The organism is Clostridium sp. BL-8, assembly GCF_002006495.1.
In the GTDB taxonomy this organism is placed as follows: Bacteria; Bacillota; Clostridia; order Clostridiales; family Clostridiaceae; genus Clostridium.
On record NZ_LZZL01000012.1, the window covers coordinates 57672 to 173014 of the forward strand.

The 115343-nt window shown below is 30.0% G+C and carries 104 protein-coding genes and 1 pseudogene (1 of these 105 only partly in view); 9 read left to right on the forward strand and 96 right to left on the reverse strand.

Going from position 1 to position 115343, the window contains the following annotated elements; genetic code table 11:
- The 4 genes from CLOBL_RS05455 to CLOBL_RS05470 form a co-directional block, all read right to left on the reverse strand.
- Positions 1-2073, reverse strand: the 5' portion of a protein-coding gene (locus tag CLOBL_RS05455; protein ID WP_077858086.1) for an alpha-glucuronidase family glycosyl hydrolase. The gene continues 6 nt to the left of window position 1, outside the view; only the first 2073 of its 2079 coding nucleotides appear in the window; its start codon is at positions 2071-2073; the stop codon falls past the left edge of the window.
- 213 nt (positions 2074-2286) lie between these two features.
- Positions 2287-3129, reverse strand: a complete 843-nt coding sequence (locus CLOBL_RS05460) for a carbohydrate ABC transporter permease (RefSeq protein ID WP_077858087.1) — start codon at positions 3127-3129, stop codon at positions 2287-2289.
- Positions 3129-4064, reverse strand: coding sequence for a sugar ABC transporter permease (locus CLOBL_RS05465; protein ID WP_077858088.1), 936 nt, complete (start codon positions 4062-4064; stop codon positions 3129-3131). The genes CLOBL_RS05460 and CLOBL_RS05465 overlap by 1 nt, the downstream gene beginning before the upstream one ends.
- A gap of 176 nt (positions 4065-4240) precedes the next feature.
- Positions 4241-5569 carry an extracellular solute-binding protein gene (locus CLOBL_RS05470; protein WP_077858089.1) on the reverse strand — a complete coding sequence of 443 codons (1329 nt, stop codon included), beginning with the start codon at positions 5567-5569 and terminating at the stop codon, positions 4241-4243.
- 414 nt (positions 5570-5983) lie between these two features.
- On the opposite strand from CLOBL_RS05470, the gene CLOBL_RS05475 reads away from it, so the two are divergent.
- Both CLOBL_RS05475 and CLOBL_RS05480 read left to right on the forward strand, forming a co-directional pair.
- Positions 5984-6772 (forward strand): response regulator, encoded by a 789-nt coding sequence (locus CLOBL_RS05475; protein WP_077858090.1) that lies wholly within the window; start codon positions 5984-5986, stop codon positions 6770-6772.
- On the forward strand, positions 6772-8532 hold the full coding sequence (locus CLOBL_RS05480; RefSeq protein WP_179117686.1) for a sensor histidine kinase: 1761 nt from the start codon (positions 6772-6774) through the stop codon (positions 8530-8532). The genes CLOBL_RS05475 and CLOBL_RS05480 overlap by 1 nt, the downstream gene beginning before the upstream one ends.
- A 135-nt stretch (positions 8533-8667) precedes the next feature.
- On the opposite strand, the gene gpmA is transcribed toward CLOBL_RS05480, so the two are convergent.
- The 13 genes from gpmA to CLOBL_RS05545 form a co-directional block, all read right to left on the reverse strand.
- The gene (gene gpmA / locus CLOBL_RS05485; protein WP_077858092.1) at positions 8668-9411 is read right to left on the reverse strand and encodes a 2,3-diphosphoglycerate-dependent phosphoglycerate mutase; all 744 of its coding nucleotides are present in this window, start codon (positions 9409-9411) and stop codon (positions 8668-8670) included.
- Between the two features lie 234 nt (positions 9412-9645).
- Positions 9646-10701 (reverse strand): NAD(P)-dependent alcohol dehydrogenase, encoded by a 1056-nt coding sequence (locus CLOBL_RS05490; RefSeq protein ID WP_077858093.1) that lies wholly within the window; start codon positions 10699-10701, stop codon positions 9646-9648.
- Positions 10702-10872: 171 nt separating this feature from the next.
- A complete protein-coding gene (locus CLOBL_RS05495) occupies positions 10873-12417 on the reverse strand; it encodes a hypothetical protein (protein WP_077858094.1) in 1545 nt (514 codons plus the stop codon).
- Between the two features lie 30 nt (positions 12418-12447).
- Positions 12448-13083, reverse strand: coding sequence for a Fe-only nitrogenase accessory AnfO family protein (locus tag CLOBL_RS05500; protein WP_077858095.1), 636 nt, complete (start codon positions 13081-13083; stop codon positions 12448-12450).
- A gap of 216 nt (positions 13084-13299) precedes the next feature.
- Positions 13300-13863 carry a GNAT family N-acetyltransferase gene (locus tag CLOBL_RS05505; RefSeq protein ID WP_077858096.1) on the reverse strand — a complete coding sequence of 188 codons (564 nt, stop codon included), beginning with the start codon at positions 13861-13863 and terminating at the stop codon, positions 13300-13302.
- Positions 13864-14013: 150 nt separating this feature from the next.
- Positions 14014-15123, reverse strand: coding sequence for a PrsW family glutamic-type intramembrane protease (locus CLOBL_RS05510; protein WP_179117687.1), 1110 nt, complete (start codon positions 15121-15123; stop codon positions 14014-14016).
- A gap of 62 nt (positions 15124-15185) precedes the next feature.
- Positions 15186-19643, reverse strand: a complete 4458-nt coding sequence (locus CLOBL_RS05515) for a 5'-nucleotidase C-terminal domain-containing protein (protein WP_077858097.1) — start codon at positions 19641-19643, stop codon at positions 15186-15188.
- Positions 19644-19883: 240 nt separating this feature from the next.
- Positions 19884-21857 (reverse strand): ABC transporter ATP-binding protein/permease, encoded by a 1974-nt coding sequence (locus CLOBL_RS05520; RefSeq protein WP_077858098.1) that lies wholly within the window; start codon positions 21855-21857, stop codon positions 19884-19886.
- Positions 21858-21875: 18 nt separating this feature from the next.
- Entirely contained in the window at positions 21876-23309 is a 1434-nt protein-coding gene (locus CLOBL_RS05525; protein WP_077858099.1) for a lipopolysaccharide biosynthesis protein, read from the reverse strand.
- A gap of 25 nt (positions 23310-23334) precedes the next feature.
- Entirely contained in the window at positions 23335-24516 is a 1182-nt protein-coding gene (locus CLOBL_RS05530) for a glycosyltransferase family 4 protein (protein WP_077858100.1), read from the reverse strand.
- A gap of 57 nt (positions 24517-24573) precedes the next feature.
- Complete coding sequence (locus CLOBL_RS05535) at positions 24574-25545, reverse strand: glycosyltransferase (RefSeq protein WP_077858101.1); 972 nt, start codon at positions 25543-25545, stop codon at positions 24574-24576.
- A 58-nt stretch (positions 25546-25603) separates the two neighbouring features.
- The gene (locus tag CLOBL_RS05540; protein WP_077858234.1) at positions 25604-26737 is read right to left on the reverse strand and encodes a glycosyltransferase; all 1134 of its coding nucleotides are present in this window, start codon (positions 26735-26737) and stop codon (positions 25604-25606) included.
- 23 nt (positions 26738-26760) lie between these two features.
- Complete coding sequence (locus tag CLOBL_RS05545; protein ID WP_077858102.1) at positions 26761-27981, reverse strand: hypothetical protein; 1221 nt, start codon at positions 27979-27981, stop codon at positions 26761-26763.
- A gap of 690 nt (positions 27982-28671) precedes the next feature.
- Here CLOBL_RS05545 and rodA point away from each other — a divergent pair.
- A complete protein-coding gene (gene rodA / locus CLOBL_RS05550; protein ID WP_077858103.1) occupies positions 28672-29790 on the forward strand; it encodes a rod shape-determining protein RodA in 1119 nt (372 codons plus the stop codon).
- 132 nt (positions 29791-29922) lie between these two features.
- On the opposite strand, the gene CLOBL_RS05555 is transcribed toward rodA, so the two are convergent.
- The 8 genes from CLOBL_RS05555 to CLOBL_RS05590 form a co-directional block, all read right to left on the reverse strand.
- A complete protein-coding gene (locus CLOBL_RS05555) occupies positions 29923-30999 on the reverse strand; it encodes a glycosyltransferase (RefSeq protein ID WP_077858104.1) in 1077 nt (358 codons plus the stop codon).
- Between the two features lie 83 nt (positions 31000-31082).
- Positions 31083-31571 (reverse strand): PssE/Cps14G family polysaccharide biosynthesis glycosyltransferase, encoded by a 489-nt coding sequence (gene pssE, locus CLOBL_RS05560; protein ID WP_077858105.1) that lies wholly within the window; start codon positions 31569-31571, stop codon positions 31083-31085.
- On the reverse strand, positions 31568-32017 hold the full coding sequence (locus CLOBL_RS05565) for a UDP-N-acetylglucosamine--LPS N-acetylglucosamine transferase (protein WP_009170338.1): 450 nt from the start codon (positions 32015-32017) through the stop codon (positions 31568-31570). Before CLOBL_RS05565 ends, pssE begins: the two co-directional genes overlap by 4 nt.
- Positions 32018-32106: 89 nt before the next feature.
- Entirely contained in the window at positions 32107-33456 is a 1350-nt protein-coding gene (locus CLOBL_RS05570) for a UDP-glucose/GDP-mannose dehydrogenase family protein (RefSeq protein ID WP_077858235.1), read from the reverse strand.
- Positions 33457-33472: 16 nt separating this feature from the next.
- Positions 33473-34135: a sugar transferase gene (locus CLOBL_RS05575; RefSeq protein WP_077858106.1), complete on the reverse strand. Its 663-nt coding sequence runs from the start codon at positions 34133-34135 to the stop codon at positions 33473-33475.
- Between the two features lie 299 nt (positions 34136-34434).
- Positions 34435-35217, reverse strand: a complete 783-nt coding sequence (locus CLOBL_RS05580) for a CpsB/CapC family capsule biosynthesis tyrosine phosphatase (protein ID WP_077858107.1) — start codon at positions 35215-35217, stop codon at positions 34435-34437.
- 50 nt (positions 35218-35267) lie between these two features.
- Entirely contained in the window at positions 35268-36008 is a 741-nt protein-coding gene (locus CLOBL_RS05585; RefSeq protein ID WP_077858108.1) for a CpsD/CapB family tyrosine-protein kinase, read from the reverse strand.
- Between the two features lie 14 nt (positions 36009-36022).
- Positions 36023-36709 carry a Wzz/FepE/Etk N-terminal domain-containing protein gene (locus CLOBL_RS05590; protein ID WP_077858109.1) on the reverse strand — a complete coding sequence of 229 codons (687 nt, stop codon included), beginning with the start codon at positions 36707-36709 and terminating at the stop codon, positions 36023-36025.
- A gap of 435 nt (positions 36710-37144) precedes the next feature.
- On the opposite strand from CLOBL_RS05590, the gene CLOBL_RS05595 reads away from it, so the two are divergent.
- Entirely contained in the window at positions 37145-37411 is a 267-nt protein-coding gene (locus CLOBL_RS05595; protein WP_077858110.1) for a hypothetical protein, read from the forward strand.
- Between the two features lie 498 nt (positions 37412-37909).
- On the opposite strand, the gene CLOBL_RS05600 is transcribed toward CLOBL_RS05595, so the two are convergent.
- Positions 37910-38713: an AAA family ATPase gene (locus tag CLOBL_RS05600; RefSeq protein ID WP_077858111.1), complete on the reverse strand. Its 804-nt coding sequence runs from the start codon at positions 38711-38713 to the stop codon at positions 37910-37912.
- A gap of 292 nt (positions 38714-39005) precedes the next feature.
- Here CLOBL_RS05600 and CLOBL_RS05605 point away from each other — a divergent pair, with 292 nt between their 5' ends.
- Positions 39006-39653: a lactate utilization protein gene (locus CLOBL_RS05605; RefSeq protein ID WP_077858112.1), complete on the forward strand. Its 648-nt coding sequence runs from the start codon at positions 39006-39008 to the stop codon at positions 39651-39653.
- Positions 39654-39878: 225 nt separating this feature from the next.
- Here the strand turns inward: CLOBL_RS05605 and CLOBL_RS05610 are convergent, their stop codons facing one another.
- The 12 genes from CLOBL_RS05610 to CLOBL_RS05665 form a co-directional block, all read right to left on the reverse strand.
- Positions 39879-40757, reverse strand: a complete 879-nt coding sequence (locus tag CLOBL_RS05610; RefSeq protein ID WP_077858113.1) for an ROK family protein — start codon at positions 40755-40757, stop codon at positions 39879-39881.
- Between the two features lie 154 nt (positions 40758-40911).
- On the reverse strand, positions 40912-41781 hold the full coding sequence (locus CLOBL_RS05615) for a ketose-bisphosphate aldolase (protein ID WP_077858114.1): 870 nt from the start codon (positions 41779-41781) through the stop codon (positions 40912-40914).
- A 65-nt stretch (positions 41782-41846) separates the two neighbouring features.
- On the reverse strand, positions 41847-42698 hold the full coding sequence (locus tag CLOBL_RS05620) for a class II fructose-bisphosphate aldolase (protein ID WP_077858115.1): 852 nt from the start codon (positions 42696-42698) through the stop codon (positions 41847-41849).
- Between the two features lie 30 nt (positions 42699-42728).
- On the reverse strand, positions 42729-43805 hold the full coding sequence (locus tag CLOBL_RS05625; protein ID WP_077858116.1) for a PTS fructose transporter subunit IIC: 1077 nt from the start codon (positions 43803-43805) through the stop codon (positions 42729-42731).
- Between the two features lie 29 nt (positions 43806-43834).
- Positions 43835-44146, reverse strand: a complete 312-nt coding sequence (locus CLOBL_RS05630; RefSeq protein WP_077858117.1) for a fructose PTS transporter subunit IIB — start codon at positions 44144-44146, stop codon at positions 43835-43837.
- 78 nt (positions 44147-44224) lie between these two features.
- The gene (locus CLOBL_RS05635) at positions 44225-46618 is read right to left on the reverse strand and encodes a BglG family transcription antiterminator (RefSeq protein WP_077858118.1); all 2394 of its coding nucleotides are present in this window, start codon (positions 46616-46618) and stop codon (positions 44225-44227) included.
- Between the two features lie 312 nt (positions 46619-46930).
- Positions 46931-47389, reverse strand: a complete 459-nt coding sequence (locus tag CLOBL_RS05640) for a hypothetical protein (protein WP_077858119.1) — start codon at positions 47387-47389, stop codon at positions 46931-46933.
- Positions 47390-47817: 428 nt separating this feature from the next.
- Positions 47818-49548: an RICIN domain-containing protein gene (locus tag CLOBL_RS05645; protein ID WP_077858120.1), complete on the reverse strand. Its 1731-nt coding sequence runs from the start codon at positions 49546-49548 to the stop codon at positions 47818-47820.
- A gap of 171 nt (positions 49549-49719) precedes the next feature.
- On the reverse strand, positions 49720-51933 hold the full coding sequence (locus CLOBL_RS05650; RefSeq protein WP_077858121.1) for an alpha-galactosidase: 2214 nt from the start codon (positions 51931-51933) through the stop codon (positions 49720-49722).
- Between the two features lie 43 nt (positions 51934-51976).
- On the reverse strand, positions 51977-52816 hold the full coding sequence (locus CLOBL_RS05655; RefSeq protein ID WP_077858122.1) for a carbohydrate ABC transporter permease: 840 nt from the start codon (positions 52814-52816) through the stop codon (positions 51977-51979).
- 16 nt (positions 52817-52832) lie between these two features.
- Positions 52833-53753 (reverse strand): sugar ABC transporter permease, encoded by a 921-nt coding sequence (locus CLOBL_RS05660; RefSeq protein WP_077858123.1) that lies wholly within the window; start codon positions 53751-53753, stop codon positions 52833-52835.
- Between the two features lie 77 nt (positions 53754-53830).
- Positions 53831-55120: a sugar ABC transporter substrate-binding protein gene (locus CLOBL_RS05665; RefSeq protein WP_077858124.1), complete on the reverse strand. Its 1290-nt coding sequence runs from the start codon at positions 55118-55120 to the stop codon at positions 53831-53833.
- A 470-nt stretch (positions 55121-55590) separates the two neighbouring features.
- Here CLOBL_RS05665 and CLOBL_RS05670 point away from each other — a divergent pair, with 470 nt between their 5' ends.
- Positions 55591-56439, forward strand: a complete 849-nt coding sequence (locus CLOBL_RS05670) for an AraC family transcriptional regulator (protein WP_077858125.1) — start codon at positions 55591-55593, stop codon at positions 56437-56439.
- A 74-nt stretch (positions 56440-56513) separates the two neighbouring features.
- Here the strand turns inward: CLOBL_RS05670 and CLOBL_RS05675 are convergent, their stop codons facing one another.
- From CLOBL_RS05675 to CLOBL_RS05690, 4 genes are all read right to left on the reverse strand, one after another.
- A complete protein-coding gene (locus tag CLOBL_RS05675; RefSeq protein ID WP_077858126.1) occupies positions 56514-59168 on the reverse strand; it encodes a phosphoenolpyruvate synthase in 2655 nt (884 codons plus the stop codon).
- Between the two features lie 15 nt (positions 59169-59183).
- Positions 59184-59795 carry a TetR/AcrR family transcriptional regulator gene (locus CLOBL_RS05680; protein ID WP_077858127.1) on the reverse strand — a complete coding sequence of 204 codons (612 nt, stop codon included), beginning with the start codon at positions 59793-59795 and terminating at the stop codon, positions 59184-59186.
- A gap of 385 nt (positions 59796-60180) precedes the next feature.
- Entirely contained in the window at positions 60181-61386 is a 1206-nt protein-coding gene (locus tag CLOBL_RS05685) for an aldo/keto reductase (protein WP_077858128.1), read from the reverse strand.
- Positions 61387-61576: 190 nt separating this feature from the next.
- Complete coding sequence (locus CLOBL_RS05690) at positions 61577-62212, reverse strand: tRNA-uridine aminocarboxypropyltransferase (RefSeq protein WP_077858129.1); 636 nt, start codon at positions 62210-62212, stop codon at positions 61577-61579.
- A gap of 228 nt (positions 62213-62440) precedes the next feature.
- Here CLOBL_RS05690 and CLOBL_RS05695 point away from each other — a divergent pair, with 228 nt between their 5' ends.
- Positions 62441-63424, forward strand: a complete 984-nt coding sequence (locus CLOBL_RS05695; RefSeq protein ID WP_077858130.1) for a hypothetical protein — start codon at positions 62441-62443, stop codon at positions 63422-63424.
- Between the two features lie 103 nt (positions 63425-63527).
- Here the strand turns inward: CLOBL_RS05695 and CLOBL_RS05700 are convergent, their stop codons facing one another.
- From CLOBL_RS05700 to CLOBL_RS05770, 16 genes are all read right to left on the reverse strand, one after another.
- Complete coding sequence (locus tag CLOBL_RS05700; protein ID WP_077858131.1) at positions 63528-64286, reverse strand: MBL fold metallo-hydrolase; 759 nt, start codon at positions 64284-64286, stop codon at positions 63528-63530.
- Positions 64287-64482: 196 nt separating this feature from the next.
- The gene (locus tag CLOBL_RS05705) at positions 64483-64899 is read right to left on the reverse strand and encodes an Lrp/AsnC family transcriptional regulator (RefSeq protein ID WP_077858132.1); all 417 of its coding nucleotides are present in this window, start codon (positions 64897-64899) and stop codon (positions 64483-64485) included.
- A 35-nt stretch (positions 64900-64934) separates the two neighbouring features.
- Positions 64935-65546: a DNA-3-methyladenine glycosylase gene (locus tag CLOBL_RS05710; RefSeq protein WP_143323840.1), complete on the reverse strand. Its 612-nt coding sequence runs from the start codon at positions 65544-65546 to the stop codon at positions 64935-64937.
- A gap of 69 nt (positions 65547-65615) precedes the next feature.
- Positions 65616-66665 (reverse strand): galactose ABC transporter substrate-binding protein, encoded by a 1050-nt coding sequence (locus tag CLOBL_RS05715; protein WP_077858134.1) that lies wholly within the window; start codon positions 66663-66665, stop codon positions 65616-65618.
- A 130-nt stretch (positions 66666-66795) separates the two neighbouring features.
- Positions 66796-67338 (reverse strand): AAA family ATPase, encoded by a 543-nt coding sequence (locus tag CLOBL_RS05720; RefSeq protein ID WP_077858135.1) that lies wholly within the window; start codon positions 67336-67338, stop codon positions 66796-66798.
- 300 nt (positions 67339-67638) lie between these two features.
- On the reverse strand, positions 67639-67806 hold the full coding sequence (locus tag CLOBL_RS27895; RefSeq protein ID WP_179117688.1) for a hypothetical protein: 168 nt from the start codon (positions 67804-67806) through the stop codon (positions 67639-67641).
- Between the two features lie 111 nt (positions 67807-67917).
- Positions 67918-68466: a GNAT family N-acetyltransferase gene (locus CLOBL_RS05725; protein WP_077858136.1), complete on the reverse strand. Its 549-nt coding sequence runs from the start codon at positions 68464-68466 to the stop codon at positions 67918-67920.
- 190 nt (positions 68467-68656) lie between these two features.
- Positions 68657-69637, reverse strand: a complete 981-nt coding sequence (locus tag CLOBL_RS05730) for a hypothetical protein (RefSeq protein ID WP_077858137.1) — start codon at positions 69635-69637, stop codon at positions 68657-68659.
- Between the two features lie 343 nt (positions 69638-69980).
- Positions 69981-70577 (reverse strand): DUF1919 domain-containing protein, encoded by a 597-nt coding sequence (locus tag CLOBL_RS05735; RefSeq protein WP_077858138.1) that lies wholly within the window; start codon positions 70575-70577, stop codon positions 69981-69983.
- 426 nt (positions 70578-71003) lie between these two features.
- A complete protein-coding gene (locus CLOBL_RS05740) occupies positions 71004-72287 on the reverse strand; it encodes a beta-xylosidase (RefSeq protein ID WP_077858139.1) in 1284 nt (427 codons plus the stop codon).
- Between the two features lie 243 nt (positions 72288-72530).
- Positions 72531-74561 (reverse strand): glycoside hydrolase family 31 protein, encoded by a 2031-nt coding sequence (locus tag CLOBL_RS05745; RefSeq protein WP_077858140.1) that lies wholly within the window; start codon positions 74559-74561, stop codon positions 72531-72533.
- Between the two features lie 40 nt (positions 74562-74601).
- A complete protein-coding gene (locus CLOBL_RS05750) occupies positions 74602-75447 on the reverse strand; it encodes a carbohydrate ABC transporter permease (protein WP_077858141.1) in 846 nt (281 codons plus the stop codon).
- The gene (locus CLOBL_RS05755; protein ID WP_077858142.1) at positions 75447-76355 is read right to left on the reverse strand and encodes a sugar ABC transporter permease; all 909 of its coding nucleotides are present in this window, start codon (positions 76353-76355) and stop codon (positions 75447-75449) included. The genes CLOBL_RS05750 and CLOBL_RS05755 overlap by 1 nt, the downstream gene beginning before the upstream one ends.
- Before the next feature lie 74 nt (positions 76356-76429).
- Positions 76430-77683: an ABC transporter substrate-binding protein gene (locus CLOBL_RS05760; protein ID WP_077858143.1), complete on the reverse strand. Its 1254-nt coding sequence runs from the start codon at positions 77681-77683 to the stop codon at positions 76430-76432.
- Positions 77684-77819: 136 nt separating this feature from the next.
- Positions 77820-79352, reverse strand: coding sequence for a response regulator (locus CLOBL_RS05765; protein WP_077858144.1), 1533 nt, complete (start codon positions 79350-79352; stop codon positions 77820-77822).
- A 74-nt stretch (positions 79353-79426) separates the two neighbouring features.
- Positions 79427-81310, reverse strand: coding sequence for a histidine kinase (locus tag CLOBL_RS05770; protein ID WP_077858145.1), 1884 nt, complete (start codon positions 81308-81310; stop codon positions 79427-79429).
- A gap of 403 nt (positions 81311-81713) precedes the next feature.
- Here CLOBL_RS05770 and CLOBL_RS05775 point away from each other — a divergent pair, with 403 nt between their 5' ends.
- Positions 81714-82754: a galactose ABC transporter substrate-binding protein gene (locus CLOBL_RS05775; protein ID WP_077858146.1), complete on the forward strand. Its 1041-nt coding sequence runs from the start codon at positions 81714-81716 to the stop codon at positions 82752-82754.
- Between the two features lie 39 nt (positions 82755-82793).
- Here the strand turns inward: CLOBL_RS05775 and CLOBL_RS05780 are convergent, their stop codons facing one another.
- From CLOBL_RS05780 to dapF, 11 genes are all read right to left on the reverse strand, one after another.
- Complete coding sequence (locus tag CLOBL_RS05780; protein WP_077858147.1) at positions 82794-85931, reverse strand: efflux RND transporter permease subunit; 3138 nt, start codon at positions 85929-85931, stop codon at positions 82794-82796.
- A complete protein-coding gene (locus tag CLOBL_RS05785) occupies positions 85931-87028 on the reverse strand; it encodes an efflux RND transporter periplasmic adaptor subunit (RefSeq protein WP_077858148.1) in 1098 nt (365 codons plus the stop codon). Before CLOBL_RS05785 ends, CLOBL_RS05780 begins: the two co-directional genes overlap by 1 nt.
- Positions 87029-87068: 40 nt before the next feature.
- Positions 87069-87677, reverse strand: a complete 609-nt coding sequence (locus CLOBL_RS05790) for a TetR family transcriptional regulator (RefSeq protein ID WP_077858149.1) — start codon at positions 87675-87677, stop codon at positions 87069-87071.
- Positions 87678-88137: 460 nt separating this feature from the next.
- Positions 88138-88491 carry a hypothetical protein gene (locus CLOBL_RS05795; protein WP_077858150.1) on the reverse strand — a complete coding sequence of 118 codons (354 nt, stop codon included), beginning with the start codon at positions 88489-88491 and terminating at the stop codon, positions 88138-88140.
- Between the two features lie 262 nt (positions 88492-88753).
- Positions 88754-88924, reverse strand: a complete 171-nt coding sequence (locus CLOBL_RS05800; protein WP_009170305.1) for an aspartyl-phosphate phosphatase Spo0E family protein — start codon at positions 88922-88924, stop codon at positions 88754-88756.
- 257 nt (positions 88925-89181) lie between these two features.
- Positions 89182-89424 (reverse strand): hypothetical protein, encoded by a 243-nt coding sequence (locus CLOBL_RS05805; RefSeq protein ID WP_009170304.1) that lies wholly within the window; start codon positions 89422-89424, stop codon positions 89182-89184.
- 95 nt (positions 89425-89519) lie between these two features.
- Positions 89520-89753 carry a hypothetical protein gene (locus CLOBL_RS05810; protein WP_009170303.1) on the reverse strand — a complete coding sequence of 78 codons (234 nt, stop codon included), beginning with the start codon at positions 89751-89753 and terminating at the stop codon, positions 89520-89522.
- 102 nt (positions 89754-89855) lie between these two features.
- Positions 89856-90737 (reverse strand): GNAT family N-acetyltransferase, encoded by an 882-nt coding sequence (locus CLOBL_RS05815; RefSeq protein WP_077858151.1) that lies wholly within the window; start codon positions 90735-90737, stop codon positions 89856-89858.
- A 275-nt stretch (positions 90738-91012) separates the two neighbouring features.
- Entirely contained in the window at positions 91013-91162 is a 150-nt protein-coding gene (locus CLOBL_RS27900) for a hypothetical protein (protein WP_009170302.1), read from the reverse strand.
- Positions 91163-91322: 160 nt separating this feature from the next.
- Complete coding sequence (locus CLOBL_RS05820) at positions 91323-92330, reverse strand: hypothetical protein (protein ID WP_077858152.1); 1008 nt, start codon at positions 92328-92330, stop codon at positions 91323-91325.
- A gap of 27 nt (positions 92331-92357) precedes the next feature.
- The gene (dapF, locus tag CLOBL_RS05825) at positions 92358-93185 is read right to left on the reverse strand and encodes a diaminopimelate epimerase (RefSeq protein WP_077858153.1); all 828 of its coding nucleotides are present in this window, start codon (positions 93183-93185) and stop codon (positions 92358-92360) included.
- 450 nt (positions 93186-93635) lie between these two features.
- On the opposite strand from dapF, the gene CLOBL_RS05830 reads away from it, so the two are divergent.
- Positions 93636-95369 carry an NFACT RNA binding domain-containing protein gene (locus tag CLOBL_RS05830; protein WP_077858154.1) on the forward strand — a complete coding sequence of 578 codons (1734 nt, stop codon included), beginning with the start codon at positions 93636-93638 and terminating at the stop codon, positions 95367-95369.
- A gap of 297 nt (positions 95370-95666) precedes the next feature.
- On the opposite strand, the gene CLOBL_RS05835 is transcribed toward CLOBL_RS05830, so the two are convergent.
- From CLOBL_RS05835 to CLOBL_RS05965, 27 genes and pseudogenes are all read right to left on the reverse strand, one after another.
- Positions 95667-96449: a methyltransferase domain-containing protein gene (locus CLOBL_RS05835; RefSeq protein WP_077858155.1), complete on the reverse strand. Its 783-nt coding sequence runs from the start codon at positions 96447-96449 to the stop codon at positions 95667-95669.
- A 67-nt stretch (positions 96450-96516) separates the two neighbouring features.
- Positions 96517-97146 carry an HD domain-containing protein gene (locus tag CLOBL_RS05840; RefSeq protein WP_077858156.1) on the reverse strand — a complete coding sequence of 210 codons (630 nt, stop codon included), beginning with the start codon at positions 97144-97146 and terminating at the stop codon, positions 96517-96519.
- A gap of 445 nt (positions 97147-97591) precedes the next feature.
- Positions 97592-98407, reverse strand: coding sequence for a sugar nucleotide-binding protein (locus tag CLOBL_RS05845; RefSeq protein WP_077858157.1), 816 nt, complete (start codon positions 98405-98407; stop codon positions 97592-97594).
- Between the two features lie 656 nt (positions 98408-99063).
- Positions 99064-100002 carry an NADP-dependent oxidoreductase gene (locus tag CLOBL_RS05850; RefSeq protein WP_077858158.1) on the reverse strand — a complete coding sequence of 313 codons (939 nt, stop codon included), beginning with the start codon at positions 100000-100002 and terminating at the stop codon, positions 99064-99066.
- A 279-nt stretch (positions 100003-100281) separates the two neighbouring features.
- Positions 100282-100452: a hypothetical protein gene (locus CLOBL_RS27905; protein ID WP_009170292.1), complete on the reverse strand. Its 171-nt coding sequence runs from the start codon at positions 100450-100452 to the stop codon at positions 100282-100284.
- A gap of 512 nt (positions 100453-100964) precedes the next feature.
- Positions 100965-101246, reverse strand: a complete 282-nt coding sequence (locus tag CLOBL_RS05855) for a hypothetical protein (protein ID WP_077858159.1) — start codon at positions 101244-101246, stop codon at positions 100965-100967.
- A 367-nt stretch (positions 101247-101613) separates the two neighbouring features.
- A complete protein-coding gene (locus tag CLOBL_RS05860) occupies positions 101614-102291 on the reverse strand; it encodes an MgtC/SapB family protein (protein WP_077858160.1) in 678 nt (225 codons plus the stop codon).
- Positions 102292-102548: 257 nt separating this feature from the next.
- On the reverse strand, positions 102549-103379 hold the full coding sequence (locus tag CLOBL_RS05865) for a 4Fe-4S binding protein (protein WP_077858161.1): 831 nt from the start codon (positions 103377-103379) through the stop codon (positions 102549-102551).
- 354 nt (positions 103380-103733) lie between these two features.
- Positions 103734-104303, reverse strand: a complete 570-nt coding sequence (locus CLOBL_RS05870) for a DJ-1/PfpI family protein (protein ID WP_077858162.1) — start codon at positions 104301-104303, stop codon at positions 103734-103736.
- 107 nt (positions 104304-104410) lie between these two features.
- Entirely contained in the window at positions 104411-104857 is a 447-nt protein-coding gene (locus CLOBL_RS05875) for a GNAT family N-acetyltransferase (protein WP_077858163.1), read from the reverse strand.
- Between the two features lie 99 nt (positions 104858-104956).
- The gene (locus CLOBL_RS05880) at positions 104957-105388 is read right to left on the reverse strand and encodes a hypothetical protein (protein ID WP_077858164.1); all 432 of its coding nucleotides are present in this window, start codon (positions 105386-105388) and stop codon (positions 104957-104959) included.
- A gap of 54 nt (positions 105389-105442) precedes the next feature.
- A complete protein-coding gene (locus CLOBL_RS05885) occupies positions 105443-106096 on the reverse strand; it encodes a zinc dependent phospholipase C family protein (protein WP_077858165.1) in 654 nt (217 codons plus the stop codon).
- Between the two features lie 45 nt (positions 106097-106141).
- Positions 106142-106948 carry a class I SAM-dependent methyltransferase gene (locus CLOBL_RS05890; protein ID WP_077858166.1) on the reverse strand — a complete coding sequence of 269 codons (807 nt, stop codon included), beginning with the start codon at positions 106946-106948 and terminating at the stop codon, positions 106142-106144.
- Between the two features lie 62 nt (positions 106949-107010).
- Positions 107011-107217, reverse strand: a complete 207-nt coding sequence (locus CLOBL_RS05895) for a hypothetical protein (protein WP_009170282.1) — start codon at positions 107215-107217, stop codon at positions 107011-107013.
- 118 nt (positions 107218-107335) lie between these two features.
- Positions 107336-107725, reverse strand: a complete 390-nt coding sequence (locus tag CLOBL_RS05900; RefSeq protein WP_009170281.1) for a VOC family protein — start codon at positions 107723-107725, stop codon at positions 107336-107338.
- An 80-nt stretch (positions 107726-107805) separates the two neighbouring features.
- Positions 107806-108375 (reverse strand): alpha-ribazole phosphatase, encoded by a 570-nt coding sequence (cobC, locus tag CLOBL_RS05905; protein WP_077858167.1) that lies wholly within the window; start codon positions 108373-108375, stop codon positions 107806-107808.
- Between the two features lie 131 nt (positions 108376-108506).
- Complete coding sequence (locus CLOBL_RS05910) at positions 108507-108989, reverse strand: GNAT family N-acetyltransferase (RefSeq protein ID WP_077858168.1); 483 nt, start codon at positions 108987-108989, stop codon at positions 108507-108509.
- 102 nt (positions 108990-109091) lie between these two features.
- Positions 109092-109613, reverse strand: a complete 522-nt coding sequence (locus tag CLOBL_RS05915; protein ID WP_077858169.1) for a GNAT family protein — start codon at positions 109611-109613, stop codon at positions 109092-109094.
- Between the two features lie 84 nt (positions 109614-109697).
- Positions 109698-110135, reverse strand: coding sequence for a GNAT family N-acetyltransferase (locus tag CLOBL_RS05920; RefSeq protein ID WP_077858170.1), 438 nt, complete (start codon positions 110133-110135; stop codon positions 109698-109700).
- Between the two features lie 128 nt (positions 110136-110263).
- Complete coding sequence (locus tag CLOBL_RS05925) at positions 110264-110782, reverse strand: 2'-5' RNA ligase family protein (protein ID WP_077858171.1); 519 nt, start codon at positions 110780-110782, stop codon at positions 110264-110266.
- A gap of 73 nt (positions 110783-110855) precedes the next feature.
- Positions 110856-111365, reverse strand: a complete 510-nt coding sequence (locus CLOBL_RS05930; RefSeq protein WP_077858172.1) for a GNAT family N-acetyltransferase — start codon at positions 111363-111365, stop codon at positions 110856-110858.
- A gap of 94 nt (positions 111366-111459) precedes the next feature.
- Positions 111460-111852 carry a hypothetical protein gene (locus CLOBL_RS05935; RefSeq protein WP_077858173.1) on the reverse strand — a complete coding sequence of 131 codons (393 nt, stop codon included), beginning with the start codon at positions 111850-111852 and terminating at the stop codon, positions 111460-111462.
- Between the two features lie 22 nt (positions 111853-111874).
- A pseudogene (locus CLOBL_RS28470) lies at positions 111875-112069 on the reverse strand (GNAT family N-acetyltransferase); the annotation flags it as partial.
- A gap of 193 nt (positions 112070-112262) precedes the next feature.
- Positions 112263-112736, reverse strand: coding sequence for an isochorismatase family protein (locus tag CLOBL_RS05945; protein WP_077858174.1), 474 nt, complete (start codon positions 112734-112736; stop codon positions 112263-112265).
- 71 nt (positions 112737-112807) lie between these two features.
- Positions 112808-113500, reverse strand: coding sequence for an alpha/beta hydrolase (locus CLOBL_RS05950; protein ID WP_077858175.1), 693 nt, complete (start codon positions 113498-113500; stop codon positions 112808-112810).
- A 132-nt stretch (positions 113501-113632) separates the two neighbouring features.
- Positions 113633-114241: a hypothetical protein gene (locus CLOBL_RS05955; protein ID WP_077858176.1), complete on the reverse strand. Its 609-nt coding sequence runs from the start codon at positions 114239-114241 to the stop codon at positions 113633-113635.
- A gap of 338 nt (positions 114242-114579) precedes the next feature.
- Positions 114580-115215 carry an HAD family hydrolase gene (locus CLOBL_RS05965; RefSeq protein ID WP_077858177.1) on the reverse strand — a complete coding sequence of 212 codons (636 nt, stop codon included), beginning with the start codon at positions 115213-115215 and terminating at the stop codon, positions 114580-114582.
- Between the last annotated feature and the right edge of the window lie 128 nt (positions 115216-115343).

The following is a 115343-nucleotide window of genomic DNA, read 5'->3' on the forward strand; positions in this document are numbered from 1 at the left end:
ATAAATCCTTCTATTTTTATTATCCTTAATTCCTGTCTTTCTGTAAAAATACGTATTTACCACGTCTCTCCATTCCTTTGCATCTTTTATTTGTATATCCAGCTTTTCTAACACTGCATTAAATATCTCATCATTATTAATATTCTCTTTTAATCTTATCCAATTTTCTCTAAAGACTTTGGCTTCCTCAACTCCTTCAAAATGAGTATCATATATATGCTGAATCACAGTCTTTCCTGTACTCAACTTATAGGTGTAAGGAACATGGTGAAAGAATAATAAAAGTTCTTCTGAGCAGCTTTCCAAGGATTCATACATCTTTGCTACAGGTTCCTTATACTGCAGCGTATATGCAGTTCCAGTGGCAGCTGTTCGATCTACCCCTAAGCCTTTAAAATCAGCATAATGATAAGTTCCCCAAAGAGAATATTCATACCCATCTACACTTGGACCATAATGATGATTAGGGTTTACCATCCACCCTATACCTAATGGACTAGTATACTTTTCATATATCTCTCTAGATTTAAGCAACATAGAAATTATTATTTCTTCACATTTTTCATCACATGCAAAAGTCAGCTTAATCCATTCTTTTGTTATATCCAAAGCACTAAAATCAGGATTCCATGTGAGCCTTCCAAATCCATATAAATTAGCTTGTGCTAAAGGATGTCCGGTCCAACACAAACTATCACCTATATTGGAAACTCCAGCAATTCCACCGTATTTACTGTTAAATAAACTGCCCGATACTACTTTTTTAACTTCTGATCCCTTACCTTTTGCATAAGTATCAAAATCTAAGCATTCCTTCCATAAAGGTACAAGATAACATAGATGCTTCTGCTGACCAGTATATTCTTGTGTAATTTGAAGTTCCATGAATTCATTAGTTTCTTCCATAGCTCCAAATAATGGGGATACTGCTTCTCTTATTTGAAAATCCATAGGTCCATATTTTATTTGTAAGACGACATTATCTAAAAACTTTCCATCCAGAGGTTTAAAGTTTTCATAAGCAGCCTTTGCCCTATCCTTAGAACGATCTCTCCAATCAAGTAAACAGTTGTATACAAAACATCTCCAAATAACAATTCCATTATAGGGCTTTAGTGCCTGTGCTAACATATTGGCACCTTCTGCATGATTACGTCCATAAGTAAAAGGACCTGGTCTAAATTCCGAATCTGCTTTTACAAGAAAGCCTCCAAAATCAGGTATATAATCATATATCTCCTTCGCTTTTTCTTTCCACCATTCCATAACCTCTGTATTTACAGGATCAGCTGTTTCAAGTTCACCTAATTCAACAGGCGCTGCAAAATTTACACTTAGGTATAGCTTGATTCCATAATTTCTAAATACCTCAGCTACTTTAGCTACCTGAGGCAAATACTCTTTTGTTATAAGTTTAGTTTCATATTCATGCACATTTACATTATTAATAGATATTCCATTAATACAAATAGATGCTAATAGCCGAGCATAATCTTTAATTCTACTAAATTCACTTACTATATTATTATTCTTAAAAAATATAGATTTCCCAGCATATCCTCTTTCAATTTCTCCATTCATATTGTCCCATTGATTTATTATTCTTAATGCATTCCTTGGATTTTCAATAGACTCTATCTCAGGTAAAGACTTTCCTATATAAAGCCCTCTAATAAAATGAAATACTCCATAAAGTACTCCGTTTTTATCCTTTCCTATTATATAAAGCACCTCTTTATTTTCTACATATTGTATTGATATACAGAAACCTTCCCGTAAAAGTTCACGATTTATATTAGAATATAAATCACTGTTGTTTAAATCTTCTATTGTACCTACAAATATATAAGAATCTTTTGGAGCAGAACTACAGATTATTGGCATATTTTCAAAGAACTTAGTTATAGCTGTTTTTAACTCATTTACTGCTGTATAAATCACTGAATTGCTACTTTTCACAAATATATACTTAAATAAATCCACATATTCCTTATATAAATCAATACTCTGACTTTTCCTATAATCTAACCAACAATCATACATTTTACTTGTATCGTTTAATACTTCTTTCATATCTTATCTAACCTCTCATTTAAATTTGATATTTAACAATCAATAATTTTTATCGAAATTCAAAAAGTACTATTCCAAATTCTACATTTGAAAAATGCATAGCGCATAGTAAGCCGCTACATATTTCTAAATTTAAAGTTAAATATTCATAACAAACAAAAGCATAGTTATCATAACTCAACTATACTTTTGCTATTTTATAACGATTTCTTTCTAACTCTTCATACCTGTTGTAGCAATTCCTTCTACGAAATATTTTTGAGCGAAGAAGAATACTAATATACAAGGTATTATGCTTACCAACGCCATAGCCATTATCTGATTCCATGGAACCGCTGAAGCTGATGAATCAAGGGATATTCTAAGTGCTAAAGGCAGAGTTAATTTCTTAACACTGTTAATGTAAACCAATGAATTAAAGAAATCATTCCAAGTCCACATAAATTGGAATATTCCTGCAGAGATTAATGCGGGCTTAGAAAGCGGTAATATAATCTTTGTAAATATAGTAAAGGAATTGCACCCATCAATTATTGCTGCTTCATCAAGTTCTGTTGGCAGTCCTCTAAAAAACTGAACCAACATAAAAATAAAAAATGGATATCCTGCAAAAATTGCAGGCACAATAAAAGGATTATAACTATCGATCCAGCCTAGATCCCTAAACAGCATGTATTTAGGAATGATAACTACAGCATTTGGTAGCATAAGTGTAGATAACATAAGCGCAAATAATATCTTTTTGAATGGAAACTTAAATCTTGCAAAACCATAAGCCACCACAGCACTAGATAATACTGTAAATAATACAGTTGGTATAACAAGCTTTATAGTGTTAATAAAAAATGTACTATATCCATATTGGCCTGTCCCTTTCCAGCCTTGAGCATACGAGTCCCATATAAAATTCTTAGGAATTAACGATGCTGACCCAAATAATTCTTCATTGCTTTTAAAGGAAGCAAAGAAAAGCCATACAACTGGATAAATCATAATTATTCCTACTGCTACTAAAATTATATATCTGAAAATTTTACTTCTTGATCTATTTTTCATTAAAATTTACCCCCATCATCATAATAAACCCACTTACTTGAAGTTTTAAATATTATACCTGTGAATATCAAGATTACTATAAACAAAATCCAAGATAATGAAGATGCATATCCCATTTTAAAATATCTAAATCCTTCTATATATAGCTTCATTCCGTATAAATAAGTTGATTGCATAGGCCCTCCACCTGTAATTACAAAAGCAGATGTAAATTCCTGAAAAGCTCCTACTAACTGCATAATAATATTGAAAAATACTATTGGAGTTAGCATTGGTAAAGTGATTGTAAAAAACATTCTAATCTTTGTTGCGCCATCCATTATTCCAGCCTCATATAGTTCCTGTGGTATCTGTTTCAAGCCAGCAAGAAACAATACCATTGAAGAACCAAACTGCCATACAGCAAGAATATCCAATGTAAATAACGCCAAATGAGGACTTCCTATCCAATCCTGAGGTTGTATTGAAAATATAGCTAAAAGCTGATTTACTGTGCCTTCCTTCATAAACAAGAATCTCCATAATACAGAAACAGCTACACTTCCCCCAAGTATAGATGGAATATAATATATAGTTCTAAAAGCATTTATAAATTTTAATTTTGAATTTAAAATCATGGCAATTAATAATGCAAACGCTAATTTTGCAGGAACTGACGTAAATACATATATTACTGTTACCTTTAATGAGTTCCAGAACTCATGATCAATTGTTAAAGCATTTATATAATTAGTCAAACCAACAAACTTGGCTTTTCCACTTAAGCCCAAGTTAGTGAATGAATAATAAAAAGATGAAATCAAAGGATATAATTGAAACCCTAGAAAACCTAATAGCCATGGTGCTATGTACAGTAATCCTGTATATTTTTTTAGTACCTTACTTTTTCTATGAATAGGACTATTTTCTACTTTTATAACAGTACTTTGTTCCACGTATAAACCTCCTAACCTTATTTTAAATTATTCTACTAAGATAGCTAATTATCTATTTAAGAAAAACTCCAGCATAATATATTAATCCTTCATTATAAACAATAAAATGATTAATTAAGTTAAAATGCTTGCTGGAGCTTTTCAAACAACTTTACCGGATCTTAATTAATTAAACTTTAATTTGAACTCTTCAATTCTTTTAACTTACTGTCATAAAGTTTAATCAAGTCATCTGCTGCTTGATCTGGGGTAAATTTTTTATAAGCAACGTTTTCAATTTCAGTTATTAAGATGTTTCTTAATTCCTGATTGCTGGATGGAGCATTGTATATTAATCCTGCATTTTTTGCTGCTGGATCAACAGCTTTCACTGCTAATGGATCTATTTTTTTTGCATCTAATGCTGCTTGTCTTGAGGCTTCTACAGGAGGTATAGATCTGACATCTCCTAACGCTACAGCTGCTTCCTTATCATTGAAGAAGAAGTTCATAAATTTAGCGGCTTCCTTTGCGTTAGGTGAATTTTTATTAATGCAAAGTAAAGTTGCAGGTCTTACTAATACGCCTGAATTTTTTGCATCTTTAGGTACTGGAACCAATGTAACATCTGCACTGTCTCCTAATGGTTTACCAATTACTCCAAGTCCTGCTGCCCAAGTAAAAGCACCACCAAATTGTTTATTGGCCCATGCAGTATTTTCTTCTGGCTTATGATTAAATGTAAAGCTTTGCTCTGCTGGCTGCAAAACCCCTTCATCAAACATTTTCTTTTCAAGTTCAAATGCTTGAGTAAGTGTGTCCTTATCAAACCCCATTGTATAATCATCTTTTATCCACTGCTCACCAGTTTTTTGAATTACATATGGCATAATAACAAAATCCAACAAATTATTTTGCTCAGCATTAATTAAATAGTTATTACTATTTTGCTCATGAAGTTTCTTTCCTGCTTCAATTAATTTATCCCAATCCAAATCTTTAGTTAAATCAATACCAGCAGAATTTAGCATATCCTTATTAAAAATTAGGGTTTCTGCATTTAGTCCCATTGGCAATCCCTGTATTTTTCCGTCAATTGTACAATAACCATCTAAAAACTTCTTATCGAAACCACTCATATCAATTATGTCTTTAAACTCATTTAAGTCATAAAACATTTCTCCCTGTTTTGCATAATCATAAATCCAAGGATTGTCCACTTGAATAAGATCTGGTGCAGTACCACTGCCTAACTGAGTTGATAACTTGTCATTATATCCATCAACTCCACCATATTCAGCTTCAATCTTTACATTAGGGTTTTTTTTCATATATAGATCTATAGCTTCTAAAGTTGCCTTATGACGTACATCACCGCCCCACCAAGAAAATCTCAAAGTTACTTGTCCTCCTTGGCTACTATCTTTAGTAGCTGCTTCTTTTGTAGAATTACCACAACCTACAAACACTGTTGTAGTAATTGCAAGAGCACATAAAATGCCAATAAATTTGAACTTCTTTTTCATTAGAAACCCTCCTAATTTTATACAGTAATAAATGCACTTAAAATTTCACTTACTGCTGCAACTTTACTATTATTTTACCACGTATGTAAATCATTTCATAAGTTATCTATTATTATATATGGTATCCTTATAACAGAACTTCTTTATTTCCAAATTTAAAAGGTATCTTTTTCTTATAAAAAACATCATTTTCTTATTATTAGAATCACTTTCTCATAATCCCAAACGCAATTGTTGCTTTATATATGCAATTTTACTTTTATATGGTAAAATTTATATAGATTCTATAACAATATAATCCAAAATATGTTAATCAATGTACATTCATTTTAAAAAGCATCAGATTTAAGGCTATTACTATAATATTTAAATCTCATAGCTCTTTAAAGATATATTAATAGGGGGAAACTTATAATGTACAAATTACTTGTAGTAGATGATGAAAATGAATCAAGAAACTTATTATGTAGATATTTTCCATGGAGTGATTTAGGCTTTGAAATTGTCGATCAGCTTGAAAATGGGAAACTTGCATTACAGTACATTTTAAATAATCCTGTAAATGTAATTCTTTGTGATATAAAAATGCCATTTTTAGATGGAATTGAGCTTGCAAAAGAAATCTTCAACCGTAAACTTAAAATTAAAGTTATCTTTTTAAGTGCTTATAAAGACTTCGAATATGCCCGTAACGCTCTAGTCTATGGAGTTAGTGATTATATTGTAAAGCCTTCAAAGTACAATGAAATTTTTGAAGTATTCTCTTCTCTAAAAAAAGCATTAGACAGCGAAGCCTTATTTAATAATAATTATATTTCCGACATAGAAGCAAACGATTTCAAAAATTTATCAACTTATGATTCAAAGATAATTTCATTTATTAAAAATTATGTAAATGAACACTATAAAAATGCTAGGCTTGAAGATATTGCTGAAGCAGTTCACATGAATCCTAACTATTTAAGTCAATTCTTTAAACAAAAAACTGGGGAACGTTTTTCTAATTATTTAATAAAGGTTAAAATGAATCGTGCTGCCGAGCTTTTAAATGATATAAGATATAAAACATATGAAGTTAGTGAGATGGTCGGTTACAGTAATACAAAAAATTTCACCAGAACCTTTAGAGGCTATTATGGCAAAAGTCCTAAGGAATATAGAAATCCAAAAAATACTATTGATCCTGAACCTTCTGAAAGGTGATGATTCTTTTGAATAAAAACTTCTTTATAAAGAATTTATTAATGTTTTTAGTTCCACTACTAATACCCACATTGATACTCGGATCTCTATCAATAGTCATAACCCAAAGATATATTAAAGATCGAACAACCCAAAATAATATCGATCTTTTAAACCAAGCAAAGACTAACATTGACTTGATTTTCAATGAAATAGATACACTTAATATTCAATTTGATAGTGCAGGAAATATGCCTCTAACTCTAAAAAATGTTTTAAAAAAGAAAACTTTGTATTCATCAGATTTGGCAGCCATAGACACAACTTCCTTTTTTTTAAATTCCTTTGCTAATTCAAAACCTTATATTTATTCTATACATATTTATTATGAAAATGATAATGGTAGATTTTGTACCACCAACAATGGTATAACGAACTTAAATAATTTCTTTGATAATTCGTGGTATAATAGCTATTTAAGCCATCCCTCAAATAAAAAAATGTGGATAGAAAAAAGAAATTTAAAACAATACGATTTTGAGGAACAAGGAACAGAGCTTATAACAATTTATAAGAGGATGTCCTTAAATAATGGTGTAATAGTTTTAAATATCAAAGCTGATTATATACAGAATTTATTAAATAAATCTGTTACTGCACCAGAACAAAAAATATTTATATTAGATGATAATAATACTGAAATTGTCAGCAGCCAAGCTTCCGAGAATATAAATAATTTTGACATTAAAGAGCTTACAAATTTAAACACTAACACAATATATTCTTCATCAGAAAACAAATTCTTAAGTAAATCAGTTATTCATTCTGATAAATTTTCTTGGAACTACATCTCTGTAGTTCCAGAAGATATATTGTATTATGTTTCTATAAAATTAGGTAAATATACAATTATATTATTATTAATTTCATTTATTTCTGGGTTGATTTTAACTTTCTACCTCACTAAGAAAAACTATAAGCAAATTAGAAATATTATATCAATAATTGATTCAGCTAAGAATAATCAAACTCTTCCAGTAGTAAGTAGCAATACCAAAAATGAATTTAGCTATATTATAGAAAACTTACTTACCACTTTCATTGAACAACATTATCTAAAGGTACAGCTATCCGAAAGAAAATATAAATTAGAGAATATGGAACTTCTTGCACTGCAATCTCAAATAAATCCTCATTTTTTATATAATACTCTGCATACAATATATTGGGAAGTAATAAAAGTATCTGGAAGCCATAGTGCCCCTATTAAAATGATAGAAAATTTATCTGATATACTAGATTATTCTTTAGCAGCACCTTCAAGTAAAGTTTCTATTGGAGATGAAATTAAATACACTAAAACTTATCTTGATATTCAAATGGTAAGATATTGTGATAAATTTGATGTGATATGGGCTTACAAAGAAAACGTACAAGCTATATCTACAATTAAATTATTAATACAGCCTTTAGTTGAAAATTGTATATATCATGGTATTAACAATAAGGACGGCAAAGGTAAGATAAAAATCAAAATATCACTTAAAGATAATCTGCTGACTCTTGCTATCATTGATAATGGAATCGGAATTAATACTAAGGAGCTAAAAGAAATAAAAGATAAGTTAGCTTTCGACGGAGAGCACTCAAATCATATTGGTTTATTTAATACAAATAAACGCCTTAAGTTAACTTATGGAGAAAACTATGGTCTCTGCATAAACAGTAAATCAGGTATTGGAACTGTAATTTACATTATGACCCCTATATCTTATGATTAAGAATTAAAATACTAAAAATAGGGGCGTTTTCTGCCGTTATTTTTAGTATTTTCTTATATTAATAATCTAAATTTTAGTTAATTATACGAATTACGTATTTTATATTTATATAGATATTCTACATCTATAACTATTTTACTCTCCTTTATTTATATGCTTAGGAATTGAGTCTTTAGGAAGTTTGCCTTCAAAGGATAAATAATAATGATTAATTGGCTTTAATTCATCATCTAATTCATAAACCATTGGAGTTCCTGTTGGAATGTTTAGACTTGCAATACCATCACTTGAAATGTTATCTAGATATCTAATCAAAGCTCTTAAAGTATTTCCATGAGCAGATATTATAATTTTTTTACCGGCTTTTAACTCAGGCACTATATTTTCATTCCATTCTTCTAATACTCTATTTTCAGTATCAGTTAGATTTTCTGTTAATGGTATTTGTTCTTCCTTTAAATCTCTATATTTAATTTCATTTCCTGGATACCTTGGATCATCCTTTGTTAATTCTGGAGGTTTTTCATCTACAAATCTTCTCCATTTATGAACCTGCTCTTCTCCATATTTTTTAGCTGTTTCCTCTTTATTCAATCCTTGCAATGCTCCGTAATGCCTCTCGTTTAGCCGCCATGACTTATATACAGGTATCCACATTAAGTCCATTTCATAAAGTGCTATACACAATGTTCTTATGGCCCTCTTAAGAACAGATGTGTACGCTTCATCAAAAGTAAATCCATTTTCTTTAAGTATTTTTCCTGCCCTTCTGGCTTCAAAAAGTCCATTTTCTGATAGATCTACATCTGTCCATCCAGTAAATTTATTTTCTAAATTCCAAAGACTTTCACCATGTCTTATTAATACTAATTTAATCATAATTTCATCATCCTTATTTAATTTATAATTTATTCACGACATTTATATTTTGATATCTATACTATTATGATTCTTCAATCAAATATGTATACATTTATGATAATTCTTTTCAATCAAATCATATTAATAAGGCAAAATTACACAAATAAAAATTTCTTTTGTCATATATCTTTACTTAATAATAAAAGCAAAGAAATACTTTTTTCTTTGCTTTTAATTACCTAAAACTATTTTTTATATTACCACTACTGCTTTGATTAAATTTTTTGGTTTTTCTTTCATTAACATAAGAGCTTCTTCTATGTGCTCAAAACCATAAAATACATGTGTAACCAGCTTACTTAAATCTATACGGTTATACATTACCATATCCTTTAACATTTCTGCTCTAAGACGTCCGCCTGGGCAAAGTCCTCCTTTTATGGTTTTATGAGCCATCCCACATCCCCACTCTACACGTGGTATTGCTAAATTACTTTCTCTTCCATAATAATTAATATTAGAAATTACTCCTCCTGGTTTGACAATTGCTACTGCCTGAGACAATGTCTTAGTATCTCCGCCAGCTATTATTACACGATCTACCCCTTTGCCATTTGTTATTCTCATTATCTGCTGTACAATATGATTATTCTTATAATTTATAATATCTGTTGCTCCGTAAAATTTTGCTGCCTCAACGCAGGCTCTTCTGCTTCCTACACCTATGATTCTTCCTGCTCCTCGTAGCTTTGCTCCAGCGATAGCCATTAGACCAACTGCTCCTATACCAATTACTGCAACACTAGATCCTATTTGTATATCTGCAAGTTCTGCACCATGAAAGCCAGTAGTCATCATGTCTGTTATCATAACAGCACTTTCTATAGGTATTTCTTTAGGTAATATAGCAAGGTTCATATCTGCATCGTTTACATTAAAATACTCTGCAAACACTCCATCCTTGAAGTTTGAAAATTTCCATCCTGCAAGCATGCCATTTGAATGTTGGTGAAATCCCGCCTGGACTTCTAAAGATCTCCAATCTGGAGTTGTACAAGGAACTATTACTCTGTCTCCAGCTTTAAACTCCTTAACTTCACTCCCAACTTCAACAATTTCACCTACAGCTTCATGACCTAAAATCATATTATGTCTTTCTCCAAGCGCACCTTCATAAACAGTGTGAATATCCGATGTGCATGGTGACACTGCTAATGGACGTACTATTGCATCATATGGACCTGCTATTGGTTTTTCCTTTTCAACCCAACCAACTTCATTAATACCTAACATTGCAAAACCTTTCATAAATAGAAGCCTCCCTATTTTCTAATTAATTTTTTAGACTTTATAATTATATATGCGATTATCATAATAAATATAATTTGAAGCTTCATTTAAGTTTTACATTATTTTAACATTTAGTTTCTGATTTACAATTGAAAAGCCACTTCAAATTTGAAATAGCTTTTTAATGTGTTAAGTTCTTTTACTTATTTTATCTATTATCTCTTGTTCAACAAGTTCCATATTGGTCTTTCCTATATATCCAAAGTTACATTGATTAAATTTTATATAATTCATGGCTTTATGAAAAGTTGAATGATTCATATATTTAGTATAGAAAAATATATAATCAGAATTATTTAAGGCATTTATATCAAAGTTCTCATTAAACCCATTTAATGTTCTTATTTGTGGATATTTAATTCTGAACCTTCGTCTCCACTCCTTATCCCCCCCAATTATAATTATTTTTTTATTTTCAATATAATCTTCTAAATTTTTATTTAAATCTAAACTTTCATTATCATTACTTAAATTAAGCTCGTATTCTCTTAAAGATTCCAGCTCAGCTCTAAGATTTTTTTCTTCATTTAGTTTATTTTCGAGATTTTTAAGTCGTTCTTCCATTGCCTTTATTTCTAATTTATGTTCATTGTCTAATTTATTTATTTCATAAGCTAAATTTTTATCATATGACGCTTTTTCTTCATTTAGTTGTTCAAGTTTACTTTTTAAGCTGCTATTTTCAACTTCAACTCTATTTAATCTTTGCTCAAGCTCTTTTAACTTAAAATTTAACTCTTCTCCGTTTTTCTCTATATAGAGCTTTCTCACATTCTGATATTCATTTAAAAGGGATTGTACAAATATCCCGTTAATAATATTATGTACTAATATTTCTGGATCTTTGTTTTTAGATATTCTGACATAAGACAAAATTATCTTATCAATATTAATAAATTCAAAATCTTTAAAAAGATGATTTATACTGAGTTTATTGCTTAAAAACAAATCTTCTAAAAACTCTCCACTATTTCTTATTTCTTCATTATTGTGGCTTATAATATCTTTATAATTAAATGTTTTTCCATATTTTCTCTTTAGTAATACTTTTATTTCCTGTATTTGAGCTTTATACCTTTCTAGTTCCGCTTCAATATTTTGATTTATTATATTCCCAAATTCAAAATCCTCTATATCCTCCAAGATAGATATTATAAATCCTTGATCTACACTCTCAGGAGAAACATGTATAGAAAAATACAAATATATTGCTGCATCAAATCTTGCCTCTACATTTCTAGTGATTATATCCATTTTCATATATTTATTCTTCAATTTTTCATTATTCTTCTTTTTTACAGAATTAAATATAACGGGATAATATTTTCTAAGTAATTTAATTACTTTACTTCTTACATTGTTATCAAACTCAGCTTCTACTAAAATCCCCAATACTCTTCTCGCCTGTATTTCCTGCTCAAGGGTTCCCTGCATAATAATACTGTAGTTTATACAATGAGATTTTTTAGCCGCATTATAATACTTAAGTTCATCGCTCATATATATTTTGTCAATTTCTCTTTTCATTTCACTACTTCTAGTTAAACTAAGGCTTATATTAGCCAGAATATAGTTAGTTATAATATTTTCATCAATATCCCAATTTTCAGATATCATTTTTGAAAAGACTTCAATATTCATTTTGGTATAATTTTCTTCTTCTTTGTATTCCATAAACATCACCTCCTTATTTTTATGCAATGATTATTTTTTGTTTACTATTATCAAATAATCCCCTTCTCCTACTTCTGAAAACTGAAAATTGAAATTGAGCTTAGTTAAATAACTTTCCAGCCAGCCTGGAATATGACTACATGTTAATATTAGTTCATTGAAATTTCCTTCATTTAAAAAAGGCATTAAAGCTTGCTTTGTTGTGATACCGATATTACGGTCTTGTAGTTCCCTTACGTTTAAAATATAGCATCCATTATTTCCGATCTCCATTGGCTTAACATTTTGATTTTTATCATTGAAATTTTCTGAATCTATAATTTTAATCTCCTCAGCTTCTTCCTTCTCCTTTTCTAATATATAATCGAGAACTTCACTTGACCTGCCCTTCATTTTCCAAGTACTAACCCCCATACCTTCAAGCATTGTATATGCTAAATCAGAAAATTCTTTTGCCACAAAAATTTTACAGCTTCCAAGTACCTCTGCAATATTAAGAGTATCTAATCTTATATCCTCTTTTTCTTTTGTACTATGAAATTTAAATGGAAGCTCCCTTATAACCCTCCAATTATTGTCTTTTGAAAATATTTTAATAATTCCGGTTTCATTTAAATCAGCAATTTCGTCTAATTTATTTATATATACTGCAATCTCAATAACCATATATACCTCCCTACAACAATTTAGGAAGAAAAGCCGCAGGCTTTTCAAAAATTATATTTATATATAAAAAAGCCTAATCAATATACTTTTTAAGTACATAAATTAGACTTCGTAGCCGTTTATTAAGTTATCCGTTGTGATAAACTAATTCTTTAAAACTTATATGTTATTAATATTATAAATTCTAAAATCGCATTTTTCAATATCATTATTTTTCTAATTTAATATTAATTTAACATACTGCAAATATAATTTTTTCGGAATGATTTCTTGGTAAATGTTCTCTAAACCTTTGTAAATATCCAATTCCTCCACTTTGCTGCTACATAAGCACATAATCGAATAATTTACATTAAATAAGCAAATCGATATTTTAGTCATTTCCATTTCATTTCGTTTATAAAAATCTATTCTTCTTTTTCGAATTATCTTTTCATCTTCATCGGGAGCATCTTCAATCTTTTCTACTTCCACAATTATTCCATCATAATTTTTAAATTGATCTTTCAAAATACTTAAAAATCTGCTTCCTATTCCTTTATCTCTATGCTCAGAGCATACTGCATAATAGTCAATCAACAAATATGACTTTCCAGTAACTAAAAATGCATAGGCTAGTAGCTGTTCCTTCTCATACAATCCATAACATATATAAATTTTCTTCTTTATAAGTTTCTCTATCATATCAAGAGGCTTTAATTCTTCAGGAGGAAAATCCTTCTCTGCATATTTATAATATACTTCTTCAATGTCTTCAATACTTAATTGTTTTAAATTCATTTTCACTCATCCTATCTAGTACAATGTAGCATCTATGTTTATTATATCATAAATACTATTTATAAACTGTACATAGAGCATTTTATCATTTTACCACTAAACTAAAAAGGAACTTATTTAATTACTTGAAATTTTTTACTTGAATTTAGCTTAAGCTCTTTGTGCAAAAGTCAAACTTGAAATTTGTTTTAATCCTGCACTAATTAACATTAATATAATAATCCATGCTGTTATGGTAAGTACTATTTGAACATAAGGAAGATCTCCAATGTATATAGGCATATCCCAAATTGCATGTAATACTATTACAGTAACAAAATATTTAAGAAATTTAATATTAAAGATATATTTTATTTTTAATCTATTATCTTCTTTCACCATTGCCAAAGCTGCTCCAGAGATAGCCGCCCAGACAATATGTCCTCCAAAAGCAAAAATTCCTCTTGTATAAATTATACTTATCATCTCATGGATTTCTGATCCATAAGCAAATATATATCCAGCTGTTTCAAAAACTGCAAATCCAGATCCAATTGCTGCTCCAAAAAGCAACCCATTTAATATATATTTCCTCTCACTTCCTCTTAAAAAATATGCAACTACAATGAATTTAGCCATCTCTTCAGTAATACCTATTATGACAGCACCATAATAGTCTACATCACTAATAGAAACCACTGTATCTAATATCATTGTCATAAGCAAGGAAGAAATTCCTCCAAGAAAAAATATTTTAACCACATCAAAAATATTAATATTTCTTGGGGCATTCACTTCCCAGAAAAAAACAAGCAAGGAAAATGGTATCATTAAAGCGCCTATAAATACAATTCCTGGATATGCTAATATATTTTTAAAAACCCCAAGTAATGCCACCAGGCCAAGAAATGTTAATGCAAATAGAATAAAAACTCTCGAATATAACCAAGGTTTAGGCCATTTAGAACAGATTTCATTTTCCTTAGGTGAAGTTAAAGCTGTTCCGCAAATAAATGTGTTTTCTCTTTCTTCTGGAGTATGTTTCTTAAATACATTGACTATTAAATCTGTTAGCTTTAATTTAATTGCTATACCTCTAGGCGTAAGAGTCCTTGGGTTATCCAAGAAACTTTCCGAATTATTCTCTGCCTGCTTATTAAGAACAGAATCATTACCATTTTGAGATGGCAAAGTACCATTAGAACCACATGAGCCGCAAGTTTTTGAACTATCAGAAGCTTTTCCCTTGCAGCTTTTACAGTCTTTCATGTTTTTCTCCATAGGTTTTCCTCCTTTGTTTTTTTATTTTATTTTCTAAGTTTTTCTGTTATTTAAAATCCTTTTTATGCAGCGTATTCTCCATTCTCATTTACATAGTAATCTCCAATATATTCATCTTTAGCCATTACTCCATTTTCCTCGAAATAATACCATTTACCATCACTATCTTCAAACCATCCAGCTGTCATGGAACCATCATTGTTCAAATAATACCAACTATTATTCTTATCTAATAGCCACCCTGCTTTCATTGCACCATTTTCTTGAAGATAGTACCACTTTCCATTACTATCTTTAAGCCATCCTATTTCCATAATTCCATCTTCTCCAAAATGATACCATTGATTGTTAATTTGTCTCCAAGCATTTACCAATTTTGCTCCTTGCTCGTTCAAATAGTACCACTTACCATTTATTTCGCTCCAATTATTTTTGGATACATTGCTATTTTGCCCTATTTGCACATTATTATTTCCACTATTATTAGAATTGCTTGAGCTATTATTAGAATTACTTGAAGTATTAGATGTATTATCATCATTGCTGTCACTGCTTGAACTATGGTGATGCGAACCACTTGAACTACTACCAGTATTATTAGAATCACCACTTGAACCATTGGATCCTGTATTATTTATTGGAACATTTTCTGTATAAAGTTTCCAGTTGTTTGAGCAAGTTAGACTTATTATTTGACCTGCTTTAATATATGACATCATTAAGCTTCTAACCTGTCCGTCATCTCCTAAAGCTCTTGCTGAACTATAAGTAACTATGCTAGGATCTGTATTACTGATTCCAGCAGCCTGCATAAAACCACCGCCACCATTATATCTATAATCATTTATAGCTACTGTAAATATATCTGTATCATTAATTGTTTTTCCATTATATTTTAAATTAACTATTCTGTTTCCGACTGGCTTTGTTAGATCCACATCATAAGTGGCTCCATATAATTGATCTAAATTATAATCTGGAACATTTAATACAGGATCTTTTTCAATTGGATCTGTTTTACTTGCAGCCTGCTTATAATATCTCATGGAATATTCCATCCATTTTTTTAACTGAGCCCCATTCATCTTTATTCCATAAAGATAATTTTCATATAGATAGGTTCCCATAATATCCTTAATAGTTACGTTTCCCTTTGGTATATTGGCAGATGAACTTAGTGGTGCCGCTATTGACAATTGTGCTTGTGCTGTCTGAGCTTGAATTTTATTTATTAATTCCATTATAGCCGTTGGATTAGTAGTTTGCCCATCCCCAGAAAATGCATCCGTTGCCTGTCCTATTACTGTTGCTGTATAATCTAACGTTTTTTCCTGATATGGTTCTATTAATGAAACTATATTAGGATCTTCTGCAATAGTATTGTCCATTGCAACATTTTTAGTTTTTATTCCACTTAAATCATTATTACCATCTATACTTATATCTATTTGTGATACATAATTTCCCCACTTTCCTGGTTCCACTACTGGTACAACCTTTCCATCCGGATTTTTCAAGCTTGTATCATTTATTACTGAATGGGCATGTCCTGCAACTATGGCATCTATACCAGATACTCCAGTTGCTATAGCTTTTATCTGATTTTCAGGAATAACATCGCTAGCTCCTTCTTCTCCGCTATGTGCTGTAACAATTACAATATCAGCTCCTTTGCTTCTCACAACTGGCACCCATTTTTTAGCCTCATCGACTAGATCATTGAAATGAAGTCCCTTATAATGCCCTGGATCCTCCCAGTTTGGAATGCACTTAGTTGTTAACCCTAATATTCCGACTTTTACGCTCTTACCATTTATATTAAATGCTTTAATATAATAAGGGTCTACATAATTTGAGCCATCATTTTTATAGGTATTAGCAGATAAAACATTAATGTTTTGACTCTTATAATCATTTATTATTCTGTTTAAAGTATCAAGGCCATAATTAAATTCATGGTTTCCTAAAGTTTCTGTATCGTACTTCATTGCTCCCATAACCTTTGACATTGGATAGAAAGAGCTTTTATCTATCATGTCATAATAATAAGAAAGTGGGGTTCCTTGAATTGTGTCTCCATCATCAACTAACATGACATTTGGATTAGAAGCTCTTACATTATTTACATATGTTGAAACCTTAGCTAATCCTTGACCTTTAGCAGGTGCTTTATTTGTACCATAATCAAAATTTAACACATTGCCATGAATATCCGAAGTAGCTAATATTGATATTGTAGATGCTGAACCAACCTGACCGCTTCCAGGATCAACAACTTCACTTGGATCTGTCACTATTAATTCAAAAGTATTATATTTCGATACATTAGCTGTAACATCCTTTACATCATTAGCCTTTAATCCAGCTATGACTGGTATTTTATATATTGCAATGCTGCCTGTAGAATCACTTATCATTGTAGATGCAGTTGTATCTATACTTTTAAAAGCAGCACTTTTAATTTTAATTAATTCTCCCTGTAAGTCATCATTAATATCTCCTATTGTTACTTCTTTAGGTATAATTGTATTACCATTACTTACACTCGTAACATCTGATACTGTGCTTAGCGTTATTTCTGTTAACCCATTATAAATAGATAACTTTCCTATAGTTGTAATCTCGTCTCCATTTGAGATCTTAGCTCCACATGCATTATATAGTACTATTCCTGCAGTTGGATTTGCAGGATTATCTTGTAAAAATACAGTCTTTCCATTTACTCCACTTACATAGCCTGTTACTTTAACCAAAGTACCTTGAGATGCTAAAGCCTTAGCCCCATTAATTGTTGTTTCTACTGGTGAACCAGCTGAGCTCATATCATTTTTTATTCTTTTATCCAAGTTTACAATTATTTTTTCATTTTTCTTAACATCTTGAATTAAGGCATCCCTTACAAGAGTATGGGTGTCCACATAAGTATTCTTAATTTCTGGTAATGTAAATTCGCTAAAATTATCTCCTCCTGTAGCAACGAAATCTGGAGCAGCTACTGTTAACTTATCATCATCCTTTATAGTTGTTCCATCTTTTTCTCTCACTATACTTTTAACCCTTTGGCCCGGAACTTCAGGTGTTATAACTTTTCCATCTGAATCTGTAACTGCTTTTACATAGGAAGGCTTAGATGAATCATAAGTAATTTTTATTCCTGAAACTTGAAGCCCTTTTCCAGTATTATCAGCAATTGCCTGTTCAATAAGATTTTTAAGCTGTGCACCGGTCATATTAACTGTAGTAATGGTATTATCAAATGGCATTAAATAAAAAATAGTACCTACAGTAATATTTCCTTTAGGAATGGGACTTAATCTTATGCCTCCGTTATTAACCATACCTACATCAGCATCTACATTGTTTTTCACAACATCTGCCATCCAATCTCCAAGTTGAGATTCTCCAAAAGGTTTATCATTTTGCTCACTTGTATAGTCCACATCATCAGAACCTATAACTTCATTAAATATTGGTGCTAAATCAGCATTAGCCTCATCAACAATTTCCTTACATTCTTTATCCACAGGAGTATCAGTGTTCACAGTAACTCCATTCCAATTTGTACCTTTTTTTGAAAAGCCAATTATTTTATTGTTTTCGTCTAAAGAAATTTTCAAATCTATATATCCTTTACCTGCATTACAAGCATTTAATTTTGGTACATCCTTATTATCTGCATCCTTTACAACTTTATCCTCAATTGTATGAGTATGCCCTCCAAAAACTGCATCTACCCCATGCAAATTACTTATAATATTATTTAATGAATCCTCCCCATCATGTACTACTGCGAGGATAACATCTGCTTCATTATTATCTCTAATTTTTTTAGCACAAGAATTTATTTCTTCTGCTGCATCTGTAACTTTATAATTAGCTATATTGGCAGGCAACACTATAGAAGCAACATCATTTAGTATAGCCCCTATTACAGCTATTCTTGTACCATTTTTTTCTATTATCTTATATGGTTCATATGGCCTTGTGTTATCCTCTCTATTGTGCAAATTAGAGCAGACAATTTCATATTTTGCATCCTTCATAGTTTTATTATTTATTGTATCTAGTCCCCAATCGAATTCATGATTTCCAAGAGCTGTCACCTCCATTCCCATTTTTGATAATACCTTTTGTACTGGAACTCCATTAGAAAGATTTGATATTGGTGTCCCTTGATATAAATCTCCTCCTCCAATTATTAAGGTATTTTCTGAATTAGTACTTGCTGCATTTTCAACTGAATTTGCTAATGCTGCGCCAACTTCATTATTTTTAGTGTCTAAAAGCTGACCATGAAAATCCGTAATTTCTATTATATCTAAATCTTTAGTGCTCACAGCGGCTCCTGTTGTAACAGTAACTGCGGCGCCAGTCGTAGTATCCGATATATCAGAAACTGCAACATTGTTAGTATAGTTTGTTACATCTGCCCTTGCTACCTTAATTGGAACAAACATAACAAAGTTTGACAGTATAATTGCTACAATTAGCAATATACTTATCTTTTTTTCTTTTCTCATAATTATCCCTCCTGATTCCATTATTTTATTGCTTTTTTAACTGGTATTTAGGGAATTTATTCCATTTATTCAATGACATTGTACCTCAAAACTCAATTCCTAAATATTCACTTAATGTTAAATTACGGTTATTTGTATGTAAGCAAATTGACTAAGACATATTTCCATTAAAAATGTACAAAAAAATATCCTATGTATAACTTAGCTTTATGCAATGTTACCACAGGATATATGTAATTCTCATTCTCTTCTCAAGGATTCTACTGGATCAAGTCTAGCTGCCTTATTAGCTGGCAAAAGCCCAGCCAAGACACTTATGATAATACTTACTCCCATTCCTAATGCGATATAATATTTTCTCAATATAAAAATATTTAAAGCAAATAATTTATTAGACATAACATTTATGAATCTTCCTAAAACATACGCTCCAGCAATGCCAATCGCTCCGCTAAAGAAACCTATTAAGAAAGCTTCTGAAATAAAAATCCTTCTAATATCTTTCCCTCGAGCTCCTATAGCTTTAATTATTCCTATTTCTTTTGTTCTTTCAACAACACTAATATACATAACAACGATTATCATAATTGCTGATACCACTAGAGATATTCCTGCAATACCTGATAAGACATAAGTTAAAACATCTATCATTTGATTAAACATAGAAGTTAATTCTTCCTGAGAAGATTCTACATATCCAAGCCCCTTAATCTTATCTTTAATTCCAGCTGTATAATTACTATTAGTTGTATTTACATAAACCACATTAGGTTTTAATTTATTATTATTATCTGAATACAATTTTTCTAAGTCTGAATAATTTAAAAAGACAGCTTTCATGGATGCAGTTAAATCTCCTCCTGTACTCGTATAAACTCCACTTATAGTAAAATCTTTATTTACAATCTTCTGATTAATCAATATGTGCATGTTGACCTTCTGCCCAATAATATCGCTGCCTATTTCATCACTTAAAGCTTTATTAATTAATATTTCTCCGTCCTTAGGCAAACTTCCCTTTTCAACATTTGAACTTGTTATATTTGAAGATATTGTTGAGATTTTCACTATATTATTGGTTTTATTATTATAAACCAATGAATTAACACCAAAAGAAATTATGGTATACCCTTTTTCTACAGATGACACATTTTGTATTTGAGACAATTTAGTAATATCTTCTTCTTCAAAAGGCTTCGTTGAATTTATATCTGGTTTTTGAACTGTTGTAAAATCCAAATTAACATTATCTTCGTCAGAACTTGGCATGTTAACTTCAATTACTAAAGGGTTAACATAGCTATTCATAGTTTTATTAAAATAAGCCTTAACGCCATTGCCTAAGGATAACATTAGAATAATACTCATTATTCCAATGCTGCTCCCTATAGAAACTAATATATTTCTTGCAAACTTTTCTTTCATATTATTAAGAGCAAGTTTTATAGATGATACTATACTTAAATTTTGTCTACGCTTATTCTTATTTAGTGTTTCCTGCTTTTCACCAACATTTTTACCTTCTGTTTTTAGGACTTCTTTATCATCAATAATACTTCCATCTGCTATTTTTACTATTCTGGTTGAAGAAGCTGCCACTTTTTCAGAATGAGTTACCATAATTACAAGTTTTCCTCTTTGTGCTATGTCCTTCATTATCTGTAAAACCTGCATTGTAGTCTTTGAATCTAAACTGCCTGTAGGTTCATCTGCAATAATTATTTCTGGATCATTAATTAAAGCTCTAGCTATAGCAACTCTTTGCTTTTGTCCTCCTGACAATTGATTTGGCTTTTTGCTTATGTGCTTCTCTAAGCCTAGATTTTCAAGTATCTCCTTTGCTCGTTTAATTCGTTCTTTTTTTCGAACATTAGATAATGTCATAGCAATTGTCACATTGTCTAAAACAGATAAATGATTTATCAAGTTGAAACTTTGAAAAATAAACCCCACTTCGTTTTTCCTATATTTATCAAGTTCTCTTTTCTTTAGTTTCTTAACATCTCTTCCATTTACAAATAATTCACCACTAAAATTTGAATCTAATCCCCCTATTAAATTCATTAAAGTAGATTTTCCGCTCCCTGACTCTCCAATAATTGCTACTAATTCCCCTGTATTAAAAGAAAGGTTGATCGTATTTAAAACCTGAAACTTTTCACTTCCTTTTAATTTATAATACTTACTTATATTTTTCAATTCTAATAAACTCATTAATCATATGCTCCTCAATTAAATTTTTCTTCCAAACAACTTTTTCAATACTCTGTATTCTTTTGTTACATATAATCCTACCGAATATGTAATAGTTCCAATAATAAATTTAAACCCTGCACTTATTATTACATTATTTATAACTATTTTACTTGTTAATATAAATCCAATAACCATTAAAGCTCCTATAAGCACTACATTTTTTAGTTGAAGTAAAAACGAAGTAAAATTCTTTTGGAATACATTAGTTATTAGTACATAAAAACATTGGATAAAATTTAATGCGAATGCTATAACTAAACCTGCTGCCAATATTGATAAACTTTTACTAACTATTCCGACAGTTATGGCACTTACAGTAAATACTGCTGATATTACTCCTGTAGAAAATAACTTATTTACATATCCTGTAGCTTGAAATATTGACCCTATGCTTGATAATATCATTTGTATTACTATTGATATTGAAAGTATTTTGAAAACAGGTATGGATTTATCCCAATTGGATCCATACATTATATGTATTATTTCATTAGCTGAAAAGAAGCAATATGTAGATATAAAGACTCCTAAAATTGCTAGAACTTTTACAACCTTTATATATGTCTCATAGATTATATCTTTAGAATCCTGGTATCTTGATAATACAGGATGCAATACTGGTGTTATTACATTAGTTAAATTTTGAACTGGGTAAAGCATAAGTTTATAAGATTTATCATAATACCCAAGAGTTGAAGCTCCCAAAAATTTACCTACTAATATATTATCTAAATTCCTAGTAAAATAATTTATGAAATTAAATGAGAATTGAAAGCTGGAGTAATTTTTTATTTTCTTAATAGATTCATATGAATAGCCTTTTTTTATTTGTATTTCACATACTTTCAAACACAATAAAAATATAAACAAACTTTTAAGTATTGAGTCAAGTACTAATGCATAATAAGAGAACTTATTAAAAGCTAACGTTATAGTAAAAATTCCAACTATTACATTAACAATAATATTTATTATTCCTACCTGTTTAAATTTATGGGCCTTATATAATATAGCATTGGGAACAATATTGCATACCGAGAAGAATACAGAAACTGATAATAATCCTCCAAGTCTTATGTATATACTGTCATTATAAAAAAATGCAATAAAATATGAAAAGAAATAGAAGCCAATTGCCATAATGAAAGCTCCAATTATTGAAAACTTAAATATATCTGATACTTCCTTTTCCCCTAAAGATTTATTTTGAATTATTGCTGGACCAACTCCCATGTCTCCTAACATATTAAAGAATGATATAAATACAGTTATTACTGCTATTATTCCAAAATCCTCTGGTAATAATAACCTAGCTAATATCGAGTTTATAATTAATTGAGCAAATATATTACTATACTTAGATATAAATGTAACTATTATCCCATTTTTTAAATTTGAATATTCTTTCATCCTTCCTCCAAAATAGTCGTAAATTCTATAATTTTTCCATAAGTTTATTCCATTGTTTTATTATTTTATCACTCTTAAAATCTTGAGCTCTCTTTATGGATTCTAAAGACATATTTTTTCTTTTTTCACTATCTTCAATTAATTTTATTACCGCTTCTGCAAATTTAGCCGCATCATGATTTTCCACTAGAACTCCATTTATATCAGGTTTATCTATTATTTCTTTAGGGCCTGAATTATCAAAAGCTACTACTGGCACTCCACATTCCATTGATTCAGTTATAGATAGCCCAAAGCCTTCCCATCGTGATGTAGATACAAAAATAGATGAATACAAATAATGCTCCTTAACATTATCACACTTTCCTGTAAGTAAGACGTTATTTTCCAAATCATGCTTTTTTATATTATTTATAAGACTCTCCTTATCATCACCGTCTCCTACAATCTTAAGTTTCCAATCTTTATGAACTTTATGTATTATGCTGAAAGCTTCAATAAGTAAGTCTAAACCTTTTTGTATCTCCAGCAATCTTCCTACAAATATGATATATTTTTCACTGCATGAGGATTTCATATGACATTCAAAGCTTAGAGGATTATATATTACTTCACAGTCTATCTTAAGTCTTTTTTTATATTTAACCTTGTCACTATTTGTTAAGACTACACAACGATTAAGTTTTGGCATATACTTCTCAAACAATTTATCCTGCTTCCAATAATATTTATCTTTGTTTTTTAAATATGCATCATAAGAATTATGCAGCCACCCTATGGTTTTAGCATTTAAGCTATCATTTATTATTCCAAGTAGCAAACTATAATAACCCTCAATTCCTATAACAATGTCATATTTTTGTAGGTTTAAATAATTTATAAACTTCTTTTGAATTTCTTTAGGATAATATGCCTGAGTCAATAAACCATCCATGTTTACATTATTAAAAATACCAGTCAGTAAATTTATTTTCCGGAAAGTTTTGCAAAAAACTTTATTACTAAAGTTTTTTTGTATTAATTCCCTATTAAAATTTATACTTACACTAGAATTTAAACTGTACATCTCTCGGTTAATATGAAATCTTTCATCAGTACATATTACCTCTACTTTATTATTTTTGCTTAATTCACTTGCTAAAACAGAAACTACTCTTTGAACTCCTCCTAAATTAAAAATTGTAGTTGTTATAAAACATATCTTCATATTTACTCCTTATTTCTAAGTTTATTTAAATTATATGAATATAGAATTTTATACTATTTATGATTTATTTTTAATTTTCTTTAACATTGTATATAAACCACAATTCCATAAGAATAATTTTATTTTATCCTCTTTTGATATTTCTTTTAAAAATAAAAAATCCTTATTTTTTACATTTAATTCACTATATTTACTTTCTTTAAAGCTTTTTAAACCGTTAGCTTTATCGGCATTCGTATAATGAGCAATAAAATGTGATAATACTTTAGCTTTAAAAATATTTAAACTTTCATTACTTACTCCTATATGCTCATCTTTTATATAATTAATAATGCTGCTCATAGCATGATAGTAATCCTCTGCTAATTTCTCATTTTTCTTATGAACAGTTGATGACTGTCTTTGCCTATAATAATACAAGGGCTTATTTATAAAACCTATTCCTCTAGCTTTATATATTGCTTTAAATACTGGAAAAGCATCTTGAATATATCTATTAGGCTCAAACTTAAAATCAATTTCTTTTAACAATTGGCTTTTAAAAAGCTTATTCCATAGCTGCCCTTGCAGTTCATAGCTTAGCATAAGCTCCATGACTTTATAGCTATTGTATACCTGCTTTGAATCAACTTTATACTTTTCAATATAATTTCTATTATCTTTTAGGTTATAATAAAAATAAAATCCACAGATTACAATATCTACATTAGAATTTTTAGCTCTTTTATACATGGATTCAAACATATCCAGTTCTAAAAAATCATCTGGATCAATATATATTGTATATTCACCTTTTATATAGTCAAAAGCTGTATTTCTTGCAACGGATACACCTGCATTTTGCTGCTGCAAAACAGTAAAATTTTCAAATTTTTCTTTATACTCTTTAACAATATCCATTGTATTATCAGTTGAACCATCATCAACAATTATTATTTGCAAATCCTTATAGCTCTGATTTAAAATACTTTCTAAACATTCTCGTATATATTTTCCAACGTTATAGACTGGTATGATAACACTTATCATTTATTCATTCTCCTTAAGACAACAGATTATCCCCATACTATTATTTATTTCCACTTTTCTAATTGTTAATATATAAATCTTGAAGTTTTTTAGCTATAACACTCACACTAAATCCTGCATTCCTTATCTCTTCAGATGTATCCTTTCTAATATATCCATCTTTGTATTTTAAAATTATTTCTGCCCATTCTTTTGGAGATTTATTTAAAGAAACAGAATTCCAATAATTTGTTATTTTTATTTCATCACTTATGCTATCCGATGCAATAGTCATTAATCCTGCTGCCTGTACCTCTACCCCAACAACTGGTAAGCCTTCATAGTATGATGGGAAAACAAATATATCTGCTGCTTGAAGTATGTTATAAATTTCATTTGAAAGGCCGTAAAATATCACTTTACCCTCTAAATTTAACGACTTTACTTTTTTTATAACTTCCTCCTTTAATTCCCCTTCTCCAATTAATAACAAAATTGCATTACTACATTTAGACCTAACTGAATTAAAAACGTCAATTAAAAAATCATGATTCTTTTGATATGTAAAACGGCCAACATGCATTAGAACGAATTTATCTTCTAGCTTTAACTTTTTTCTATACCTTTGCCGTGTCTCCTCATTATATATGAATTTCTTCTCATCAATTCCATTATTTATTACCCTAACCTTAGAATCTTTTACATCAGCTTTAGAAAACAGCCATTTTGCTGCATTATTTGAACAAGCAAATTCATAGTTCACAACATATTTCCACAAATGCTTTATGATGCTTTGTATTCCTAAATGAATATAATATAACTTCTTATCTTTACTCATCCGATCATTATGCGAATGTATTATTATTACAGGTGTTTTACAGAATCTCAAAGCAACAGCTTCAAAAAAGCTCTTTGCCCGATCTCCATGTATATGTACTATGTGATATTTTTTATTTTTTTGAAAATTATACAAATCTATAAAGGACTTTATCCTTTTAATCCCATGATTTTCAGGTAAACATATTATCTCTCCCCCCATTTCTTTGACATTCTCATCATAAAATTCACTTGTATCCTCATTTCTATATACAACGTAATCAAAACTAACTTTATTTAAATTTATATTTTTATTAATGTTTAAAATAAACGCTTGAATACCTCCTGCCTCTAAAGAATCAACAATCTGAAGTACTTTTAATGTGTTATTATTCATAGCAATCTTCCCTTTTATAATCATTAATTACTGTTCTCACTTTTGGGAGAACTATTATCTACATTGTTTCCTAAATATAGAGCAATTACAGCAAAGCTAAAGCATCCTGTTACATCCGTAAATATTGATTCTGCCGTTGAAGCAATCAAAATATATATTAATATTAAAAAAGCTGCATATTGAGCTTTTTTATGTAACTCGTATCTTCGTTGTATTGATTTAAATATGTTTAATATTATAAGCAAAAATAAAGCCAAACCTATAAATCCAAATTGACCATATACATAAGGCCAAAAGGTATCACCAATATATGAATAATCAGTTTCTGTAATTCCTGTAACCACATTTATTCCATATTCATAATATAACGGCGAATAATATTCTCCTGATAAATCTGAAGCAAAGGTGCCAAAACCACTTCCAAATGGAAAATATCTTTTTGCTAACATAAATCCCACAATAAATAATGCTGGACGAGCTGCAGTAAGATAATATGATGCATACTCCATAATTTTATTGTAAGTTGAAAAAATTCCAATTACAGCAAGAATTAATATGTACCGTATTTTTATAGCTTTAGCATATTTCATTACCATCTTCATAAAGAAATATCCAAGTATAAATACAAATGCTTTATTTCTTAGTGTAAAAAATAATATAACTAGAGCTTCAAAAATAATAAAAATATCATATTTTTTTCTCTCATCACTAAGTACCGTACATAATAATATAACAGCAGCTGACACTAAATATGTTGGATGCTCATATAAGAACTTATAACTTCTTATTCCATACCTTACATCCATTGACATTCCTATATCATGAATTAAATTAATAATTAAAAAGATAAATATCACAGTTAGGTATATTCTTGACCTATTTGCTACTTTTTTTAATAGTAGATCTTTATCTATATTATTTGAAACAATTAAAGTGAATACATAACAAACTACAAACTTACTTATAGCTAAAATGTCTTTATATATTGCAATCTTCTGGGGTTGAATATTATGCAGTATATTTCCCATTATTCCGAAAAATAATAAAACAAAAAATAAGCCTATTACCTTTATTTCACTACGATACATAATTATATGTTTTTTTCTATTAAACATATAAAATATTGATAATAAAATTAGCGAAATCGTAAAAGATTCATCAATATAGCCTAACTTTGGAATATATGCAACTAGGCAGTTTTGGAAAATAAAAATATCAAAAATTAAATTAAAAATAAAAAACATGCTTCTCCCCCAAATCCCAATGTATATATCAAACATTTAAAATAGACTTAAGCGTATAACAACCGAAAAGAGATACATATTTATTCCGCAGGACTATGAAAATTTCGCTAAAAACACTAAGCATCCAATTTAGCATGTTCCAACCTCTGTTTGACAAGCTAAATTCGAACAATCTTCCTTTAAGTGTTTTTAACAGCTCATTTTAAATGCCTGCTCCACAAACATGTATCTCTTTTCTTCGTTTGCATATACACTTAAGTCGAGTAAATGTTATATATAGCTTTCAAATTATAAATCAAGTACAGAAGTATGTATCTATATACAATTTTTATTTAATCTACTACAAATCTCCACGCCAAATTTTTATATGTATAGTTTAACCAAAAAATTGTTTTATATTTACATATTTTAAATTAAATTATTTATTGTCAGTTAAAGGCTAAATAGAAGAAAATTGCAGGCCAGTATGACTCAGGATTTTTACACATATGCCTGATTTATTGCAATTAATCACAATTATCAATAGTGCATTATAAATTTTTAATTTTAATAGCTATTAGTGAAAATATGAATTTTTTATATCAAATATTAAATTAAAATTAAGATTGGCCACAAGCATTGTATCTTTTTATTATTTCCTACATAATTATTTCATATTTTGTTATTTTATTTCTGGGGAGGAACTTTAAAATGAACAAATTCTTAATTAATATAAAACTTCTTAGGCAATTAGATTTTACAATAATTATTACAGCTATTCTTATTACTACTTTTGGAATTATGAATATATATAGTGTTACACATTCAAATCTTGGTTTTTATTATGCTAAGCTGCAATTTTTGTGGTTAATTATTGGACTAATAATATTGTATTGTATTTTAGTCTTTGATTATAATTCTCTAGGGCGATATTCAAAATTAATTTACTGGTCTGGAATTGCACTCCTATTATTTAATGATATAACAAGCAGAGCAGTAAAAGGGGCATCTTCATGGATAAGGCTTGGAAATAGAGCCATAGAACCTGGCGAATTTGTAAAGTTCGGATTAATTTTAATTATTGCAAAAAAACTAGACGATATGGACGGCAATATAAATAACTTAAAAAACTTTCTTATTCTATCGCTTTATGCTGGAATTCCAATGTTTTTAATATTAGTTCAACCAAACTTAGGAATGACACTTATTTGTTTTTTTATTACACTCGGAATGTACTTTATTTCTGACTTAAATTTGAAAATTCTTAAAATAGGATTCTTATCTGCAATTCCATTAAGTCTTATAATATGGTATAGTGGCCTTCTAAAGGCATATCAAAAAGACAGAATATTAGTATTTTTAAATCCAGACTCTTATCAACAAGATGCAGGCTTTCAATTGATGCAATCTATGATTAGTATAGGTTCTGGTGGCTTTTTTGGATCTGGTTTTTTAAAAGGAGTTCATGCACCTAGTGGGTTTATTCCAGAAGTTCATACAGATTTTATATTTGCTATAGTTGGAGAAGAATGGGGCTTGTTAGGTTCTATCTTTCTCATAATCTTATATAGTATTTTAATTTATAGAATGATTAAGATAGCAAAAGAATCTAAAGATATTATTGGTAGGCTTATTTGCGTTGGTACAGCATCTGGATTCTTATTCTCTATCTTTCAAAACATTGGTATGACTATTGGGCTTATGCCAGTTGCTGGAATTACTCTTCCATTTATGAGTTATGGTGGGAGCTCAATTCTTGTAAATTTTATGTCACTCGGTCTTGTGTTAAATGTTGGTATGAGAAAAAATAAAATTATTTTTAATATATAAGGTTATATTCTTGATATTGTATAACTTAAAGCATATGAACATGTAATATTGAATTCTAACAATTTTGAGGCTTTTAACAATAAAAAATCTTTCTAGGATCATACTCTAGAAAGATTTTTAATTATGTTTCGCTTAACTTAAAAGGTCTTTATATTCCTTTAAATGCGCATCATAATATGTTTTGTTGTTAAATTTTATATTAAAGGTTTCTATACAACTGCTTTTCATACAGTTATATCCTACTTTATCATTGTGTAACTTAAGTATTTTTTCTTTAAAGGTTTCAGCGTCTTTCATTTCTACCAAATATCCGTTGTATCCATCTTCTATTTCTTCATTTGTTCCATCAATATTTGTAGCAATAACTGGAACTCCTTGAGAAAAAGCCTCCAATGGGGTTAATGGTAATCCTTCAATATATGAACACAAAAGTAATATATCTATATATTTCAAGTGCTCTATTACATTATCTTTTGATCCTAATAAGTATATTGATTCATCTAAATTTTCTTTTTTAATAACTTCACTTGCATTATTTAGTTCTGGCCCATCACCTAACAATACAAATTTTATTTTTTTATTTTCTAAGGTGGTTCTCTTAGCCACTTCAATGAAATCATAAATTCCTTTATAATCCACTAACCTGCTTATTTGAGCTACTATAAAATATCCCTGTTCTTTTAAACTTAAAAGTCTGCTGTCAACTATTTTATTACTATTCTTAGTTTCTATTGTATTGTATATTGTAGTCATATTTTTTCCTTTCAAATTGGCTTTTTCAATTAGAATTTTCTTAGCCGCTTCACTTACAGTTATTATTTTAATATTTTTCAATGCGAAATTAGTTAATTTAAATTTGTCTTCAATACATAAATGTTGAGTATGTATTAATTTAGTTTTTGTAAATTTTGATATTGCTTTTGATAATAAGGTAGTCATTCTGTGATGACTATGAATTATATCTATCTCCTCTCTTTTCACTATCTTGTATATAATTAATAGATTTTTTAGTATATTAAATGGATTTTTAGAATCTGTATTCATAATATTATAATGTTTAACATCCAGTTTTTTAAGTTCTTCTGTTAATTCTCCACCCATGCTTGCAGCTATAATTTTATTTTCTTCCTTAAATTCTTTAGTTAGCTGAAGAATGCATTTTTCAACTCCACCAAGACCCATACCTCTGTTTATATATAATATATTCATCGTTTGTTCTCCTTAAAAATCCGTATTTGCAAAAAATCATTAAACTTAATTATAATTTAATTATAGCTTAATGATTTCTATATTTACATTATTTCAAGAACAGCCTTATCAAATTTTTTAATGAACTCATTTTTACTAGAACTATAATTATTGCATTTTTTAGAAAGCTCGTTATAATTTCTTATTGTCTCATCTAAATTTTCAATATCATATACTCCAATAACTTTCGAATTTTCATCTAACCTTTTAGTGAAAAGTATTTGATGATTATCAACATGTTCATTAAATTCAGGATTTCTTGGCACCACAATTGGTACCTTATTATATTTAAGTGGATGAAATATGCTGCCTGGGCCCCCATGAGTTATAACTATATCACTTTTCCTCATGTTTTCGTCCATTTCATCGTATCCAATCATTTTTTTACTTTTATAATTTCTAGGAATATAATTGCTATATCCAATTTGAGCAAATATTTCATCTGTAATTTGCCCTTTTTCAACTAGCTTATCCAATTCTATAAATAATCTATTCATACCTTGTTCATGAGTTCCTACTGTAACAAATATCAAAATAATCCCTCCAATACTTTTCCCTTTGGATAAAATTTCTTTTGCTCTTCCCACTGCAACACAAATAAATCACTAATTGGATAAACTACTTTTCCTGTTATTGTTGGTTTCTCTATTCTATCATACACTTCAATGTAAATTACCTTTGCACCAAAAAGCTTTCCTAAGTAGAAAAATGGAATGGCAGGAGCTGCGCCAGTGCTGACTATTAAATCCGGCTTCTCTTTATGAAGTATTTTTAAGGCTAAAAATGTGTTTTTAATTAAATTTTTAATATTTCTATTTGTAGGGAAGTAACACCAATATTTTTTCTCATCTTTAAGTATTGATTTTGAATCCTCCTTCTCAAAAGTAACCCAAAATCTCTCCTTATCTTGCCACCACTCTTTTAATTGAATTAAATGAGTCAAGTGGCCACCACTTGAAGTTATAAAACATACCTTCATCTAATCCCTCCCTTTTATCAGTTTACAGTTTAAAATTCACAGCTTACAGTTTAACTTTGAAAAGCCTCTGACTTTTCAAAGTTAAATATCTATATTACCATAGCTGTCATTTCTTCTTTAAGTTTTTTCTCAAAATTCAGAACAGCTTTTCGTCCAATTGAATAATAATCTATTTCTCGACCTTTAGCTTCTTTTACTTTATAACAGTTTCTGCCATCTAAGATTATAGGCGTATTCATTAATTCTTCATAAATCTTTAAATCTAATTCTTTGATTTCATTCCATTCTGTAAATATAAATGCTATATCTGCATCTTTTAAAGTTTCTTCTGGAGTGCTTACATAAGTTATTTCGTCTGGATATATCTTTTTAAAATTATTAACTCCAACTGGATCGTATGCAAATACTTTAGCACCTTCATCTATTAATCTTCTTACATTTGGTATTGATGGTGCTTCTCTTAAATCATCAGTTCCAGGTTTAAATGTTAAGCCAAGTACTGCTACCTTTAATCCTTTTAAGCTGCCAAATCTCTTTTTAGCTTGTCTGAATAATTTATACTTTTGATTTTCATTTACTTCAATTGTTGCTTTTATTGTTTTTAATTCATATCCATTGTCATTAGCTAACCAATGAAGTGCCTTAGTATCTTTAGGGAAACATGATCCCCCATATCCGATTCCAGCACTTAAGAATTTATCTCCTATTCTTGGATCAAAACTCATTCCTTTAGCTACATCTTCAATATCTGCTCCAACCATTTCACAAAAATTTGCTATTTCATTCATAAATGATAGTTTAAGTGCCAAAAAATCATTTGAAGCATATTTAATCATTTCTGCACTTCTTCTATTTGTAACAACTATCGGCTGATTATAAGCTTCATAAACTCGTCTTAAAAGTCTTTCTGAGTTCTCTGATTCAACCCCTATTACAATTCTCTTAGCATATAAGGTATCAATAACGGCTGTGCCCTGTGCTAAAAATTCTGGATTTGAAGCCACTTCTATATGAACATTATTTTTAACATTTTCTTTTAAAAATTCTTCAATTCTATCATTAGTTCCTATTGGAACTGTTGATTTAACAACTACTAAACAATCTTTCTCTGCATTATCTGCAATTTGACTGCATACATTAAATACATAATCTAAGTTAGCTGATCCATCTTCTCTTTCTGGAGTACCAACCCCTATGAATATTAAATCAGCATCTTTGTAAGCATTTTTATAATCAACTGTAAAATGTAATCTATTATCGTCATGATTTCTCTTTAGAAGTTCATCTAAACCTGGTTCGTATATAGGTGAAATTCCATTTTTCATCATTTCAACTTTCTTTTTATCTATATCAACACAAGTTACATCATGCCCTATTTCTGAAAGACATGCCCCTGTAACTAATCCTACGTATCCTGTTCCTGCAACTACTATTTTCATATTCATATCTCTCCTTCTATCTAGCATGTTTGTCTCCAAAAAGTACAGAAAATGTTTTGAAAATTAATTTAATATCAATTAAAATACTTCTCTCCTGCACATATTTTATGTCTAATTCCATCCATTCTTCAAAATCAATATCATTTCTACCTGAAACTTGCCAATAGCAGGTTAATCCTGGCTTAACCTCTAATCTAGTCATCATCCAGTCATCGAATTTTTGAACTTCTTTAGGAAGTGAAGGTCTAGGTCCAACTAAACTCATTTCACCTTTTAGTATATTAAACAATTGTGGAAGTTCATCTATGCTTGTTTTTCTTATGAATCTGCCAACTTTAGTTACTCTTGGATCATTCTTCATTTTGAACATTGGTCCGCTCATCTCATTTTTACATTGTAGTTCTTTCTTTAATTTTTCTGCATTAACTACCATTGATCTAAACTTGTACATCTTAAATACTTCACCATTTTTCCCAATCCGTTCTTGAGCAAAAAATATTGGGCCTCTTGATTCAAGTTTTATTATTATTCCAATAATTAAAAATATTGGCAATAAAAGCGTTAATCCAGTTAAAGAACAAAGAATATCCATAGTCCTCTTAAAAAAGTAATACTCCACCCTAGGTTCAGCTCTATCTTGGAAGATAGCCTCCCCTTTATTAATTTCTAGTTGCTGCATTTTATCACCGCCCTATGATAATTAATTAGCAATCAAGTTTTTTAATTCTTTACCTCTTTTAATTAAGATAAATAATAGTAAACCTAATTGCTTCTTCTATAAGATGAATCTTGCTTAATGTAATTTTGTTTTCTCTACACTCTGTATAATTTATATTACAATGAGTATATACACTTTTCAACACACAATAAACGCTACATTAAGCAATATCAAGGATAGTTGCTAATATAGCGTTTTATGACAAATATTTATTCTGTTTTCATTTTTATGGGATATAAGTTTTAAGCACATAATATTGATTATATCTTAAGAAACGATAATATAGATTTTTTGCTTTTAATTTTTTTACCATAAAATTCTACATCATGATTATTTAATAATTTTTCAGAACTTTCTTCAAGTATTTTTTCATTCATTAAGCTGCCGTTAACACTTGTAACTTTCAATACTTTAATGGCATCTCTTATGCCTGAATTTCTACATTCTACATTATGCGCATCAGAACCAATGAAATTATATATGTTATTTTCTAAATATAACGAAGCAGTTTTTTTAACACTTTCTCCAAACTTCCCTTCAATACTTCCTGAATTTATCTGAAATAAATATCCTGCATCAATAAATTTATTAATTAATGATGGTTCTTCTCTAAATGGTTTATATCTTTCAGGATGAGCTATTATTGGAACTATGTCCCTAACCTGTAATTCATAAATAACATCAACAATGTTATTATCAAATCCGTGCATAGGAAATTCAATCAGCATATATCTGGAATCATTTATGGTCCCTATATTACCCTGCAAAAAATTTTCAATAATGTTTTCATTATAATAAATCTCCTGACCACTATAAATTTTAATATTGATTCCTTCTCTATTTGCAGCTGTCGCAACTTCCTCAGTCAAAGCTTTAACTTCATTTATAGTTGCATCTCCATATTCTAATAAATAATGAGGAGTTGCTACAATTTCTCGTGTTCCATTTCTCTCTGCATTTCTTAACATTTCTAATGTCATTTCCATATTCTCAGAACCGTCATCAATACCTGGTAATATATGCGAATGTATATCTGCTATCATAACCACACCCCCTTTTATTCAGTTTACAGCTTTCATGTGCTTAAATATTCTTATTCCTTATCCTCTTCATTTCCATAATAGTTACTGTATTTTCCCCTAGTATTTTCTACTGCGTGTAATACTGCTCCTATTATATTAGCTCCAACCTTATCTAGAAGATTTTTTGCCTCTATAACCGAATCCCTTTTTGTTACAGCTGCTCTAACTACTAAAATAGTCCCCTCAACTTTTGTTGAAAGTATTTGAGCATCCGTAACTGCTTTAATGGGGGCCGTATCTAAAACTACAAGATCATATCTTTTTTTTAATTCTTCAATCAAATTACTCATGGCTGATGAGGCTAGCATCTCTGATGGGTTAGGAGGAATTTTCCCTGAAGTTAAAAAATATAAATTATCATTACGTTTTTGCACAGCTTCTTCAATAGAAACCTTTCCAATTAAAATTTCTGAAATTCCAACTAAATTTGATGCTTTGAAGTTCTTATGTACTGAAGGTTTTCTTAAATCACAATCTACCAGAATAACCTTTTTATCGCTTTGTGCAAAGGTTAAAGCAATATTTCCAGCAACAGTGGATTTCCCTTCCGCCATTTCTGCACTTGTAACTGCAATGGTTCTTATCTCTTTATCAAATGAAGAATACTGAATATTTGTCCGCAAGGTTCTATATGCTTCTGCGATCACTGATCTCGGCTTTTCTTCTACTATAAACCCTGCATGAATTCTATCATCAATTGTATTATTATCTTTTCCTTTCTTATAATGTTTTATTGCCTCTAATACTGACATACCTGCACACCTTTCTAGGACTTAAATTTATCAGGAATAGTTCCTAAAACCGGAACTCCTAATATTTCTTCCATTTCCTCTCTAGTTTTAAAAGTATTATCCATAAACTCAATTAGAAAGCTTAATCCTAAACTGATAATTACCCCTGCCGCAAAAGCTACTCCTATATTTAATTTCTTATTTGGACTTACTGGATTATCTGTTACCTTTACACTTTCTATCGTTTTTACATTGCCATTAGGTATTAGTTCTTTTGACGATCTCATAAATTCATCAGTAACTGCTTTTACCACATCACCAGCTTCTGATTTACGTGGGCTTATATAGCTAATTTCTAAAATCTGCGTATCAGATCTTGGAGTAACACTTAATGTGTTTAGTATATTATCAGAACTTAAATTCAAATTACTAAAGTTAATAGCTCTATCTATCAAATCATTAGTTTTAATTATTTCAACGTATGTCTTTAGTAATTTTTGATACATCTGAACATCATTAGTGTCATAACTCTGTTCCTGTCCTTGAGCATTAAGCTCTTTACCAATAAACACTTTCGTACTTGCTTCATATTTAGGCGAAATTATGAAAATGCTTATTATTGCTGAAAGTGCAGTTGCAATTAAAGTAATTCCGAGTATCATTTTCCACCTTTTTATTAATATATTTACTATATCCTCAATTTTTATTACATCTTTATTCATATACCAAGTCTCTCCATCTATTAATATTTTTATTAGCTTTTTTATTTAAATTTATTATAGTTTTAGTAAATTTCTCATCTTTCATTCATTTTTATTATGATGCTATTGCAAAAAACATTTACATATTAATTTTGATACATGTATTGCAATTACAATTTGGAAATACAATTGACAATTCTGGCTGAAATCCTTACAGAATTTCTTCAATAATTGTTAATTGTGAAGGGTATCTTGGAAATTACAATATATATTATTTTATCCGTAGTTCTTTTATATCTATGCTTTAATCATTTCTATTAAAGTCTCAAGCTAAATATTTCCTTTGCTTAACATTAAGCAAATTAATTTTCAATTCATACAACTTTTTTGTTTTTATTTTTACCCTTTTATCTCAATTTATGGTAAAATTATATTAAAAAAAGGGGATGAGAGTTTATGGCAGTATATATGATTAGTTATGATTTAAGTGAACCATGTAAAAATTATGAAAAGGTTTGCGAATCTATTGAAGCATTAGGTGAATGGTGCCATTACCTTGAAAGTACTTACTTAGTTAAAACATCATTATCAGCTGATGATATTAATAACCGAATAATTAAATTTCTTGATGCTTCCGATAGACTTATAACATGTGAAATACTTAGGCCCGTTTCAGGTTGGTTACCTGAAGAACAACGAAATTGGATCAATTTTAATCTTTAGTTAAATTAATATCTTCGAACATAGTACTCTTATATTTAAATTCTATAAAAATATAAGCTGCTCTTGAGCTTAGTATTCTCGAGCAGCTTATATTTTTATTCTTCTATCTTTATTAAGTTTTTGTTTTTTAATTTTCTTGTTCCTAATTGAAATGCAATGAATTTTTATATAAAAATAAGAGGCTTACGCCTCTTTAATACCCCTTAATAACCCACTAGTAGTATAATTAAGCAGCTATGATTTTTTTAGAAATTGAATTACTAAATACCTATCTACTATAATAATGGTCTAACCCATTTATCTCATAATAAATAACTATCTGAATATCATATATAATCCCCTAATTACTAAATGATATAATTATTACAAGAAAAAGAAAGCAATATTTAAATCAATCTCCTTGTATTCATATTCTCATGATACCTAAATATAATCAATACTTTCTTCTTTAAATGTACGAATTAAGGAATAAAAATACTTTTAACCTAAATCTAATAACTATTTCTCAAATTCCACTTGATACTTCTTAAAGAATTCATAAAAATACTTCACATTGTCCAATTCACTCCAGCCGCATACATCTAAATTTTTTGAGTCCAAGTTATATATTTTTGCATCTAAAGTTCCAAGCATAAATGGTGAATGGGTTGCAATTATGTACTGATTATTTAAAAATCTTGCTCCATAATTAATCTTCTCAGCTAAAAGTACTTGGTTTTGAGGCGATAATGAAACTTCTGGTTCATCTAAAAGATATAATGCATCTGCTTGAAGCCATTCATCAAATATTTGCTGGCTAGTTTCACCATTTGAGTACTTTTCCTGACCATATTTAATTCTTTCTATCTGTTCTTTCATCTTATAAGAATTCTCTAGTATTTCTAACTGCTCTCTGCTATATCCTTTTTCAGCCTGTTCATAAATATATCCTTTTCTTAATATAGCTTCCTGTTGAACTTTCTTAATTTCATACATTATATCTTCACTTTTAATATAGCGGCTATTTCTAGGAATTCCATACCACATCTGCCCTATTTCATTTTCTCCAAATCCGTATCTGCAATCATCTACAAATTCTTTAAAATAAGGATTTCCCTGTACTTGTTCCTTTCCAGTTAACTTCAATTTATTAGCTATAATATTTAACAAAGAAGATTTTCCACAAGCATTATTTCCATAGAATATTGTAATCTTATCAAAAACAAGGCATTTCTCATTTTTACCTAAAAACACATTATGAGGATATATATTAGGATTAGAAAGTACTTTATCACACAGTTCGAAAGTATTTATGTAAATCAAACTTTATCATCTCCTTAATTATTAACCCTATCAATTTAAAATTTCTTCCGATAGGGTTTGCTACTCCTTTTTTAATATATTAATTCAAATTGATATATTATTTATATACTATATATCTACTACTCCTCATTTCAAAATTATAACATGCTCTTAGTATCATTTCATATACTATGTTACAAAAAAGTGCATACTTATATAAAATGGTTAATTATGTTATAAATATATCATAATAATATAAAAGTATTTTAATTCAAGAAATGATATAAGGCATATTTATAAGGAGGACGTTTAAATGACAAGACAATCTCTATTAGAAAAACGCTATGATAAATTGAGTACAAAAGTAGTTGACTCTTTAAAAAGGCGTCATTTTGATGCGTATTATTGTAAAACCAAAGATGAAGCACTTGAGCAGATTTTAGAGTTAATTCCTCAAGGTCACGTTGTATCCTGGGGTGGTTCTGAAACCTTAAATGAAATTGGCATAAAAGAACTTGTAAAAAAAAAGGGGTATGAAGTTATTGATAGGGACACTGCAAAAAGTCCTGAAGAACGAACAGATCTTATGAGAAAGGCACTTTTATGTGACACTTTCTTAATGAGTAGTAATGCCATAAGTGAAGATGGTCAGCTATTTAACATTGATGGAAATGGCAATCGTGTTGCTGCTATGATTTTTGGGCCAAAAAGTGTCATAGTCGTAGCTGGAATGAATAAAATTGTAAAAAACCTTGATGATGCAGTGCAGAGAGCTAGAACAATTGCCGGGCCAGCAAATATTCAACATTTTCAAGATGCGAAAACCCCATGTTATGTAACAGGCAGTTGTGGAGGTTGTTTAAGTCCAGATTGTATTTGTTCATATTTGGTAACAACAAGAGCAAGCAAACCTGCAAATAAGATAAAGGTTATATTAATTGGAGAAGAACTTGGGTTTTAGACTATTTATATAATGCTATGAAAGCTCATAAACTTAATTTCGAGAATGTCGAAAGATTTATCTACATTAAATATTTGATAATCACTATAACTGGAAATTTCTTGTTAAGAATTTTATGTTAAAAATCTATATTGGCACATAAAAAATAACAGGTTCAACAAGATGTAAATGAACTTGTTATTTTTTTGATTGTGACTTAATTTTTTAAAAAATGTAAAATATTAACTAAACCAATTGAGAAGCACCTATTAAACCAGCATCATCTTCAAATTTTGCTACTTTTATTTTTAAAGTTTGAGGATTATGAACTTTAGGCATTGTTTTTTCCTTTATATTACTAATTATTTGTGGATTATGAATAACAACAGAGCCTCCTATTATAAAAATGTCTGGATCGACTACTGCACATATATTAGCGATGCCTTTAGCTATATTTTCACAAAAATTTTCTATGATTTGCACAGCTAATTTATCTTTTAAATAATATAATTTAAAAACATCTTTTGTATTTAAATTCTCATTTAACTTTTCACTAGCTATTCTTGCAATATTAGTACCGCTGCATTGACCTTCTAGTCCTCCATAATTTAAACCATTGTGGGAATATTTATCTTCATTAATAATAATATTGTTAATTTCGGCAGCTGCAGAATTAGCTCCACCTATTATTTTATTATTTAGTATATAGGCTCCACCTATTCCAGTTGATATTGTAATAAAAAATACTGATTCATATCCCTCTCCATTTCCATATAAAGCTTCAGCCAATCCAGCAACATTAGCATCATTATTTAGTTTGGTTTTTAGAAATGTTTCTTTTTCAAAGAACTCAACAATATTAAATTCATTCCATCCAATTAAATTTGGAGGATTTAGAATCTTCCCTTTTTTGATATCTAATGGACCTGGACAACCAATTCCAATTCCAAGGAATTCATAATTTTCTTTTTCACTATTAATGAAGTCAACTAATTTACTCAAATTTTTTACACATCCAAGATCTCTTTCATTTTTGAATTTTACCCTTTTAATAATTTTTTCACTTTCATCAAAGATGGCAACTCTTAATTGTGTTCCTCCAATATCTATTCCTATTTTATTCATTTTATTTACCTCCTTGTTTTGATAATACCGTAAAATAATAATCCATAAGTAACATAGTCTGCATCCAGTTAATTTCATAAGTTCAATGCTGAAATTAAGTGGATGCAGACTATTTATACTAAAAATTATTTGGAATGTTTTATTTTTCTGCTTTTTATTTGTTGTAATATTTTACTTTGTTTTCATCATTAAATAAACTTATTTTATGATAAATAACTTCCTTCATAGCTTCTATACATGGTGGATAAATAGCATTTGGTTCACGAGCACCTAAATCTTCTGTTAATATTTCACGGCATTTCTTATAAAATGCATCTTTAATGTCACTAGAAATATTTATTTTAGATATTCCTAATTTTACAGACTCTGCGATTTCATCATCTGAATTAGCTGACCCTCCATGCAATACTAATGGAATTTCTACAATTTCTCTTATAGTTTTTAATAAATCTAATCTTAATTTTGGCTTCATATCCTTTGGATAAATTCCATGAGATGTTCCAATAGCAATTGCTAATGTATCTACTCCAGTTCTATCAACAAACTCTTTTGCTTTCTCTGGATCTGTAAAAATTATTTTATCAGCTCCATATTCCCCTCCATTCCCTGTTGTTCCTATAGTTCCAAGCTCTGCTTCAACTGAAACATCAAGTGGATGTGCTACTTCAACTACTTTTTTTGTGATTGCAATATTTTCTTCAAATGATAAATGTGAAGCATCAATCATTACTGATGTGAAGCCACATCTTATTGCTCTAAGAACTTGTTCAAAAGTTCCACCATGATCTAGATGAATAACCACTGGTATCTCTGATTTAAAAGCCTCTTCTTTTACGCTTGCTATAAAACTATCTTCTACAAATGATAATTCATCTGGATGTATTGCAATAATTACTGGAGCCTGCTTTTCTTTAGCTGCCTCCATGACACCTTTTAAAATCATACAGCTGCTTGTATTAAAGGCTGGTACAGCAAATTTATTTTCTTGTGCTACTGATAATAACTCTTTCATATTGATTAACATAATATCATTCTCCTTTTTATCTGAATTTTTTATTTTAAATATTTATTATTTAAATTTTTCTAATATTAATTTTTATTATTTGATCCTGACATCTTAATATAATCTCTTACAATAGTAATACTGTCCCGTTCAACTTGATGCATTAAAACGTAATAATTAATATCTGCTCTTTCTTTTAATATTGATGTAATAGCTTTAACATTTGCATTCATAAAATCACAGCCGACATTTATTTTATTAATCCCATATTTAACTGCCTTTAAAATATTCTCTCTTCCAGAACCTGAACCTCCATGAAGTACTAATGGCATTTTAGTTAATTCCTTAATAGTCTTTAATCTTTTAAAATCAAATTCTGGAACCATTCCATCTGGGTAATTCCCATGTGACGTACCAATTGATATTGCTAGTGCATCAATTCCAGTTTCTTTTGCAAATTTTAATGCTTCATCTGGATTCGTATACATATGGTCGTCTGTAAATGCACCGCCTTCTGTTCCCCCTAAACATCCAATTTCACCTTCAACACTCACCCCCTTTGGATGTGCATAATTTACCACTTCCTTTGTCATATCAATATTTCCTTGTAAACCAAAACGTGAAGCATCTACCATTACAGAAGAGAAACCATCATCTATTGCTTTTTTTATAAATAAAACTTCCTGCCCATGATCAAAATTAAGTGCCACCTTTATAGATGTTCTACTAGCTAAAGTCTTTACAATTGGAGTTATTAGTTCACTATCGCAATGATCAATTAAGTGCTCTTGAACCAAATTAATTATTATAGGCGCATTTTCTAGTTCTGCTGCTTTAATTACTGCCCTTGCAGTTTCTAAATTGAAACAATTAATAGCCATGACTGCATAATTTCCTTCATTTGCCTTTTTTAACATTTCTGTCATTGAAACATACATAAAACTTTCTCCTATCTATTATGCAAATTTTTATTTTATTTCTAGACCTGATAAATCTACCTCTTCTTCCTCCTCTTCTTCAATCAATTGTTCTTTTGAATCTTTTTTTAGAATTACAAGTAAAATTGCTGTAATAACAGAACCAACGCCTAAAGCAATTAAAAAGCCTAGAGGATTTTGCATAGCTGGTACAATAAACATTCCTCCTGAAGGAACTGGAGAGCCAACATTCAATAACATAATTAACATTCCTCCAATCGATGCACCAAAGGAGCAGGAGAATATTACACGAAGTGGATCAACAGCTGCAATTGGAATAACACCTTCAGTAATCATACATATTCCCATTGGAAAAGCAATTTTTATATTGTCAGCTTCACTTTTAGAATATCTAGCCCTTCTTATTAACCAAGATAATGTAACACCAAAAGGAGGAATCATAGATGCACAAATCTTAATAGCTTCTGGTCCATAAACACCTTGTAGTAGCAATCCATCAGCAAAAAGAGAAGCAACTTTATTAACAGGACCTCCGAAATCAAATGCTGCCATAGCCCCCATAATTAGTCCAAATATTGCTTTTGACCCCCCCTGCATATTATTAAGCATAGAAGTAAGGGAAGCTGAGATTGATGCTATTGGTCTTCCAATAACGAAGAACATTATTAATCCAATGACTACTGAAGATATTAATGGAATTATCATCATTGGAAGTAAACCTTGAGCCCACTTAGGTACTTTAAGATTATTCTTTAAAAAAACTACAAAATAACCTGAAAGATATCCACCAAGCATTCCTCCGAGGAAACCAGCTCCCATAGCATTTGCTACCATACCCATTAATAAGCCTGGTGCAATACCGGGTCTGTCTGCAATTGAGTATGCTATAGCAGCGCCCATTACTGCTGGCAATAGCTGCATTCCAAATACACCCAATGTAACTGCTGCCTGCCAAATACTGTAGGAAGCTTTGTAATCAGAAATTAATGATGGATTCCCCCCTGCCAAATTACCAATAGCAATTAGTAAACCAGCAGCCACAACTAGTGGAAGCATGTATGATATTCCTGTCATTGCGTGCTTTTTTAATTCTAATTTTTTTAACATAATAAGTTCTCCCCTCATATTTAAATTTTTTACAAACCTAGCTCTTGTTGAATCTTGTTAATAAGTGCTTTTGGAGATTTAATTACAATATCTGTTGAAACATCAATAACCTTCTTGTCTTTAAACCTTTCTCTGCCGCCTACCTTAATGTCAGCTGCAATAATTACCACATCTGCGTCCTTAATTTCTTTAAGACTAAGTTCATCTTCTGTTCCAATTGTGCCTTGAGTCTCAATGTGAATTTCATGATTTAATGCTTTTGCTGCACGCACTAATTTTTCTTTTGCTATATAAGTATGTGCAATTCCAGATGTACAAGCTGCTATTCCTACAATTTTCATATACGTTTCTCCTTTCGTATTTTTAATATTTATATAAATATAGATAGTTAATAAGCAATATAACAAATGATTATCTTATTAAATTTCCTCTGTTCTTGTAAATATGTCATATACTTCTTCTGGAGTTTTAGCTTTTAATAAAGCTTCACATACTTCATCATCTCCTAATTTTGCTGCTACTTTTGAAAGCAATCTGACATGAACACTATTTTTATCAGATTCTGTTACTGCAAATAAAATAATGAAATGCACTGGATTATCATCTAAGCTCTCCCATTTAATATCAGCTCTTGTTTTCCCAAAAGCTATTGATGTTTTATCAACAAATTTAGATTTTCCGTGAGGAATCGCAATTTGATTTCCTATACCTGTTACCCCTAAAGTTTCCCTATAATACACATCTTCCAAAAATGCTTCTTTATTAGAAAGCACTCCCGTATCATATAACAATTCTGTAAGTTCTTTTAATGCTTCATCTTTTGTTGTTGCAGCCATATCTAATTTTATTGTTTCTTTTTGTATTACTTTTGCTAAATCTACTTCCATTTTCATACCACCTTCATTATTTAGTTTAAAGTATTGCTTTACATCCTTTTCCTTCTTACATTTCATCAAATAATTAGCGTAATTTTCTTTAATATTGAAACTTACTATTTCTTTTAATAAATGAGTCATTACTTCAATATTTTCCATAGCAATATAAAATGTTAATTGTTTCTCATTATTCTCTATATCATTCATCGAAAGCCCAAGTATGCATTCTTTTTTGCAAAATCCTATTTGCAATATCAAATTTCTGTTAAAATCTATTTTATTAAAGGTAATATTTTTCTTGAGCTTTTTATAAATTTCTTTCTTGACCCTATTTTCTGTTTTATTAAAATAGATTAATTCTTCCCATAACCATTCTCCAATAAATTTAGTTGTAACCGGTATCTTCAGATTCTTGTTTTCATTATTAAGTAAAAAATCAGATATATTTTTAACATCACATTCATTCAAAAAAGTTGATACTAATAAATATGGCTTGCATTTTAAATCCAATGGAACTGTTGAAATTATAAAATCAATGTCATCAAGATTTCTATTAACAATTCCACTTGCAGAAATACTTTCTACAATCTCAAATTCTGGAAAATGCCTATTAAGTTTTGTACTTAACAATTGAGATGTTCCATAACCACTATGGCAAACAACTAAAACTCGTCTCTTTGTGAAAGAATTCTCTAATCCTAGCTGATAATATACTGTTAAGTATCCAATTTCATCTATGGGAATTATTTTTTGTTTTAATTCATAAGATACCATAAGCCCAGCAACTCTACATATATTTAAAAGAACAGGATATTGTTCTTTTATTTGATTAATGAGCGGATTTGATATTTGAATATCATATTCCATACGATTTAGCATTGGACGTATATGAAGTAATAATTTATCCATTATACCTTGATCTCTGGTAATGTTTATTTGCAAAATTTCTTCTATACATTGGATCATTTTATCTCTAAATGTTATTGCTATATAATCTAATTTATTTATTACTTTATTTTCATTTTCCGTTTCTTCTTTAATCAATCCAAATGATACAAAATATTGATATAAATAATAAACTTCTGCCTCATCTAATTTCATTCCAAAATCTCTATTAATACTACTAATACATAAAACTGCTTCTTCATACTCTTTTCCTATTTTAAAGTTTTCTCCTTTTTCCTTTTTGTATATTGGCCTTCCTTTTACCCCCCTTATCATTGAAATTAAAATATGCGTAAGTAAATTAATATAATATGGTTCATCAATTCTGCAGTTATATTTTTTCTCTAAATCAAGTAAAAGCTTATTTACATATATTATCTTGTCTTTTTCAAAGAGCTCAGATAATCCATTTAAAGTAACTACATCTAAACGTGTTGCTAATTCTTCAATAGTCCTTTCATTTCTTTCTCCATTTGAATATTCAAATAATAAAGATGCAATAGCCCTACGGATATTTACTTCTAATCCCTTTATTTGAGTTCCCTCTACTGTTTTTTCTAATTTTAACTTAAATGAAGAAAGCCATTTTTCTATATACTTAAAGTCATTAACTATACTTGTCTTACTAACGTAATACTTATCTGAAAGTTTTTGAATTGAAGTGCTATTATGTGAATCAATAAGCATATACTTAATAATCTCAATTCTTCGATTATTAATCGAAATCTTTTCATTTTTACTTTCTTGCAATTGAAGAATATTGTGTAGGATTAGTTTTGCATTCATAACATCTTTTATCATTATTCCAATACTACGTTTTTTATCTAATTCAACATTATATTTACTTAAATAGTCTTCAATTACTACTAAATCTTTCTTTAAAGTTTTATCAGACACATTCAAGAATTCTGTATAATATTTAATAGGTTTATATTGTTTCTCTTCTAATAACAAGTTTAGAAATTCAATTTGCCTTACATTTAGGTTATACATTCTTTTGCCTCCTCCATTTTTCTTTTCTGTGTCTTCTATATGTATACGATACCATTTGTTTTAATGTTGTAAAATAACAAATAAGTTCCCTTTAAAACGGAATTTATGTATCATTCAATTTTAATCCATTAAAAATAGCAAGACACTAGAATTCTTTAAACTAAATTATACCTAATTAGTATGCAACAATTCTTTTATTTAATAGGAAAACACCAGTTACATAACAAAATAGCCTTCTATGATTTTTTATATTTTATCATAAAAGACTATTGCAATAATCTGTAAGGTTATTCTATCAAATTCCTAATAAAATTATAACCATTTTCCAATAACTTTTTCAACTAATCGTAATCTAGGTGCCTCTTGAACTGGCGAAATTACAATTGCATTGAATTTTTCATTTTCTGCAACTGGAACAAAATGGCCTTTTCCTTGGGTAATTTCCAACTCTGTTCCTGCTGGAATACGTACAATTTGCACGGTTTCCATTACAGGTTCTCCATTATTAATATCAACAAATAGCATTAATGATGTTCCCTGAAAAAAATAAAATAATTCTTTGTCTTCATGATATTCAATTAAATCAAACTCTGGTGTATGATGCCAGCCCTGTAACAAGCCTGCCATAATATTATTAGTTTTAAAACTGCTAACTAATGGGAATCCTACCCATTCAAAGAAATTTTCCTTATATATATTATGATTTTCTTTAAATGAGAATCTAACTCCATTTATTACTACATCTTTTAAATCTTTTATCTCTATTTCCATGTTCTCTCTCCTTTTTTTTATGATTTTAGCTCATATTTATCTGCCATTTATATTATCCACTCTTCTCCTCCTTTAATTTTTTTCTTTTCTGTGATATCTACCTGTATACGGTAACATGTATTTTGATGTTATAAAATAACAAATAAGTTCCTCTTAAAATGGAATTTATGTACCTTTTCTAAATACTAATATGAATAATGATAGTGCTCGTAAGATTGGATTGCCTAAAATAATAGAATCAAATACTGCTGGAGCAATATTCCCAGTTAATAATTGATATGATATTAATAATACTTCTTAAAGTGTTGACATGCAAAAAAACAGCCACAAGAGTAAGTTAAATTAAATTACTAGAAATTGAACAAAAAAACTGATTACATGAATTTTTTTGTAATCAGTTTTTATTTATTATATTAGTTTTACTTATCTTACTTTTCCAATTGCCACTGCTGATTATAGCCACCATTACTACTCCACTGTAGCACATTGGCACCATCTGCCACTGAATCGTTATCAACGTCCAACAATTTGCTGCTATTGACATTTACCAGATTATAGTATCCATTTCCCTCATCTATAATATTCCACCTCTGATTATTCTGTCCATTATCACTCCATTGTATAACATCAGCACCATCTGCTGTTGAACTATTATAAACATCTAATACTTTTCCGCTATTAGCATTTGTAAGCTTATAACCATTATTCGTATTTGTAATAATCCACTTCTGATTATTCTGACCGTTATCGCTCCACTGTATAACGTCAGCACCGTCTGCTGTTGAATTGTTATAAACATCTAGTACTTTTCCACTGTTGCGGTTAATTAGCTTGTATGTTCCCTCAGATACACTGCCGCCAGTTCCTGAAGTAGTTCCCGGAGTAATGTAGATACGATACCCAGAACTGCTGTTGCAGCCTGTTAATGGCACTGTAATCTGTCCATTAACTACAGAATAATTGGATGTTGAAATTGTAGCTGGTCCAGAAGATACTGTATCCTTGCTTACCCAATCAATCTTCTCCACCTTTACAGATGCTGTTGAGCCTATAAAGGATGGAATGTTTTTAAATGTTGTGTTTATTGTACCATCATTTGGCCCTCCAAAAATAAAACTTATATACTTATTATTTGAATCAACACACGCAGCTCCATCTACTAAATTACTGTCGTCATTTGGTGGTGTTACGCTGACCATTTTTCCTGTCATATCTCCATACCATTTATATAAATACCAGCCTGCACCCTTTTGAGTATCGGTAGCTAAAAGACTTCCCAATCTGCCTAGAGCAGGAACAAACCACCAGGATATACATGCACTGTCTACCTTATAACGTTCAAATTTTGCTATATAACGTGCTGATGATCCTGGCTGTCCTTCAAGGTTATGATTAGAATCACAATATTCATTTATACTGATTGGCAATTGGCTTACTCCAAGAGAAGTTTCCAATTGACTATAGTCTCTTAAATGTGATGATACCCCCTCAATCCCACTGAGTTCATGCCAGCTCATTATATCAGGAAGACAGTTGTTTGCTTTACAGAAACTCAAAAAGTTACTTATAGTAGTACGATTATAATAGCTATAGCAAGGCCCTATGATTTTAGCGCTAGGATCCTTTGCACGAATAACATTGTAAGTCTGCTTCCACATATCATTGAAAGTTCCATTGGCAGAATTCCAGGTCCCATCAGGTTCATTCCATATTTCATAACCATAATAATTATTACGACCAGATGCTTTCTTGTCATTGATAAATGAAGTCACCTGATTAAGCCAGCTTGTCATACCTGGCCACTGATATGGCCAGCCTGGAAGCATATCTGCTAAATCAATTGATACTTTGGCACTTGGAATTGAGGCAAGCCTATCCGAAACAGGTATTGCAGCTCCAAAAGCATGTTGGTTGCCTGAGGCTCCTCTAGCGGGATTTCTCATTACATATGGTTTAAGCGGAGCCACAAGCCCACTTACATCTGCTGGTTTATTTTCAGTGATTCCGTAAAGGGAACCACTTGCACAATGCGTTACATCTCTAAGCACATTTGTGCAGTCTACAGTCATGGTATCAGCTGCCCAAGCCGTTGTTTCTAGTCCTTGAGTCATTGCTCCCAAAACGCATAGACTTAGAATCGTTGCTAAAATTTTTTTCATAAACCTAAAACCTCCTCAAAATTTCTCACTTTTACCCAATTATAAGATTTATTCAATTATGAAATTATACTGCATTCTTTTTATCTCAAAATTCACCTTCCTTTCATTTCGGGCTTTGCCTTAAAATTTTAGTTATAGTAAAGAAAAGAATTCATTTCACTTTAACTATGACTATTCATTTATTTCTTTTACATAGTATATTGCTGAAGTAAAGTCTCCTCCATCTTGACAAAGTTCTTCTTTTTTCACAGGTATACCTGCAAACATTAGCTCATCCCCAAAAAATATCTCCTTTTTATTGTCATTAATATAGTACTTTTTATTTGTATTAAGACCTTGAAGTTTAATTCTCTTAAAAGCATCATTGGCACAATTTAATACTTTGTAATATCCAACTAATGCTTCACATCTATCTTCTGATACAACCATCCATGAATTTGCATTACCTTCAAATGGACTTACTAATCTATAAAAAGTTCCTTTTTGAATTAATTCTCTTTTTTCCTTCATAAATTTAACTTGTTCTCTTATAATTTCTTTTTCTTCTTTTGATAAGGTATTTAAATCCAACTCATATCCAAATGCTCCAAAATAAGCTACATTAGCCCTTGTCTCTAATGGAGTTGTTCTAAATACTTGTTGATTTGGCACTTCAGATACATGTGCTCCAATACTGCTTATTGGGTAAACATATGAGGTTCCATACTGTATCTTCATTCTTTCTACTGCATCTGTATTATCACTTGTCCAACATTGAGGTGCATAGTACAACATTCCAGGATCAAATCTTGCACCACCGCTCGAGCAGGATTCAAATAAAATATGAGGAAATTCAGAGGTCAATCTTTCATATAAGGAATATACTCCCAAAATATACTCATGCATTACTTTTCCTTGATTTTCTGCACTTTTAGCAACACTATAACATTCTGTCATATATCTATTCATATCCCATTTTACATACGATATAGAAGCTTCCCGAAATACTTTTGACATGGATTCATATATATAATCAATTACTTCTTCCCTTGAAAAATCTAAGGTATATTGATTTCTACAATGTGATGTACTTCTGTTTGGAGTATGAATAATCCAATCTGAATGAGCTCTATATAAGTCACTGTCTTTATTGACCATTTCAGGTTCAAACCAGAGCCCAAATTTCATTCCAATTTCTTCTATTTTTTTAGAAAGTCCAATAATTCCACTTGGAAGTTTTTTTGTATTTACATACCAGTCTCCTAGACCTGATTTATCATTATTTCGATTTCCAAACCAACCATCATCTAATACAAATAATTCTATTCCTAGCTCTTTTGCAGTCTTAGCAAGCTTAAGTATTACCTCCTCATTAAAGTTAAACATTGTGGCTTCCCAATTGTTTATTAATATTGGACGCACTCTGTCTCTCCAATATCCTCTGGCAAGTCTGGTCCTATATAATTTATGATAAGCCTGACTTATTCCATTCATTCCGTTATGTGAATAAGCCATAACTACTTCAGGAGTTTGAAAGCTTTCATTTTTCTGTAATACCCATTCGAACATGTTTGGATGTATTCCCAACATTATTCTGGAGGTATTATGAGTATCAACAAGAACCTCACCTAAGAAATTTCCACTATAAACTAAACTAAAACCATAAACCTCACCCTCAAATTCAGTCGTCTCAGATCTCTTCAATGCTATAAAGGGATTGTGCTCTGCACTGCTTGCCCCCCTTAAGCTGTAAATTGATTGAATTCCCTGCTCTAGTCTTTTGCTTTTCACATGCCTTTCTCTACTCCAGGCTCCACATAAATGTACCATTTCATAATCATAATCAGGTAAATCCAAACTACAGCTCATTGCTTTTGTCAAAGTAATTTCTTCTTCCCCGTCATTAATAAACTTTGCATTTCTGGTTATTATGGGAAAGTCTTCATAAATAGTGTAACTAAGCATTAATCTTGTTTTAATTAATTTATCATAAAGTATTATTTCTAAAGTCTGAGCTTCTTTTTCGTTTTCTACATACGTTGCTGGAAGTTTTTCTAATTTCTTTTTACCTTTAAAAATGTTATAAGTTTCAAATTCAAAATTAGTTATTCTACTTCCATTTTTTTGTTTTATTTCAAAGGCCGGATATCTAAAATCCGTTGTACCATAGGAAGGATACTCCTGCTTAGTATGCTGCAAGGAAAAACTTGTATCACCTTCGAATACATACGCGGCTAAAGGACGAGCCCCACCTTCTAAAAGATAAGAAAATGATTCCTTATGATGTATCCTTTGTCCATAGTATAAATTGCCTAGTTGATTATTTTGAAGTATTTTTATTATATAGCTTATTTCTTTATTATATAGATGAAATTCTTTAGACTTTTCATTAAATTTTATTGCCATGATATCCCTCCCCGTGTTTTTTCGTTCTTTGGCTCCTTAGTTATTAAAGCTTGCCACCTGAAGTTGCAATACCTTCAATAAATTGCTTTTGGAATATAATATATATTGCAAGCATAGGCCAAATAGCAAGTACAGAGGCTGCCATTAATTGTGGATAGTTAACTGAATATGCACTTTGAATTTTGGCAAGGGCTGAAGATAAAGTTGCTGCATCTGCATTTGAATTTACAATTAAAGGCCACATTAAATCTTTAAAAGCAAATAATGCTGTAAATATTCCAAGTGCAACTAATCCTGACTTTGTAAGAGGCAACATTACTTTTAAAAAGGTTTGTCCTATATTACATCCATCAAGCCTGGCTGATTCTTCTAATTCTTTTGGGAGTCCCATAAAAAACTGTCTTAACAAAAATGTACCAAAGGCACTAACAAATCCTGGAAATAATAAAGCAAATACTGTATTTCTCATACCTAATTTATCTACCATCAGATATTGTGGAATTATGAAAAGTTGAACTGGCACCATCATTTGAAATAGCACTATTCCAAACAAAAAGTTTCTTCCTGGAAACTTTAATCTTGCAAAGGCATAGGCTGCCATGGCACTGAAGGCTACAGAACAAATTACTCTTAAGATTATCATTGAAAAAGTATTGAAATATAACATAATAAAATCATTTTGCTTTATTACCTCAAAATAATTTTCAATTTTCCATTCTGATGGGAACATTATAAAAGGATTCATGGAAGTAGATTCTGATACACTTTTAAATGATGTAAGTATCATCCACGCAAAGGGCATTATCATAATCACTACTCCTAGAATTAAAACTAAATGTATGCCTATTTTTGTGCGTTTTTTATTCTTATTTATATTCAACATAATGCTTGTCTCCTTTCTACATATAATTTACCCATTTCTTTTGAGCTTTCATTTGAAATACTGTAATAATCATTATTATGACTAAAAGCAGCATTACAATTGCTGATCCATAACCCTTATCTGCATATTTAAAGGAACTGTTATAAAACAGATATACTAAAGATACCGTACTATCATATGCTGGACTAGTTACATCAATCATCATATAAATAACATCAAAGACCTGCATTCCTTGAATTATACTGGTTACTACAACAAAAAATAGCGTTGGTGATACCAATGGCAATGTAATATTAAAGAATTGTCTAACTGGCTTAGCACCATCTATGCTGGAGGCTTCATAATAATCTCTTGGTATTTCTTGAAGTCCTGCGATTAAAAGTACCATACTATATCCAATTGTGCTCCATATGCCTATAATTATTATTGAATATAGAGCTATATTAGGATCATCAATCCAATTTACAGGATTTATTCCAACTTTCGATAACACATAATTAATAAGTCCATATTGATTGTTATATAACCATTTCCATATCATTGTTATTGCAGCTGGAGCCGCAACCATTGGAATAAAATAAATAGTCCTATAAGTACCTTTTCCCTTTATTTTAGAATTTAATAATACGGCTAAAATCATTGCTATGATTACTGTTGCAGGAACAACTATAACTGTGTATTTTAATGTATTAATTACCGCATGCCATACTTGTGTATCTCCAAGCATCTTTTTATAATTGCTTAAACCTACAAATATATTTCCTTTTCCGAAATCACCGCTTTTAAAAAAACTTAAATACAACGTTTGAACGATTGGTATGATGTTCAATATTATAAGTCCAATAATAGTTGGAGCAACTAAAAAATATGCCCATTTCCACTCATTAATTGTCTGCTTGGATGGCTTTTTCTTAATTATTGTTGTATCATTTGCCATAAATTCATCTCCTCTACAACTATTTTAAAAATTACGGCAACAAAATGCATATGTTGCCGTGAATAGTTCTATATAGTTTACTTTTCTTCCTTTAGAGCATCATTCATCATTTGAGCTGTATCTTTGCAGGCATCATCAACTGTTTTTTCACCTGTAAAGGCACCTTTTAGTAATTCATAAGCCTTATCTTCCCATTTTGCAGTATTGTTAGAATATGGTCTTATTTGGGCATACTTAACCATATCAATAAAGCATTTTATGTTAAAGGTCTTATTGGAATTTACCCAAGCATCAGCTGTTCCATTATATGCAGAAATTGCTATTCCAAGTTCTGCCTGTCTTGTTTGTCCTTCTTTCGAGCTTAAGTATTCAACCCATTTCCAAGCTTCTTCTGGGTGTTTTGTAGTTGCTGAAATTGCATTTCCAAGTCCATTAAAAATACTAGCTCTCTTCCCATCATTTGCTGAAGGTAATACTGCAACATTAAAATTTTTAGACATATAATCATTTGAAGTAAAGCCGCTTAAATTCCAAGAGCCAAATAGCCCCATTGCACATAATCCATTTTGCATTGCTTCTGCACGTTCAGCATCACCAAATATCTTTGGTGATAATCCATCTTGAACAAATTTCACATAAAACTTCATTGCTTCTATTGTCTTAGGATTATCATAACCTGATACTTTATCATCAGTTATAATTGTTCCTCCATTTTGATAAACAAAATTATAGTATCCTTCTTGATTGTGTAATGGAGCCAAGAAACCATATTGTTTACCATCACCAGTTGTTAACTTTTTAGCTGCTTCATATAATTTGTCCCAGTTCCATGTTTCATCTGGATATGATATTCCAGCTTTATCAAACATGGTTTTGTTATACCAAAGGCCTATTGTATCGTAATCTTTTGGAATTGCATATTGCTTATTATTTAGATTGTATATTTTATCTAATCCCTCTGGATAATTTGACAATTTAACTTCGCTACTCTTATTAATTCTATCTGTCAAATCCATAAGCATACCATTTGATTCATACCTATAAATTTCATTTGAATGCATCCAGAAAGTATCTGGAAGTGAACCTCCTGTTGCAGCTGCTTCTAGCATTGTCCAATAATTATCCCAGCCCACAACTTGTAAATCTATTTTTATTCCAGGATTTTTTGCTTCAAACTCATCAGCCATTGTTCTGATACCTTTTGCTTGATTTGAGTCCCAAAGCGCATAAGTAATATGCACATCTTTGCCACTGCTACTAGATGTATCTTGTCCACTTGTCGAAGCAGTCTTTGTGCTGCCACATCCAATTAATCCGGTAACAGCCATTACGCTAGCTAATATTAAAGAAACAATTTTCTTTTTCATTATAATACCTCCCGCTTTTATAAAAATTAATTTTCCTATTAATATTTATCCTCAACATTAGTCTGTTGAACTAATATTAAAAATCCAAATTTATAGTTTAAATTTCTTGAAACCTATAAATAAAAATATATATTTTCGTTTATGTATTACTATAGTAAAGCTTTACAGAGGTAAGTAAAAAATAATTGATATAGAATTTTTATATTATTTCTAGAACTAAATATTTAATTTTTACAACCTACTTATTAGCATAGCTATTTCCCCTATATATTGCCTTATATGAATTTACTTAGTTTCCATGATTAAATTTTATCACTAAAAAAAAATAAAATACATGGAATAACAAAGCTAAAAATATATTCTTTTGCTATATTGTTTTATTATTGATTAATAATAGACGCAAAAGCACATATTTTATGATATACTAATTTCATACAGTATTGTAAACAATATCAATGGTGGTGAAAATTATGGCGGACTTTAAAAGTTTTATTTTTAATAATGTTAATTATGTTGATATTATCCTCTATCAATTTGGTTCAGAACGCTGTGATCCTTTGCATTCATTTGGACCAACTGTTAAAAATCACTATCTTTTTCACTATATATTATCTGGAAAAGGTAAACTTTATTCAATTAATGATAGAACAAATAAAACTTCTATATATAATATAAAGGCTGGAGAAGGTTTTTTATTAACTCCAAACATAATAAACACTTATGAAGCAGATAAAGATGATCCATGGAATTATATATGGATAGAATTTGAAGGTTTGAAAGCTGAACGCTACTTAGATGAAATAGGAATATCCGCAAAAAATCCAATATATATACCAAAGGAATACAATTTTGAGAACTCTATTATAGATAATTTTAGATTTTTACTAAACAATCCAAGTGCACCAGATTCAGCTATACTTGGGCATACTTATCTTATTTTTTATGCCCTTTTAGAAAATTCTGCTTCTAACAATACGAATAAAGCTACCAACCTTCAGGAATTCTATGTTAGAGAGGCTATAAATTATATTGAAAAGAACTATAACAATAACATTTCTGTTGAAGATATTGCAAAGTGGTGCAATCTTGATAGAAGTTATTTTGGAAAGATATTCAAAAGTTCTATGAAAACCACACCTCAGGAATTTTTAATAAAATATAGGCTCTCTAAAGCCTGTGAAATGCTTAAAGACAAGAATATATCAATTAAAGATATTGCTGAACTCACAGGATATCCAAATCAATTTTATTTTTCCAAAGCTTTTAAAAATGTTTATAATATAACTCCTAGTAAATGGCGGAATCAAAATAAATCATAATAAATGACTGAATTAAATAATATCATTAATTAATTCAGTCAAACAAAGTGCAACTAAAATCCCAAAAGCATCACCTATTCTTCTATTACCATCACATACCCGTTATTTCCGTCTACTCTAATTTTTTGACCTGTTTTAATCTTTTGGGTAGCTTCTGAGATTCCTACAACTGCTGGTATTCCATACTCTCTAGCTACCACAGTTCCGTGAGTTAATAGGCCTCCAACTTCCATTACCAATCCAGCTGCATTTATAAAAAGTGGCGTCCATCCTGGATCAGTGAATGGTGCTATAAGAATCTCACCTTTATTTAAACCGGCCTTAGAAGGATCAGTTATTACCTTTGCAATGCCCTCTATTATTCCTGATGAAACTGGAATACCTATAAGAGCTCCTTCAGGTAGATTTTCTCTCTTGTATCCAGCTTTTATTTCTTCTCCTTCGCTTGTAATAACACGAGGAGCATTTAGTTTTTTGTAATGCTCATATTCTTCTTTTCTTTGTTCTACTAATTCCTTAAGACTTTCATTATTTTCAATTGCTTTATATAGTTCTTCGAAACTTATATAGAAAATATCCTTTTCCTCATTTAAATGACCTTTTTGAACCAGTACTTTTGCTTCTTCAAGGAGTGCATTTTTAAAGATCATACAAAGCCTCATCATCATAAACTTGTGGTGTTCCCTTATTGGAAAATCATTTCTTAAAACTAATATGAGCCTACTTGCAATTTTAGCTTTAAATTTTCCGTGTTTAGCTTGTATTTCTTTTATCATATTTTCTGCTGCAGCTTTTGCTTTTTCTATAGTATTTTTGTATTCTTCTCTATGAGCTCCTTCCTTAGAAGTTCTAACAGTCGCAAGTATAGATTTTACAAGTGGCTCTGGATTCTCTATCCAACGCTCCCTAGCTATATCTATTTCTCCTGAAGCACGTACTCCATACTGATTTATAAAATCATTAAAGAACCTCTTGAACTCATCATTTCCTTTAACTTTATTTATTCTTAAAGGCAATGTCTCATAATCTTCATTTTCAAATTCATTAATTAAACTTTGAGATTTTCTTACCATATCTGCCAAATCTCCAGTAAGCAATCCCATTTCTGTGGTAATGTTACCTTCTAAACCTTTTGTAATTATATTAGTATAATTACTTGTTCCTAAAAGCTTAATCTCTAACTTTTCAAGTACCTTAAATGTAATAATTCCCGGAGCCAAATATGGAATTACTTTCTTAGCATCTTCATAAAGGCTAGCTTTTTCACAGATTACATTTAATCTTTCAACACCTTGATTTGCATTTAAAATAGCTTTCAAGGTATCCTCTTCACGTTGCTTAATATATTTATTCATAAACTCTATTGTTCCATCAGGATTAGTGAAAACAAGATTTTTTATAACTTTAACTGCAGCAGGGGCTATATATTTCAAAAAGGGTTTAAGATTGACTCTCTTTTCTTTAAACGTTTCCTTAAAATCTTTCCTTTTTGAAAGTTCCATTAAAGCTTCTGCCATCAAGACATCTGCATTTGTTAATAATGCTAATAGCTTCTCCTTTATTTTCTTAGAATGCATAAGTCCGCTTACATCCGCATAAATTCTACCACCTGCTGAAGCCAAAATCTTATATTTTTCTTCTCTTTTAATATTTTTACCAAAAGGCAGCATGTCTCTAAATAAATCTATCCCTAAAGGAGAAATCGGATCTGTCATAACTTGAAGGTGATTTATAGAGATATAGGTATGCATATCACCGTCTTTAGGCATAGGAATTGGAATTGGAAACAATGATGTAATAGCACGACTTTGCACTATATACAAATTACTATTCTCTAAGCACCACTCAATATCTTGAGGACAGCCATAATGCTTTTCTATTTCCATTCCAAGTTCAGCAAGTTTTTTAATCTCAGAATCCTTCATTACCTGACTAATAGATTTTTCACCTGTTATGTCCACTGTTTTTGTACCGCCACCTTGAATAGGCATTATTGCCATTTTCTTGTCTGCTATATTCTTACTTTCTATTTCCAAACTTTCTTTCTTAAATTTATATATATCAGGAGATACAAGACCAGATACTAAAGCTTCTCCAAGTCCATAACTTGCATCAATAGAAATAACTCCTCTATGACCTGATACAGGGTCTGCTGTAAACATGATACCAGCTATATTTGGAAGCACCATTTTTTGAACCACCACAGACATATGGACCTTTTCATGCTGAATTTTATTTTGTAATCTATAGAGTATAGCTCTATCAGTAAATAATGATGCCCAACAATTTCTTACAGAATTAATTAGTGAAGCTTTTCCTTTAATGTTAAGATAAGTATCTTGTTGACCTGCGAAAGATGCAAAAGCTAAATCTTCTGCAGTAGCGCTCGATCTAACAGCATAATAGTTATCGATTCCAATCTGGTTAGCTGCTTTTATAATTTCTTCTTCTACTTTTCTCGGCATTTCTGATTGTTCTATCTTCTCTCTTATTTTAATTCCTATGGTACTAATATTTTCAAGGTTTGCATCTTTAATTTCATCTACAATAAAACCATAAAGTTTATTGTAATTTATAAATTCCTTATAACTTTCTGTAGTTACACAAAATCCAAAAGGAACTGGAAAACCAGCCTTAGTCATCTCTCCTAGATTTGCACCTTTACCACCCACAAGCGGTAAATCCTTCTTATCTATTTCATCAAAATATAATGTGTACTTATTTCCCATAGTAATCATCTCCCTCTAATTCTTTTGTGCCCCTGCTCCATTTATAAACAATTCTATAATCTGAGCTTTTGATGCCTCTAAATTTATATCTTTATTTCCATAAACACTTGAAATGAAATAATTCATATGTAGAAATTGAAAATTTCTTGCCAAAATAGTTGAAGAAATATCTTTTCTAAGTTGATTATTTTCCTGTGCATTTTTTACAATTTCTGAGATCAATCCTTCTAACCCACTTCTATGTGGATTTTCAATGGGATTTGTATAAAAAAGAGTCTGCATTCTATATCTAAAATAAATCGCTGTAAATTCCATATTATTTTGATATATATGATTTATAAAATCCAAGATACTATTTAACGTTTCTTCTATATTTCCATTTTTCTTAAATTCTTCACTAACCTCATTAAAATTATTACTATAATTATTTATAAGAGACTTAAAGTATGCGGATACTATAGACTCTTTATCTTGGAAGTAATTATATAATGTGCCTTTAGAAACATCTGATTTTACTGCTATTTCCTCCATATATGTTTCTTGAAAGCCTTTTTCCTTAAAGAGAGCTAATGCGCTATCAATTATAATCTCTTTAGTTATTTCCTTTTTACGTTCTCTTCTATTCATCTTTATGATTCCTCCTAAAATATTTACTTTAAACCGAAAATAAAATTGTACTCCATATATTTTTGTACTAAGTATAATTTTATACTACGTTAAATATTTATGAAAGTCAATAATATTTATTATGCACTTTTAGTTTATTTCTCAAAACATTTCGGTTATGATCACCCATAAAATATGAGGTTAGCGTATTTCTATTATTGTTTTTTTATACCACTTTACCATATAAAGATATATTTGTAGTATTTTATAATTTAAATAAATTTAAATAAATAGAAAAAGGTGCATAGATAACTATACACCAATTATTAATATTAAGTTGTTGCATAACCGATTATATATCTTCATTAGCTCCTAATATATTGTAATTTAATCAAACTCTCAAAAACTAATATACCTTAAATAATTTCACCGCAGTTTTTGCAATTTTATATATAGGTGTTTCAAGCTCTCTTCGAGCGTTTTTTAGTTCTTTTCGAATTTCTATATGCTGTGGACAATGCTGCTCACATTTACCACATTCAACACATTGTGAGGCACTGGCTGGATTTTTTCTAAGTGCTGTACACATGAGATATTCTCTTCTGCCATTTCCCTTATTTTCAGCATACATCATATTGTAAGAATGAAAAGTTCCAGGAATATCTACTCCCTTAGGACATGGCATACAATAAGCACAGCCTGTGCAGCCTACTTTAATGTTTCTCTTTATTTCACTCTTAACTTGTTCTATAAGATCAAAATCCTCTTCTGTAAATTCGCCTGAATTTACATCCTTTGCAACCTTTATATTCTCCTGAACCATTTCAAGGGAGTTCATTCCAGAGAGCACGCAGGTAACCTGAGGTTGATTCCAAAGCCAACGGAATGCCCATTCTGCTGGAGTACGTTTCCTTGAATTCTCTTTTATTATATTCTTAGCTTTCTCTGGCAATAAATTAACTAATCTTCCACCTCTTAAAGGTTCCATTATGATTACAGGAAGTTCTTTTTTATTAGCTGCTTCAAGACCTCTTCTTCCCGCTTGACTATGTTCATCTAAATAATTGTATTGAATCTGACAGAAGTCCCAATCATAAGCATCTAGAAGCTGAATAAACATATCTGTGTTTCCATGATAAGAAAAACCAACGTTACGAATTTGCCCACTTTCAACCTTTTCCTTTAACCATTCTATAACGCCTAATGATTTTAACCTTTCCCATGTCTTCACGTCCGTAAGCATATGCATAAGATAATAATCAATATGATCAGTTTGAAGTCTTCTTAATTGCTCATTAAAATATTTTTCTAAACTCTTTTGCGATTTAATCAAGTAATGAGGAAGCTTTGTTGCAATATATATTTTATCCCTGCAATTATTTCTTTTTAAAATTTCGCCTAAAGTAGCCTCACTGCCTGAATATACATAAGCAGTATCAAAATAATTAACTCCATTATTTATTGCTTCCATAACTTCTTTTTCTGCCTTATCTATGTCAGTATTCCCGTTTTTTTTAGTAAACCTCATACAGCCATAACCTAGTATGGATAACTTGTTTCCTTTTTTGTCTTTTCTATACTTCATTTCTGAAGCTTTTTTTATTGACTCCATTATTATAATCACCTCACTAAATATCTATATTATAACAAATATAATTTTTTAAAGCTTTAAGTATCATATATACGTCCACAGAAAAAATACTTATCGTTCCTACGCTATATTTATAGTATAAGTCATTATAAACGTAAATCAAACTATTCTCCATTAAATGTAATATATTTTATAATGCTAGAATCCCTGTCTAATATTCTAACTTCACTCCATTAACTCCTGCTTTAAAACTTTTTATAAATAAATCAAAAACACCTTTAATTAATTGTGCATTCTCAAATTCCTCATTTAACTTAAGTACTTCGATTGCTGCTTCTATAGTACACAGTTCTCCTTCTGATGCACCTTTTCTTAACGTATATTCTGACTTATAAATTGGTTTCAATGAAATTCTTGGTAGATTTTTTAAGTAATAACTCTTTCTAAATATCTTTTCAGCTTCTTTCCATGTACCATCCAATATAATAAATGCTGGAGTTTTCTCTGAACTTCTATATTTAAAATTTTTTTCTGATAAATTATCATTTTCTACAGGAAACAGTATATATGTTTCATACTCTTCGCTATTGATGTATTCAATTAATTTTTCAGGAGTATTTGTTCTCTCCCAAAGAACTAGTTCAGTTGATTTTACATTCATCAATTTCAGCAATCTAGCGGTATTGGAAGGTCTATTAAATTCTCTTTCTGTTGATAATATTAATATCTTTGCTTTAGTCTTTATTTTAGGCGCAACATTACAGATACAATTTATTATTGGTAATCCACATTTGTTGCAGCTCTCATACAATTTCGTGATTTGCTTAACTTTAAATTTAGAATCCATCTTATCTCCTTGTTCAGTTTTTATTCTATTTTTTCTCTTTAAATATTTTATTCCACTATCACAAGTTTGTCTAATTCTTTGATACTCTTAATTATATAATGCTAGATATTTCACATAAATTTCACATTGAGGCCTTATACTGCATTTGTAACCAGTTATTAGCTTGTTACATAAAACCAATTTTAATAATTTAAATCAAAAAATATTATACAACAAGGAGATATGATTATGAAAAAGAAAAAATTATTAGTACTTGCTATTGCAGCTATGGTTTCAATATCAAGTATTGTTCCAGCTTTTGCTGATGACACTACTACATCAAGTACAACAACTACTATAGTTGCAGATGAACAACAAACTAGTACAGCAGCTACACTTTCTAAACTTGCTCAAAGAGCAGCTAAACTCAGCATAGACATTACAGATTTAACTAATGATCAAGCAAGAGCTAAAATAAGAGCAGCTGTTGCGGCAAAACTTGGAATAGACATAACAGGTCTTACTCCAGATGAAGCAAGAGCAAAAATTCAAAGCGCAAGGGCTGCAAAGCTTGGTGTTGATATTACAGGCTTAACCTTTGATGAATCACAAGATAAAATACAAGAAGCTCTTGAAGTCAAAACTTTAGATACGACTGATAAGCTTTCAGCAAAAGCTACGGTTCTTGGTATTGATATAACAGGATTATCAAATGCAGATGCAAGGACTAAAATTGAAGCAGCTGTTCAAGCTAATAGTCTTGAAAGACTTACTAAAAAAGCAGTAAAACTTGGAATTGATATTACAGGTCTATCTCTCCAAGATGCTAGAACTAAAGTTCTAACTGCTGAAGCTGCAAAGCTTGGTGTTGATATTACAGGTTTATCAAATGAAGATGCAGCAGCTAAATTAAAAGCAGCCTTCGATACAAAAATTCAGGCTGAACTTGCTAACAGAGCAACAAAACTTGGTGTCGATATTACAGGTTTATCAAATAAAGATGCTAGAGCTAAATTAGATCAAGCAGAAGCTGCAAAACTTGGAATTGATGTAACAGGTCTTTCAAATGAAGAAGCTAGAATTAAAATTCAAGATGCAAGAGCTGCAAAACTTGGAATCGATATAACAGGATTATCGATTCAAGATGCAAGTGCTAAAATTCAAGCAGCATATCAAGCTAGAAAAGAGGCTAGACAAGGGAAAACTACAGCAACTTCTACTACAACAGCATAGTAAATTAATCGAAGAGAAGAGGCACTTTCAAGTAAAAGTACCTCTCTTTTTTAATGTACCTGACATGAGTTTGCCATTGTGACTTTACAATTTTAGATTATGCTTAAAATGTATATTCCTCTCCATCATCTGGTATTAATACACTAGAAGATATTTCTTTTTCATTAATAAAGTCTTTTAATTCACTTCTTGATAATGTCCAATGATTGAATGCTTCCATATGGCTAGCAATAATTTTTGCATTAGGTGCTGCTTTATGAACTTCATAAACATCATCTTTCCCCATTACTAAAGGGTTACTATCTAGGAATTTATTATTTCCACTATTTAAAACAATAATCTCCGGCTTATATGCATCAATTACCTTTTTGACTCCTTCATACCATACTGTATCTCCAGCTACATATAAAGTTTTTTCATTTAAGTTTCTAAACACAATACCACATACATTTCCCATGAGTTTCAGTATCTCTCCAGTTCCATGCTGTCCACTTGTTTTTGATAATTTAATAGAATCAAATGTAGTATCTTCTTTTAAAACTTCAATATTTTGAAAACCACTCTCCAAAAGTTCCTTAGCATCTGCTTTATCTTGTACAAATATTTTCATATTCTTTGGTAATACTTTTTTAGCAGCATCATCAAAATGATCTCTATGCAAATGTGTTACCACCACAGCATCTACATTTATAATTTCATCAATTGTTGTTGGGAGATTTACTACTGGATTGAATTGCTCTTGTCTTACTGAATTAGGATAAGGCGGATATGTTCCTTTCTCCGCTAAAACTGGATCAATTAAGAACTTCTTCCCAGCATATTGAATAATTATTGTAGCATTTCGAATTTGCCTAATTTTCATAATCATAACTCCTTCTTCTTTTATTTACGTACATTTTATACTATATAAAGCATAATTTACATAAATAAAATCAAGTCTTTTTATAATTTTACTTGAATAATGAAAGTAATTATGATGCCTCCTTATTAAATTGCATGCAATTTATTTTTACATCCTAATTTATGCTTATATTAAAGAGCTTGAGATTCTATACTTTTTATATTGTTTCATTTATAATAATAGTTAATCTATAATTTACATAATTATTTAATTCTACCAAAAATTCATCTAGAATTTCATTAGAAGGGAATTTACATTCAAGAAGGTAACAGCCCTCACCACTGATTTTATAATTATGAATTATATAGTTTTCTTGTGAACTTACAAAAGATAGATACGGCTTATGATGAGTACCTTTCGTATAAATATTTAACATTACATGAATAGTTATTCCTAATTTCGCTTGATTAACTTTAATTGTATATCTTTCAATAACTCCTGCATCTTCCAATTTAGCAACCCTTAATGCTGCTGCTTGATCTGTCAAATGCACTCTTTCTCCAAGCTCTTTCATCGTTATACGGCTATTCTCAGACAATTCTGTCAAAATAAGTTTATCTGTATTATCTAACATTTTTTCAATCCTTTCAGTATACTTAGATAAAGCAGTTATCTTACCGATACATATTTATTTCCTTCTATGTAAAATCTCCAAAGATAATCTTTTGCCTCTCCAGCATAATCAATTCCCACACGCTTGGAATGTATTATATTAAATTTTTCATTTTCACCTTCTTCTATATATAGGCTGTCCCTACATAAATCTTCTCCATTTAAACCTTTATCAATTAATAATGCTTTGCATAACTTACCTGGACCATTAGTTAATCCCTTTATTTGACTTTTAGTTAAAGCATTATATTCCTTTCCAAATCTATTTTTAGCCATAAAATCTAATCCTTCTGATGGTTCGAGAGCTCTTATTAAAACAGCTTGAGGATTTCCCTCTTCTCTAGTAACTACATTAAAGCAATAATGCATACCATAAATTATAAATACGTAAGAAAACCCTGGTCTTCCATACATAACCTCAACTCTTTGAGTTCTCTTTCCACCATAGGAATGTGCAGCCCTATCTGTTATTCCCATATATGCCTCAGCTTCAACAATCTTTGCGGAAATCCTCTCACCATTAACTTCATGCACAAGTACTTTCCCTAATAGATCTTTTGCTACTATTAATGAGTCTCTATTAAAAAAGTCTCTATCTAATTTCTTCATATTTACTGGATTTTCTTTTGCTCTATTAATTTTAATTGGCATATAATCATTCCTCCTAAAACTTTATACTTAAGCAACATATTCTCTATATGGTAATCTAACTGCAACTCCTGTTTCATCTGCTTTGTATTCTGTATTATAAAGAGGTGCATTACCCTGAAATATATTTAATCCTATCGCATAGATAGCCTTTGCCATATCAGATGGATTTTGAATAACTGAGCCTGCCATATACCCCTTCTTTATTAATTCTTGAGCTTCTGCTGTTGCATCTACACCAACAACTGGAATTGTTTTCGTTTTATCACCTTGGTTATAACCATGACTTTGCAATGCTTCAATGGCACCTATCGCCATTTCATCATTGTTAGCAATTATCGCCTCTATTCTTCCATCATACTGTAGAAACAATGAATTTACAGCGTTTTGAGCTAAATCCCTTCTCCAATTGCTAACATTTAATGCTAGCTGCTGAGTTTTTATTCCTGCATTATTAATTGTTGACACGGAATATTGTGTTCTCTCCTGGGCTTCTATGCTGCCACGCTCCCCTTGCAGCATAATATATTCTAATATTCCATCATTGTTTTTATCGATAAAATTTCTATCATTATTCCATAAATTTACTAAAATTTGCCCTTGCAATGAACCTGCCTCTCTTGCATCTGTTCCTACATAAAAAGATTTAGGATAGGCTTTAATTGGATCTAACGCTACCGGTTCTCTATTGAAAAAAACTACAGGAATATCTCTGCTTTTAGCCATATCAATAACTTCTTGGGTATCCTGTGTATTAGCTAGATTTACTAATAGAATATCAACATTCTCATTCTTAATTATGTTGTCAATCACCTCATTTTCAATTGATTGATTTCCTTTTCCGTCATAAAATTTAAATTCAACTTTTCCTGGATTTTGTTTTTGAATTTCCTCTAAGCCTTGTCTCACTAAAGAAATAAATACATCTTCAAAATTATATAGTACTACACTTACCGCTATAGGTCTTTGCCTAAATAAATTTATTGGAGCATTAACTATTCTACTTTCATCTATCGGAATTATTGATAATGCTATAATTATAGCTTCTAAAATAACTAAAGTTCTCCTAAATATACGCATCAAAAATCCTCTCTTTCTCTTCTTATAGGATAACATTAGTATTATCAATATCAGATTATATTATCTATTTTTCGATAAATTTATTTATTATAGATCTCAAAATTATTAGGTGATACGGTATTTTAGTTAATCAATCGATAATCTGTTTTATTAGTTTAACTGTATCATCAATATTTTCATTATTATTTATCACATATTCGCATTGAACTATTTTAAAAATCTCCCTATCATACTCAATTCTATCCTTAACACTTTGAGGATCTCTTTTTTTCAGCATCCTACGCCGTCTCTCTTCTTCATCTACTTTAATATAAATAGCCACTATTTCTGAATCTTTAATATCATTTTTAATCTCTTTAACACCTTCTGGGTCAACTATATATAAACTAATACCTTTATTTTGATATTGCTCTTTTGTTGCCCAATAATGATTGTTATCAAAATATGTGTGAGCTATAATCCCATTCTTTAAAATTTCTTCTTTAGAAAAATCAATAGTATCAAAAACTTCTGGTGCATGCTCAACAAATATATGACCTTTTTCATTTTCAAATCTTGGTTTTCTCGTTGTATAACTTTGTATATAGTTATATCCTTCTTTTTCTAAAAGTTCTGCTATAGTGCTTTTCCCACTTCCTGATTCCCCTACTAAGCATATTATCTTATCTCTCATAGTTTAAATCCTTACTTTCATTCAATTTAAATAAAGTTTTTTTATCTATAGGTATTATCTAATAAAAAAATCGCAAACTCACCCTTTATTATGATAGTACTATCATATACTTCATGAGTTTATATTTTTATTATCTCACTATAGTTAATTTATCATAAATAGAAAACTTCTACTACAATCATTGTAATAGAAGTCAATTCCAAAATATATACTTAAAGGCAAACTTAATTATCTAAATATATTCAATTATCACAGCCTTAGTATATTATACCTTATACTAAAAGTAATATTTTTTTATTTCTATAAGTCATCAACATCCTGTTCTTCCCCATATCTAACAGTTCCTTCTGAACTAAAAGTATCATTCGGGTCTCTTTCAATAAAATATCCATCATTAGGCTCCTTTGATGGCTTTGCATAACTTGAATGGACATTTGTTAACTTTTTAGTATTTTTTCTTTTTATCATAATGGAATACCTACTTTCATTAAAATATAGTAATTTTAGTATTCCTCGTAATAAAAATAATATTTCATATATACATTAACATTGTTATTGTATATAAATCTACGTGCATTATTATAACTTTCTTCCCATGATAATTTCATCACGATATGTTCCATCTTTAAGTTTATATGCATTTTTCACATTTCCCCAATCCTCAAAACCATACTTTTTATATAAATTTTTTGCTTTCTCATTATCAGAAAACACACCAAGTTCAATTTGTTCATAACCCATTTGTCTTGCTTGTTCTATTACTTCTTTTATAAGCGCATTTCCAATACCATTATTCCAGTACTCTTCTTTTATAGAAATTCCAAATACTGCTCTATGTTTAAGCTTAATATGATTTCTTACACAATTAATACCTACATTGCCTGTAAGTTTATTGTTAATAAATGCTGCAATCATCATATCTGTACTACTATTTAGGCTTTCCTTAAGAAGTTCTATTTCTTTATCAATTGTTATATTGATCTCTTCAGGATATCTAACCATAAAGTGTGTTTCCTCTGATGTCATTTTTAAATATTTAATCATTTCTTCTGCATCATCTTCATTTGGACTTCTTAAAATACATGTTGTTCCGTCTTTTAATTCTATTTCTTTTTCTCTAAACTTCATTATGATTTCCCCCTCAATATATAGTTAATCTTTGGTTAATTATATCATTTTTTCAAATGCACAACTATTTTTTAGAAACATTGTTCATTTTTTTGTTTTTCTTTTAATTTAATATGTATAGCTTAATTTTTACTGTTAAATATAGTAAGGGATGAACTTATTGTTTTATCCCTTACTAAACTTTCAAATATTAGCACGGTACATTTGTTCCTTGTGATACACTAAAAATTGAACATAGCGGTATGGCACCATATCTGTTTCCTTCAACTGTATCATTAAATTTTACCCAAAGTATACCGTTGCATAAACCATATACCGTTTCAATTTTATATGAATCACTTGAATTATTTATAATATCAATAATTAATTCAATATTTATTGGAAATTCATAACTATTTAAAATAGTTTTTATTGCAGATTCAATATCTTCATTGCAACCACCTTGTAAAGCAGCATCATAATTGTTCGGTAATAATTCTGCTACATTTGGCTCATCTGGAAACGTAATAAAAATAATATTACACAATGACACATATACAGTATTCTGTGTGTTTGTATCTATTATATTTACCACATCTCTATTGGGTTGAAATCCACTTATTATGCCTGTTTTTGTAGTACTAAATGAAATTAAAGACACATTTTGATTAGGATTTGCTTCTCTAATTATATCTAAGGCATATTTGATTGAATTTTTACATAGAGATCCACCCGATGGTCCTGGAGGTCCTGGTATTCCTGGAGGTCCTGGTATTCCTGGTGGCCCCGGTATTCCAGGTATCCCTGGTATTCCAGGCACTCCCGGAGGTCCTGGTGGCCCTGGTATTCCAGGTATTCCCTGTGGTCCTGCAATTACTTGCGGTGTTGAAACTATTGGAATTGCTGGAAATCCCGATGTCCCTGGTCTGCCAGGTGGTCCTGGAGGCCCTGGTGGTCCTTGTAGCCCTTGAGGGCCTGCTGGTCCTTGAGGTCCCGGTGGTCCCGGTGGACCTTGTATTCTTGCCACAGATGCATTATCAAATACTGAATTTGATTTGGGCTTATGAACAGTTTTAGGAGGATGTTTTTCGTCTTTGTGATACTTTCTCTCTTTGTCTTTATCTCCTGAAATCTTACTACCTGTATTGATGGAACTTTTTGGTTCGCAATTATAGTCTTTTTTCCGCCTCATATTAACTCCTTTCTTAATTTTTTTATCTATAAATTTACTATATTATCTTATAATATGATTATCACTTTTATCCGTTGCTAACTATTCTGATAAAATTTAAAGTGTTCTTTATCCATGCTCTCAGTCTCTCCTAAATATAACAACTATGTCACAAATTTAAACTAATATAGCTTTCTTAAAATCATGCAGCAAAAAATCACATTATCATCGTGTATGATACTAATGCGATTTTTTTCTTAATATTTTACATAGTTTATAGCATATCTAATTATTTAATTTTCTACGAAAATAAAAATATTTTCATTATAATTTGTGAATGCTTTGCCTTAATGAGCGGTTCCTGTTAATTAGATCTGTTATTTATAAACTCTGCTATGTTAAAATGCTTCATTATTGTTTCTACGGCCCATGATTTTGAAGGATCTTTCATTTCCTCTATACAACAGGATGATTTTATCTCTGGGTAATCCTCTTTTGTAAAACATATTTTATTATTAAATGGAAGAGCATCAAATTGTTTTATCATTTCATAATTGCAAGTTTCATTTTCTGCAAAAATAATTATTAAATCATTCCAGTTAATCTTATTTATCCGCCTATTCCATTTTTCTGTTGCTTCTTCTTCATTTTTATAATGCATAAAGAATACCTCAATATCATGCAACTTGGCAATTGGAAATTTCATATGCTCTTCAAATTGCTTAAAATTCTCATAATATATTGATTCTCTTGGTTTAATAAATTCTAATTGCTTTGAAAGATAAAATTTAATATCCAACAAAAATTTAATATAATCTTGTGCTAGAATAAATAAACCTAATGTAGGAGTTTTGTATTCAATATTGTAATATTGATATATAAATCCCCCTACGCAATTATTACATATTATACTAAAATCTTTATCCCTCAAGTTTAATGCTGATTCTATATTTGATGACATATAAACACCATCCCAATGTATTTTATTTCGACCTTTTCACCAATCAATTAATTTTCAAAATACAATCATTAATAATGCAACTCTACAATTTGTTATTTTTTCACTATATGGATTATAATACATTACTAACCATATAATATTAATTGCAATATATTTTGTGAATATTTTATTGCTAAATTTTCATAAAATTCTTTTTCTACTCTTTAGAAAATTTGGATGCTAATCCGCAAAGTTATCTAACTTTTTAGGCATAAAAATCCCCTGCTTTATGTAATATTCAAATTCATCTTCTATGGTTTAATTATTGTATCAAGTCCTTTAACTTATCTTTATAACCTTCCTGAAATAGGAGAAGGAATACTTAAAGCTTTTATTTCTCTAAATATTCCTTTTTTATTTATTTCTCCTAATATGCCTTAATCAAATTCACTGAGTTATATAAATGCGATAGCCACTAGTATTATTTGTATTTGGTATTGATACATTAATTGCTCCATTAGATACAGCGTAACTATTTGAAGAAACTAAGGATGTGCCGCTTACAGGAGTGTCTTTACTTGTCCAATCTACTTTTTCTACTTTAACATTAGCAGTTGAACCAATAAATGATGGGATATTTTTTATATTTACATTAATGCTTCCATCATTTACACCACCTATAAGTATACTTACATACTTAGTACTTGAATCAACACAAGCGAAACCATCCACTCCATTACTATTATCATTTGGAGGTGTTACATTAACCATATTGCCAGTCATATCACTATACCATTTATAAAACCACCATCCAGCACCTTTTTGTGTATCAGATGCCATAAGACTTCCTAATCTCCCAGGTGCACCTGTCCACCACCACGAAATACAAGCTGAATCTACTTTATTTCGTTCGAATTTAGCAATAAAAGGTGCTGATGCTCCTGGTTGTCCCTCCGCATAATGACTACTATCACAATATTCATTTATTGAAATTTTCTTTTCTGATATTCCAAGTGCACTTTCTATTGATTTCAGATCTTTAATGTTTCCAGAGATACTGCCGCTTCCTCCAAGTTCATGCCAGCAGATTACATCTGGAAGACAATTATTAGTCTTACAAAAACTAAGGAAATCATTCATTCTGCTATGATTGTAGTAAGAATAAGAAGGTCCTACAATCTGGGCGTTTGAATCTAAAGAACGTATCAATTTATATGTTTGAATCCACATATCATTAAAGCTTACTGTAGTACTTTTCCAGGTACCATCTGGCTCATTCCATATCTCATAGCCATAAAAATTTGAATATCCTGATGCCTTTTTTGTGTTTATTACATTAGTAACCTTACTAAGCCAATCATTCATATTTGTAAAAGCATAAGGCCACTTTGGATATATATCTGCTAATCTAATCATAACTTTTCCAGTTGTATTAGTAAGTCTTCCGGCCACTGGTATAGCCGCTCCTATAGGTTGCTGATTTTGCGATCCAGCTAAAGCTGGATTTGTGAAAACATTTGGCTTAAGAGGTGCTACAAACTGTGCAATATCACCTGGTTTGCTTTCAGTAATTCCATAGAGAGAGCCACTTGCACAATGAGTTACTCCTCTAATCGTATTTCCACAATCTACTGTTAAATTGCTAGCTGCAAAAGCTGGCTTTCCAGGGACTGCTCCTAGTGCTAACATAATCGCCAAACCTAATGTCATACCAATAAATTTCTTTTTCATTATCATTCCTCCTTGTCTTATTATATTTATTCAGTTTTTTTTAATTCTTTAGTTCTTAGCACTTTCACCTTCTCTCCCTAAATTATCATCTATTAAAATATTATAATTATTGGCTAATAATTTATAATATTTGATATGTGTACTATATTATTTCTCCTTCAAAATATTAATGTTATAGAATATTAACTTCCCCTATAAATGTACCTTTAACAAAATAAAAGCTTAAATTTACATAGGCTAAAATTAAATAATAATAGGAATACCTGCCTCATTTCTAAGAAATAATGGGATTCTCTCTAGTGGAGCATCGCAATCAATCCATTGTCCACCATTAAATGTTTTTTCTGAATTTACCTCCTTCCACTTAGCACCTTCTGGCAAATAAACTTTTCTCGCTCTCTGCCCTTTATAAAGTATTGGTGCAACAAGAATGTCAGGCCCAAACATGTATTGATCTGTAATATCAAAACAAAGCTTATCTTTAGAAAAATCATAAAATAAAGGCCTTATAACTGGGGTTCCTTTCTCATGCGCTTCCTTCATGATTTCAGTAATATAAGGCTTCATTCTCTCACGAAGAAGTATATATTTCTTAAAAATTTCATAGGCTTCATCTCCATAGCTCCATACTTCATTTGCTGACCCACTTGCACATAAGCCGCCACCACTAGTTCCAAGAGGCTTAGAATGCGGTTCACGATCTCCATGTAATCTAAAAACTGGACAAAAGGCTCCATATTCAAACCAGCGGATTATGCATTCTCTAAACTCAGGATCATCTGGATTTCCACCATGAAAGCCTCCTATATCAGTCGTCCACCATGGTATACCTGCAAGTCCCATATTAAGCCCAGCTGCAAATTGATTTCTTAGTGCTTCAAAGCTGGAATCAATATCTCCTGACCATACAAGAGCACCATAACGCTGGCTCCCAGCCCATGCACATCTTATAAGATTAATTATATTTTTCTGTCCTTCTTCTTTCATGCCATCAAAGAAAGTCTTTGCATGCATAACTGGATAAATATTTCCTATCTGCACATTTGGACCTAAATAATATCTATAATTATCAAAGTCATAAACTGAATATTCTGGTTCAGCTTCATCCAGCCAGAATATCTTTATGCCTTTATCATAGTAGTTTTTCTTAGCGGTTTTCCATACAAAGTCACGTGCCTCTGGATTGGTTGGATCATAAAAGACTGTATTTCCCAAGAAATCCATTGTAGTTCTAATTCCTCTGTCAACTCTTACTAAATAACCTCTTTCAAGCATCTTTTTATAATTTTCACTGGTTTTATCTACTGTTGGCCAAATGGAAACCATTAATTCAATCCCCATATCATTGAGTTCTTTTATCATTTCATCAGGATCCGGCCAGTAATTTAAATCAAATTTCCACTCACCTTGCTTTGGCCAATGAAAGAAATCAACTACTATAACTGAAATTGGAATTTCCCTTTTCTTATATTCGCGAGCAATATTTAATAGCTCCTCTTGAGTTTGATATCTCAATTTGCATTGCCAAAGTCCCATAGCATATTCTGGCATCATTGGTACTGTTCCAGTAACCTTTGCATAAGCTTCTTCTATTTCTGCTGGAGTATCTCCTGCTGTTATAAAGTAATCTAATTGCTTAGTTAAGCTTGCTATCCATTCAGTTATATTTTTTCCAAAAGTCACTTTTCCAATGGCTGGATTATTCCATAAGAATCCATAGCCCAAACTAGATAATGCAAAAGGAACACTAGCTTGAGAGTTTCTATGAGCAAGCTCAAGAACGCAGTTTTTTAAATCTAAGTTTGGCTGCTGATATTGTCCCATACCAAAGATTTTTTCCATAGGATTTGATTCAAAGCGCATAGTTAAAGTATAATCGCCACCAAGAATAGGTTTAAATTCACGCGCTTCTATATCCAATGCACTGCAAAACTTCTTTACATTATTTCTATTTCTTACATACTCTTCTAAGAGAATATCACCTTTTTGATTATAAAAAGTTATTTTTCCTCCCGAATCAATATGAGCATGAATTTTTCCATTTTCAATAGCTGCCTCATTATCATCAATCTTGATCTCAACTTTACAGCTTTCTTGTGGTAACAGAGCCCAATCATTATTTATAAATTCTGCTTGTTTTGTGCTTCGTATACGAAAGCTATTTTCACCCCAGGGTTCAATTCGCAATTGTTCACAATCAAACTTACGTATTAATATATTTCCTTCAACTTTAAAAATACTATATTCTAAATTAAATTCATTCTTAGATTCCACATACTTCAACTCCAATCATATTAAAATTTAAATTTTATATTTATCCTTTAACAGCACCGTTAGTCAAACCTCCAATTATATATTTTTGAAGGAATATGAAAATTAAAACAACAGGTAGAACTAAAAGTACTCCATAAGCCATTATTGAATTCCATTGTATTCCATACTTACCCATAAAATTATATATACTAGCAGTCATTGTTCTCTTTTCAGGACTGGTTAAGAATGTAAGAGAATAAGCTAAGTCTCCCCAGGCATATAAAAATGAAAAAGCTCCTGTCATTATAAGTCCTGGATAAGATATTGGAAGCATTATTTTAGTAAATGCTGTAAATGTGTTGCATCCGTCAATCTTTGCTGAATCTTCAAGTTCTTTTGGCAGCGCAAGAAAGTAAGTCCTAAGAATTAGAACTACAAATGGTACTGATATAGTCGCATCTGATAATATTGGAGCCCAAAGAGTATCTAAGAGCTTTAAATTCTTATATACTAGAAACATCGGCGTTAACAATAATGCTACTGGAAGCATTTGTGTTACTAAGAATATTAAAATAAATATCTTTTTCCCCCTCATTCTAAACCTTGCTAAACCATATGCTGCAGGAATAGCCAATATACACGCTAAAACCATTGATGTAAAAGCAACTTTGCAGCTATTGGTAAAAGTCACCAATATACTGCTCTTACCTGTAAACTGATCTGTATAGCTGCTAAAAGTAAATTCTTTAGGTATAAAAGTTGGAGGTGAAGCAAAAATTTCTGCATTAGTTTTAAAGGAGCTTACTACAATCCAATATATTGGGAAAAGCATTATGCAGGCTACAAGAACTGATATACAACATAATATTATATTTTTTTGTTTATTCTTAAGAATTATCTTTTTCATCAATCCATCACCTCATCTTCCTTTATTAATTTAAGATATCCTAAGCTTACACAGAATAGGATTGCGAATAATACATTGGCAACAGTGGCACCTTTGCTAAATGAAAATTGGGTAAATGATAATTTATATGCAAAGGTTGACATGAGCTCTGTACTATTAACCGGCCCTCCATTCGTCATAACAAATACTAAATCAAAAACTTTAAAGGTATAAATAAACCCAAGCACTAATACTGATAAAATTGCCGGTCTTAAAGCTGGAAGAGTTATTTTAAAGAATCTTTGAAATACATTAGCGCCATCAACCTTAGCTGCTTCATATAAGCTATAAGAGATGTTGCTTAATCCAGTTGTTAATAGGAGCATATTGAAAGGAATTCCAACCCAGGAATTTGTTAATATTACTGATAACATAGAAGTTTTACTATCAATAATCCATCCTATTGGCTGTGATATTAAATCAAATTTCATAAGCAACTCGTTTATTATCCCCCCGCTTGTACTATACATAAATTTGAACAATAATGCAGTTACTGTCATTGGTACAAGGTAACTTACTACCATAAGTCCTCTAATAGGTTCAGAAAGCTTAAATTTTAAGTTAAAGAGTAAGGCTAAGCCTAATCCTATGATAAATTGAATTGATATACTTCCAATAGTGAAAACTAAAGTGTTCCAAATACTTATTGGCATTGCAGGATCTTTAAACACTTCAAGGTAGTTTTCTATTCCAACAAAAGGCTTAACTGACTGGCTAAAAGTCATTACATTTACATCATGAAAACTTAATATAAAATTATATATTATTGGATAACCAACAAAAGCAAGCATAAATATTAGTGCTGGAAGCACAAATATGTACCCTTTTCTTTCTTCCTTAATAAATTCTCTACTATATTTACTATTCAAAACTATTTCCACCTGCCTTGCTTCAGTTTCAAGGTGCCTTTTACTAAATTTAAAGGCACCTTGAATTTTTTAATTTATTTTAATACTGCATCAATCTTTACTTGTGCATCTTTTGCAGCTTGTTCTGGTGTCTTTGCATTTGTAAAGCTTTCTTGCATTGCAGTAGACATTGCATCTGATATTTCAGGCCATTTTGGATGTGGTCCTCTTGGCATAGCATATTGTAATTCATCTAGGAATACGCTCATAACTTGATCTTTAGTTATTTTATCATCACTTTCAGCAACATCTTTTCTAGAAGGAATGTAACCAAAATCAGCGCAATATTCAATCATATTATCTTTTTGCTGAGTATATTTAATGAAATCCCAAGCTTCAGCTTCATGATGCCCTTTAATGATTCCCCAGTTTTCTCCGCCTAAATCTGATGCAAATACTTTATCTTTAGGAATCTTCACAACTCCCCAATTTAAGTTTGGAGCATCTTTCTTAACTGTATCTATAATCCATGGACCATCTGTAATCATTGCAGCTTTGTTAGTTACAAATTGCTTTTCCAAGTCATTTTGTGTCCAATTTATAACTTCCTTACTCATTGACCCATCTTTTATAAGATCAGTAAGATACTGAAGAGAACTTATACCTGCTGGGCTTCCAATTTCATTAAATTTAGCTCCTGTTGAAAGAATCCATGGAAGATACTGAAAGGTTCCTTCTTCATTCTTTGGAGCAGCTATAGCTAGTCCATAAGTATCTCCTTTTGTTAATTTCTTAGCTGCAGTTTTTAACTCATCAAAAGTTGTTGGAGGCTCAATTCCAGCAGCACTTAGCATGTCTTTATTATAAAATAAAGCTAAATCATTACTTCCAAGTGGTATTCCATAGTATTTTCCATCTAACTGACATGAAGAAATTGGCCCTGGATAAAACTGATCCTTGCCATCATAAGAATTCATCTTATCTGTAATATCTGCAAATAATCCCATTGCTGAAAAAGAAGCCATATCTGGGTTATCAACCAAACCAACATCTGGCAATTTATCAGCAACAAGTCCTATTGTAAACTGCTTAGTAAGTTCAGCTCTTGGTACAAATTCTACCTGAACCTCTACTTTATCTTGAGATTTGTTATATTTATCAGCAAGATTCTCCATAGCTTTTTGTTGTTGTTGCCCATCAAAATAATGCCATACTGTAAGGGTTGTCTTTCCAGATGAATCAGCTTTAGTTTCTGAAGTAGGTGTACTACTATTTCCACATCCAACAAATATACCTGCTGTCATAACCACAGCCGTCAAGCAGCTTAATAATACCTTAATCTTTTTCATTTAATTTTCCTCCTTGTATAACTTCTATCTATAAAAACGTTTTCTATAATTTAATATTACCCCTTAGGAATACATTTCCATATTCTATTATCATAAAAAAAGTGTAAAATCATGATATAAATTTTACACTTTTATTTTAATAAAATTTCATGTACTCTTTTGGAGCCATACCTGTAAGCTCCTTAAATACCTTGCAGAAATACTTAGAATCACTATATCCTACCTGCTGTGCTACTTCATAAATCTTCATTTTTTTACCTGTCAATAATTCCTTTGCTTTATCTATTCTAAATTCTTTTAAGTAATCTGAAAAACTTTTCCCAAGTTCCTTTGTAAATAGCCGACTTAAATATTCAGGCGTTATATTCATTCCATCTGCTATCTCCTCAAGAGAAACTTTATCATTATAATACTCCTTTATATAATTCATGGCTTTTCTTACTATTAATGAGTTTACTGTAGTTCCTTCATGATTTCTTTTACATACTTTATCAATTACGCGATCTAATTGTTCTTTTAATTCATCAAAAGTGCAGCTATCTTTAATGGCATCTAAAATCCCTTCATTCCCACATTCAATATACATATCATTATTAAAGCTCTTTGAAACTGTTAAAATGGAAAAAATATACTTGCTGCAAATATCAATTACCTGATCTGGATCATAGATATCAGCTTTCAAATATGAAACAAAGTTCTTGTTAATATCAATTAATTTTACTCGATCATTGTTCCTTATTGCTTTTAATACTTCATTATCTATTCTTATTGGGTAATTGCAATGATTTATTTTTAATTTAAATATCATTTCTTCACAAATTATTTCGTCATTTCCAAGTACAATAGGCCATTTAGATAATCCTTTAAGTTTACTGAAGGAATTTTCTATTTCTTCTAAGCTGTTTAAATTAATAAAACTGATGGTAATATCAGAAAAACCATTTTTTCTTAAACTAAACAATAAGTTATACTTTAACATCTTTGTGAATTCCATAAATTTTGCTCTTGCACTTACAAACATAGTTACATAATTATATTCTTTCATAATTGAGTAATAGAAATTTTCAAGCTTATAATTTTTTATAAAATTATATATCTCTTGTACTATAATCTCACTTCTTTTCTCATCTCCATTTCTTAAACGCAAGTTTACAAGATATAGTTCTTCATACTGCTTTATATTTTCTTCAATGACTTTATATAAATCTTTTAAATTTGCACCTTTGTTCAGTAGTATTTGCTCCAATATTTTTTCTTTAGGTATATGATTTCCAAAGAGCAGCAACTCTTCTCTTTTTAAACTTAATTTTCTTTCAATCTGCTCCATGCTAATCCTTAAGTCACTATAAGTTATTGGCTTCAATAAATATTCTTCTACTCCAAGTTTTATACCTTTTTGAGCATATTTGAAATCTGAATATCCGCTTAATATAATAACATAAGGATCTTGTCCATTTTCTTTAATCCTTTCAAGCATATCTAATCCATTAAGCTTTGGCATTTCAATATCAGTAAAAATAAGATCTGGTTTATACTCTTTAGCAAAAATCAATCCCTGTTCTCCGTCAGAAGCTTTTCCGCAAACAATATAGTTATCATTAATCTTTTCGAGTAAATTTCCTAATCCTTCTCTAGCATTAATCTCATCTTCCACTATAAGAATCCTCATAAATATCCCTCCCTAAGGTATCAATACACTCTCAAAAATAATAAATCAGTATACTTATCTATTATCTTATTTCATCATATGCTTAACGGAATGACTAATGTAATTGTAGTTCCTTCTTTTTCTATACTCTTGATTTCAAATTTAGCAGCTTCTCCATAATAAATTTTTATTCTATCGTAGACATTCTTTATGCCTAGATTTTCATCCTCATCTTTTCCTAATTTAATGCTGGCTATTATTTTTTTAAGCTTTTCCTTTTCAATTCCATTTCCATTATCACTTACTATTATCTTAATAAAGGTCTCTTTGAATTTATCTATATCAACTTTTAATTTCCGCCCACTATCATAACCTTTAAACCCATGGATAATAGAGTTTTCAATTAAAGGCTGCAATATTAACTTATGAATTTTACAGCTTAAAACGCTTTCATTAACCTTTAACTCTAGCATAAAACTGTTATTAAATCTAAGCTGCTGTAAATATACATATTTTTTGAGCCACTCAACTTCATCATAAATAGCCACCTCTTTATTTATGTCACCTATGCTATACCTTAGTATCTTTGCAAAATTCCCAATGGTATCGCTTACTTCATAGTTCTCATTTTTAATTGCCATCCAATTTATACAATCTAAAGTATTATATAAAAAATGCGGATTAATTTGAGCAACTATTGCTTTTATCTCTGCTTCTCTTCTCTTATTTGATAATTCAATAATATAATGATTTTGATCCTTTATATCTTTTACTAAAATATTTATAGTTGATAACATTTCATTAAATTCGTCACCTATGAAGGCTAATTCATCTTCAGTATTAAGTTCTATTTTTGTATTAAAATTTCCCTTCTTAGCTTCTTTCATTCCATTAACAATGATCTTAACTGATTCATAAAACTTATTTGAAAATATTATAATAATAATCATTACGATTACAACAATTACAGCTAAAAATGCAAAAGTTAAATTCCTTAGTAGATTAACTTCCGAAAATAAATTATCCTTATCAACAATATTGATTACTTTCCAGCCAGCACTATCTATTGAAATACTGCTGACAGAAATATTCTTGTTCGAAAAACTAGGCATTGAATAAATTAATTGGCTAAGATTTTCATCGTTTCCTTTATCACTAATTTCTCTGCTAGAATACTCTTTAACATAAGTCCCAATATATTTTTTATCTTCAAAGGATATAATTCTTCCATCACTATCAATGATTACAGAGCACATATTTATTCTGTCATTAGGAAAATCTTCTTTATCCATTTCTAGATTGCATATATCAGACAAAACTTGCTCATCAAAACTCATTATAATTATGCCCATCTCTTCTTTGCTTCTTATGTCTCTTACTTTTAGTCCCATATGAAACATATATTCAGACTTTCCATCAATATAGCTATTAGCCGTCGTAGGTAATACAACTGGTGTATTGCTATTTAAAACTTCCGTATAAATTTTAGCTTTAGCATCCTCGCTATACATATCCCATACTCTATTATTTATCCCTATATTCCTTTTATCATAATATACATTTCTTCCATCAATCCCAACAAAGGTTATAGCTCTAATTTGACTTCTTGAATAAGAGTAAGATCCAAAAATCTCTCTGATTTTATTAATAGAAGCTGCCTTTTCAAATTCATCTCCATCATTGAACATCTTCTCTAGGTCTAGGCAGTCATTATCTGCTGCCATTCTATATAAAATATCTTTATAATAATTCATATCTGTTTCTATATTAGTTTTTATGTAAAATAAATTTCTATCTGTAAGACTTGTGATTTTCTTTTCAAGATAATGTTGTGATAGCTTGTACAGAAATATTTGACTAGAAATCATCGGTATAATTGAAATAATTATAAATATACTTAACAATTTGGCTTTTATACTATAACGCTTCCAAATTGAATAATGCTGAATAATATTTTTTATATAACTAAAAAATTTCATATTACCTCTCCTAGAACATTATGGATTTATTGGACAAATAATTTTACCCCACTCCATTCTTCTAATTAATACATATATTATATTCCATTTTTTTACTATTATTCAATAAAGATTCTTAAAATCACTAATTTTATAAAACAAAAATAGTATTAGCCTATAAATTTGCTTTTATATTTTTAATTCAATAGTCAGAATATCTACTATATAAAATTATTGCTGGGCAAGTGCAGTAATGACATTTCTAGATGGTTTTAGTCCTGAAGATTTACTAATTTTAACTAATGCAATTTCCATTTCACTTTTTAGAGCTCCCAATTTATTTTTATAAAGAATATTTTTCAAGTCAAAAGATAAACATAATACTAAACATTTATAATTCGTAAAATATATCTGGAGGATTGCAATGAAAATATTAAAAAGAATATTAATTATAATTATACTAATTGTAGTATCAATGAATAATATTCATAATTATATGCCTGTAAACGCGCAAGTCTCGTCTGAAAAACCTGTTAAAACTGCTGTAGTATTATTTAGTTTCGATGATCCCTATATTTCTCTAGTTCGAAAGGGCTTAGAAGAAATTCAAAATAAAAATAAAAGTAATGTTGATTTTACCTTCTTTGATGGTGCAAGAAATCAAAATATACAAAATACACTTATAGATTCGATTCTACAAAGTGACTATGAACTTTTATTGGTAAATTTAGTTGATCTGAATCAAGAGACAGTAGCATCGGTTGTAGATAAAGCAAAACAAAAAAATATACCATTAATTTTATTTAATACAGTTCCATTCGATACAAAACCCATTCAATCCTATAGCAGATCTTTGGTTATATCAACAGATGCTAGACAATCTGGTATTTTACAAGGAAATCTTATTGTTTCCGAATGGAATTCTAACAAAAAAGCTATAGATATAAATGATGATAATATCTTACAATACATAATGTTTCAAGGTCCCGAAAATATCACCGTAACATTTGAAAGAAGCTCTTATTCAATTTCAACAATTAAAGATTCTGGAATAAAAACACAAGAAATCCTGGTAAAATCTTGTTCTTGGGATGAAACATGTGCAAAAGAATCTATGGACTTATTATTTTTAAGATATAATGGTAAGTTTGATGCAATAATTTCAAACAATGATGCAATGGCGATAGGTAGCATAAAAGCATTACAAAGATATGGATATAACACTGGTAATAAATCAAAATATATTCCTGTTTTCGGAATTGATGGAATACCTGAAGCTATAGATTTAATTGATAAAGGTTTAATGGCTGGTACAGTTATTCAAAATCCCAATGAAACTGCTGAAGCACTTTACACTGTTGGAATGAATTTAGTTCATAACATGCCACCTCTTGAAAATACAAATTATAAATTTGATGAAACAGGTGTTACGATTCAAATGCCCTATTATGAATATAAAAAATAAAAAAAGTGTAGCCATGATATTATGACTACACTTAAAATATTAATTAGGTCTATTATCTAACTCACTAATACTATCATCAATTTCCTTTTCATTAATACTTTCTTCTGCCTGACTATCTGAAGGCATTTTAGTTCTCTTATCCACTCTATACCATGAGGCATAAATAACAGGTAGTACAAGTAGTGTTAATATTGTTGCAACAAATAAACCACCACTCATTGCTACTGCCATTGGTCCCCAAAAGGAATTTCTGATTAATGGTATCATTCCCATAATTGCAGCTATAGCAGTCAACATTATAGGCCTAAATCTTAAAATAGTTGAATCTATAATAGCCTCCCTTATGGTCTCTCCTTCTTTAACGTGTTTTGTAATTTGATCTACCAAAATAACAGAATTTCTTATTATGATTCCCATTAACGCTAAAATACCAAGTACTACAACAAATCCCATTGGACTCTTAAATGCAAGCAAAGCTATTGCAACTCCAATTAATCCCAAAGGTGCTGTAAGCAATGTCATTACCATCTTAGGTACATTTTGAAGTTGGAACATTAACAGTATTATCATTAAAATTATCATGAAAGGAACTACATTTCTAACCTGAGCTAATCCCTTTTCACTTCTTTCTAATGCCCCTCCAATATCTATGCTATATCCAGCAGGAAGAGAATTTCTTAAGTCTTCAAGCTGATTATATATATTTGTGGAAGCATCATTTCCAGTTGTACCTGGCAATACTTCAGCTTGAACCGTAATAGTAGGTTTTAAATCCCTTCTTGCTATTAAACCATCTTCAGCATTGTAATTAATTTTAGCTATTTGATCTAACGGAATAGAACTGCCACTTGGAAGTGTGATATTTAAATTCTTAATATAACCTAAATCATGACTGTTTGCCGAATCCATTTTTAATATAATATCTACTGTTTTGTCTTCCTGTCTAAATTGAGATACTGTAGTACCTGACAATTGTCCCTGCAAAACTGCAGAAACCTGCGCACTATCTATACCAAGCATTCTTGCTTTATCCTGATCTACTTCAACAGAAATCCCTTTTATCTTTTCAAACCAGTCAAAATTAATATTGTATAAATTAGGGTCAGCCGCCATAGTATCACGTACTTTTCCTGCAATCTCACGAACCTTATCATTATCGTTTCCTGTAACTCGAAGCATAACCGGATAATTGCTAGGTGGTCCATTTTGAATAACCTTTATATGACTTTGAACATTTTCAAATCCTTCATCAAATAATTTTTGAACGTCCTTACTCACTCTATCCCTTGCTGCGATATCTTTAGTCAATATGACAAACTGTGCAGCATTACTGCTTTGTGCGATAGGTTCTAGAGATAATACAAAACGTGGAGCACCCATCCCTACATAATAAGAGTAATTAATGATATCTTTATCATCTTTTAAATCCTCTGCTAAATTATTAGCTGCTTCTTGAGTTGCTGCAATAGAAGAACCTTGTGGCAAAGTCATATCTATCAAAAGTTCAGGTCTTGTTGCAGCTGGGAAAAATTCTTTCTGAACATAATGTGAAAGTGAAAAGCCAGATAGACCAAATAATATTATTGTTGCCGTTAATATGAGTTTACGGTGATTTAAACACCAGTTTAAAATGCCCCGAAATCCACGATAAAATTTTGTATCATATACGTTATCCTCTTCATTTTTCTTATGCTTAGTTTTAATCAAATCAAATCCCAATACTGGAACAAAGCAAACTGAAATAATCCAAGAGAAAAGCAATGCAATTGTAACAACAGCAAACACACTTCCTGTGTATTCAGATGCAGTTCCCTTTGAAAAACCTACTGGAGTAAACGCAGAGCAGGTAATAAGTGTACCAGTAAGCATTGGGAAGGCTGTTGAAGTAAAAGCAAAGCAGCCAGCCTTAAACCTATCCCATCCCTGCTCAAGTTTAACTGACATCATTTCAATTGCAATAATTGCATCATCAACTAAAAGTCCAAGTGCAATTATCAGAGCACCTAAAGATACTTTGTGCAGTGGAATTCCCAAAAGGAACATTGCAACAAATACTCCTGCAATAACTAATGGGATTGATAAGGCCACCACCAAGCCAGTTCTAAGTCCAAGACTTACAAAGCTCACCAGCATTACTATTGCCAATGCCAAAACAAAGGTCTCTAAAAACTCATTAATAGAATCTGTAACAGCTTCTGGCTGATCAGCCACTTGATATAAATTCATCCCTAAAGGTAAATCATTTTTAACTTGAGATAATGCTTTATTTAAGTTTTCACCTAGATTTAAGACATTACCACCCTTTTCCATAGAGATTGCAATTCCTATTGCTTCTTTTCCATTAAAGAACATCTTAGGATCAGGTGGATCAGAGTAACCACGAGTAATGTTTGCGATATCTCCTAAACGAAAAGTTTGACTTCCAGCTTTAATTGGCAGATTAGAGATATTATCCACATCATCAAACATACCACTTACGCGAAGATATGCATTATCTGTTGACGTTTGGATCATTCCTGCAGGTATAACAGAATTTTGCGCCTGCAAAGTGCTTGTGATTGTATTTGGACTTATCCCAAGCTGTGCCATTTTAGTATTTTCTACCTGAATAAATATTTTTTCTGACTGAACTCCTATTAATTCTACTTTTTTAACATCTTTTACATTTAGCAAAGATCTTCTTACATTTTCTGCCTTTTCTCTCATTTCTTCATAGGTATAGCCATCAGATGTTAATGCATAAATACATCCGTATACATCATCATAGCGGTCATTAAAATTAGGTCCAACTATATTTGATGGCAGAGTGCCTTTTATATCATTAATTTCATTTCTCACTTCAACCCAAGTATCTCTAATTTTATCACTAGGAACCTCATCTTTTAAATCAATAAATATAACTGCCTGCCCTGGCATTGAATAGCTTCTTATATAATCCTTATTAGGAGTATCCTGCAGCTTCCTTTCTATTTTATCGGTAATCTGCTCTTCAACCTGACTTGCAGTTGCACCAGGCCATGCTACCGTCATATACATTTCACGAATGGTAAACTCAGGGTCTTCATTTCTTCCAAGTTTGGGATAAACAAAAATTCCGGCTACAATTATTGTAATAGCTAAAAAATATATAAGCTGTTTTCTGTTAAGACACCATTCTGTTAAGTTGAAACGCTTCACTAACTATCACTCCCTACTCTTACTTCCTGCCCTTCACGCAATTTAGTTACACCGGCAGTTACAACCTCATCTCCTTCACTTAGTCCATCACTTACTGTAATCTGATCACTGCTGAAATCCCCTAATGTGATATTTTTTAAGCTTACTTTATTTTCGTTAACGACCCATACTGCAGGAGCTGTAGTCTGCTGATATACAGCAGTAAGAGGTATCCATATTTTACTTGTTGAATTATCTTCACTTATCGAAACGTTTGAGGACATTCCTATTTTAATACTAGAAGGTGGATTTATAAGGCTTATTCTAACTCTATAAGTACGTGAAGCATCATTTGCTACAGGCGAAATTTCGCGCACAGACCCTTTTACCTTAATGCTTGGTAATGCCCAAAAGCTCACATCAATTTCTTTGGCACTCTTTAATTTATCAATTCTATTCTCCGGAACATTGATTTCAACTTCTAATTCATTATTCTGAACAAGAGTGACAATCTTTTGCCCAGCTGCAACAACTTGTCCTTCTTCAGCATCAACACTGCTTACTACTCCAGATTTATCTGCATATAACTTACAATAACCAAGTTGATTCATACTTTGATCATATAATGCATTTGCCTGATCCAAGGCATCCTTAGCAGTTTCATCTATATTAACATAATTATCATATTCTGCCTGAGTTATAGCTTTAGCCTGATAAAGCTGTTCATAGCGTTTTAAATTATCTTCAGCTAGTTTATATTTAGATTCTGCTGCCGAAACAGAGGCCTCAGCATTTTTTACTGTTTCCTCCATATTTTCAGAATCTACTTCCATGATCACTGTTCCTTCTTCTACCCTGTCACCAACTTCCACGTTTTTCTTTATAATCTTTCCCCCAACTTGAAATGCTAATTGATTTTCATATTTAGATTTAACTGCTCCAGCATACACATATTCCGAATCTTTATTTGAAGCTGCAACTTTAAGTGTTCTTACAATTGGAGGTGGGACTTCTATTGTTTCTTTCTTGGAATTCATTTTTATAATTTGAAAACCCCCGATACCTATAACTAATACTCCTACCAAAAATAAAAGTATTCTTTTTACCTTAAGTTTCATTTAATTCACCCCTTTAACACTTCAAAATTCTCTTTTTTCCCTAATGCATTAAAATACCATGTAAATACTGCTCAATTGATTCCTTAATATAATGGTTTATTGCCTTCCCTTTTTCCATAAAAAGTTCTTGACTTAAAGGGAAAGTCAAAAAGTAAAAATTAATCATTCCAACCAATGAAACAGCTGTAGCAGCTGGATCAATGTCATTTCTTATTTCCCCAGAATTCATACCTCTTTGTATACAATCTTTAAGTGCGTGATTTATGTTTTCAATTCCTACTTTTACAACACTGTCATAACAAAATGTCGGATTTACAATTTCACCTAGGACTATACGAATCAAATAAGGATATTTCTTATGAAGTGAGCAAAGCTTTTCTGAAAATAAATAAATCTCTTCTATAGGTGAAAGTTTTTCTTTTTCGACTACGCTAACAGCCGCTACAAGAAGTTCCAATTGAGTTTTTAGAATACTTGAATATAATTCGCTTTTACCTCCAAAATAATAAGAAATTAATGCGCTATTGACTCTTGCTTCCTTAGAAAGTTCTCTTATAGATACTCCTGTATATCCTTTAACAGCAAATAAAGGTATAGCTGCATCCATAATTTGCTGTGCTACTGCATTTTCATTAATTTTTTCTTTCATAACTTTTGTACATCACCTTTCTTTTCATTTTTAATTAAACGTTTGATTAAATATTATCATATTATAACTATATATTAAACACTTGATTAAAATATAGTAAAGCCTTCTCAATATATTATCCGTATAAAATCTTCCATTATCTCTGTTTTTCTTAAAATTCATCCATTATTGTCTATTTAAAATTTTTGTTGGATCTTTATTTAAATCTATGAATATTATTAAATATTCTGGTAATACTTGATAATGTAAACATAATATTTTTTAATCCCTAAATTTAAATAGAGATAGCGTTACTTTTCTCCTTATGATTTTTCGCTATCTCTATTTTTTAATTTTACTTTAAGAATAAATTTATATATATATGTTGCAATAATAATTCCACAATTCAAAAAATCTTATAAGGATTGCAAATGATATTGCCAATTGTACTTTGTAAAATACTAATTGCAACATATATATTTTAATATCCTACAATAAGTCTCTGTCGGCATTCTGCTCTTTGACCTGATGACATTTTTAATATATTTTCGTCCATCCATTTACGCTGTTCGTAAGAAAATCTTTTTCCGAAAAATAACATGAACTGATTATCATAAGCTTCTCCAACTAATCCATAAGTAGATTGTGTAAATTTAATAAATCCTAATGCCTCTAATAATGCTGTATCATGAAGATAAATAGCTCTTCTTTCATCAAATATTTCTAGATTTAAATCTTTTTCTAATTTAGATGCTAAGAGATTGTGTTTAGATTCACCACACTCATAAAACTTCCCATCTCTAGCTAACCAGCCACATATACCTGAGTTATTCATTTAATTTAATAGGCCAGACAACAATAATTCTATTAAATAAAAAATATTCATTCTGCCTATTACACCTCACTTTCCTCTTTAAGTTTTTAAATTCCGATATTTTATCTTTGCGTAAAATAAATAAATTTCAAATGAAATATTATATTAAATAATTATATAAAAAGTACTAAATTCCTTTAAAATTTTACAATTTCCATAAAAAAGAACCCCACCTTAATAGAGTTCCCAATTATTATATTCAATTTTATATTTTACAAGGCAATTATTTTATCTCTTCTCTAGTTAACTTGTTATATTCATTTAATAATTCATCAAGCTTTTTACTCGCAGTAATTACTTCACTATCTAATAAATTATTTTTTCTGTCTATGACTTCATATAATGCTTGTCTCATTTCATAAATCCTTGCTTCAATTTCCAATATAGCACTCATTTCTTGTACCTCTATTCAAATAATCATGTTAATATGAAATTGTGTTAATTATTTACAACCATTATTTCTATGTTAGCGTATGCTTCTAATTTATTCAATGCATAAATCTTGGAAATTCCTCATTTTCCCAACTAATTGTATAACAAATTTTTATATAATTAACTAATTACCATGTTTTCTGTTAAATTTCTACTTACAAAAAGTTAAAAAAGGGTTGCCACAGCAACCCCCATTTTTATTCTATTTCTATCCTAATTTCATTCTACTTCTATATTTACAAGTTCTATTTCCTTACTTTCTCTTGGCAAATTTGGAATTTCTTCTTCCCCATATCTTATTCTTATTAATCCAGCTCTATAAATATCATCTGAATAGTTACCATCTCTATATAAAAACATTGCCTTTTCTTTTTCTAAGCAATCTGGTATTACATCTTCAACTTTATATTTTTTATCCTTATATTTAAATATACATTTTATGATTACTCCAATTTTGCTCATATTATCACCCAATTATTCAATATATTATAATTAAGCAAAAATGTTACATTTTTTTACTGCTATAAAAACTTCAGTTGACTGTAAATACATAAATTTTATTTAATTGATTCTATAAATATTTTATTATAAACTCTTATCTTTTCAAGTTCAGTTAATGTTTTTTCTTCTATTTCCAATATCTTATTATCTATTATTTTTATTTTTTCTAAATCATTTATATTTTCTTTGCAAAAATCTAATATTTTTTTGTAGGTTTCCATTTGTGTTTCAATTAGTGCTTCATATTGTTTGTTAGTTAAATCAATAAATTCTATCTCATTGCTTCTCATATAAACTCACCTCTTCTAAAAATTGAATTCTAGAAAAGCTTAGAAAATCCTTCTTAGATGCCACTTTTATTTGTTCTTCTTTAAATACATGCATTTTCAAAGTTACTTATTCATGAAAATACATTTTTTCACTATTATAGGCGTTACTGAATCACCGTAAAAATCATCTGCTTCCCCAACGACTTCGCATCCAAGCTTTTCTAACATCCTTAATGTAATATCCCTTGCTTCAATAAAAATTTCATCTGCGCCAATATTAAAGATCTCCTGCAACGAAAACATAGCTATTTTATTGCCAATCCCTATGCCCCTCACTCTTTTATCAACTGCAAATCTCCCCCAGTGCCACTTGTTTTTTTCCTTCCAAGCTGCCGTTACACCAATAATGTCCTCTCCGACTCTAGCACACCACCACATTGGTTTCAATTCTTCATTTACTGGCACTAATTCTGAAGGTATATTTTGCTCATCAGTAAACACTTCTGTTGCTAGTTTTATTGCATCCTCCATATAATTTGCTTCAATTCTTTCTATGGTTACTCTAGAGTCATTTTTTATAAGATTATTTTTCAATGCTAGAATTCTAAAATTCTTAAATGCTTTCATAATATTATTCGCCTCTTCATTACTTCCTAAAAGTAAAATATCATTAATATATTCATTTGCTTTAATATCTCCATCAATTATAGCCTCCATGCCTAAATGTAAAATCTCAACATCTTTCATTCTTTTATCACTCTGAGATTTTTTCATCTCAATATAATTTTTATTTTCTAGATTATTGAGTATTCTGCTAAGGGAAGCTTTATCAATTCCTAGCTGCATTAACAATTCATTAAATGGAGTACTTCCGTTTTGCTTTAGATAATTTAATATATGAGCCTGTGCAAGGGTTAACTCTGAATTCAAACAATTGTGATTAAGCAGACCTAACTCTCTTATAATTAGTCGTAATTCTTTTCTAATTACTTCTTCTTTCTTCATACTCTCCTCCTAATTTGTTGATATTATCAACAATTATACTACATCTATATATCAATTACAATAACTTAGAATATGTAATATTTTTTTGTATTTATCCAGTTTACCTGCTTCTATATTCAATTTCATAACTTCTTGAATGAACGCATATGTAATTTCATTAAGTTATAACTTGGCTTTAAAGTTAGACAGCTATAAAAAATGCCACATTAATTTAATTAATGCAGCATCTCTCTTAATATTTTAAATCATAATTTATTTTCTGCTATGTTTTATTTTTACCAACGGCATCCTCCAACTCTTACACTCCAGTTCCTTAATTTCCTAACATTTTGTTCTTTTTGATAGGCATAATATTCATGGTCAGATTTAGCTCTTCTTTTAGTAATATCTCTAATAGTTTTTCTTGCCAATTCTTTTGGAGTCATAGTTTTCACCATCCTTATTTGTTATATTTTCAATTAAATTCTCTCAAACTTATGATAAATGTATTCACTTAGATTGTTAAATTTGTGTTACATTTTCTCATAAGAAAAGACACTTATATTTCTATAAGCGTCTCCTTAAAATAAATTTATAATTAATATATTAACTTTTATAATCTATAAATGCATAGTCCGTTGAATTCTTCGACACGGAACTTATACTTCCATCCTTTGTATATGTATAAATTTGCTCCTCAGTATCATTTAATTTATTTGCACCTATAAATAAAACATTCCCGCTATCATCTATTTCTAATCCTTTTTCTATTTTTACTACAGCAGGAAAATCAAAAACTAATCTTTTAGATTTATTATCATCAATCTCATATAATGAATCAACATTATTAGATGCTTTACCAGTAAAATATAATTTATCATTATATATCTCTATATCTGTAAGCTCATCTATATCCTTTGATAAAAGCTTAACTTCTTTTGTCTGCTTATTTATCATCATTAATTCTTTCTTGTTTTCCAAAGTTAGCTGCACAAATACTACATTATCATCAATACCTTTTAAGTAAGCCAAATACCCCTCTTTTATGTTATAAAGCAATTCTTCTTTATTTTCTTTTATGCTATAGGTAAATAATCCATTTATTCCATCATCACTAACTCCATAATAAATTAAAGTATCAGTATCATACCAATCATATAAAGTTCCAGATATAGAAACATTGGATTTAATATCTATTTGTTTATTTTGACTTGTATCGAATACTTTTAATTTAAGCCCATCATCATCTATAAAATAAGATATATACTTCCCACCTTTTGATAATTTTAGTTCGCTATAGCTTGAATCTTTAATTTCAAATTTATTTTTAGCACTTACTACATAATCTTTACCATTTTCAACGGTAATATAGTTTGAACTGCTTTTATCGTAAGTTAAAATAATATTATTACTTTTCGCATTTCCATACTTTCCGCCTTCATAATTATATAATTTATACGCCCCATCTTCACTTTTTAATACAGCCCCTAAATTTAAATTAATCTGCTCTGTTTTACTAGGAGTTTCTCCTTTTTGAGCTGAACATCCAAGTGCAAACAGAGATAATACAACGAAAACTAATATGCTCCAACACTTACCCTTTGATAATTTCATTTCTTATTCCCTCATCTACTACAATTGTTACAAAGTTGTCTTTCCTTCAAATGATACTTCTGCAGGACCTTTCATGTATACATCGTCCCCTAAAACTTCTATAATTAATTCACCACCTGGCGCTTTAACATAAATTTCTTTATCTTTATCTACAAGTCCAAATTTCTTAGCTACTACTACAGATGCACTACATCCTGTACCACATGCAAGAGTTGCACCCGCCCCTCTTTCCCATGTATTAACTCTTATATGAATCTTATCAACTATCTTTACAAAATTTACATTACTTCCTTCTTTAAATATATCAAGCTTCTCTATTTTAGCTCCTTCGCTGGCAACGCCATATTCTCTGTCATCCTCAAAAATAATCGTGTGAGGAACTCCCATTAATACAGTAGTCATAATATATGTTCTACCATTAACAGTAATTTCTTTCTCTATAAGACTTTCCATATTATTTAATGGTATATCACATCCATTGTAAGATGGTTTCCCCATGTAAACTCTTACATATATAACTTTATTATTTTCTAATATTATTTCTATTTCCTTAATCCCATCTCCAGTTTCCACTGAAAATCTAGTGCCATCTGCTATTTTATGCTCAAATACATATTTTCCAAAACACCTTATTGCATTTCCACACATATTAGCTCTTGATCCATCTGCATTTATAATAACCATCTTTGCGTTTGCCACTTCTGATTTTCTTACAATAACTAACCCATCAGCGCCAATTCCAAAATGCCTATCGCACAATTTTACAGCAAGCTTGCATTCATCTTCGATTTTATTATCAAAATCTTCAACAAATACAAAATCATTTCCTGCCCCCTGCATTTTATAAAAGTCCATTTAACTTCCTCCTAAATTAGATTATTTTTTATATATTTTTTATAACAGCACCTAAGGAAAGTTCTAAGCGCATTATTAGCTTTAAAACACTTTATACCTTATCAATATAAAGCAGCTTATTGTCCATTTAATTCATTTTTTAAATTGTAAATATATATTTTAATTAAACTTCTACATCCTTAAATAAATACTTATTTTAAGAAACTTAAATATAATTTTATTATTTACTACTAATTATTGTATATATTGTCGATTAGAACATATATACAACTTCCTTTAAATAACATGTTTTTACTACATATATTATTATATACATATATTTGCACTTTTTCGATAGTTTCTCAAATTTTTTATGTAATCACTTCAGCCTTCACATTTTGCTGATAATTGATAATTATATAGTTATAATGTTATACTATTCTTAGTTACACTAAGAAAGGATGACATAATATGGCATTAGATGGTATCTACTTATATAGTTTAATAAATGATTTAGAAAAATCAATATTAAATTCTAAAATAGATAAGATAAATCAACCTGAAAAGGATGAAATAATTTTAACCTTAAGAAAAGATCGTAAAAATTTAAAACTATTAATTTCATCATCACCTAGATTTGCTAGAATTCACTTAACAAATAGTACAAAAGAAAATCCTATTAAAGCTCCTATGTATTTAATGGTTCTTAGAAAATACATACTTGGAGGAAGGATTACAAAACTTACACAAAAAGATAATGATAGAATTTTAATTATGGAAATTGAAAATAGAGATGAACTAGGTTTTGATAGTGTGTACTCTCTAATTATCGAAATTATGGGACGCCATTCTAACATTACTTTAGTTAGAAATAGAGATAATAAAGTAATGGAATCTATTAAACATATCACTCCTGATATAAACAGCTATAGAGTTCTATATCCAGGTGTTAATTTTGTTTATCCACCAGCATCTACTAAATTAAATCCTTTTTCTACTACATTTGAAGAATTAAATTCTTTTGTAAACAAAAATTCTATTATTTTTGATGACAAATTTTATTTTAATTGTTTTACTGGAATAAGTAAACTATTATCTACAGATTTATTTTACAAAATTGTAAAATGTAACGCATCACCTACAATACAGGAAATTTGTGATGATTTCAAAAAGCTCATAACAAATTTAAATGAAAATATTTCTTATAATATATATACAACTAAAACTGGTATTGTTAAAGACTTTTATTCGTTAAAATTGAATTCTTTAGAAGAAAATTTTTTATCAATACCATACGGCGATCCAAACACTTTAATGGATGCATTTTATGAAAAGAAGGATAAGCAGGATAGACTTCAAAATAAATCTACTGATTTGCAAAAGCTTCTTCATACTAATATTGAAAGATGCAATAAGAAACTAAGAATACTCAATGAAACACTTAAGGAATGCTCTGAAAAAGATTCTTTTAAAATAAAGGGAGATCTTTTAACTTCCTACATTTATACAATAAAAAAAGGCGATACTGAATGTACATTGCTTAATTTCTATAATGAAACTGAAGAAGAATATGTAAAAATTTCTTTAAACTCAACAAAAACTCCTTCTGAAAATGTTCAATATTATTATAAGAAATATAATAAACTTAAGATTTCAGAAGAGTATGCTAAACTGCAACTTGAAAAAAATTCGGATGAAATAGCTTATCTTAATTCCGTGCTTACTAATATCCTAAATGCAGAAAGCTATACTGAAATTGATGATATAAAAAATGAATTAATTGAGACAGGGTATATTCGTTATAGAAAAAATAATAAAAATTCTAAACAAAATAAGGCATCCAAGCCACATCATTTTGTTTCAAGTGATGGTATTGACATATATGTTGGAAAAAATAACTTACAAAATGAATATTTAAGTTTAAAGTTTGCTAATAAAAATCATCTTTGGCTTCATGCAAAAGATATACCTGGTTCACATGTTATTGTCTGCTCTTTCGAGGTTCCCGATAAGACCCTTGAAGAAGCTGCAATAATTGCCGGTTTCTACAGTAAAGGAAAAGAGTCTTCAAAGTTACCTGTCGATTATACAAAGGTTAAAGAATTAAAGAAACCAAATGGAGCAAAACCTGGTATGGTTATTTACCATACCAATAAGACTTTAGTAATAGATCCGAGTGAATTTAATACCCTATTTCAAAAATAATTTTAGGTAATTATTCTATATATAAGCCCAATGAATAGTTTGTCTATCTATAAATTATCCATATATATACCAAAAAGGTAGTCTAATTTTATTTAAATTTAGACTACCTTTTAATTTATAATACAAAATCATGTTGATTTTCAAAGATAATGAAATAGTCATTTTTATTTTGACTATTATTTTGCATAATGGCTTCTCTAATATTACACCTACCATATAAACGGAATTAATTTACATCTCACCTTTCCGCACTATTCATCATACCCAGATAAATTTTTAGATAAAAACTTTTCTTCATTAAGAAGCACCTTTTGATGTTGCTATAAAAAAGAACCTTGGGAACCTAAAAATAACACTTCCATTTTTCTGTTTTGGATATTCTGTCTTAACTCTGTCAAAAATATCTTTCTCAAAATCCTTCTTTTTTTTATCTGATAAAACATTTAAATATGGTCTTAATCCTGTACCACGATACCATTCCATAATGTCTTCGTGGGATTTTAACTTGTGGCAATATGTAGTTTCCCACATAGAAAATTCAGATGAAATTTCTGATAGTAAATCAAAATATTCGCTTTGTGTTAAATTGTAAAAAATTCTAGGATTACTAAACTCTGATTTCCATTTTTCACTTTCTGAAACCTCTCCAATAATTTTATGAATTGGCTCATTATAATTCATTGGCGTTTGTATAGCAAGTATTCCTCCTGGTTTTAATAACCCAAGCATCTTCTTCAAAAGTTGATTATGATTTGGTATCCACTGAATGCAAGCATTTGAAAAAACAACATCAAAATCATTATCAAGAATTGATAAATCTTTATTTACATCACAAATCTTAAAATCAAGATTAGGATAATCTGTTTTTGCTGCCTCAACCATATTTGCAGAATTATCAACCCCAAGAATGTATGCATTTGGAAATCTCTTGGCTAAAACCTGACTACTATTTCCTGGACCACATCCTATATCAATAATCTTTTTAGGATTATCGATAAAAATACGATTAGCCAAGTCAATTGCTGATTGTGTTCTTTCATTTTTAAACATTAAATATTGTACTGAACTCCAATCACCCATAATATAGCCTCCTAAAATTATTTAATTCTTCCTTTTAATTAATCTTGCCATTAATTCCTTTTAATTTTTAAAATCCAAACGTATTTTCTTTCACATTTGGTAGCAAACTATAAATAGATTTTCTTATTTTCTCTTCAAAATAATCTTTAATTTCAAAAGTTGATTCCCATCTTGGAATTGCATATTCATTAATTCCTCCTCTTAGTGCTATATCAACAATTCTTTTCTCTATCAATATAAATCCACTTGGTAGCGCTAGATAATCACATAACTTTATTAATTTATCATAGTCTGTTTCCTCTATACGCGATAGATAATCTTTTACAAAATTGTATTCTTCAATAGTACCATCCCATCTTCCTACAACAACAACTTCATTATTATATTTAAATGCTGTATGGCTTAAACAAATTTGGGCTACTAACTCATATCCATTACTAATTGCATATCTATATCCATCTAATCCATGTCTCATAGCATGTACACCTTCTCTTCTTCCTATGTCATGTAACATTCCCAAAACATATGCAACTTCAGGATTTAGATTTTCTGTTTGCTCTGCTATAAGTTTTGCTCCTTCTGCTACATACATAGAATGCATTACCCAAGGCCCTGGATTTAAATCTTCGGCTTCCTTTAATAACATTTTTGATTCTTCTAATGAAGGTACATCTTCCTTTTTAAAACAATATTTCATATTAAATTCTCCTTCAATTATTATTTTTTATATTTATCAAAGGCCTTTTCAGGAGTAAGATGTACATTTTTGAAAAAATATATAAGCCACACTAAAAAAGCAATCCAAATATTCCCGACATAACAAAGCCAATAATCACTATTTATCATCTCCTTAAGCTAACATAATTTATTTTAATTTTCGCTCATTCCATAAATTAACAAATCCTCTAATAAGATTTAATATCATTGAAATCATCAATAAAGCAGTTATAATTTCATTGTTACTACCTTTCCATAAAAGGATACTTGCTACCACCAATAGAAGGATTGATATTATTAACATAAATTTTGTTTTCATAATGTTTCCTTTCATTCTACTTGCTAAAATTGTATAATTAGCACGCTATACATTACCCTTACTTTTTTAAGAATAATTCGTAATACACAAAAACATATTCTTAGTATCAATTAATTAAATACTTGATTACTGATTTATTAGTAAGCCTTAATTGTTTCGGAAATTTATTTATCCTTTTTGATAAGAGTGCAAAATATCCTTCTTCATCAAAATTCTCTTTAATTATTACATTTCTAAACCTCAATTCTGTTATTAATTCTTCATAAAAATTTTTATAATTAACTACATCCTCTGATCCTAAATGAAAAATACCCTTTAAGCCGCTATTTATTATGTAGCATAATTGTTTCGCTATCATAATATCAGTATTTGTATTATTATAAAGTTTTGGATATACAGTAATTTCTTTATTGTTATTAAGTGAATTTAATAGTTCATTCATTCTTAAAGAACTTTTCCCAAAAACTTGAGGAATTCTTAATATACAAGCATCACCATATAATATTTCCGATATTTTTTTCTCGCATTCTATTTTATATTGTCCATAATTAGTTTTAGAAGTTGGTGAATCATCTTCATAATGAGGCCTACTTAAATCATTATCAAAGACATTTGCAGTAGAGAAAAAGTATAAGCTACCACCATTCTCCCTTAAATATTCAGCAGCTTTTATATGTAAAATTAGCTGTTTCTTAAAATTTCCTCTTAAACATGAAATTATAATTTGAGGCTTTAAGTTATGCAATATACTACTTATTTTATCTTCATCTTGAATATCGAGTTTAAAGCCTTTACCTTGGTTCAACAGTATTGGATTTTGAAAATAAGTTGAATAAACATCAAATTGATTATATTGAGTCATCTCATTTATTACTGCTGTTCCTATAAGTCCACTTCCACCCAGTATTAAAATCTTGCTCATAAGAATCCCCCTCCCATAACGGGTTAATTCATGCTAATTTACCATCTAGGTATATTATAGCATAGATTGTAAATATTACATTTTTTAATTAATTCTTTAATGTAGCAACTACAAGCTTTTGTTTGCTGTAATTTTAATACGGTTATTGATAGTTAAAGAACGTAATCTTTCCTTCCATATATCTACTGCATTTACTCCAGTTTAGGGCTTTAGTTTGTGTTGCGACTTTACCCCACATATATATGCCTTGTTCGTCAGACCAGAAGTTTGCCTCGAGCTTCCTTTAGATTCCGCATCGCCGAGGACACCCTTGCTCTTGGCACTATCAACCCGCTCAGAACTTTCACCAGTTAGATTGCGCCCATGCTGGGCGCACAACAAATGAAACTAGGAAATAAATTCCTAGTTTCATATTTATCTTAAATATAATGTTTAGTTTTTCTTTAAATCCCCAGTTTTATTAGAGCTCTTATAAAGCTGACTTACATTAAATGTTATCTCTATTCCATTTGATATAGCTATTATTATCCCTTCTAAATCGGTTCTAAATACATTAATATTCTTAACATTAAACTTATCTAAACTAACTTTATATGGATGACCATAACAATGATCTTGCCAGCCAAGCTAACAACGACAAAGCTGTGTAACAGCACCTAGATGTCGATGACTATCTTACCGTGCACGTGACGGCCGGCTTGAAGCTCAACCGCAGCGCGGATCTGCTCCATCGGGAAACTTGCTGCGATTGGCACATGGAGCTGGTCCGTAGCTACCAAGCGAGCAATCTCTTCTATTGCGCCAGGGGCGACGTTAGCGCCGCTTGCCGGCGTGATCCCGTCGACCTGTGCGGCGATGGTGGTTATGCGCTCGTCCGGAACGCCAAGTTCTCGTGCTGCCTGCATCGTGTCTGTCCCGTATAGGTCGATCGCTGCAGTGATACCGTCAGGAGCCATGGCGCGAACCCGGTCGACCATGCCGTCCCCATAGGTTACCGGCTCGGCCCCGAGAGCCCGCAGAGCATCGGCCGAGGTCGCCGATCCCGTTCCGATCACTCGCGCGCCTACAAGTCGAGCGAGCTGGACAGCGAACACGCCGACCCCTCCTCCTGCACCGCCAATGAGTATCGTGTCATCCTGGCCGGGGTTAACCACGGCGAGGGCTGCAGAGGCGGTGCAGCCCGCGATAGAAAGGGTGGCGGCGGTGCGATCGTCGACACCGTCTGGAGTGTGGTGCGCGTCGCCGCCCGCCGCGATTGTCCCTGCCACGTCTACTATTACATAGGTAGCTACCGTGCGGGAAAGGGCGCCACCGAACACGCGGTCACCGACCGCAAACTCAGTCACACCATCACCGACCTGGTCCACAATTCCGGCATAGTCGGTTCCAAACCCACATGGCAGACTCAAGCCAAAACGAGTGGCGGTGTCTGCATCTGAGGTCATGAACCAGTCCATCGGGTTCAGTCCGGCCTCGGTGACACGCACTCGAATCTGCCCAGAGCCGGCCTGTGGCACTGGTACTTCGCAGACATTGAGAACCTCAGGCCCCCCGAATGATTCAAGCCGGACCGCTCTGCTTATAAAATTACGCATAAAAAATCCTCCTTTAAACTTCAAAATCAACGCTACAAGTTACACATTTTCGATATTGTAACTCGCAAAATAATAATATCATATTGCGCTATAAAATACAATATGTCTTATTTGTAACTTGTCATAAAAAATATATATTTGTAAAATCATAAAACTTCTCTCCATTATTTATTTATCCATATTTCTCTGGTAAATCTTAATTTACAATTATATCATATTATAATTATAGAAAATAAAGCAGTAGTTAGATTTCTCCTTGCTACTGCTCTTTAAAAATAATTAGTGTACTTGTAAGAATTCCTCATAGTTTTCTATTTTATCCCTTCTGTGAGTTTTTTCTAACCATATCCTATAATCTGAAATATTTTCTTTTAATTTATTAATATCTATTATTCTTCCATTTATTTTATTTCTTTTTATAAATACATCAGTTATTGTTAAATATCTCATTGTTTTCACCTCTATATATTATAATACTATCAAATTTTGTCAGATTCTTGTCAAATAAATATATCTTGTAAATTTGTAATTAAAAAACATAAAGGCAGACTAAGGATTTCTACCTAATCTACCTAAAATAGAGTGCTAAAAATATAGAATTTTAGCATTTTTTTTATATCTTCAAGGTCTAATCTATCTAAAATATGAAAAGATTAATTAAAGGTTATAAGCGCCATATCCATTTTGAATCAATTGCTCCGTTAGGCCCACACCAGTGCTGTTTCATACCTATATTGCCCCCCTCTTTTAGTTTGTGTTATAAGTAATATTTCCCCCAAATAATTTGACTTCTTTTTCTATTATGAGTTATCATCTTTTTCTTCTTTTTCTGTTGTAACCATTATCATGCTTGTAATTCATGACATTTAGCACAATATTTATAAATCATAAACTTTACATCCTCTTAATAATATATTTTTTATTATAACATATATTGTTAATATCGCATTATTCAATAAATATTACAATTTATTTTTCCTATTACTAATTGGTAATATAAAAACAATAAAGTATAATGTTGCTCCAGCCAAAAAAGACTTAAGCAAAAATTGGTATTCTCTTGTAGCAAAACTTTCAACAAGTGATACACTAATAATATTAAATAGAACAACAATTAAGAGCACACTGATTCGCATGCTTTTAGTACGATTTATTCGTCTTTCTATGTCTAATTTTCTACCAAGAAAATCAACTATTAAATATGATATAAAGCATGCTATAAATCCTAAAAACAAACTATTCATAAAAACAATTCTCCTTAATATAACTTAATTCTATTCTACTTTTATATTTTGATTATAACATAAATTGTAAAAAACGCATTCTTCAATTTTCAAGGAATATTTTTATAATTTGCTACGTCAATTTACATATTGCGAATTAATTTTTCATGATTTTACTAGTATATTTCTTTTAGCTTTTACCTATAATATACTTGCTAAAGACAATTTCCTTAAATTACTTACCAAAGTTGTAGGCTCCTCTTTATAGGAGCTTATCTTAGTACTGCTAAATAAAAAACACTGTAAATTCATTTTTTTGAATAATACAGTATTTTTATAGCCATTGCTTTTATTAAATTTATTCTTTATTAGTATAACTTATTTCCCCTTAAAATTCTAAAGACCTTATAAAATCTTTACTTTGCAATATATTTAAGAATTTAGTTATATTAAATGATTCGTATATTCTTATCACAACTTTCACATCTATTAATGCGGATTTTTCATCTCTCTTGCTCTTTAAATTAATTATAGTTATCTCATTATCTTCAAAGATTTCTTGAAGAAATTTAATAGCATCTGGCTCATCCACAATTTGTAACGTTAATGTTTCTGTCTTTGGAGATGATAAAAATCTAATTTTACCATGCAAAAGTATTTGTCCCAATATAGTAATGGTAGTAGCTGCTATTCCAACGAAATAGAGCCCAGAACCTATAGCCAACCCTATAGCTGCTGTAGCCCAAACTCCTGCTGCAGTTGTTAATCCTACTATTGTTTGCTTTTGCATAAAAATTATCCCTGCCCCAAGGAATCCAACTCCTGTGACAACTTGAGCAGCTATACGTGATGGATCAAGAGACATATTCGGCCATCCTATCTGATCTTGGAATCCATATTTTGATATAATCATTATAAGTGCTGCCCCTATAGCAACAATAAAATGTGTTCTAATTCCAGCCTCTTTCATTCGATTTTTTCTTTCATATCCAATAGCCATCCCACATATTGCAGCAATGCAGAGCCTTAATAAATAATCTAATTGCATTAAATACAGTTCATCCATATTTCATACTCCTTTCATTTTATTACCTCAGCCATATTGGGATATTATAACACATTTTTGATACAACTATTATTTTATTTATCATATTATTCAATTTTCAAAGAACATTTTCTAAATTTACTGCGTGAAATACGAAAATTGCACACCAAAAAATCGTAAATTCAATCTCCTGAATAATACGATTTTACAGTTTGCTATTTATTTTTATTGGTTTATAATATAGAAAAGATTCATACTAATTAATAAAAATATAATATTCATTTTACATTATGCTGTTTAGGTATTCTAGATTCACAAGGTACATCTATCTGACATTTTCCACAACCATATCTGGGTTTATGTTTTTCCATTGTCTTGTCCAAAAATTCAGAACATATAATATGATTTTTTCCATTTTTTGTGGATATTGCATTGGCTGGACAATTTTTTACGCATTTACCACACATTGAACAGTATTCATATATATTCTCGTATTGTCTTTTATCAGGTGATAAATATAATTCTGTAATGATACTACCAAATCTTCCAGATATACCTTTTGGGGTTATAAGTCCTTTAGAAAGCCCGAATGTTCCAAGTCCACATATAAAGGCAGCATGTCTTTCAGACCAGTTGCTTGTAAATTTTTCTTCATGATTTGGATTATTAGCATTCGACCAGAATCTTTCATCTAAAGTAGGTACAACACTATTATATCCTGCATTCGTCAATTCAGACTTTAAATGTATGCACAACTTATTTAACAAACTCTGACCTTCAATGCGCCCATGAAGCCATTCTTCCGTAGGCCATGACATATTCCTTCTATTTCCTTTTTTAACTGCTTCACTAAACGGTAAAAAAAATGATATAACAGTCTTGGATTGTGGTAACCATTCTTTTGGAAGCATGAAGTGTTTCCCAATTGCTGATGGTTGTTTCAATAATGTAAAGTACTCATCATCCACAGAACCAAATGCTAAAATTGGAGCTTCAAAAATTTTCATTCCTATAACATTTTCCGAAATAGCTATTTCATTTGTTATATAGTTATCTTGTGAACGCTCAAGAAAGTCCTCTGCAGTTTTTATAAAATATTGTTTGTCCATCTGCTCTATCCCCCTATCTTATATCTATTACAATATACATTAAATGTAATATATTCCATATAAAAGTCTTTGAACTTGGTTCTACTGTCCCTCGAGTAGTTGTTATTCCTCTAGGGATAAATTGAATGTAATATAGAGCTATCATTAATTACTACTGATGACGCTTCATTAGCCGAATTTATACTTAACTCAAAACTTCCAGTGACTTTATTCTGCTTCTTATATTAATTAATGTATCTTTCATAGTATTTACTAATTCATCTTTTTTATTTTTTCGAAAATCAAACTTTTCATTCAATAAAATTCTCTTCATAACCATTCTTACGCTCGTCTGTAACCCAAAATAAATAGCTATTAATTTAAACCTTTATAATGACTAGCACATTTTTTCTTTTCTTCTTCATCTTTAAAGTTACCAAAGTAGTCAAGTATTTCTATAGAAAAATCTACAAAGGCATTCCCTACAGCTGTAATTATATTGCTATCTCTTACAACATTTTCATTTATATATGTATCCCTTGGAAATGGGTTTTCTGATACCATTGGAAAATATTCCTTAAGGTTATCTTCAGTTAAAGTAGTTGTATATTTTTTACCTTTTAATACTCCTGCCCTAGCTAAATATTGTGGTCCTGCACATATTGCAGCTAATAGTTTACCTTGGTTATTTAGTTCATTTATGAGTTCTGTTAGCTCATTTCTTTGTTCATCATTATATCCCCCTGGTATAATCAAACCATCAACATCTGTATATTCCAATGCTTCTTTAACAATAGATATAGGATAATAGCACATACCTGATTTGCTTTTTATAACTTTAATTTCATAGGCAATCGGAAATACCTCTTTATCTAATAAACTACAGGCTAATGTCATTTCAAAATCGACCATACCATCATAAATAAAGCATAAAATTTTTCCCATTAATGGCATCCTCCTTTATTTTTCTGATAATAACTTCAATTAACAATTTATTTTGCGTTGCATAACTTATTTAACCTTAACAGCCTACATCTCTCAATTCAATTATATTATAAATTCTTAATAAACCCAGTTTTTATTCCTCTTGAAAAACCTGCCTGCTCATAAAATTTTAATGTTTCTTCTTTCTTTGAGCCTGTTAAAAGCATTACTTTATAGCAATTATTATCTTCTGCTATATTTACTGCCATATTTAAAGCCTTTGTAGCATGTCCTTTTTTTCTATAATTAGAATCAGTAATAACATTTTCTATTAATCCATATGGTCGTACATTTCTAGTAAGATTTTTTATTATAGATATATTGCAAGATGAAACTATTTTGCCGTCTACTTCAACTACAATATAATAAAGATTTGGATTATTATATATTGAATACCATATATCCTTTAAATCTTTATTTTCATAGACATCTGGATCATCAGGATGTAATTGCCTATACAAATGCAATAATTCATCTAATTCTTCATATTTTATTAATCGTGTAACTTCAGCCATAAATAACCTCCAACGTATTATATTAATCTCAAAAATCGCCACTACATTTGTAAACATTACTATACAGTATAAGATAACTATTCATTATGTTGCGACTTATTAAGTCTCGCTCAAATTCTTACCTGTAATTATCTTAAAAAACTTTTCAGACTTTTCTTTGTCTAATTGAACATACTTAACTTCGCTATCTATGACAAGTTCTATTTTATCTTTATCAGGACTTATCCATAGTGCATAAATTAATCCATTTGTCTTTTGTTTTTCCCTAGTATCTTCAAAATGAAATACATAATCAGCATTACGCACCATATTTACTGTTGCATTTTCCCACTTAATGCTACTAAGAATATCTCTTGCATTTTGAACTTCTTTGCTACTCATAATTTCACTGTAAAGTTCATATTCATCTGTTCCATTAACCTGTTTTTCAACTACTATTTTATTTTCCTTATTTTTAATAACATTTGAACCTACTCCTATTAGAACCAAAAATATTGCTATAAAGACAATAAATATTTTATTGACTTTCAAACTTATTCCCCCATTAAAAAACTTTTATTTTATTTGCAGAGCATTTGAATTAATTTATATTATGCCTTTTACAATTAAATCCTCTTTTATTTCACTAATTGCCTGTGCAACAAATTTATCTGCTTGTTCCTTATTTAAAAACTGATATTCTCTATTTAAATTTCCATTAAAATTAGTATAATAATTTGATATTTCAATAATTTTATTCTCAATTGCTTTTTCTGAATAATAATCAAGATACACATTTGGAAAACTCTTGATATGCGAAAACATTTTAAAAGTTTCAAATGCATTATCTCTAAAAAACATGTGATCAATACATGCCAAATCAGCTTTAATATTCCTATTTAGTTTATTTATATTATCAAATTTATATAAATATTTTTCCTTTGTTGGAGTATATATAATCTTTTTCCATAAAATATCCGTTAATAAATGGACATAATAACCTAAATAAAAAGATTTATAACTATTCATTTCACCACACGAAAGATACTTTAAGAAAAATTCATTTTTTAGACTTGTCTTCTTATTTTTCACATTTTTCCAATGTGTAATATATTTGGGAGGATTTAATATTTTTCCATCTTTGCTCCATTCACCACAGTCTGGTGCAATATTTCCTACAATAAATTTTTCTATATCAACATTTCTAATACTATCTTTAATACCATCTGCGACTCTAAAATGAATCATCCATGAAGCCATAAAAATTAATCCCCTCTTTCAAAAAATCTTATAAACATTCCAATTCTATTTAATTCCTATCCTCATACGGTAGCAGAAATCTATTTTAAATTCATTGTTATCAAAAGTATTAATAATTTTCTCTTTAAACGATGATATAAATGGACTTATTTCATCTATATTTGCTTTAATAATAGACTGAAGTCCTCCTTGACTTAAAGCAATTTCAATAAATCTTTGTGCATTACAAATTTCAGTATTTGAAAAAACTATTTCTCTTACATAACGGAAATTCATACTATTTTTAATATTAGAAAGATGATTTTCTTTGTCCCATTTTATAAAACTATCTTTAACGTTCGAATATGTGGACTCAATTTCCTTTACTTTATCAAAAAGTTTGTTATATTCAGCTTCCGCTTCCCAATTACATACTGGTGGCCAGTCACAATCATAAACTGCAAAAATGCCACCTTTCTTTAATATTCTTGCCACCTCATTTAATGTACTTTCTGGATTCATCCAATGAAATGATTGAGAACATGTAATAATATCTACTGAACTATCTTCTAACCCGGTATTGTCTGAAAATGCAGAAACAAAATTAACATTATCTAAATCAAAAGCCTTTTCTCTTGCTAATTTAATCATGTCGTTACTTGGTTCTATACCAATTACCTTATTGCTTATATCACTCCAGATTATTGTGGAAAGACCTGTACCACAACCTAAGTCCACAACAATATAGGGATTCTTTCCTAAATATCGTAGTAATATTTCTTTAACTTTTTCTGGACATTTAGGTCTTACACTATCATAAATATCAGCAAAGCCTAAAAATCTGTCTGCATTTATCTGTAAGTTCTCTCTCATGAACTTATCTCCTTTCAACATCAATATATTTCTCTTGTGTTTTAATGTAATAATTCATGTAATTACAATACTTCTTTTAATTCAATACACTTTTTATATAAAGGATCAAGCTCACAACCACAGTTCCCGCATTCTTTATCTGCTTGTTCTATTGCTTTAATTAATTCTTCCTTTGCCCCATTTCCATCAAGATATGCTTTTGAAGGAATAGCAATTAAGTCCCAACCAGACTGTGCAAATTTTTCTAAAATTACTTTTAATTCTTCCATTATAAATCTCCTTTAAGCTTTGTAAGTAAAATATAAATAATCTTTATTTTACATAATCTAATTTCTTTAATAATATACTAAGTAAAGTCTAAATTAACCAAAACAAGCCAATCAGAATTTACTCATTAAATGAACCAATCTCAATAAGATTTCCTTCAGGATCTGCAATATAACACGTTCTTTGTCCCCAAGGTTCCGTTGTTGGTTCCATTACTGATTCTGCTCCTTTAGAAATGATGTCTCCATATACTAAATCCACATCACTATACTTTAGTACACTTAAAGCAATTTCATAATGCCCATTGATACCACCAACATAATTAAATCGCTTATTTGTCATTTTTTCAAAATCATTTCTTCCATAAAACATAAACAATGTCCCATCTTTTTTAAGCATTACGTTTGGTTCTTTTCCATCCCACTCTATTTCAAATCCAAGAATATTTTTATAAAACTCAACCATAATCTTCATATCATTTACGAATATTCCAATGCCATCCAGTCTCATTTTAATCTTCCTTTCAAAATTTGTAATTTGCTATTTGTTTTCATGAATAGTGGTTATAAACTTAATAATTCTTTCTTCTTTTACCTTATTAATGAATCACCATCTATTTCTGTAATTGAAGTATTATTTGTTTTAAATTTAGTCATTTCATCAAAAGGGGTGTTGGTTAAATAACATTGTATACACATAATTACAGCACTATGAGTTACAATTACAGCATTATCACAATTCTCATTTACAATCTTATGTATTGAAGTCAAAACACGCTGTAACATATCCTGATATGATTCCCCTTTTGGAGGTTTAGCATATCTTCTATTTGCATACCATTTTTCATATTCTATTGGATATTTTTCTTTGACTTCAATCCATGATAATCCTTCCCATTCTCCAAGATTAATTTCCTCTAATCCTTGTATTGATATATATTCCACATTAGTAGCCTTGCTCAAAATTTCTGCTGTTTTAACTGCTCTTCTTTGTGGACTTGAATAGATTTTTGTAAATTTATATTTATTTTCTAATACCTTATTACTTAATTTTTCTGCTTGGATAATACCAGTATCATTAAGTTCAATATCACAACTTCCTTGTATTTTCCCTTTTACATTCCAGTCTGTTTGTCCATGTCTTATAAAAAATAATTTCATAAATTACCTCCAACATATATCCCTATAAATAGTCCATATCCCCTTAAGCTGTGTTGAATTTGATATTGAGACATAAAAATAGCACATATTAAAATACAATTCTAATTTTATTTGATTTTACAAATTAGAAATTATGAAATTACTTTTTTTAAAATAAAACTACCTTCTTCTAAATCTTTCGGATCTTTTATTTCAATTACATTAAAACCACACTTATTGACATAAAAATTATGATTTCTATGAGAAAAAATAGGAGTCTCAGTATTCCATACTCGAGTATTTGGATACATGCTTTCAATTTCACTCCAAATTTTTGTTCCAATTCCTTTATCCTCATAATTAATATCAATAAATAAATTACCTAAGCAGTTTTCATTATTATCGTTAATCCAAAGAATTACTCCTCCGATAAGAATATTATCTAAATATATACAATAGGAAGTTGCTTCTTTATTCAATCCCCATTTCCTTAAAAATGTACCATCATCATATCCAGGAGGACCACCAGTTTCTTTTCCCAAATGAATTTTGGTATCATAATCAAAGGCTCTTCTCATTATTTGAGTAAGATTAAGGATATCTTTTTCAGTCATTTTATTAAATTTTATATTCATATTTACTCTCACCACCAAATTATAATTTGTAATACTTAACCTTATATTTTACACTTGCTTACTGTTACATTTTATAAGAATGTTACATATTAATATCTATATTTATAATTTCCAATCATCTCTAGTAATAGCCATTAAGTAAAAATCTCTAAAATCTCCATCAACAAATTTATACTTCTTTAATACTCCTTCTAGCTTAAATCCAGTTTTTTCTCCAATTGCTTTCATGCTCATATTGTCAGTTCTGGTTATGTACTGAATTCTCATTATATTTTTAGTTTTAAAAAGATAATTAACAAATAATCTTATACATTCTATTCCTATTCCTTTACCTCTTGATGACTCTTCAGCTATTAACAAACCTATTTCGAGAGTAGTATTACTGCCTATAACTTCTATAGAGTTTATTTCACCTATTGGATTGCCATCCTTATCTTCAATTATTGCATAAAATCTAGTAGCATTCTTTGTACTTTTCTCGAAATTTTCTAAAAAAATTTCTTTATATACCATATCAATATCCATAAAATCACCTAAGCATTTTTGGCTCTGTATCCATAAATAAAAAAGGTCAAAGTCTCTCTTTTCTATAGGCCTTATTGTTACATTATCTCCTTTAAGCATAATTATCCTCCCTTTTCAAATTAAAATTTATATGCTGTTTTACAGTTATTTATCATTCTGTTTTATCTGAAAATCACAAATAGATTATTTTAAATTTAATTCCATGATATAATGTGTTTCTGTTTCACTTTTTGTTAAAAATCCAAGTCTATCATATAATGTTTTAGCAGGATTCATTTTAAATACTTGAAGCCATACTCTACTATAATTTTTATTTTTTGAATCAGCGATTATTTTACTTATTATCTCAGTACCAATTCCCTTGCTTTGATATTCAGGTAATATTTCAATAATCTCAATAAAAATAGCATTATCATTTGAAGAAACTGCTACAACACCTATGTCTACATCATCGTAAACTATAATTTTATACTTTTCATGTGAAAATTTATCTCTGAAAAATTTTTGTTGTATATTTTCTTCCCATCCCCATATCTTTTCTATATATTTCAGCATTGTAATTTTATTTAGCTCATATAAAAAATTATAGTCCTTGTGTGTTGCATATCTTAAATCAAACATGTACTATACTCCTTCATTTTTTACTTTTCATTGAAGAGCCTTATATCCATGCTCCTGGATTTAATTCTCTTTTGAACATTTTCTCGCAACAGTATACCATTTCGATTTATAATATAACTTAAACTTTCTTAATTAAGTTCATGCTCTATTACAATAATTGATTCTTGATGCTCACCAATCATTTCAACTGATATCTTTTTTACCACAGTGCTAAATTTCTCGTTATAATGTTTATTTACATCATCAAATGCTTTATTAAGTAACTCCAAAGAAGATACTTTCCCGACTGTCATATGCGGAACATAATTATTCCCCATGTTAAATTGCTTTAGTTTATCTTTATATAATATGTCATGAATGTTTTTAATTACGTCTCTCCCTTGCACTACATTTAGAAATAAGTATTTTTCAGCTTTCTCTTCTTTTTTGCTAAAACCTTCTAATTCAACTTTAAATGGATGTATATCTCTTAAACTTTCTTTTAAATATAAGCTAATTTCCTCATTAGTTATTTCACTATCAAAAGGAAAGACTAAAGTAATATGTGGTAGCACTAAATCTACCAAAGGATCATATTTTTTGCGTATATTATTTATAACATGAATATTCTCAAATTCAGGAAAAATCATGATAGTTCTTGTATTCATACTTACATCTCCTTCACAAATTACTTTTTATAAGAATTCAAATTATACTCCTAAGCACTTAAGAAATTTTTAGTTATATATTATTTATCCAGTATCGTTGCTCTATAATTCCGTCAACTTCAATCTCATTTTCTAATATGCCTTTATTATTGAGAATGCTTTTTGCAGATGCTATATTATTCTTATCACAAACCATTAACACTTTATTTATTTCTAATTTCTTGCATTCCTCTAGTGCTAGTACAATCATTTTGGTTGCAATTCCTTTTCTGCGCTCAGAAGGTCGCACTCCATCACCAATATGTCCACCATTTTTTAATAGATTATCATTTAAGAAGTGTCTGATATTTACAGCTCCTACAAAAATATTCCTTTCTTCATCAAGGCAAAAAAAGGTTGAGTCAGGCACCAAATTAGTTCTATTTTCTTTTACTTCCAAACTATCTACATATATTGTATAATCATGATAATCTACTTTTCTAATTGCATACGGTATAATTTTCTCTCCTGTAGCATACCATTCATCCATCATATCTAATAATTGTGGCATATATCTTTTTTCTAATTTTACAAGTTTAAGCATATCCAATCCCCTTTCTTCTTTTTAAGTAAACTACAAATGATCTTTATCTAATGCCATCTAATATCATTTTAGTCTTCCTATCAAAATTATAATTCTATAATAATCTTTTTATTTTTTCTATCGCATTTTCATAGTCTGATGCCTTTATAACTGCAAAATACTTTCCAAATTCCTTTGTCCACATGTCCATCTCTTCGTCAATATCAATTACTTTATTCATAAGAAAACAAACTATTTTACATGTGGTTTGTGCCATACTAGGTAATAATATAGAAAATCCCCACTCTACATCCGCATTATCATCTTCAAAGCCATTTCTAGCATCCACAACAAAATTACTTGCTATATTTTCTTTAAGAAGCTCACATGCAAATGATGTTGGTCTTCTATAATCATCTCCACAAGCAAACTTTTTCCATGTTAGTAACACTACTTTATCCTTATCAATAAATTTCACATTACAAAACTCCGAATTAAATTCTTTCATCTATCTTCCCCCATCTTTGTATTTAATAAGTGTATTTGTACTTGAAATACACCATATCAACTAATTGCTTTCCGCATTCATAAATTGGATTATCATAATTATCTATAAAAAAATCTTTAATTATATGAGACTCTGTAAATCCACAGCTTTTATAAAAAGGTACTGTTAAAGGGCTATCTCCTGTTCCTACATACATTGTATCGCAATTATTTCTAAATAAGAATAATACTTCCAATAAGTAAAAAAATCAAAAATCCAATTAAAATTGATTTCTTCATATTTCACCGCACTTTAACTCGTTATAGTTTACTACTACTTTTTTAAGGATATTGTTAATATAAATTCATTTACCGAAATCATAATATCGCCATTTTTTCTTAATGAACAATTGAATTTTACATGTTTATTGTTTAAGATGTAAAAACCACTCCTATTTTCTGCAATTTCTTTTTCATCTTTCTGAATTTGCTATAGTTTCTAATACCAATTAGCGATTCATTAAATAAAACTCTATACCGCTTAGCTACTCCATCAATAGCTGAAGCTCCTACACAGTAATTACCATCTACTCCTACTAATTCAAGTTCTCTCGCATCGACCTTCTGTAAATACTCCAATAACTGTTCACTAGAAAAACAACTTGCCTTTCTTTTTTCAAACACATTATTAGATATGATAGAAAGCCCGTCAACTAAACTTTTTTGCTTTTTCCCAATTTCCCAGAAAAATCTATTTACAATATAAATAACTGATTCATTAGAATATTCCGAAATTTTTTTATTAATAGAATATATAAGTTCTTTAGCATTATAAGGATACATTCTTATATTCCTAGAATTCCCTACATAGTCTTCCTGCATATCTATAACTAATAAACATCTCATTAAAATACCTCTTAAAATTATAATTTATAACTCAAATTTGAATTTGTAAGCCATAAATTCTATTGATCTTATTAAATATACTTTCTTAACCATTGTGTAACAGCTTGTGATTGTTCTTTTGTATGAAAAGAATGTTCACTTCCCTTTGATATTGTTAAATCACTATGGAACTTATTTGTGAAACTATCTATAACCTCACGATCTTGCAGATTATCCTCTGTTCCATAAATAATTGCAGTAGGTATATCCCATTTATCAATTGGATATTCTTTTACATAACAGTAATAATCCCATGAAAGTATATCAATTGGTGTGAATATTTCCTTTTTTTCTCTAAGTTGCTCTTCTGTAACATTGAACCATTTAAACATTTTACCTATAAGATGCTCCATGTCAAGAATTGGTGATTGAAATAAGCATTTCTTGATTAAAAGATTTTTATATGCAATTAAACTAAAATACGCACCAAGGCTACATGCAAATAAGCTTATCTCCGTCCAATTTTCTTGCGCATATGTTCCAATTACTTCAAGGTCATGTGTCCCATTCCAAACATTACATTTATAATTTGTATCTTTTCGCTCACCATGTTCTGGAAGGTCAAAACTAAGAACTTGATATCCTCTTTCTACCGCTATTTCCGCAAATTCTTGTGCACTTTCCTTATTTGACATTTTTCCATGAACAAATATATACATTTTATCCGAAGGTTCTCCCCATAAAATCGTTGGGATATTGCCTATCTTTATTTTTCTTAATTTCATAATTAACTCCTTTTCATTGAATAGACCTCCGATTATCCCAACCAACAGGCTAATTATTCTTTCCAACCTAATTCCCACTAATACAAAATAATTTACTATTCTTAATTGGTTATTTTTATATTAATATTAAATTTAGTTCTTTATATAATCTGATGCATTTTTATGTTGGGATGGGTCTATATGCTTTGAATTATATATATTTACAACTCTTTCAATGCCATCATCAGACATCTGTGAAATATATTTTTCAATATAGCTCCAATTTCCTGTTTTCTGTATGATTTCTATAGCTTCTGCATCTGCTTCATTTGCTGAAATATCAGACATATCCGCTTTGTTTTTTTGATTATCTTGTCCCATAGTTAAATACACCTCATTATCTTGACTATTCCATTCAACTTGGAAATGCATATATTCCAGCAATTCGTCCATCGGCATATATAATTGAGGTTCTGCGCTTTCATCATTTTCAATAGTAATTAAAGGTTTTTTTAGCTCAATCTCTTTACCATTAAAATATATCTTACTATTATTTATAACTGCTGACCTTATTCCTTCTCCTGTGGCAACATTATTCTTCCCACTAGTGGATTCTGCTTTTTTTTCGTCTGATGTAACTGCCACCGCATTTTTCTCTTTAGTTGTTGCTGACATTTTCCACACTACTGCAAAAACTGTGGAAACACCTACCACCCCAATGACCAAACCTATAAATATACTTTTAACATCAAGTTTTTTCATCTTTATCCTCCTAATAAGAATCAATTACTTTTCCAACAATATCTGCAATCAATGCAGGGTTTTATATTGGAATAATACGCATTTATAATTTTGTATTCTCCATCTAAGTGTTTAATAAATTCATTTACCAAAGTCATGGTATCACCATTTTTTCTTGGTGAACCATTAAATATAAGTGCCTTCCTCTAATTTTCTTCTTTTTTATAAAAAAATGTATATCATCCTAGTTTCGCTTCATCTTACTCTTCCGTTTCTCGTATATGCCTTCTTGGAATTAAAAATAATTTATTATACATTTAGATAATATAAGATGTATTAAAATTTGTAATATTTCTATCTCACAAAATACTACCTACAATTCTATTTATATCAAAAATGTTATTTATTGAATATTTCATATTATCTAATTGGCCAAATCCATATTCAGCATAAATAAATGGTATTCCAGCATAATTAGCTCCTTCTAAATCGCCATTTGTATCGCCCACATATACGGATTCGTTTAGTTTATTTCTTTCAATAATAATCTTTATATTTTCTCCCTTACTTTTTCCTGTTCTTCCTGACATCTCGATATCCTTAAAATAACTCCATAATTTATGATAATCAAGAAAAGCCTGTACATATCCATCTTGACAATTGCTTACAATATACAGAGAATAATTTTCAGATAATAATTTTAACGTCTCGTTTAACTTAGGATATAAAATTCCACCATGTTTTCGTAAATATCTTTGCTCTTCATTACAGCATTCTTTAAGTATTTCCACACTCTTTTCTAAATCCATTTCAGGAAACATAATCTCTGCTATAACATTAATTGTTTTTCCCATAAATCCTTTCATATCATTTATTGTTATCTGCTTATCAAGTTCACTATGTCTGTTTAGAACAATATTCCATGCTGGCACCACCTGTGTTGAAGCATTCCACAAAGTACCATCTAAATCAAAAATTATTCCCTTTTTACTCATTGTTTCCCAACTCCTTCTAAATAAATTTCTTGTAACAACATTGTAAATCAGGTTTAGTCTTTTACCACCACAATGCCCAATAGTTCTTGCTATTATGATCTATGTGATATTGTTTTTCTCAGTAATCA

Bases quoted from the DNA above. Each gene is read 5' to 3' on its own strand.
- CLOBL_RS05460 (WP_077858087.1), bottom strand. From the start codon at position 3,129: ATGAAAAATAGATCAAGAAGTAAAATTTTCAGATATATAATTTTAGTA.
- CLOBL_RS05470 (WP_077858089.1), bottom strand. From the start codon at position 5,569: ATGAAAAAGAAGTTCAAATTTATTGGCATTTTATGTGCTCTTGCAATT.
- CLOBL_RS05475 (WP_077858090.1), top strand. From the start codon at position 5,984: ATGTACAAATTACTTGTAGTAGATGATGAAAATGAATCAAGAAACTTA.
- CLOBL_RS05480 (WP_179117686.1), top strand. From the start codon at position 6,772: ATGATTCTTTTGAATAAAAACTTCTTTATAAAGAATTTATTAATGTTT.
- gpmA (WP_077858092.1), bottom strand. From the start codon at position 9,411: ATGATTAAATTAGTATTAATAAGACATGGTGAAAGTCTTTGGAATTTA.
- CLOBL_RS05490 (WP_077858093.1), bottom strand. From the start codon at position 10,701: ATGAAAGGTTTTGCAATGTTAGGTATTAATGAAGTTGGTTGGGTTGAA.
- CLOBL_RS05495 (WP_077858094.1), bottom strand. From the start codon at position 12,417: ATGGAATACAAAGAAGAAGAAAATTATACCAAAATGAATATTGAAGTC.
- CLOBL_RS05500 (WP_077858095.1), bottom strand. From the start codon at position 13,083: ATGGTTATTGAGATTGCAGTATATATAAATAAATTAGACGAAATTGCT.
- CLOBL_RS05505 (WP_077858096.1), bottom strand. From the start codon at position 13,863: ATGAATTTAAAACAATTAAGTATTGAAGACATTGAAGAAGTATATTAT.
- CLOBL_RS05510 (WP_179117687.1), bottom strand. From the start codon at position 15,123: ATGGAGAAAAACATGAAAGACTGTAAAAGCTGCAAGGGAAAAGCTTCT.
- CLOBL_RS05515 (WP_077858097.1), bottom strand. From the start codon at position 19,643: ATGAGAAAAGAAAAAAAGATAAGTATATTGCTAATTGTAGCAATTATA.
- CLOBL_RS05520 (WP_077858098.1), bottom strand. From the start codon at position 21,857: ATGAGTTTATTAGAATTGAAAAATATAAGTAAGTATTATAAATTAAAA.
- CLOBL_RS05525 (WP_077858099.1), bottom strand. From the start codon at position 23,309: ATGAAAGAATATTCAAATTTAAAAAATGGGATAATAGTTACATTTATA.
- CLOBL_RS05530 (WP_077858100.1), bottom strand. From the start codon at position 24,516: ATGAAGATATGTTTTATAACAACTACAATTTTTAATTTAGGAGGAGTT.
- CLOBL_RS05535 (WP_077858101.1), bottom strand. From the start codon at position 25,545: ATGATAAGTGTTATCATACCAGTCTATAACGTTGGAAAATATATACGA.
- CLOBL_RS05540 (WP_077858234.1), bottom strand. From the start codon at position 26,737: ATGAATAATAACACATTAAAAGTACTTCAGATTGTTGATTCTTTAGAG.
- CLOBL_RS05545 (WP_077858102.1), bottom strand. From the start codon at position 27,981: ATGTTTTTTATTTTTAATTTAATTTTTGATATTTTTATTTTCCAAAAC.
- rodA (WP_077858103.1), top strand. From the start codon at position 28,672: ATGAACAAATTCTTAATTAATATAAAACTTCTTAGGCAATTAGATTTT.
- CLOBL_RS05555 (WP_077858104.1), bottom strand. From the start codon at position 30,999: ATGAATATATTATATATAAACAGAGGTATGGGTCTTGGTGGAGTTGAA.
- CLOBL_RS05565 (WP_009170338.1), bottom strand. From the start codon at position 32,017: ATGAAGGTATGTTTTATAACTTCAAGTGGTGGCCACTTGACTCATTTA.
- CLOBL_RS05570 (WP_077858235.1), bottom strand. From the start codon at position 33,456: ATGAAAATAGTAGTTGCAGGAACAGGATACGTAGGATTAGTTACAGGG.
- CLOBL_RS05575 (WP_077858106.1), bottom strand. From the start codon at position 34,135: ATGCAGCAACTAGAAATTAATAAAGGGGAGGCTATCTTCCAAGATAGA.
- CLOBL_RS05580 (WP_077858107.1), bottom strand. From the start codon at position 35,217: ATGATAGCAGATATACATTCGCATATATTACCAGGTATTGATGACGGT.
- CLOBL_RS05585 (WP_077858108.1), bottom strand. From the start codon at position 36,008: ATGTCAGTATTAGAGGCAATAAAACATTATAAGAAAGGAAAAGATAAT.
- CLOBL_RS05590 (WP_077858109.1), bottom strand. From the start codon at position 36,709: ATGAATAAAGATGTAATAAAAATTGAGGATATAGTAAATATATTAATA.
- CLOBL_RS05595 (WP_077858110.1), top strand. From the start codon at position 37,145: ATGGCAGTATATATGATTAGTTATGATTTAAGTGAACCATGTAAAAAT.
- CLOBL_RS05605 (WP_077858112.1), top strand. From the start codon at position 39,006: ATGACAAGACAATCTCTATTAGAAAAACGCTATGATAAATTGAGTACA.
- CLOBL_RS05610 (WP_077858113.1), bottom strand. From the start codon at position 40,757: ATGAATAAAATAGGAATAGATATTGGAGGAACACAATTAAGAGTTGCC.
- CLOBL_RS05615 (WP_077858114.1), bottom strand. From the start codon at position 41,781: ATGTTAATCAATATGAAAGAGTTATTATCAGTAGCACAAGAAAATAAA.
- CLOBL_RS05620 (WP_077858115.1), bottom strand. From the start codon at position 42,698: ATGTATGTTTCAATGACAGAAATGTTAAAAAAGGCAAATGAAGGAAAT.
- CLOBL_RS05625 (WP_077858116.1), bottom strand. From the start codon at position 43,805: ATGTTAAAAAAATTAGAATTAAAAAAGCACGCAATGACAGGAATATCA.
- CLOBL_RS05630 (WP_077858117.1), bottom strand. From the start codon at position 44,146: ATGAAAATTGTAGGAATAGCAGCTTGTACATCTGGAATTGCACATACT.
- CLOBL_RS05635 (WP_077858118.1), bottom strand. From the start codon at position 46,618: ATGTATAACCTAAATGTAAGGCAAATTGAATTTCTAAACTTGTTATTA.
- CLOBL_RS05640 (WP_077858119.1), bottom strand. From the start codon at position 47,389: ATGGAAATAGAGATAAAAGATTTAAAAGATGTAGTAATAAATGGAGTT.
- CLOBL_RS05645 (WP_077858120.1), bottom strand. From the start codon at position 49,548: ATGAAAAAAATTTTAGCAACGATTCTAAGTCTATGCGTTTTGGGAGCA.
- CLOBL_RS05650 (WP_077858121.1), bottom strand. From the start codon at position 51,933: ATGGCAATAAAATTTAATGAAAAGTCTAAAGAATTTCATCTATATAAT.
- CLOBL_RS05655 (WP_077858122.1), bottom strand. From the start codon at position 52,816: ATGTTGAATATAAATAAGAATAAAAAACGCACAAAAATAGGCATACAT.
- CLOBL_RS05660 (WP_077858123.1), bottom strand. From the start codon at position 53,753: ATGGCAAATGATACAACAATAATTAAGAAAAAGCCATCCAAGCAGACA.
- CLOBL_RS05665 (WP_077858124.1), bottom strand. From the start codon at position 55,120: ATGAAAAAGAAAATTGTTTCTTTAATATTAGCTAGCGTAATGGCTGTT.
- CLOBL_RS05670 (WP_077858125.1), top strand. From the start codon at position 55,591: ATGGCGGACTTTAAAAGTTTTATTTTTAATAATGTTAATTATGTTGAT.
- CLOBL_RS05675 (WP_077858126.1), bottom strand. From the start codon at position 59,168: ATGGGAAATAAGTACACATTATATTTTGATGAAATAGATAAGAAGGAT.
- CLOBL_RS05680 (WP_077858127.1), bottom strand. From the start codon at position 59,795: ATGAATAGAAGAGAACGTAAAAAGGAAATAACTAAAGAGATTATAATT.
- CLOBL_RS05685 (WP_077858128.1), bottom strand. From the start codon at position 61,386: ATGGAGTCAATAAAAAAAGCTTCAGAAATGAAGTATAGAAAAGACAAA.
- CLOBL_RS05690 (WP_077858129.1), bottom strand. From the start codon at position 62,212: ATGGATTCTAAATTTAAAGTTAAGCAAATCACGAAATTGTATGAGAGC.
- CLOBL_RS05695 (WP_077858130.1), top strand. From the start codon at position 62,441: ATGAAAAAGAAAAAATTATTAGTACTTGCTATTGCAGCTATGGTTTCA.
- CLOBL_RS05700 (WP_077858131.1), bottom strand. From the start codon at position 64,286: ATGAAAATTAGGCAAATTCGAAATGCTACAATAATTATTCAATATGCT.
- CLOBL_RS05705 (WP_077858132.1), bottom strand. From the start codon at position 64,899: ATGTTAGATAATACAGATAAACTTATTTTGACAGAATTGTCTGAGAAT.
- CLOBL_RS05710 (WP_143323840.1), bottom strand. From the start codon at position 65,546: ATGAAGAAATTAGATAGAGACTTTTTTAATAGAGACTCATTAATAGTA.
- CLOBL_RS05715 (WP_077858134.1), bottom strand. From the start codon at position 66,665: ATGCGTATATTTAGGAGAACTTTAGTTATTTTAGAAGCTATAATTATA.
- CLOBL_RS05720 (WP_077858135.1), bottom strand. From the start codon at position 67,338: ATGAGAGATAAGATAATATGCTTAGTAGGGGAATCAGGAAGTGGGAAA.
- CLOBL_RS27895 (WP_179117688.1), bottom strand. From the start codon at position 67,806: ATGATAAAAAGAAAAAATACTAAAAAGTTAACAAATGTCCATTCAAGT.
- CLOBL_RS05725 (WP_077858136.1), bottom strand. From the start codon at position 68,466: ATGAAGTTTAGAGAAAAAGAAATAGAATTAAAAGACGGAACAACATGT.
- CLOBL_RS05730 (WP_077858137.1), bottom strand. From the start codon at position 69,637: ATGAGGCGGAAAAAAGACTATAATTGCGAACCAAAAAGTTCCATCAAT.
- CLOBL_RS05735 (WP_077858138.1), bottom strand. From the start codon at position 70,577: ATGTCATCAAATATAGAATCAGCATTAAACTTGAGGGATAAAGATTTT.
- CLOBL_RS05740 (WP_077858139.1), bottom strand. From the start codon at position 72,287: ATGAAAAAGAAATTTATTGGTATGACATTAGGTTTGGCGATTATGTTA.
- CLOBL_RS05750 (WP_077858141.1), bottom strand. From the start codon at position 75,447: ATGAAAAAGATAATTCTTAAGAATAAACAAAAAAATATAATATTATGT.
- CLOBL_RS05760 (WP_077858143.1), bottom strand. From the start codon at position 77,683: ATGAAAAAGATTAAGGTATTATTAAGCTGCTTGACGGCTGTGGTTATG.
- CLOBL_RS05765 (WP_077858144.1), bottom strand. From the start codon at position 79,352: ATGAGGATTCTTATAGTGGAAGATGAGATTAATGCTAGAGAAGGATTA.
- CLOBL_RS05770 (WP_077858145.1), bottom strand. From the start codon at position 81,310: ATGAAATTTTTTAGTTATATAAAAAATATTATTCAGCATTATTCAATT.
- CLOBL_RS05775 (WP_077858146.1), top strand. From the start codon at position 81,714: ATGAAAATATTAAAAAGAATATTAATTATAATTATACTAATTGTAGTA.
- CLOBL_RS05785 (WP_077858148.1), bottom strand. From the start codon at position 87,028: ATGAAACTTAAGGTAAAAAGAATACTTTTATTTTTGGTAGGAGTATTA.
- CLOBL_RS05790 (WP_077858149.1), bottom strand. From the start codon at position 87,677: ATGAAAGAAAAAATTAATGAAAATGCAGTAGCACAGCAAATTATGGAT.
- CLOBL_RS05795 (WP_077858150.1), bottom strand. From the start codon at position 88,491: ATGAATAACTCAGGTATATGTGGCTGGTTAGCTAGAGATGGGAAGTTT.
- CLOBL_RS05800 (WP_009170305.1), bottom strand. From the start codon at position 88,924: ATGAGTGCTATATTGGAAATTGAAGCAAGGATTTATGAAATGAGACAA.
- CLOBL_RS05805 (WP_009170304.1), bottom strand. From the start codon at position 89,424: ATGAGCAAAATTGGAGTAATCATAAAATGTATATTTAAATATAAGGAT.
- CLOBL_RS05810 (WP_009170303.1), bottom strand. From the start codon at position 89,753: ATGAGAAGCAATGAGATAGAATTTATTGATTTAACTAACAAACAATAT.
- CLOBL_RS05815 (WP_077858151.1), bottom strand. From the start codon at position 90,737: ATGAAGAAAGAAGAAGTAATTAGAAAAGAATTACGACTAATTATAAGA.
- CLOBL_RS27900 (WP_009170302.1), bottom strand. From the start codon at position 91,162: ATGACTCCAAAAGAATTGGCAAGAAAAACTATTAGAGATATTACTAAA.
- CLOBL_RS05820 (WP_077858152.1), bottom strand. From the start codon at position 92,330: ATGAAATTATCAAAGGGTAAGTGTTGGAGCATATTAGTTTTCGTTGTA.
- dapF (WP_077858153.1), bottom strand. From the start codon at position 93,185: ATGGACTTTTATAAAATGCAGGGGGCAGGAAATGATTTTGTATTTGTT.
- CLOBL_RS05830 (WP_077858154.1), top strand. From the start codon at position 93,636: ATGGCATTAGATGGTATCTACTTATATAGTTTAATAAATGATTTAGAA.
- CLOBL_RS05835 (WP_077858155.1), bottom strand. From the start codon at position 96,449: ATGGGTGATTGGAGTTCAGTACAATATTTAATGTTTAAAAATGAAAGA.
- CLOBL_RS05840 (WP_077858156.1), bottom strand. From the start codon at position 97,146: ATGAAATATTGTTTTAAAAAGGAAGATGTACCTTCATTAGAAGAATCA.
- CLOBL_RS05845 (WP_077858157.1), bottom strand. From the start codon at position 98,407: ATGAGCAAGATTTTAATACTGGGTGGAAGTGGACTTATAGGAACAGCA.
- CLOBL_RS05850 (WP_077858158.1), bottom strand. From the start codon at position 100,002: ATGCGTAATTTTATAAGCAGAGCGGTCCGGCTTGAATCATTCGGGGGG.
- CLOBL_RS27905 (WP_009170292.1), bottom strand. From the start codon at position 100,452: ATGAGATATTTAACAATAACTGATGTATTTATAAAAAGAAATAAAATA.
- CLOBL_RS05855 (WP_077858159.1), bottom strand. From the start codon at position 101,246: ATGAATAGTTTGTTTTTAGGATTTATAGCATGCTTTATATCATATTTA.
- CLOBL_RS05860 (WP_077858160.1), bottom strand. From the start codon at position 102,291: ATGGATGAACTGTATTTAATGCAATTAGATTATTTATTAAGGCTCTGC.
- CLOBL_RS05865 (WP_077858161.1), bottom strand. From the start codon at position 103,379: ATGGACAAACAATATTTTATAAAAACTGCAGAGGACTTTCTTGAGCGT.
- CLOBL_RS05870 (WP_077858162.1), bottom strand. From the start codon at position 104,303: ATGGGAAAAATTTTATGCTTTATTTATGATGGTATGGTCGATTTTGAA.
- CLOBL_RS05875 (WP_077858163.1), bottom strand. From the start codon at position 104,857: ATGGCTGAAGTTACACGATTAATAAAATATGAAGAATTAGATGAATTA.
- CLOBL_RS05885 (WP_077858165.1), bottom strand. From the start codon at position 106,096: ATGGCTTCATGGATGATTCATTTTAGAGTCGCAGATGGTATTAAAGAT.
- CLOBL_RS05890 (WP_077858166.1), bottom strand. From the start codon at position 106,948: ATGAGAGAGAACTTACAGATAAATGCAGACAGATTTTTAGGCTTTGCT.
- CLOBL_RS05895 (WP_009170282.1), bottom strand. From the start codon at position 107,217: ATGGAAGAATTAAAAGTAATTTTAGAAAAATTTGCACAGTCTGGTTGG.
- CLOBL_RS05900 (WP_009170281.1), bottom strand. From the start codon at position 107,725: ATGAGACTGGATGGCATTGGAATATTCGTAAATGATATGAAGATTATG.
- cobC (WP_077858167.1), bottom strand. From the start codon at position 108,375: ATGAAATTATTTTTTATAAGACATGGACAAACAGACTGGAATGTAAAA.
- CLOBL_RS05910 (WP_077858168.1), bottom strand. From the start codon at position 108,989: ATGAATATAAAATTTAATAAAATGACTGAAAAAGATATCCTTAATCTT.
- CLOBL_RS05915 (WP_077858169.1), bottom strand. From the start codon at position 109,613: ATGCTTAAAGGAGATAATGTAACAATAAGGCCTATAGAAAAGAGAGAC.
- CLOBL_RS05920 (WP_077858170.1), bottom strand. From the start codon at position 110,135: ATGTTTGATTTAAGATATGCAACACACAAGGACTATAATTTTTTATAT.
- CLOBL_RS05925 (WP_077858171.1), bottom strand. From the start codon at position 110,782: ATGAATACAAGAACTATCATGATTTTTCCTGAATTTGAGAATATTCAT.
- CLOBL_RS05930 (WP_077858172.1), bottom strand. From the start codon at position 111,365: ATGCTTAAACTTGTAAAATTAGAAAAAAGATATATGCCACAATTATTA.
- CLOBL_RS05935 (WP_077858173.1), bottom strand. From the start codon at position 111,852: ATGAAAGAATTTAATTCGGAGTTTTGTAATGTGAAATTTATTGATAAG.
- CLOBL_RS05945 (WP_077858174.1), bottom strand. From the start codon at position 112,736: ATGAGATGTTTATTAGTTATAGATATGCAGGAAGACTATGTAGGGAAT.
- CLOBL_RS05950 (WP_077858175.1), bottom strand. From the start codon at position 113,500: ATGAAATTAAGAAAAATAAAGATAGGCAATATCCCAACGATTTTATGG.
- CLOBL_RS05955 (WP_077858176.1), bottom strand. From the start codon at position 114,241: ATGAAAAAACTTGATGTTAAAAGTATATTTATAGGTTTGGTCATTGGG.
- CLOBL_RS05965 (WP_077858177.1), bottom strand. From the start codon at position 115,215: ATGAGTAAAAAGGGAATAATTTTTGATTTAGATGGTACTTTGTGGAAT.